At 51.9% G+C, this 115,343-nt stretch carries 105 protein-coding genes, 1 tRNA gene and 1 pseudogene (2 of these 107 running past the window's edge); 60 read left to right on the top strand and 47 right to left on the bottom strand.

From position 1 onward, the window contains the following. From ABFZ83_RS13510 to ABFZ83_RS13520, 3 genes are all read right to left on the bottom strand, one after another. A protein-coding gene (locus ABFZ83_RS13510; RefSeq protein ID WP_411817077.1) for a M16 family metallopeptidase crosses the window boundary here: on the bottom strand, nt 1-115 show its 5' end (the start). The gene continues 2,621 nt to the left of window position 1, outside the view; 115 of the gene's 2,736 nt are visible here — the first part of the coding sequence; its start codon is at nt 113-115; its stop codon lies off the left edge, out of view. Between the two features lie 136 nt (nt 116-251). Next, nucleotides 252-821: an ActR/PrrA/RegA family redox response regulator transcription factor gene (locus ABFZ83_RS13515; protein WP_411817078.1), complete on the bottom strand. Its 570-nt coding sequence runs from the start codon at nt 819-821 to the stop codon at nt 252-254. A gap of 57 nt (nt 822-878) precedes the next feature. Beyond that, complete coding sequence (locus tag ABFZ83_RS13520) at nt 879-2,243, bottom strand: ActS/PrrB/RegB family redox-sensitive histidine kinase (RefSeq protein WP_411817079.1); 1,365 nt, start codon at nt 2,241-2,243, stop codon at nt 879-881. A gap of 80 nt (nt 2,244-2,323) precedes the next feature. Here ABFZ83_RS13520 and ABFZ83_RS13525 point away from each other — a divergent pair, with 80 nt between their 5' ends. After that, nucleotides 2,324-2,917 carry an SCO family protein gene (locus ABFZ83_RS13525; protein ID WP_411817080.1) on the top strand — a complete coding sequence of 198 codons (594 nt, stop codon included), beginning with the start codon at nt 2,324-2,326 and terminating at the stop codon, nt 2,915-2,917. A 193-nt stretch (nt 2,918-3,110) separates the two neighbouring features. Beyond that, complete coding sequence (locus ABFZ83_RS13530) at nt 3,111-4,397, top strand: polyhydroxyalkanoate depolymerase (protein WP_411817081.1); 1,287 nt, start codon at nt 3,111-3,113, stop codon at nt 4,395-4,397. A 3-nt stretch (nt 4,398-4,400) separates the two neighbouring features. Here ABFZ83_RS13530 and ABFZ83_RS13535 read toward each other — a convergent pair whose 3' ends face one another. Next, nucleotides 4,401-4,778 (bottom strand): VOC family protein, encoded by a 378-nt coding sequence (locus ABFZ83_RS13535; RefSeq protein ID WP_411817082.1) that lies wholly within the window; start codon nt 4,776-4,778, stop codon nt 4,401-4,403. Nucleotides 4,779-4,830: 52 nt separating this feature from the next. On the opposite strand from ABFZ83_RS13535, the gene polA reads away from it, so the two are divergent. Next, nucleotides 4,831-7,623, top strand: a complete 2,793-nt coding sequence (gene polA, locus ABFZ83_RS13540) for a DNA polymerase I (RefSeq protein ID WP_411817083.1) — start codon at nt 4,831-4,833, stop codon at nt 7,621-7,623. 12 nt (nt 7,624-7,635) lie between these two features. Here the strand turns inward: polA and ABFZ83_RS13545 are convergent, their stop codons facing one another. Further along, complete coding sequence (locus ABFZ83_RS13545; RefSeq protein ID WP_411817084.1) at nt 7,636-9,657, bottom strand: alpha/beta hydrolase family protein; 2,022 nt, start codon at nt 9,655-9,657, stop codon at nt 7,636-7,638. A 187-nt stretch (nt 9,658-9,844) separates the two neighbouring features. Between ABFZ83_RS13545 and ABFZ83_RS13550 the strand changes: the two genes are divergently transcribed. Next, nucleotides 9,845-11,047 (top strand): glycosyltransferase family 87 protein, encoded by a 1,203-nt coding sequence (locus ABFZ83_RS13550; RefSeq protein ID WP_411817085.1) that lies wholly within the window; start codon nt 9,845-9,847, stop codon nt 11,045-11,047. Here the strand turns inward: ABFZ83_RS13550 and ABFZ83_RS13555 are convergent. After that, nucleotides 11,003-12,919 (bottom strand): ArnT family glycosyltransferase, encoded by a 1,917-nt coding sequence (locus ABFZ83_RS13555; RefSeq protein ID WP_411817086.1) that lies wholly within the window; start codon nt 12,917-12,919, stop codon nt 11,003-11,005. The two genes, ABFZ83_RS13550 and ABFZ83_RS13555, sit on opposite strands and share 45 nt — an antisense overlap. Before the next feature lie 77 nt (nt 12,920-12,996). On the opposite strand from ABFZ83_RS13555, the gene ABFZ83_RS13560 reads away from it, so the two are divergent. Beyond that, nucleotides 12,997-13,860, top strand: coding sequence for a glycosyltransferase family 2 protein (locus ABFZ83_RS13560; RefSeq protein WP_411817087.1), 864 nt, complete (start codon nt 12,997-12,999; stop codon nt 13,858-13,860). 5 nt (nt 13,861-13,865) lie between these two features. Here ABFZ83_RS13560 and ABFZ83_RS13565 read toward each other — a convergent pair whose 3' ends face one another. From ABFZ83_RS13565 to ABFZ83_RS13580, 4 genes are read right to left on the bottom strand one after another with little or no spacing between them, the layout of a single operon-like run. After that, nucleotides 13,866-15,197, bottom strand: a complete 1,332-nt coding sequence (locus ABFZ83_RS13565) for an oligosaccharide flippase family protein (RefSeq protein WP_411817088.1) — start codon at nt 15,195-15,197, stop codon at nt 13,866-13,868. Between the two features lies 1 nt (nt 15,198). After that, nucleotides 15,199-16,287, bottom strand: a complete 1,089-nt coding sequence (locus ABFZ83_RS13570; protein ID WP_411817089.1) for a glycosyltransferase family 2 protein — start codon at nt 16,285-16,287, stop codon at nt 15,199-15,201. Next, nucleotides 16,287-17,339: a glycosyltransferase family 2 protein gene (locus ABFZ83_RS13575; RefSeq protein ID WP_411817090.1), complete on the bottom strand. Its 1,053-nt coding sequence runs from the start codon at nt 17,337-17,339 to the stop codon at nt 16,287-16,289. The genes ABFZ83_RS13570 and ABFZ83_RS13575 overlap by 1 nt, the downstream gene beginning before the upstream one ends. Before the next feature lie 2 nt (nt 17,340-17,341). Continuing rightward, entirely contained in the window at nt 17,342-18,469 is a 1,128-nt protein-coding gene (locus ABFZ83_RS13580; protein WP_411817091.1) for a glycosyltransferase, read from the bottom strand. 104 nt (nt 18,470-18,573) lie between these two features. Here ABFZ83_RS13580 and ABFZ83_RS13585 point away from each other — a divergent pair, with 104 nt between their 5' ends. Continuing rightward, on the top strand, nt 18,574-19,605 hold the full coding sequence (locus ABFZ83_RS13585; RefSeq protein ID WP_411817092.1) for a glycosyltransferase family 2 protein: 1,032 nt from the start codon (nt 18,574-18,576) through the stop codon (nt 19,603-19,605). Here the strand turns inward: ABFZ83_RS13585 and htpX are convergent. Further along, entirely contained in the window at nt 19,602-20,519 is a 918-nt protein-coding gene (htpX, locus tag ABFZ83_RS13590) for a zinc metalloprotease HtpX (RefSeq protein WP_411817093.1), read from the bottom strand. The genes ABFZ83_RS13585 and htpX overlap by 4 nt on opposite strands. A gap of 79 nt (nt 20,520-20,598) precedes the next feature. Between htpX and ABFZ83_RS13595 the strand changes: the two genes are divergently transcribed. The 3 genes from ABFZ83_RS13595 to ABFZ83_RS13605 all read left to right on the top strand — a co-directional run bounded on the left by ABFZ83_RS13595 (nt 20,599) and on the right by ABFZ83_RS13605 (nt 24,128). After that, on the top strand, nt 20,599-20,799 hold the full coding sequence (locus ABFZ83_RS13595) for a DUF1674 domain-containing protein (RefSeq protein WP_411817094.1): 201 nt from the start codon (nt 20,599-20,601) through the stop codon (nt 20,797-20,799). 133 nt (nt 20,800-20,932) lie between these two features. Beyond that, entirely contained in the window at nt 20,933-21,385 is a 453-nt protein-coding gene (locus ABFZ83_RS13600; protein WP_411817095.1) for a thermonuclease family protein, read from the top strand. A gap of 316 nt (nt 21,386-21,701) precedes the next feature. Beyond that, entirely contained in the window at nt 21,702-24,128 is a 2,427-nt protein-coding gene (locus ABFZ83_RS13605; protein ID WP_411817096.1) for a TonB-dependent receptor, read from the top strand. Nucleotides 24,129-24,228: 100 nt separating this feature from the next. Here the strand turns inward: ABFZ83_RS13605 and ABFZ83_RS13610 are convergent, their stop codons facing one another. Beyond that, entirely contained in the window at nt 24,229-25,575 is a 1,347-nt protein-coding gene (locus ABFZ83_RS13610; protein ID WP_411817097.1) for a hypothetical protein, read from the bottom strand. 145 nt (nt 25,576-25,720) lie between these two features. Here ABFZ83_RS13610 and ABFZ83_RS13615 point away from each other — a divergent pair, with 145 nt between their 5' ends. Then, on the top strand, nt 25,721-26,584 hold the full coding sequence (locus ABFZ83_RS13615; protein WP_411817098.1) for a neutral zinc metallopeptidase: 864 nt from the start codon (nt 25,721-25,723) through the stop codon (nt 26,582-26,584). A gap of 14 nt (nt 26,585-26,598) precedes the next feature. Here the strand turns inward: ABFZ83_RS13615 and ABFZ83_RS13620 are convergent, their stop codons facing one another. The 3 genes from ABFZ83_RS13620 to apaG form a co-directional block, all read right to left on the bottom strand. Beyond that, complete coding sequence (locus ABFZ83_RS13620; RefSeq protein WP_411817099.1) at nt 26,599-27,939, bottom strand: reverse transcriptase domain-containing protein; 1,341 nt, start codon at nt 27,937-27,939, stop codon at nt 26,599-26,601. A gap of 618 nt (nt 27,940-28,557) precedes the next feature. Further along, nucleotides 28,558-30,033, bottom strand: a complete 1,476-nt coding sequence (locus ABFZ83_RS13625) for a TrkH family potassium uptake protein (RefSeq protein ID WP_411817100.1) — start codon at nt 30,031-30,033, stop codon at nt 28,558-28,560. A 66-nt stretch (nt 30,034-30,099) separates the two neighbouring features. Further along, nucleotides 30,100-30,633, bottom strand: coding sequence for a Co2+/Mg2+ efflux protein ApaG (gene apaG, locus ABFZ83_RS13630; protein ID WP_411817101.1), 534 nt, complete (start codon nt 30,631-30,633; stop codon nt 30,100-30,102). Between the two features lie 62 nt (nt 30,634-30,695). On the opposite strand from apaG, the gene ABFZ83_RS13635 reads away from it, so the two are divergent. Then, nucleotides 30,696-31,787: a 2'-deoxycytidine 5'-triphosphate deaminase gene (locus ABFZ83_RS13635; RefSeq protein ID WP_411817102.1), complete on the top strand. Its 1,092-nt coding sequence runs from the start codon at nt 30,696-30,698 to the stop codon at nt 31,785-31,787. On the opposite strand, the gene ABFZ83_RS13640 is transcribed toward ABFZ83_RS13635, so the two are convergent. Further along, entirely contained in the window at nt 31,784-32,263 is a 480-nt protein-coding gene (locus ABFZ83_RS13640) for a nuclear transport factor 2 family protein (protein WP_411817103.1), read from the bottom strand. The two genes, ABFZ83_RS13635 and ABFZ83_RS13640, sit on opposite strands and share 4 nt — an antisense overlap. A gap of 35 nt (nt 32,264-32,298) precedes the next feature. After that, nucleotides 32,299-33,558: an MFS transporter gene (locus ABFZ83_RS13645; RefSeq protein WP_411817104.1), complete on the bottom strand. Its 1,260-nt coding sequence runs from the start codon at nt 33,556-33,558 to the stop codon at nt 32,299-32,301. 336 nt (nt 33,559-33,894) lie between these two features. On the opposite strand from ABFZ83_RS13645, the gene sugE reads away from it, so the two are divergent. Beyond that, the gene (sugE, locus tag ABFZ83_RS13650; protein WP_411817105.1) at nt 33,895-34,215 is read left to right on the top strand and encodes a quaternary ammonium compound efflux SMR transporter SugE; all 321 of its coding nucleotides are present in this window, start codon (nt 33,895-33,897) and stop codon (nt 34,213-34,215) included. A gap of 190 nt (nt 34,216-34,405) precedes the next feature. Beyond that, complete coding sequence (locus ABFZ83_RS13655) at nt 34,406-34,678, top strand: hypothetical protein (protein WP_411817106.1); 273 nt, start codon at nt 34,406-34,408, stop codon at nt 34,676-34,678. 175 nt (nt 34,679-34,853) lie between these two features. Here the strand turns inward: ABFZ83_RS13655 and ABFZ83_RS13660 are convergent, their stop codons facing one another. From ABFZ83_RS13660 to ABFZ83_RS13670, 3 genes are all read right to left on the bottom strand, one after another. Continuing rightward, entirely contained in the window at nt 34,854-35,513 is a 660-nt protein-coding gene (locus ABFZ83_RS13660) for a DUF938 domain-containing protein (protein WP_411817107.1), read from the bottom strand. A 30-nt stretch (nt 35,514-35,543) separates the two neighbouring features. Beyond that, the gene (locus ABFZ83_RS13665) at nt 35,544-36,476 is read right to left on the bottom strand and encodes a radical SAM protein (protein ID WP_411817108.1); all 933 of its coding nucleotides are present in this window, start codon (nt 36,474-36,476) and stop codon (nt 35,544-35,546) included. Nucleotides 36,477-36,581: 105 nt separating this feature from the next. Next, the gene (locus tag ABFZ83_RS13670) at nt 36,582-37,421 is read right to left on the bottom strand and encodes a lipid-binding SYLF domain-containing protein (RefSeq protein WP_411817109.1); all 840 of its coding nucleotides are present in this window, start codon (nt 37,419-37,421) and stop codon (nt 36,582-36,584) included. 276 nt (nt 37,422-37,697) lie between these two features. Here ABFZ83_RS13670 and ABFZ83_RS13675 point away from each other — a divergent pair. Beyond that, a tRNA-Gly gene (locus ABFZ83_RS13675) sits at nt 37,698-37,771 on the top strand. A gap of 152 nt (nt 37,772-37,923) precedes the next feature. Here the strand turns inward: ABFZ83_RS13675 and ABFZ83_RS13680 are convergent. Genes ABFZ83_RS13680 through ABFZ83_RS13695 form a run of 4 tightly spaced genes read right to left on the bottom strand, consistent with a single transcriptional unit; the run spans nt 37,924 to nt 41,514 of the window. Then, complete coding sequence (locus tag ABFZ83_RS13680) at nt 37,924-39,444, bottom strand: glucosyltransferase domain-containing protein (protein ID WP_411817110.1); 1,521 nt, start codon at nt 39,442-39,444, stop codon at nt 37,924-37,926. Nucleotide 39,445: 1 nt separating this feature from the next. After that, nucleotides 39,446-40,426, bottom strand: a complete 981-nt coding sequence (locus ABFZ83_RS13685; RefSeq protein WP_411818842.1) for a glycosyltransferase family 2 protein — start codon at nt 40,424-40,426, stop codon at nt 39,446-39,448. Between the two features lie 9 nt (nt 40,427-40,435). Then, on the bottom strand, nt 40,436-40,825 hold the full coding sequence (locus ABFZ83_RS13690) for a GtrA family protein (RefSeq protein ID WP_411817111.1): 390 nt from the start codon (nt 40,823-40,825) through the stop codon (nt 40,436-40,438). Further along, nucleotides 40,822-41,514 carry a class I SAM-dependent methyltransferase gene (locus ABFZ83_RS13695; RefSeq protein WP_411817112.1) on the bottom strand — a complete coding sequence of 231 codons (693 nt, stop codon included), beginning with the start codon at nt 41,512-41,514 and terminating at the stop codon, nt 40,822-40,824. The genes ABFZ83_RS13690 and ABFZ83_RS13695 overlap by 4 nt, the downstream gene beginning before the upstream one ends. 680 nt (nt 41,515-42,194) lie before the next feature. On the opposite strand from ABFZ83_RS13695, the gene ABFZ83_RS13700 reads away from it, so the two are divergent. From ABFZ83_RS13700 to ABFZ83_RS13710, 3 genes and pseudogenes are all read left to right on the top strand, one after another. Then, nucleotides 42,195-42,638, top strand: a complete 444-nt coding sequence (locus ABFZ83_RS13700) for a TadE/TadG family type IV pilus assembly protein (protein ID WP_411817113.1) — start codon at nt 42,195-42,197, stop codon at nt 42,636-42,638. After that, a complete protein-coding gene (locus ABFZ83_RS13705) occupies nt 42,635-44,350 on the top strand; it encodes a TadG family pilus assembly protein (protein ID WP_411817114.1) in 1,716 nt (571 codons plus the stop codon). Before ABFZ83_RS13700 ends, ABFZ83_RS13705 begins: the two co-directional genes overlap by 4 nt. 166 nt (nt 44,351-44,516) lie before the next feature. Next, nucleotides 44,517-44,693 (top strand): annotated as a pseudogene (locus tag ABFZ83_RS13710) (helix-turn-helix domain-containing protein); the annotation flags it as partial. A 414-nt stretch (nt 44,694-45,107) separates the two neighbouring features. Here ABFZ83_RS13710 and ABFZ83_RS13715 read toward each other — a convergent pair. Both ABFZ83_RS13715 and gloB read right to left on the bottom strand, forming a co-directional pair. Beyond that, nucleotides 45,108-45,170, bottom strand: coding sequence for a hypothetical protein (locus tag ABFZ83_RS13715; RefSeq protein WP_411818843.1), 63 nt, complete (start codon nt 45,168-45,170; stop codon nt 45,108-45,110). A gap of 161 nt (nt 45,171-45,331) precedes the next feature. Beyond that, nucleotides 45,332-46,099: a hydroxyacylglutathione hydrolase gene (gloB, locus tag ABFZ83_RS13720; RefSeq protein ID WP_411817115.1), complete on the bottom strand. Its 768-nt coding sequence runs from the start codon at nt 46,097-46,099 to the stop codon at nt 45,332-45,334. 108 nt (nt 46,100-46,207) lie between these two features. Here gloB and ABFZ83_RS13725 point away from each other — a divergent pair, with 108 nt between their 5' ends. The 3 genes from ABFZ83_RS13725 to ABFZ83_RS13735 are packed head-to-tail and all read left to right on the top strand — an operon-like array spanning nt 46,208 to nt 49,065. Next, nucleotides 46,208-46,993: a class I SAM-dependent methyltransferase gene (locus ABFZ83_RS13725; RefSeq protein WP_411817116.1), complete on the top strand. Its 786-nt coding sequence runs from the start codon at nt 46,208-46,210 to the stop codon at nt 46,991-46,993. Nucleotides 46,994-47,024: 31 nt separating this feature from the next. After that, nucleotides 47,025-48,119: a histidinol-phosphate transaminase gene (gene hisC, locus ABFZ83_RS13730; protein WP_411817117.1), complete on the top strand. Its 1,095-nt coding sequence runs from the start codon at nt 47,025-47,027 to the stop codon at nt 48,117-48,119. Beyond that, entirely contained in the window at nt 48,112-49,065 is a 954-nt protein-coding gene (locus ABFZ83_RS13735) for a prephenate/arogenate dehydrogenase family protein (RefSeq protein WP_411817118.1), read from the top strand. Before hisC ends, ABFZ83_RS13735 begins: the two co-directional genes overlap by 8 nt. 21 nt (nt 49,066-49,086) lie before the next feature. Here the strand turns inward: ABFZ83_RS13735 and ABFZ83_RS13740 are convergent, their stop codons facing one another. The 6 genes from ABFZ83_RS13740 to ABFZ83_RS13765 form a co-directional block, all read right to left on the bottom strand. Further along, the gene (locus ABFZ83_RS13740) at nt 49,087-49,863 is read right to left on the bottom strand and encodes a hypothetical protein (protein ID WP_411817119.1); all 777 of its coding nucleotides are present in this window, start codon (nt 49,861-49,863) and stop codon (nt 49,087-49,089) included. A 223-nt stretch (nt 49,864-50,086) separates the two neighbouring features. After that, complete coding sequence (locus ABFZ83_RS13745; protein ID WP_411817120.1) at nt 50,087-51,574, bottom strand: SpoVR family protein; 1,488 nt, start codon at nt 51,572-51,574, stop codon at nt 50,087-50,089. Further along, nucleotides 51,571-52,893, bottom strand: a complete 1,323-nt coding sequence (locus ABFZ83_RS13750) for a YeaH/YhbH family protein (protein WP_411817121.1) — start codon at nt 52,891-52,893, stop codon at nt 51,571-51,573. The genes ABFZ83_RS13745 and ABFZ83_RS13750 overlap by 4 nt, the downstream gene beginning before the upstream one ends. 68 nt (nt 52,894-52,961) lie before the next feature. Next, complete coding sequence (locus ABFZ83_RS13755; protein ID WP_411817122.1) at nt 52,962-54,911, bottom strand: PrkA family serine protein kinase; 1,950 nt, start codon at nt 54,909-54,911, stop codon at nt 52,962-52,964. Nucleotides 54,912-55,545: 634 nt separating this feature from the next. Next, on the bottom strand, nt 55,546-56,892 hold the full coding sequence (locus ABFZ83_RS13760; RefSeq protein ID WP_411817123.1) for a mechanosensitive ion channel domain-containing protein: 1,347 nt from the start codon (nt 56,890-56,892) through the stop codon (nt 55,546-55,548). A 52-nt stretch (nt 56,893-56,944) separates the two neighbouring features. Further along, a complete protein-coding gene (locus tag ABFZ83_RS13765) occupies nt 56,945-58,528 on the bottom strand; it encodes a lysine--tRNA ligase (protein ID WP_411817124.1) in 1,584 nt (527 codons plus the stop codon). 185 nt (nt 58,529-58,713) lie between these two features. Here ABFZ83_RS13765 and ABFZ83_RS13770 point away from each other — a divergent pair, with 185 nt between their 5' ends. Next, the gene (locus ABFZ83_RS13770) at nt 58,714-59,151 is read left to right on the top strand and encodes a tellurite resistance TerB family protein (RefSeq protein WP_411817125.1); all 438 of its coding nucleotides are present in this window, start codon (nt 58,714-58,716) and stop codon (nt 59,149-59,151) included. On the opposite strand, the gene ABFZ83_RS13775 is transcribed toward ABFZ83_RS13770, so the two are convergent. Further along, on the bottom strand, nt 59,148-60,515 hold the full coding sequence (locus ABFZ83_RS13775) for an SLC13 family permease (RefSeq protein ID WP_411817126.1): 1,368 nt from the start codon (nt 60,513-60,515) through the stop codon (nt 59,148-59,150). The two genes, ABFZ83_RS13770 and ABFZ83_RS13775, sit on opposite strands and share 4 nt — an antisense overlap. A 160-nt stretch (nt 60,516-60,675) precedes the next feature. Between ABFZ83_RS13775 and ABFZ83_RS13780 the strand changes: the two genes are divergently transcribed. Both ABFZ83_RS13780 and ABFZ83_RS13785 read left to right on the top strand, forming a co-directional pair. Continuing rightward, a complete protein-coding gene (locus ABFZ83_RS13780; protein ID WP_411817127.1) occupies nt 60,676-61,023 on the top strand; it encodes a DUF952 domain-containing protein in 348 nt (115 codons plus the stop codon). Between the two features lie 8 nt (nt 61,024-61,031). Further along, complete coding sequence (locus tag ABFZ83_RS13785) at nt 61,032-62,078, top strand: quinone-dependent dihydroorotate dehydrogenase (RefSeq protein WP_411817128.1); 1,047 nt, start codon at nt 61,032-61,034, stop codon at nt 62,076-62,078. Here the strand turns inward: ABFZ83_RS13785 and ABFZ83_RS13790 are convergent. Next, nucleotides 62,075-63,430 (bottom strand): MATE family efflux transporter, encoded by a 1,356-nt coding sequence (locus ABFZ83_RS13790; RefSeq protein ID WP_411817129.1) that lies wholly within the window; start codon nt 63,428-63,430, stop codon nt 62,075-62,077. The genes ABFZ83_RS13785 and ABFZ83_RS13790 overlap by 4 nt on opposite strands. An 89-nt stretch (nt 63,431-63,519) precedes the next feature. On the opposite strand from ABFZ83_RS13790, the gene ABFZ83_RS13795 reads away from it, so the two are divergent. Beyond that, on the top strand, nt 63,520-64,227 hold the full coding sequence (locus ABFZ83_RS13795) for a DUF2270 domain-containing protein (protein ID WP_411817130.1): 708 nt from the start codon (nt 63,520-63,522) through the stop codon (nt 64,225-64,227). Here the strand turns inward: ABFZ83_RS13795 and hisI are convergent. Beyond that, nucleotides 64,224-64,634: a phosphoribosyl-AMP cyclohydrolase gene (gene hisI, locus ABFZ83_RS13800; protein ID WP_411818844.1), complete on the bottom strand. Its 411-nt coding sequence runs from the start codon at nt 64,632-64,634 to the stop codon at nt 64,224-64,226. The two genes, ABFZ83_RS13795 and hisI, sit on opposite strands and share 4 nt — an antisense overlap. Before the next feature lie 114 nt (nt 64,635-64,748). On the opposite strand from hisI, the gene cysS reads away from it, so the two are divergent. From cysS to ABFZ83_RS13820, 4 genes are all read left to right on the top strand, one after another. Then, nucleotides 64,749-66,122 (top strand): cysteine--tRNA ligase, encoded by a 1,374-nt coding sequence (cysS, locus tag ABFZ83_RS13805; protein ID WP_411817131.1) that lies wholly within the window; start codon nt 64,749-64,751, stop codon nt 66,120-66,122. Nucleotides 66,123-66,125: 3 nt separating this feature from the next. Next, entirely contained in the window at nt 66,126-67,145 is a 1,020-nt protein-coding gene (locus ABFZ83_RS13810; RefSeq protein ID WP_411817132.1) for a TIGR00341 family protein, read from the top strand. A gap of 136 nt (nt 67,146-67,281) precedes the next feature. Next, nucleotides 67,282-67,980 (top strand): pirin family protein, encoded by a 699-nt coding sequence (locus ABFZ83_RS13815; protein ID WP_411817133.1) that lies wholly within the window; start codon nt 67,282-67,284, stop codon nt 67,978-67,980. 21 nt (nt 67,981-68,001) lie between these two features. Continuing rightward, nucleotides 68,002-68,433 (top strand): iron-sulfur cluster assembly scaffold protein, encoded by a 432-nt coding sequence (locus ABFZ83_RS13820; RefSeq protein WP_411817134.1) that lies wholly within the window; start codon nt 68,002-68,004, stop codon nt 68,431-68,433. Between the two features lie 209 nt (nt 68,434-68,642). Here the strand turns inward: ABFZ83_RS13820 and gcvA are convergent, their stop codons facing one another. After that, nucleotides 68,643-69,578 carry a transcriptional regulator GcvA gene (gene gcvA / locus ABFZ83_RS13825; RefSeq protein ID WP_411817135.1) on the bottom strand — a complete coding sequence of 312 codons (936 nt, stop codon included), beginning with the start codon at nt 69,576-69,578 and terminating at the stop codon, nt 68,643-68,645. A 266-nt stretch (nt 69,579-69,844) separates the two neighbouring features. Here gcvA and cysG point away from each other — a divergent pair, with 266 nt between their 5' ends. From cysG to ABFZ83_RS13850, 5 genes are read left to right on the top strand one after another with little or no spacing between them, the layout of a single operon-like run. Continuing rightward, nucleotides 69,845-71,248 carry a siroheme synthase CysG gene (gene cysG, locus ABFZ83_RS13830; RefSeq protein WP_411817136.1) on the top strand — a complete coding sequence of 468 codons (1,404 nt, stop codon included), beginning with the start codon at nt 69,845-69,847 and terminating at the stop codon, nt 71,246-71,248. Further along, nucleotides 71,245-71,526: a DUF2849 domain-containing protein gene (locus ABFZ83_RS13835; protein ID WP_411817137.1), complete on the top strand. Its 282-nt coding sequence runs from the start codon at nt 71,245-71,247 to the stop codon at nt 71,524-71,526. The genes cysG and ABFZ83_RS13835 overlap by 4 nt, the downstream gene beginning before the upstream one ends. Continuing rightward, on the top strand, nt 71,526-73,181 hold the full coding sequence (locus tag ABFZ83_RS13840) for a nitrite/sulfite reductase (RefSeq protein ID WP_411817138.1): 1,656 nt from the start codon (nt 71,526-71,528) through the stop codon (nt 73,179-73,181). Before ABFZ83_RS13835 ends, ABFZ83_RS13840 begins: the two co-directional genes overlap by 1 nt. Further along, nucleotides 73,168-73,632, top strand: a complete 465-nt coding sequence (locus ABFZ83_RS13845; protein WP_411817139.1) for a DUF934 domain-containing protein — start codon at nt 73,168-73,170, stop codon at nt 73,630-73,632. Before ABFZ83_RS13840 ends, ABFZ83_RS13845 begins: the two co-directional genes overlap by 14 nt. A 9-nt stretch (nt 73,633-73,641) precedes the next feature. Then, nucleotides 73,642-74,388, top strand: a complete 747-nt coding sequence (locus tag ABFZ83_RS13850) for a phosphoadenylyl-sulfate reductase (RefSeq protein WP_411817140.1) — start codon at nt 73,642-73,644, stop codon at nt 74,386-74,388. On the opposite strand, the gene ABFZ83_RS13855 is transcribed toward ABFZ83_RS13850, so the two are convergent. Further along, nucleotides 74,385-75,245 (bottom strand): alpha/beta fold hydrolase, encoded by an 861-nt coding sequence (locus ABFZ83_RS13855; protein WP_411817141.1) that lies wholly within the window; start codon nt 75,243-75,245, stop codon nt 74,385-74,387. The two genes, ABFZ83_RS13850 and ABFZ83_RS13855, sit on opposite strands and share 4 nt — an antisense overlap. A 364-nt stretch (nt 75,246-75,609) precedes the next feature. On the opposite strand from ABFZ83_RS13855, the gene ABFZ83_RS13860 reads away from it, so the two are divergent. Further along, nucleotides 75,610-78,504 carry a TonB-dependent receptor plug domain-containing protein gene (locus ABFZ83_RS13860; protein ID WP_411817142.1) on the top strand — a complete coding sequence of 965 codons (2,895 nt, stop codon included), beginning with the start codon at nt 75,610-75,612 and terminating at the stop codon, nt 78,502-78,504. A 498-nt stretch (nt 78,505-79,002) separates the two neighbouring features. Continuing rightward, nucleotides 79,003-82,002, top strand: a complete 3,000-nt coding sequence (locus ABFZ83_RS13865; RefSeq protein WP_411817143.1) for a TonB-dependent receptor plug domain-containing protein — start codon at nt 79,003-79,005, stop codon at nt 82,000-82,002. Nucleotides 82,003-82,090: 88 nt separating this feature from the next. Here ABFZ83_RS13865 and ABFZ83_RS13870 read toward each other — a convergent pair whose 3' ends face one another. The 3 genes from ABFZ83_RS13870 to ABFZ83_RS13880 all read right to left on the bottom strand — a co-directional run bounded on the left by ABFZ83_RS13870 (nt 82,091) and on the right by ABFZ83_RS13880 (nt 83,870). Beyond that, nucleotides 82,091-82,639 carry a hypothetical protein gene (locus tag ABFZ83_RS13870; protein WP_411817144.1) on the bottom strand — a complete coding sequence of 183 codons (549 nt, stop codon included), beginning with the start codon at nt 82,637-82,639 and terminating at the stop codon, nt 82,091-82,093. Between the two features lie 76 nt (nt 82,640-82,715). Then, nucleotides 82,716-83,246: a carboxymuconolactone decarboxylase family protein gene (locus ABFZ83_RS13875; RefSeq protein WP_411817145.1), complete on the bottom strand. Its 531-nt coding sequence runs from the start codon at nt 83,244-83,246 to the stop codon at nt 82,716-82,718. A 78-nt stretch (nt 83,247-83,324) separates the two neighbouring features. Continuing rightward, nucleotides 83,325-83,870: a peroxiredoxin gene (locus ABFZ83_RS13880; RefSeq protein WP_411817146.1), complete on the bottom strand. Its 546-nt coding sequence runs from the start codon at nt 83,868-83,870 to the stop codon at nt 83,325-83,327. Between the two features lie 98 nt (nt 83,871-83,968). Here ABFZ83_RS13880 and ABFZ83_RS13885 point away from each other — a divergent pair, with 98 nt between their 5' ends. Next, on the top strand, nt 83,969-84,913 hold the full coding sequence (locus ABFZ83_RS13885; protein ID WP_411817147.1) for a hydrogen peroxide-inducible genes activator: 945 nt from the start codon (nt 83,969-83,971) through the stop codon (nt 84,911-84,913). Here ABFZ83_RS13885 and ABFZ83_RS13890 read toward each other — a convergent pair. After that, nucleotides 84,910-86,034, bottom strand: coding sequence for an AI-2E family transporter (locus tag ABFZ83_RS13890; protein ID WP_411817148.1), 1,125 nt, complete (start codon nt 86,032-86,034; stop codon nt 84,910-84,912). The genes ABFZ83_RS13885 and ABFZ83_RS13890 overlap by 4 nt on opposite strands. Nucleotides 86,035-86,127: 93 nt before the next feature. Between ABFZ83_RS13890 and pabB the strand changes: the two genes are divergently transcribed. From pabB to ABFZ83_RS13910, 4 genes are read left to right on the top strand one after another with little or no spacing between them, the layout of a single operon-like run. Next, nucleotides 86,128-87,465, top strand: coding sequence for an aminodeoxychorismate synthase component I (gene pabB / locus ABFZ83_RS13895; RefSeq protein WP_411817149.1), 1,338 nt, complete (start codon nt 86,128-86,130; stop codon nt 87,463-87,465). Then, complete coding sequence (locus ABFZ83_RS13900; RefSeq protein WP_411817150.1) at nt 87,462-88,037, top strand: anthranilate synthase component II; 576 nt, start codon at nt 87,462-87,464, stop codon at nt 88,035-88,037. Before pabB ends, ABFZ83_RS13900 begins: the two co-directional genes overlap by 4 nt. Next, nucleotides 88,037-88,894 (top strand): aminotransferase class IV, encoded by an 858-nt coding sequence (locus tag ABFZ83_RS13905; RefSeq protein WP_411817151.1) that lies wholly within the window; start codon nt 88,037-88,039, stop codon nt 88,892-88,894. Before ABFZ83_RS13900 ends, ABFZ83_RS13905 begins: the two co-directional genes overlap by 1 nt. Then, nucleotides 88,891-90,045, top strand: a complete 1,155-nt coding sequence (locus ABFZ83_RS13910; protein WP_411817152.1) for a hypothetical protein — start codon at nt 88,891-88,893, stop codon at nt 90,043-90,045. The genes ABFZ83_RS13905 and ABFZ83_RS13910 overlap by 4 nt, the downstream gene beginning before the upstream one ends. 39 nt (nt 90,046-90,084) lie before the next feature. On the opposite strand, the gene ABFZ83_RS13915 is transcribed toward ABFZ83_RS13910, so the two are convergent. Continuing rightward, on the bottom strand, nt 90,085-90,540 hold the full coding sequence (locus ABFZ83_RS13915) for a pilus assembly protein N-terminal domain-containing protein (protein ID WP_411817153.1): 456 nt from the start codon (nt 90,538-90,540) through the stop codon (nt 90,085-90,087). 173 nt (nt 90,541-90,713) lie between these two features. Here ABFZ83_RS13915 and ABFZ83_RS13920 point away from each other — a divergent pair, with 173 nt between their 5' ends. The 10 genes from ABFZ83_RS13920 (at nt 90,714) to ABFZ83_RS13965 (ending at nt 100,749) form a co-directional block, all read left to right on the top strand. Then, a complete protein-coding gene (locus tag ABFZ83_RS13920; protein WP_411817154.1) occupies nt 90,714-91,436 on the top strand; it encodes a Crp/Fnr family transcriptional regulator in 723 nt (240 codons plus the stop codon). A gap of 162 nt (nt 91,437-91,598) precedes the next feature. Beyond that, nucleotides 91,599-91,769: a Flp family type IVb pilin gene (locus ABFZ83_RS13925; protein ID WP_369313053.1), complete on the top strand. Its 171-nt coding sequence runs from the start codon at nt 91,599-91,601 to the stop codon at nt 91,767-91,769. Between the two features lie 147 nt (nt 91,770-91,916). Beyond that, nucleotides 91,917-92,423, top strand: a complete 507-nt coding sequence (locus tag ABFZ83_RS13930; protein WP_411817155.1) for a prepilin peptidase — start codon at nt 91,917-91,919, stop codon at nt 92,421-92,423. Nucleotides 92,424-92,514: 91 nt separating this feature from the next. Beyond that, nucleotides 92,515-93,267, top strand: a complete 753-nt coding sequence (cpaB, locus tag ABFZ83_RS13935) for a Flp pilus assembly protein CpaB (protein WP_411817156.1) — start codon at nt 92,515-92,517, stop codon at nt 93,265-93,267. 25 nt (nt 93,268-93,292) lie between these two features. Further along, complete coding sequence (locus tag ABFZ83_RS13940) at nt 93,293-94,780, top strand: type II and III secretion system protein family protein (protein ID WP_411817157.1); 1,488 nt, start codon at nt 93,293-93,295, stop codon at nt 94,778-94,780. Nucleotides 94,781-94,793: 13 nt separating this feature from the next. Beyond that, nucleotides 94,794-95,477: a CpaD family pilus assembly protein gene (locus tag ABFZ83_RS13945; RefSeq protein ID WP_411817158.1), complete on the top strand. Its 684-nt coding sequence runs from the start codon at nt 94,794-94,796 to the stop codon at nt 95,475-95,477. 43 nt (nt 95,478-95,520) lie between these two features. Next, the gene (locus ABFZ83_RS13950) at nt 95,521-97,281 is read left to right on the top strand and encodes a CtpF protein (RefSeq protein WP_411817159.1); all 1,761 of its coding nucleotides are present in this window, start codon (nt 95,521-95,523) and stop codon (nt 97,279-97,281) included. Nucleotides 97,282-97,290: 9 nt separating this feature from the next. Beyond that, nucleotides 97,291-98,769, top strand: coding sequence for a CpaF family protein (locus tag ABFZ83_RS13955; RefSeq protein ID WP_411817160.1), 1,479 nt, complete (start codon nt 97,291-97,293; stop codon nt 98,767-98,769). Between the two features lie 5 nt (nt 98,770-98,774). Beyond that, nucleotides 98,775-99,764 (top strand): type II secretion system F family protein, encoded by a 990-nt coding sequence (locus ABFZ83_RS13960; protein ID WP_411817161.1) that lies wholly within the window; start codon nt 98,775-98,777, stop codon nt 99,762-99,764. A gap of 10 nt (nt 99,765-99,774) precedes the next feature. Beyond that, on the top strand, nt 99,775-100,749 hold the full coding sequence (locus ABFZ83_RS13965; protein WP_411817162.1) for a type II secretion system F family protein: 975 nt from the start codon (nt 99,775-99,777) through the stop codon (nt 100,747-100,749). A gap of 17 nt (nt 100,750-100,766) precedes the next feature. On the opposite strand, the gene ABFZ83_RS13970 is transcribed toward ABFZ83_RS13965, so the two are convergent. The 3 genes from ABFZ83_RS13970 to ABFZ83_RS13980 form a co-directional block, all read right to left on the bottom strand. Then, the gene (locus ABFZ83_RS13970) at nt 100,767-102,530 is read right to left on the bottom strand and encodes a lytic transglycosylase domain-containing protein (protein WP_411817163.1); all 1,764 of its coding nucleotides are present in this window, start codon (nt 102,528-102,530) and stop codon (nt 100,767-100,769) included. A gap of 132 nt (nt 102,531-102,662) precedes the next feature. Continuing rightward, the gene (locus ABFZ83_RS13975) at nt 102,663-103,469 is read right to left on the bottom strand and encodes a uracil-DNA glycosylase (RefSeq protein WP_411817164.1); all 807 of its coding nucleotides are present in this window, start codon (nt 103,467-103,469) and stop codon (nt 102,663-102,665) included. A gap of 29 nt (nt 103,470-103,498) precedes the next feature. Beyond that, nucleotides 103,499-104,152 (bottom strand): lysoplasmalogenase, encoded by a 654-nt coding sequence (locus tag ABFZ83_RS13980; protein ID WP_411817165.1) that lies wholly within the window; start codon nt 104,150-104,152, stop codon nt 103,499-103,501. Nucleotides 104,153-104,292: 140 nt separating this feature from the next. On the opposite strand from ABFZ83_RS13980, the gene ABFZ83_RS13985 reads away from it, so the two are divergent. The 4 genes from ABFZ83_RS13985 to ABFZ83_RS14000 are packed head-to-tail and all read left to right on the top strand — an operon-like array spanning nt 104,293 to nt 109,706. Then, nucleotides 104,293-105,972 carry an electron transfer flavoprotein-ubiquinone oxidoreductase gene (locus tag ABFZ83_RS13985; RefSeq protein WP_411817166.1) on the top strand — a complete coding sequence of 560 codons (1,680 nt, stop codon included), beginning with the start codon at nt 104,293-104,295 and terminating at the stop codon, nt 105,970-105,972. Nucleotides 105,973-105,985: 13 nt separating this feature from the next. Continuing rightward, a complete protein-coding gene (locus ABFZ83_RS13990; RefSeq protein ID WP_411817167.1) occupies nt 105,986-107,707 on the top strand; it encodes a tetratricopeptide repeat protein in 1,722 nt (573 codons plus the stop codon). After that, nucleotides 107,704-108,570, top strand: a complete 867-nt coding sequence (locus ABFZ83_RS13995) for a 4-(cytidine 5'-diphospho)-2-C-methyl-D-erythritol kinase (protein WP_411817168.1) — start codon at nt 107,704-107,706, stop codon at nt 108,568-108,570. The genes ABFZ83_RS13990 and ABFZ83_RS13995 overlap by 4 nt, the downstream gene beginning before the upstream one ends. Nucleotides 108,571-108,611: 41 nt before the next feature. Beyond that, a complete protein-coding gene (locus ABFZ83_RS14000; RefSeq protein WP_411817169.1) occupies nt 108,612-109,706 on the top strand; it encodes an MraY family glycosyltransferase in 1,095 nt (364 codons plus the stop codon). Here ABFZ83_RS14000 and ABFZ83_RS14005 read toward each other — a convergent pair whose 3' ends face one another. Next, complete coding sequence (locus tag ABFZ83_RS14005; RefSeq protein WP_411817170.1) at nt 109,707-110,804, bottom strand: polyprenyl synthetase family protein; 1,098 nt, start codon at nt 110,802-110,804, stop codon at nt 109,707-109,709. Nucleotides 110,805-110,928: 124 nt separating this feature from the next. On the opposite strand from ABFZ83_RS14005, the gene ABFZ83_RS14010 reads away from it, so the two are divergent. Both ABFZ83_RS14010 and ABFZ83_RS14015 read left to right on the top strand, forming a co-directional pair. Then, nucleotides 110,929-111,783 carry a S49 family peptidase gene (locus ABFZ83_RS14010; protein ID WP_411817171.1) on the top strand — a complete coding sequence of 285 codons (855 nt, stop codon included), beginning with the start codon at nt 110,929-110,931 and terminating at the stop codon, nt 111,781-111,783. A 14-nt stretch (nt 111,784-111,797) separates the two neighbouring features. Continuing rightward, complete coding sequence (locus tag ABFZ83_RS14015; RefSeq protein WP_411817172.1) at nt 111,798-112,010, top strand: hypothetical protein; 213 nt, start codon at nt 111,798-111,800, stop codon at nt 112,008-112,010. Here the strand turns inward: ABFZ83_RS14015 and ABFZ83_RS14020 are convergent. Then, nucleotides 112,007-112,417: a secondary thiamine-phosphate synthase enzyme YjbQ gene (locus tag ABFZ83_RS14020; RefSeq protein ID WP_411817173.1), complete on the bottom strand. Its 411-nt coding sequence runs from the start codon at nt 112,415-112,417 to the stop codon at nt 112,007-112,009. The two genes, ABFZ83_RS14015 and ABFZ83_RS14020, sit on opposite strands and share 4 nt — an antisense overlap. A gap of 118 nt (nt 112,418-112,535) precedes the next feature. Between ABFZ83_RS14020 and ABFZ83_RS14025 the strand changes: the two genes are divergently transcribed. The 4 genes from ABFZ83_RS14025 to ABFZ83_RS14040 all read left to right on the top strand — a co-directional run. Further along, complete coding sequence (locus ABFZ83_RS14025) at nt 112,536-113,027, top strand: hypothetical protein (RefSeq protein WP_411817174.1); 492 nt, start codon at nt 112,536-112,538, stop codon at nt 113,025-113,027. 30 nt (nt 113,028-113,057) lie between these two features. Then, on the top strand, nt 113,058-113,924 hold the full coding sequence (locus tag ABFZ83_RS14030; RefSeq protein ID WP_411817175.1) for an alpha/beta fold hydrolase: 867 nt from the start codon (nt 113,058-113,060) through the stop codon (nt 113,922-113,924). Between the two features lie 158 nt (nt 113,925-114,082). Next, a complete protein-coding gene (locus ABFZ83_RS14035; RefSeq protein WP_411817176.1) occupies nt 114,083-114,874 on the top strand; it encodes a SapC family protein in 792 nt (263 codons plus the stop codon). Nucleotides 114,875-115,012: 138 nt separating this feature from the next. Then, on the top strand, nt 115,013-115,343 hold the 5' portion of the coding sequence (locus ABFZ83_RS14040) for a protein-disulfide reductase DsbD family protein (protein WP_411817177.1). The gene runs 1,766 nt beyond the window's last position; the window shows 331 of its 2,097 coding nt (coding positions 1-331); its start codon is at nt 115,013-115,015; its stop codon lies beyond the right edge, outside the window.

A 115,343-nucleotide genomic window follows, 5' to 3' on the forward strand; every position in this document is an offset into this window, starting at 1 on the left:
GAAGCCCGTTATCGAGTGTGAATTGCTCATACGGCAGATCAATGTCTGCGGCGTGGCTTATGGTTGGCGTGACAGCCAGCATCAGTGCGCTGGCAATAAAGATTCGCAATTTCATTGTCCGGTTCCCCTTCAAAGAACAAAAGCATTAGTTGACTAGCATTAACACCAGAGACCATGTGGTAAAGGTCTCTGGCTGTTCTATTTGCCGTTCAGATCAAACGCTTTATCGAAGAAAAGGGGAGTTGCGGGCCCTATCGCGGCGCTCTTTTAGCGAGAATGCGTTGTAGCGTCCGGCGATGCATGCCCAGGCGGCGTGCGGTCTCGGATACATTGTGGTCGCATAGCTCGTAGACGCGCTGAATATGTTCCCAGCGGACGCGGTCAGCCGACATCGGATTTTCAGGGGGCGGCGGGCGTTCGCCGGGGCGCGCCAATAGGGCTTTTTCCACGTCATCAGCGTCCGCAGGCTTGGAGAGGTAATCGATCGCGCCCGCTTTCACGGCTGCGACCGCAGTCGCGATATTGCCGTAGCCCGTTAGCATAACCACCCGGCAATCCTCGCGGGTCTGACGGATTTGCTCAACCACCTGCAAGCCGTCCCCATCTTCGAGGCGGAGATCGACTACAGCAAAGGCAGGCGACATATTTTTGATCATGACCGCCGCGTCATTCACCCCAGCCGCGAGAATTGGCTGGAAGCCGCGTTTTTCGAGGGCTCTGCCGAGGCGCGTGCGGAAGGGCTCGTCATCATCGACGATCAGCAATGTCGCATCCGGCGGCAGCGATTGGTCGTCGGCGCGGGCGTCATCTAGATTGGTCATGCTTTTAAACTTTCGGTCTCAATCGTTTTCTCATAAATGCGCTTTTTGGCGCATTTTTCAAGCAATTAGGCTCGAAGTGCCGCCGGATAAAGCCCAAGATGCTGCGACCCATGCGCCGGTTTTGGACTGATCTGGTTCCGGCCAACGGCGATTTTCAAATTCTACAGTAGCACCGGTCGCTTCCAAAAGGGTTTTGGCAATGAAAAAACCAAGCCCAAGTCCTGTTTTTCCGCCCGCCGATGCCTGACTTCGGTGACCTGCACGACTGCTCACATAGGGTTCGCCGAGGCGCAACAGGATGTCGGGCGAAAATCCGGGGCCGTCATCCTGAACAATCACCGTTAAACGATCCGCATTCCAACTGGCGAGTACCAAAACATCAGACCGCGCGAATCCGGCGGCGTTCTCGATGAAATTTCTCAAGCCAAAAATAATCTCCGGCCGCCGACGTAAAATAGGTATCGGCGTACCATCGAGGCTCTTTTTCTCGATACGGATCGCGGGGCCACTTGGATGATCGAGAAATGGCGCAGCCGCTTCGCGCATTAATGCGTCAACGGATAATTTATCATGAACCGCATCGCCCGCGTCACCATGTTTAGACAACCTGCCTAAGATATCCCGGCACCGCTCTGCTTGACTGACAACCAATGCCGCATCCTCAATTAGGTCGGGCTCATCGTCGAAGGTGCGCTCTATTTCGCGCTGCATTTCCTTGGCTGTGAGCTGAATTGTCGCCAGCGGCGTTCCCAGTTCATGAGCGGCAGCAGCGGCCAAACCGCCAAGCGCGGCCAGCCTTTCTTCTCTCGCAAGAACAAGCTGCGTCGCCGCAAGGGCAGAACGCATTTGCACCGATTCAGCGGCGATGCGGTGGGCATAGGCCGCGAAGAAAATGACCGAAAAGGTAAGCGCTGCCCATACGCCCGCTTTGTAGACGGTTTCAAATTCCAATGTCTCACCGGGATACCAGGGGATCGGCATATGGTTCAGCGAAAGGATACTGACCCCGATCACAGCAAGTGCCGTAATCGCAATCGTATAGCGCAGCGGAAGGACGCTAGCAGCAATAGTCACGGGGGCGATAATCAGTGCAGAGAATGGATTTTGCAGGCCACCGGTAAAGAACAAGAGCGAACATAGCTGGACGATATCAAAGGCAATAAAGGCCGCCGCTTCGCGGTCGCTCAAAAAACGCTGTGGTGAAAATCGCAAAATTGTGAACAGGTTCAGCCACGCACTGGCTGCGATCGCGCCAAGGCATAGCCCCAAGGGCGTCGGAAAGCCCAAGGCGAAGTGAACCACAACAATAGCGGCGGTTTGGCCAACTACAGCCAACCAGCGAAGGGCGGTCAGGGTCCGCAGGCGAACGGGACCGCGAAGCGCGTTCATCGCGCCCTGACTATCTGCGAGTGCATGCGACATTGCGCGGTATTAGCCTGACTGTCATTGCGAAGGGAAGATGTTTAGAACAAAGCAAAGCTTGTTCTTTGATGGAGAAAACGATGCGCGCTTTGGTAATGGCTTCACTTTCATTGGTTTTGGCGGCCTGTGGCGGCGCGGAACCCGACACTGCGGCAGATATACCCACCCAAGGGGTCGCGCGTCTTTCTGACCAATTTACCGGTGATTTTGCGCTGATCGACAAAGACGGCAAGGCCGTTACCGACGAGGATTTCGAAGGCAAAGTCATGCTCGTCTATATCGGCTTTACAAATTGTCCGGATGTCTGCCCCGGCGATGTCGGCGTGATGAGCGCGACGTTAAACGAGCTTGGCGATAAGGCAGATCAGGTTGCGCCGATCTTTATCTCGGCGGACCCAGAACGCGATACGCCGGAAGTCTTGCGTGATTATTTCGGGTTTGATGACCGCATCATTGCCCTGACCGGTTCTTTAGAGGCGACCAGCAAGGCACTGGCGTCTTTTAAGGCCTATGCCCAGAAAGAAGAATTGGCCGATAGCGCCCTTGGTTACACAGTTAATCATACGCGTTTTTACTATCTGACGGACCGCAATGGCCAACCAGAATATGGGATTGTTGGGGGTGTCGGCCCGACTGAGCTGGCGGCACTGGTGCGTCGCAGCATTTCACAATAATACTATCGACGCTTCTTTTTCTAATAAATACAACATATTAGTCGGATTTGACGGTTTTGCGCTTTGTTGCAAAGCCGTCATAAATGATTGATTCTGCCTCCCGATTAGGCTCATAGTTCACGCTCTTAAATGTTTAGCCCTTATTTTGTGCTATGCAGCATATATTACCGGTAGCGTAAGGACGTCATATTTCATGTTGTATTCTGCCTATGAGCTTGCCTACAGCGCGTTCACGCCAGCACGCATTGCCGCTGGCGTTGGTGCCAAATTTTGGCGTTCGCCCCTGAACCCTGCGGCGGATAGTTGGTTTGGCCGGTCTGCGGCGGCGGCGCTCGATGTCTTTGAAAATGCGACGCGACGCTATCCCAAGCCCGAATGGGGGCTGGATTCGACTTTTGTGAATGATGTCGAAATCCCGGTGATGATTGAGCCGGCGATAAAAAAAGATTTCTGTACCCTCCTTCATTTCGAGCGAGATGCGGATGCGCTCAAGAAGGCGAAAAAGTCGAATGATCCGGATCCGACGGTTCTGATTGTCGCGCCGCTTTCCGGGCATTACGCGACCTTGCTGCGCGGAACGGTCGAAGCGATGTTGCCGGATCATGACGTGTACGTCACAGACTGGACGGATGCGCGCCATGTACCGCTGACGGCGGGCCGGTTCGATCTCAATGACTATATCGATTACCTGATTGAATTTATACAGACGATTGGCCCATCGACACACACAATGGCGGTCTGTCAGCCAGGACCAGCTTTGTTATCTGCTGCTGCGATCATGGCCGAGGATGGCGATGTCTGCCGGCCGGCATCAATGACCATCATGGGAAGTCCGATTGATACCCGCCGTTCACCAACTGTGCCGAACAAGCTTTCCGAAGAGCGGCCCTATGAGTGGTTCGAGCAGAATATGATCTATACGGTGCCTGCGCCTTATGCGGGCGTGATGCGCCGTGTTTATCCCGGTTTTGTGCAATTGGCGTCATTTATGTCGATGAATTCCGATCGCCATATGACCGCGCAATATGATTACTTCCAGCACCTTGTGGAAGGTGATGGCGATAGCGCGGAAAAGCACCGTAAATTCTACGACGAGTATCTTTCGGTTCTCGATATGACTGAAGAATTTTACCTTCAGACCATTCACGAAGTCTTTCAGGAACACGCTTTGGCCAAGGGGACGGCTGTCCACCGTGGCCGTTTGATCAATCCGCAGGCTATTACAGACATTCCGCTGATGACGGTTGAAGGCGAAAAAGACGACATTTCCGGCATCGGGCAAACGCAGGCCGCACATGATTTGTGCACGAACCTTCCTGACGCGATGAAGACCGACTATATCCAGCCGAGCGTCGGTCATTATGGTGTCTTTAACGGCTCGCGTTGGCGAAACGAAATTCAGCCGCGCGTCGCAAAATTCATCAGCGATGCTTCGGTAGCGTTCGCAAAACGCCCCAAGTCGAAAGCGGCGGCTGAATAGCCGCTATTTGACCTTGGAGACGAATGCGATCGGGAAGCCGCCAGCGCCCGCGACATAGTAAATCCGCTCGCCATGGGCATCGTCTGGGCCTTTAACGTCCACGCCTTTTGATTTTGCGCGTTCTGCAAATGCATCCGCATCGTCAACGACGATTTGCAGCATGGTCATTTCGGGCATGTTCTGGTCGGTTGGCCAGATCTCAATCCAGCTTCCTTCACCGAGCGGCGCGTCATCGGCCGGGAACACAGCGCCGTTGAAGCGGTCGGTCTGGGGCATATTCGTGGGCTTCAAGCCGAGCCCGTTTTCCCCAAGCAGCGACGCGATTGCTTCGGCGTCTTCGGCTTTGGCCACTTTACAAAATCTAATCCCTAGAACTTTCATGCGTCCTCTCCTATGCATGGGGGCACTCATTTGAATCGGGAAGCTACGACACATGGCCAAAAAAACCAAAACTGCTCGGCGTCTCTATCTCGTTGACGGCTCCGGCTATTTATTTCGCGCCTATTTTGCGATGGCGCGCAGTCGGCAAGGGTTAACCCGCAAATCAGATGGCCTGCCGGTTGGTGCGGTCCTTGGTTTTTCGAATATGCTCAACAAGCTATTGACCGATATGCAAGACGAGCATGACCCGACGCATCTTGCGGTTATTTTTGACCATTCCGGCAAAACCTTCCGAAATGATATTTATACAGAATATAAGGGAAATCGCCCGGATGCGCCGGAAGATTTGATCCCGCAATTTCCGCTCGTGCGCGAGGCAACCCGCGCTTTCAATGTGCCCTGTATTGAAACCGAAGGGTTTGAAGCGGACGATATTATCGCCACTTATGCCCGCAAAGCCGAGGCGGATGGGGATGAGGTTGTTATCATTTCTTCGGATAAGGATTTGATGCAGCTCGTAAGCGATAACATTTCGATGTTTGATCCGATGAAAAACAAACGGATCGGTCGGGAAGAAGTTATTGAGAAATTTGGGTTGCCGCCTGAAAACGTCGTCGATATTCAATCGCTGGCTGGCGATTCTTCGGATAATGTGCCCGGCGTGCCCGGCATCGGCATTAAGACCGCTGCGCAATTGATCGAAGAATATGGTGATCTCGAAACGCTTTTGGAGCGGGCATCAGAGATCAAACAAAATAAGCGCCGGGAGAACCTAATCGAATTTGCGGATCAGGCGCGTATTTCGAAAAAGCTTGTCGAGCTTTGTGCTGACGTGCCGCTTGACGATGGTCTGGATTCGCTTGCGCTGCGGTCGATCGACCTCGATTTGTTGATGCCGTTTCTTGAGAAGATGGAATTCAATCAGCTCATTGAGCGGATCAAGCGGGATTTCGGTGATGACCGAAGCCTCGTGTCCGAAGGTAGCACCATGACCGGTGCCGCTGGAGAGCAGGAATATGAGACCATTTTTGACGAAGCGGCGCTGCAAAAATGGATTGATGCTGCCTATGTGCGCGGCGTTATCGCGGTGGATACGGAAACCAACAGCCTTAATGCAATGCGCGCGTCTTTGGTTGGTATTTCGATGGCGACCCAGCCGGGGCAGGCGTGTTACATCCCGCTTGGTCATGGTGGTGATGGCCTCGCGTTAGATGACGAAGACGCCGCCAAACAAATCCCGTTAGAAAAGGCAATTTCCCTTTTGAAACCGATGCTGGAAGACCCGGCGGTTTTGAAGGTCGGGCAAAATATGAAGTATGACGCGTTGGTATTGTCACGATACGGCGTAAATATTGCGCCATTCGATGATACGATGCTGATTTCCTATGCGCTCGATTGTGGTCGCGGCGGACATGGCATGGATGAACTGGCCAAGCGTCATCTTGATTATGATACGATCAAGTTTTCGGACATTGCGGGGACAGGCAAAAAAGCAAAGACCTTTGATCAAATTCACATCAAAGAAGCGGCGAAATATGCGGCTGAAGATGCTGATATTACGCTGCGGCTTTATCAGGTTCTCAAACCGCGCCTGGCGGCAGAGGGTAAAACGACGGTCTATGAAACGCTCGAACGACCCCTGGCACCGATCATTGTCGGGATGGAGAGGGAAGGCGTTAAGGTCGATCGATCTGTGCTTTCTACGCTGTCATCAGACTTTGCTCAGCGCATGGCTGCATCTGAGGCCGAGGCCTATGAGCTTGCGGGCGAAGAGTTCAAGCTCGGATCGCCAAAACAGATTGCAGAAATCCTGTTCGGAAAACTTGACATGCCGGGCGGACGCAAGACCGCAAAAGGGGCATGGTCGACCAATGCGGAGGTGCTCGAAGAGCTGGCTGCTGCGGGACATGACCTTCCACGGGTGATTTTGGAGTGGCGCAGCCTTTCCAAGCTGAAAAGTACCTATACGGATGCCTTGCCAGAAGATATTCACCCTGAAACAGGCCGCATCCACACGTCATATTCATTAGCGGCGACAACAACCGGGCGACTTTCGTCGAACGACCCGAACCTTCAAAACATTCCGATCCGAACCGAAGATGGCCGGAAAATCCGTACGGCCTTTGTTCATGAAAAAGGAAATGTGCTTGTCGCAGCGGACTATAGCCAGATCGAACTTCGCTTACTGGCGCATATTGCCGATCTGAAATCCATGAAACAGGCTTTCGCCGACGGTATTGATATTCACGCGATGACCGCGTCGGAGATGTTTGGCGTGCCCGTAAAGGATATGGACCCGATGGTCCGTCGCCGCGCCAAAGCCATCAATTTCGGCATCATCTACGGCATTTCCGCCTTTGGTCTTGCTAATCAGCTCGGCATTAGCCGCGGCGAGGCCAAAGATTATATCGATGCCTATTTCAAGAAATTCCCGGGTATTCGCCATTATATGGATGAAACCATCGCCTTTGCGAAATCGCATGGCTATGTGGAGACGATCTTTGGCCGCCGCACCTATGTGGGCGGGATCAAAGAAAAGAATCCTGCGATGCGCGGATATTCAGAGCGTCAGGCGATCAATGCGCCGATTCAGGGTGCGGCAGCAGATGTTATCCGCCGTGCAATGATCCGTATGCCGCAAGCGCTTCAAGACGCGGGGCTTGGCGCGAAGATGCTGTTACAGGTGCATGACGAATTGATTTTCGAATGCGCCAAAGGAGAGGCAAAGAAAGTTTGCGATCTCGTTTCCAAAATTATGATCGGCGCACCACAACCAGCCGTCACCTTAAGTGTTCCGCTGGTTGTCGGTGCGCGTCCCGGCAGTAATTGGGGTGAGGCGCATTAACGCGCTTCGCGCTTATCGGCCGAGATGGGTCTCAAGGAACCGCGAGGTTTCGGTCAGATATTGCGTGCGCGTTGAGGCCGTACTGAGCCAGTGATCTTCACCGTCGAGTTCGACAAAGGTCACGGTTTTACCGCTACGTTTGAGTGCGGTCTCCATGTCGCGGCTTTGTTCGATCGGAACAATGGTGTCGTTCCGGCCATGAATTAGCAAAACCGGCGCAGTGAAATTGTCGGTGAGATTGATCGGTGAACGATCACGCAATTTTGCGCGGTTCGCATGGGGGTTGCCGATTGATAGCCGCCAATATTGCGCAACCTCTGAAATGCGTCCGCCGCGGCCGTCTCTCCATGCAAAAAATTCATTCAGGCCAGAGATGCCGGCGTAGGAAACAACGCATTTATAAAGATCGGGCGTCATCGCGCCGCCCGCGAGCGCCGCATAGCCGCCATAGCTGCCGCCAACAATGCAAATGCGGTCAGGGTCGGCAATGCCATCAGCAATAAGCTTGCGCACGCCCTGGGTGACGTCGTCTTGCATCAGGCCGCCCCATTCTCCGTGTCCGTCATTTTGAAATTTGGCCCCATAACCGTCGGAGCCGCGAAAGTTCGGTTGATAAACAGCATAGCCGAGACTGGCGTAATATTGCGCCTCCCAATCGAAATGCATGTCATCGCGCGTCGCCGGGCCGCCATGTGGGAGCACCACCAACGGCAAATTGCTGGCCTCTTTTCCTCTGGGTTTATGAAGATAACCCGGAATTTTGACACCGTCCGAACTGACATAATCAAACCGCGTCACCGTACCCAATTCAGCCGGTTGAATATGGGGGTAGTCGCTCATGACCTCCGTCAACTGACCGGTTGATTTGTCGAAGTGAAAAACCTTGCTAGGGCTACCGGCAGCAGAAGCGCGCAACAGGATCTTTGAGCGATCCCGTGACGTCGATTCAATCGTGACGGATTGATATGCGCCGAGCGCGCCTTTTAGCGCTTTGTGTAATGCGCCCAGCCCGCTATCAAAGAATGTCTGTTGATACATATCGTCCACATGCTCAACCGCGAGGACGCTATTAGAAAAATCATCAAGCAACGCATAGGAATATTCATAGTCAGGGTTTGACCAAACAATCGGCCCCAAGGTTCCGGTTGTAAAATCATAGCTATGAACTTTCGTCAGATTTTTTTCGCCAACCGCAATCGCATAACCCTCGGCCGCAGTTTCCCCGAAACCGATAATGTTATATTCGCCCATGAACGCATCAATGCTCTCATATGTATCGATCAGTTGGAAATGTGATTCACCCGGAGCGCGGTAATGAACTTCTTCTTTGTCATAGGCGTCTTTATAGTCGATCCGAACCAATGAATTCCCACTTGGCCCTGCGTTCCAATCGGTAGTGTATTTATTCCCTTTCTCAACCGTCCTTACACGTCCGGTTTTGATATTCACCTCGTATAAGTTGAGGTGCCACTCATCGCCGAAGGCGGTGCCTTTGACGTTTGTCCCGATATTCGCCCCGGTCGCATAGGGATCGTATTGCGACATCAGGATATTATCCGGATCATGGGGCAATGGATGAATAAATTGCGGCGCAGATATCACCGCATTGAATTTTTTCTCCTTGCTGAAAAGCCAAACTGGGTCCGTCGCATTCATGTCAATTGACATCACCCGAGAAAACTCAAATTCCTCGCCACTGCGCCCATATTCCGCAGTCGTCGAAATGGTCAAAATCAATCGATCATCGCTGACCCAGCGCAAGTCACGTAATTTTGCGTTGGCCATTGGTGTGCGGCTGAGAAGGCCGCGGGTCATGGAAAAAAACGCGAGATGCCCGCTATCAGGGTCGTCAGGATATTGCACATAGGCGATCACGTCGCCATCAGGCGAAAGCGACACCGGATTGGCAAAGGGTTGGTGTGTGTAATTCGATATCTCAGGTTTTGGCGATTGCGCCCACGCGCCGCCGAGTAACAAAAATCCCAGTGCACAAACGACTGCTGCTACAAACAAACATACTCTGGCCCCGCGCATGAACTGCCCCCCGAATATTGCCCCTGTATTGTGGAAATCATATCGCTCTCAGAAGGGTGTGCAAGTATTAATGGCAATTAATCTGCGGTAGTATTGTATCAATATCGGTATTTATCAGCGCAGTTTTCGGCTCGATGTTTCGCGTCGGTTAAAGCTCGGTTAGCGAGTTTGCGCCTAAACTTGGCGAATGGAACGAGGAATTGAGCCCATAACATTTGGCCGTTTTAAGCGCGACTTTGATGAGATCGAAGGCGGCGTGTTGCGGCGCGGTATGTTTGTTAGCCTCGTGATCGTCGTCTTTTTCATCGTGAATATCGGCACGATTTTCTCCTTCCCGCTAGAGCGTTCCCTTGCGCCGGTACAAGATTACTTCGCGTTCCACGCGGCGGCGGAAAATTCATTCAACGATGTCGCGGGGCTCTACGATCCGGAAATATTCACGGCGCTCTTTGACGAAAAGAACGGCATGTTGTGGCTTTATCCGCCTACGATGTTGTTAGTGCTCTTTCCGTTCGGCTTGTTCCCCTATGGCGTCGCAAAAGTGATTTGGGTGATTGCGAGTTGCGCCGGTCTGGGTGTCGCGGCCTATAAAATTACCAAAGGTAATCTTTTTCTGACCGTGGCGATGGTGCTGTCGCCCGCCGCATTTGCGGTTTTGTTCACCGGTCAGCTCAGTATTTTCTTTGCGTGTCTGGCATTGGTCGGATTCCTCAATGCGAAATCTCGTCCGATCCTGTCTGGTATTTGCTTTGGGTTTTTGACCCTGAAACCACAATTCGGATTGTTGGTACCGGTCTTTTTATTGTGTACTGGATCGTGGCGAGCAATATTCGCGGCTGCTGTGACGACGCTATTTCTTGTGATGGTGTCTATTGCCGCATTCGGGTTAGAGGCTTGGGCCGCATTTTTCTCTTCGCTCTCCCAGACCCATACGGATTATGTTCAATCCGTTGGCCATTCGGGCCGTATCACCCTTGCGGATGCTTTGCGTATTCTGGGTGTGGCCGAGTTATCGACAGCGCTGATCACGCTATTGAGCGTGGGGATTGGCGGTAGCCTGATCGTTCTGGCGCGCCGTCTGGGGGCATCAATTCCCGATTTGACTGTTTTGGCTTTGCTGCTGACGGCGATCACGGCACCCTATTTTTGGGTTTATGATTGGCTGTTTGTCACCTTTGCGGCGCTATTGTTTTTACGCGACCGGCCAACCCAGCCCGTCTGGGTACAGGGCATGATCGTTCTTGTCTGGTTTGCGCCAATCGCACCTTATGTAGGGAGCGGGGCGAATTTGGTGCCGGTCATCTGGCTTGTTCTGCTGGGCGTATTGGTCGCAGTTTCGAGCGTATTACTGGGGCTTACAGGTCGCGGCCTGCGCCGGCAGACCATATAGATCCAGAATATTTCCCTGATGGGTTGGTGCGCCTTTAACCGTCCATGCTTCAAAGCGGGTGTCGCCGACCATGGCGTAGGCAACCGGGGTGTGCAGGTAAACGCAGCGCCCAGCGCGCTCATATTGGTTGATGGCTTCACGAATGTTCGAAAGCTCTTTTTCTTGCGCACGCGCCAGTATCACGCCGTTGAGGCGGGTCTCAACCATATGGTCTTCCGCAACCGTAACAACCAATGATCCGGGCGTTATCGCGCGCTTATAGGCTTGGTCATAGGGTGCCTTTATAAAGCGCAGCCCAAGCTCTCCGGCGGCATCAGCCGCGCTTAAAATGCCAGCATAGCCAAAGGCAAGGCTAGACAGGACTAGCGCTATGGTCGCGTTTTTATGCGCATACAAAACGTAAACCAAGCTGGCGATCAGGGCGGTAGCAATTGCGAGTTGCGGATAAAGCTGGGCCGGTATTGCAAGAGAGGGCGCGATGTCAGGCAGCGCATAGTAAAAGAACATCGCCAACGCCGCGCCGACAATGATTGAGCGCAAGATGAGATCACCGGAATTTGGCTTTTCCGCTAATAGGTGCGCCAGCCCATAGGAAGCAGTGATTGCGATAAAGGGCACGGCGGGCAGGAAATAACGCATGTTAAAGGTCATGCCCCCATGCCACGCATTCATCGCAAAGAAGGCAATCGTGCCCGCTATCATCAAAAACGAAAAACTATGGGCCGATATTTTTTGAGCGCGGCAAAATTCATAGATTGGTATAAGGAGTAATGTTGCGAAGGGCAGGCTTTGCAATAATGCCTTTTTGGGAATGCCCCAGAAAGACCAATAGCCAAATTCGTCTTTTATAATGCCGGGCCGTATTTTAGCGGGATCAAATGCCTGCATATCCACGACCAGATTATAGGTGCCTTGCCCGAGGCCAATCAGGAACGATCCGGCGGCGACCAAACCAATCGCGAGAACGACAAGCGCCGCATAGACCAGGCGGCGGAAATTGATCACCCGCGCAATGGTGGGGTGAGCGACATTGATGGCGAGCGAGAGAATGATGGCAATGCCACCGGCAGCAACGATTGGGATATATCGTGACGCAGTGGCGAGGCCATCGGTTTGTCCATAATGGAAGGGCTGAAAAACGCCGAACTTCAGAAAATTCAGATAGGCGGCGAGCACAAGTCCCGGTGCTAATCCGGTGATTAATGCGATCGCGCTCAAGCGATCATCGGGGCGCGCAAAAAACCGCAACCAGAAAAAAGCGGCAATTGCTGGGATAATTCCGTCAATACGAATATTGACGCTTAGGCCAAAAAGTAGCCCCGCCAATAAAGCGTAAACCAGACGATGATGTGATTGAGGCATCCTAAGCACCAGATATGCGCCGCCAAGCGTAAATGCCAGTGAAGTGATGTGTGGCCAGATCGAGAATACATATCCGCCAAAGAACGTCGCGACGCCGAGGATCAGCGTCGCATTACGCGCAATCATACGGTCATTATAAAGAGTATTTGCAATTAGATAAGTGAGCCACAGACAAAATGCACCCGATATGGCATTCATCAAAATCAAGCCATGAATGCCGAAAACAAGAAAAAACGGCGCAGCCAGAAAAGCATATCCCGCCGGATATTGGGGCACAGCGTTGCCATCTATCCGGTGGATCAGGTCAACCGATTCGAGCAATATAGGCGCTTCAGCAATCGCAAGGGGCGGATTGACATATAGGCTGCCCCGTTCGGCCATCGCTTCGGCCATGGCAATATAAATCGTGTCATCGATTGTGAAGGGGGCAGCGGGCGCAAGAAAGACGACCGCAATAAACAGGACAAACAGCCCTGCAAAGATCGCTTCTCTCGTTTTGGTGATTTTCATGCCGCGCCCCGATTGGTTCAGCAATAGAGATAAATGCCATCCCTGAATGTGTGGTTAACGAGCCGTAAAGAAGTCCCGTGAACAATAGAGAAACCGCAAACAAAAGCTCGAAGATGACCTTTGCCGTTTCGATCACCCTGACCCGTTTTCGCGAGCCCGATTGGCTGGTGATGGAAACGCTTGCAAGCTTGGCAAAGCAAGAGAATGTCGCTGGTGAGGTTATTTTCCTCGATCAAAATTGGCGCGAGGATTTCGCCGCAAAAGTCGAAAAATTGTCGTCGCAAGATATCATGTTCCGCTGCGTTCCTTGTGATGAACGCGGTCTCTCTCATGCACGCAATGACGGCATTCGATTAGGCCAAAACGATTTCATTCTTTTCATCGATAGTGACGCGATCGCAGAGCCGTCATGGGCGCTTGAAATGGCAAGGGGCCTAGGAGAAGGCGCGGCGATCGTGGGCGCACGGATATTGCCGCGCTGGCGTGGAAAAAAGCCGTTGCTCGCAAATTCCCGTGTCGTGACGGATCTCTACTCGTTGCTCGATTGGGGTGATGAAATGATCGATACCCATCGGGTTGTCGGTGCTGGCTTTGGTATCAACAAGTCGCTGTTCCCGGCGGCAATGCAGTTCGACCCCGATTTCGGGCGGCGGGATGGTAAATTGCTGAGCGGCGAAGAGTCAGATCTATGTGCGCGAATTACCGCGCTAGGCGGCCGCATTACTTATTGCGGACAGGCGATCGTCCATCACCAGATTTTGCCGGAGCGCTGTCAATTCGGTTGGATCGCCAAAAGGCTCTATTTCGCGGGTATGGCGCGCGCCCAAGCGGGCGGAACGCCGAGCCCATCGCATAAACCCGGCCTATGGGATTGGGCATTGTTGCCCCTTATTTTACCGCCCTATGCCGCGGGATATGCGCGGAAAAAGTTGGTCAGCTGATCAATTTATTTTGCAGCAAACGACGCCAATAGATCACACCGAATCCCTGTTCGTTGCCAAAGCGTATAGGCAAGCGCCATTGGCGTGGCGGCAATAATCATTGCGGTTGCTATCGCGGCACCGATGGCACCAAATTTCGCGGCCATAACAAAGACGAGCACAAGTCCAATAATCGCAGCAATCGTGCAGATGATTGCAGATACTTTTTCCTGCCCCATGATGGAGAGAACCGCAAATGGGCGACCCGCTGCGGCCTGCATGGTAAAGCCAATCGACAAGATAATCACCACGGGTACTGCATTGATAAATTCTGGCGCGATGATTGGGAATATGAACCGCGCACCGGCACCGATCGCGATACTGATAAGCACTGCCCCCAATACGGATAAACGCGTGGCCAGTAAGACGCGCTCGGATAATGTTTTGTGATCGTTTTTCGCATGTAATGTGGCCACGACCGGATCAAGCCCGCTCGCCAGTGCGAAGCCGGGAAAGGTCGCGAGTTGCGCAAAGCGAAATGCAAATGCAAACAAACCAATTTGAAGAGGGGTCGAAAATTGAGCGAGCGCAATCGTTTCAATGCGCCCGAGCATGATGCCCACAGCACCGCCCGCCAATAACAGTAATGCGCTGCGGGACCAGTCTCCGATATACATTTGCGATAGCGATTTTCTGCCGCTCTCTGGCCAATATTGCCATGTCCAAATCCAGCTCAGTATTGTTGCAACTGACCATGCCGCCGCCAAACTGATCAATGCTGTTTGTGGTGTTAAAGCATCAATGGTAAGCAGAAAAAGAATTGTAATAAGGTGACAGGACTGCACCAACACAAGTTGCGGAAAATAGGCGCGGCCCATTTTCATCAGCCCACGCAAGATAGATGTGGCCACACTATTGAGGCAAATGATCGGGGCGATCGCAAACCCAACAAGCGTGACCTCGAATAAAGCATCATCATGCGAAATGCCGCGATATAGAATTGAGCCGGCTATGAAGAGCGCGCTCAATGCAGCGATCACAAGAACAATAGACAGCGCAAATTTACTGACGCCTTTTAATTCAGACCATTGCGATTGCGCCGCATAACGCGCGACATTCCGGACGAGAAAAATCTCCATCCCCGATTGGACAACCGCAGCGATCAACATCGCAACGCCAAGGCCCAACGAGAAATATCCAAAACCGGCACCGCCCAACTTCGCGCCGAGTATGGCGACGATGACGAACCCCGTCCCCATATTAAATAGCCGATATAGGGTCGTTATCGCGGCGCTGCTTGCGATCGGGCCGCGTAGAATACGGTGAGATTTTTCGATGAATTGAATTGCCGTGGCCATGTTAATTGCCCGCCGCGCGCGTCGTTACACTCTCAGGCAAATGGCGAGAGACACGACCGGCAATTGCGGCGGCTCCGACTTGGGAAAGCGGAATAAAATGTCGACCAATTTTCCGAATGAAAACCATCGCCGTCTGCGGATCGGTAAAGACGCCGCCGCGGAGCGCTTCGGTCAATAATGATCGCGCGATCACTTTTTTTAACTCGTGACGGTGTTGCGTATTCAGTTGCATCTGGTCGGCGAAAACCGCCTCCATCTGTGACAGGCAGTCAAAGGTGTTGGCAATCGTCGTGGGCGTTGGGCGCTCAATGGCTTGGAAAAAACAAAAAGTATCGTTTATTTTATCACCATCTATTGCCGGGAACCGGCGAGAAGCATTTAAGATCGCAGCGCGCTGCCAAACCTCATGCTGTTTGGTGGCAAAACGGGTCGAAACATTACGGTCATGGGTTCTGTATTGAACATATATCCCCGGAATTTCACATCCGCGACCATGCTGCAAAAGCCGATGCCAGAATTCGAAATCCGCAGCGCGATTAAAACCGTGGTCGTAATATAGGTTTTCTTGTTCGATCACGGACCGGCGAAACATCGCTGATGATTGTATAAGCGGCGGCCGAAAAATCGAGATCCAGTCGAATATATGGGTCGATGACCCGTGTGGATGAACGGATTTTACATTGCCCTTAGCATCAATAAATTCATGGCCGGTTCCCACAAGAACGATATCCGGATTTCGCTCTAGGGCGTCTACCTGCCGCGCGAATCGCTCGGGCATTGCAATGTCATCAGCATCCATCCGTGCGATATATTTACCGCGTGCGTTAGACATGCCGATATTAGCGCTTTTCGGAACGGAGAGATTTGGCGCATTCGTTAGAATACGGACCCGCGTGTCCCGATTTGCATAATCGCGAAGGATATCCGGCGTTGCATCAGTAGACCCGTCGTCAATGATAATAAATTCAAAGTCCGATAGGCTTTGTTGTAAAATACTTTCAATCGCGAGGCGAATATATTGAACCTCGTTCATCACGGTCATCACGACACTGATTAAAGGCTGACGCGGATGAGGGTGGTTGCCTTTCATTACGCGGCGCTCCGATTTTTCTGGTGCCCAAGCAAGGAGCTACGCCGAAGGCCATAATTGATGATTTGAGAAATGGTTTCCGCAGGGTAAGACAGCGCCACCTGCAAATAGGGTTTTAGCTCTTTGTCATTGGCGACGGCGCGCAAAAGCCAGCGGCTAGAAAGCGCGCGGATGCGATTTTCTTCGCGTGCGTTGAGGTGATAACGCTGAGCAAATTCGCCTTCAATTTTTCGAAGTGCATCAAGCACAATAACCAAATCATGGGCCTGGCGATCTGGTCCGTTATATAAGCAATTCGCAATAAGTGCGATTTCCGCTTCGGATAGGGTGAAGTCCTGATTGATAAGCGCTCTCGCGCACAAATTTCGCGCGATGTCCCGTTGGCGCGATGCTTGTGTTGTTGAAACGCTTTGCTCGTGCATCCTGTATTGAAAACAAATGTCGTCAATCGCCTTGCCTTTGCCTTGTGCCAGGAGCCGTTGCACAAGGTCATAATCTTCTGCGCCGTCATATTGGCTTTGGTAGGGCTTTTGAATGTCCGCTAATGTTGAGCGCCGGATCATCATAGAAGGGTGGATAATCGGCATGCGAAATAACGACATCCATTCGCATTCCCAACTCTCAGTTGCTTCAACGTCCGCCCGCGTGACGCGTCCCTTCGCGTCTATGATTTGATAGCCCGTGCCAACAAATACAAAGTCAGGGTTTTCGTCCAGAAATGCGACTTGCTTTGAAAAGCGCTGCGGCAGCGAGATATCGTCTGCATCCATGCGAGCGATATATTGGCCGCGGGCGGTTGTAATGCCAAAATTTAGTGATGCCGCTACACCAATATTTTTCGGGTTGCGATAGATTTTTATTCTATCGTCCGTCTCCGCCAATTCGCGCAAGATTGTTTCTGTCTGATCCGTTGAATGATCATCAATGATGATGAATTCAAAGTCAGTGAATTCCTGATTGAGAATACTCGCTGCCGCAGAATAGAAATATTGCTCTGCGTTAAAGGCGGGCATCACAACACTGACAGTCGGGTTCTGGAGACTTGATGCCATGGTCACCCCGCCTGTAGGGCCAAAGAGTTATAGTTTACGTTATGCGATGGGGCGACACCGACAACGCTCTTCGCAAAGGCTGGCCAGGATAAGGAACGGCACATGTCGGCGATCCCGGCGCGCAAGTCGTTTGCGTCATTCTGTTCGGCGCGGGCCTTTATGGCACTTGCTAATGCATCCGGGTCACCGGGCGCGACGCGCCAACCAGTGACATTTTCCTGAACAAGATCATGAAAGCCTTCGAGGTCAGACGTAATGACTGGCTTTCCATAGTGGAAAGCCACCGGCACAACACCGGACCCGGTGACTTCAGTATAGGGAAGAACAACAACATCGGCACGGTGGAAAAACTCCGCAGCGTCTTGATCGGCGACATAGCGCGGTATGATTTCGATGCGGTCGTCAAGATGATGGGATTTTATAAGCGCCCGTAATTCCTGTTCGCCGGACCAAAATTCACCCACGATGGAAAGGTGAATGTCGTGTTGTTTACACCGGGCTAAAGCGTCCACAAGAATGTCTGCGCCCTTATAGGGGCGCATGAGGCCGAACATCAAAAGCTCAAGCTTCGATCGGCGGGGGAGCGAACCCGTTGCCGCCGGGTAGTCAAAAAGCGGATGCGGCGAGACAGAAATATTTGCGTTTTTGTTGATGCGTTCGCAGGCCTTAGCCAGCGCCGTCGTATGGGTGACAATCCCGTCAGCCGCTTTGATCTGTTTTTTGAGTAGCCAGTTCTTCCACGCCGAGGCTTCATGATCGTCGGCGTTATGAACAATCGAAACAACATTGGCGCCGCGATTGCGCAGGCCGCCTGCGATATAGCGCAGGCACGGAGCCACAAAAAATGTCCATGCGGGAATCACAACCATGTCCGGCTGATCCGCAATGATCTTTTTTATCGCGCCATGCCAGGTGAGCGGATTGATCGTATCGATACAGAAATCGGCATCGACTATCCGCGCAGAAGCGTCTTTGTCGTTCTCGCCGGGGAAGAGGAAACGCGGATATTGCCGCGCAAATGAATAGACATTGACCTCGCCATAGGCGCGCAAGGCATCGGTCAGCGCCGCCGTGTGTCTGGCGATGCCGCTGCGGAAGGGTGGAACTGGGCCAATCACCGCAATTTTCATGGGCTCTATTTGCTATGGGCATGGTTTATGCGCCGTTAAGAATTTCGGCGATTTCTGCTGGGGACGGCGTAAATCCTTAAGAATTTTGCGCCATGGTCGCGGCCATGACACGTTTGATTATTCAAATCCCTTGCCTGAACGAGGCGGAAACGATTGCGCAAACAATCGACGAGCTTCCGCGCGCCATAGACGGTATCGACCAGATCGAGATTCTTATTATCGATGATGGCTCGACCGATGAAACGGTTTCGGTCGCAAAAGCGGCGGGTGCGCATCATATTGTCTCGAATGGGGTCAATCGCGGTCTCGCGCAGAGTTTCACGCGCGGGATTGATGCGGCGCTTCGACTGGGGGCCGATATCATCGTCAACACCGATGGTGATAATCAGTATAAGGGTGAAGACGTTGCCGCGCTGGTGCGTCCTATATTGGATAATAGGGCGGACATCGTTGTTGGCGATCGCCAAACCGCAACGATTGATCATTTCTCGCCAACAAAAAAAGCGCTGCAAAAGTTAGGCAGCCAGTTTGTCAGCAATCTCGCAAACGCCGAAGTGGCCGATGCGGTGAGTGGGTTTCGGGCTTTCTCGCGCGATGCGGCCTTGGGGCTGACAGTACGGTCGAGTTTTTCTTATACGACGGAAACGATCATTCAGGCGGGGCGCCGACGGTTGCGCATTTCGTCCGTGCCGATACGCACGAATAAGGTCGATCGGCCCTCGCGCCTGTTCCGTTCAATTCCGCATTTTTTGGTGCGGACCGGACGAACCATGCTGCGGGCCTATGCGATGTTTGAACCGCTTCGGATCTTTGCGGGGCTTGGCATTTTGCTGATGCTTGCCGGTTCTGTTCCGGTAGTGCGGTTCTTGATCCATTTCTTTGCTGGCGACGGATCAGGGATGATCCAATCACTGATTATTGGCGGCGTTCTGATGTTGATGGGGGCGATCTCTGCGATGTTTGCGCTCATCGCAGATCTCGTTGCCTATAACCGGCAGCTTCTTGAATTGACGCTCGAACGCGTGCGCAAGATCGAATATGCGATGGAAGCCGACAAAACAGCTGCTAGAAAGCGTTTTCCGGCGCAGAAAATCCGCGACGAACTTAGCGCGCTAAAATCGCGTGTCGGCGGTTAACCCCACGGGCCTTTCCGTGCGGCCTCAACTGGTGAGGGCCCATCCGGGTTGAGCCTTACGCCTGTCGGCCGATCGGTCATCGCCATCAACGCATCGATTCTGTTTTGCGTATCCGGATGGGTCGAGAAAAGGTTGTCGCGTCCCTGACCTGAGAGCGGATTGATGATCATGAGCTGGCCGGTTTCAGGATGGCGCTCTGCCACATCATTCGGAATTTGCGCCGCGCCATTTGATATTTTTGCAAGCGCAGAGGCGAGCCATTCCGGATGGCCGCATATTTCTGCACCAATACGGTCCGCTTCATATTCCCGGCCGCGGCTGATTGCCATTTGAACGAGCGCAGCCGCCATTGGCGCAAAGATCATTATGGCGATTGATCCGATTAACCCGCCGGCATTGTTACGATTTCCGCCAAAGAAAAGCGCAAAATTCGCGAGCATGGTGATGGCACCAGCGATGGTTGCGGTAACGGTCATGGTCAGCGTGTCACGATTTCTGACATGGGCAAGCTCATGCGCCATCACGCCCGCAAGCTCTCTTTCGTCGAGAATGCGCAAAAGCCCGGTTGTGGCCGCGACCGCTGCGTTTTGCGGATTTCGCCCGGTAGCAAAGGCATTCGGCTGCGGGTTTTCGATAATGTAAACTTTTGGTTGCGGCATATCCGCGTTCATGGCGAGTTGACGAACCATGGATGCATAGCGGCGGATCGCGCCCGAGCTATGGGTTTCGTCAACCTCTTCGGCGCGATACATCCGAAGGACCATTTTGTCGGAATTCCAATAAGCATAGAGATTAGTGGCCGCCGCGACCAAAAAGGCGATGACGATCCCAAACCCGCCACCCAGCAAATAACCAATGCCCATAAAAAGCGCGGTCAGGGCCGCGAGCAACATGCCGGTCCGAAGGGTGTTCATCTAATCATGATCCTTTTCTGGGTTACTGGAAAATCGCGAATGCGCGTCATATATGTGTTTGGAAAACATGGCATTCAATATGAACGATGACACTTCGAACAAACCGACCTCTTCGCGACAGGACCTGCCGCCAGCGGCGCAACGTGCGCTTGCTGAGGCTGAAGAACGCCGCAAGGCGGCGAAAGCAAAGGCGCTCCCTAAGGAGATTAATGGCCCGAAAGGGGAAGAGCCGACCCGTTTCGGCGATTGGGAGAAGGGCGGACGCGCGATCGATTTCTGATCGCCGCGGATAACGCTCAAAGGTCAGTTTTCCCTCATCTGTATTCGTGGTCCCGCCGCTCTTTAGCGGCGCTGGGGCCATTGATGTTTGCTTTTCTTTTCAAGGGTGGCGTAAATTTCTGCTTGAGAACAAAATGGCAACATTCTATATTTGGTGTATGAGAGGGACCGCACAACCATTGGTGGTAATTGTATTGCTGCTGTTTTCAGTCACCGCGTCAGCGGCGGAATTTGCCGGCACGGCAAGCGGCGTCGTGGAGCGCGTAGTCGATGGCGATACCGTGAAGATGCGCGTGGGCATTTGGCTCGATCAGGAGGTTCTGATTTCGGTCCGTGTCGCCGGTATTGATGCGCCGGAATTATTCCGGCCGAAATGCGCCGCCGAACGTCAGTTGGCTGGCCGTGCAAAAGCGTTTGCTGAAGAATTTCTATCCGGGGGTATTGCGGATCTAATGGATATTCAGCGCGGGAAATATGCGGGCCGTGTTGTTGCGCGCATAGAAGTTGATGGCAACAATCTTGGTGACGCTTTGGTTGCGGCAGGACTTGCCTATCGCGGTAAGCGCGGTAATTGGTGCACGCAATAAGACGAGCTTGTCGCTATAATATCGGAACAATTTTGAACATCTGTTCCAATTAGTCTTTGAACAAACATTCTAAATTATTTGTTGCGCTGCGAAAGAGATAAGCGTTGCGAAAATGATCCAGTCACGGATCAATATTTACACTGACCCGTGTTTTGGCCCGTAAATCCGAAATTACCCGGTGCGACCGCATGTTAATTGGGTTAGGGTGGGCCGCATTAACGGGCGCAATAAAAGCGTTCGAATATGGACGGCGACCACCGGCGTGACGCTAAAGACGAATGTCGTGCTGTGCCGGTTGCCTAATGGGAGGGTTACTATGGCGAAAACCACTTTCGCAAAGCGGTTACTTGTTTCATCATCACTGATCGGTGGCGCGATTACAGCGCAAGCAATAACGCCAGCAATGGCACAGCTTGATCAGATCGTTGTTACCGCGCAGTCGCGCGCAAAAGGATTGCAAGATACACCGATCTCGCTTTCTGCGCTGCCGGCAGAAAAGATTACGGAGACAGGAATTCAAAAGTCTGAAGACCTTCAGTTCCTCGTCCCGAACTTCACGATGACGGAAACAGGTATCGCCACGAACCTTTTCATTCGCGGTATTGGTTCAGGCATCAACCAGGCGTTTGAACAATCTGTCGCTACTTATATTGATGGTGTTCACTATCCGCGCGCGCAACAAACGCGTTCGCCATTTCTAGACCTAGAGCGGGTTGAGGTTTTGCGTGGACCACAGGCAATTTTGTTCGGCAAGAACGCTGTTGCTGGTGCGTTGAATATCACCACGGCAAAACCAACAGAAGAATTTGAAGGGTATTTCCTTGGTTCATATGAATTTATGGACGAGGAATATATTCTTGAGGGAGCCGTATCTGGTCCGATTACGGATCGTATTCGCATGCGCCTTTCTGGTCGCTATCGCGACGCAAACGGATATGTCGAAAACCTGACCCTCGACCGGATGGAACCGCAACGCGAAGACTGGCTCATTCGTGGTCAGGTCGAAATTGATCTGGCGGATAATTTCCAGGCTTTGTTCAAGGCGGAAATTGGCGAATTTGACGTAATGGGGCGTCATATCGAAGTGATCGGCGAGCAGCCATCGATTGCGCCGGGACCGTTCAATGGTTTGACCTTCTCGCAAATTCTGGCCGGTGGATTTGGGGCATCGCCGACGGTTCTAAACACCACCTTTGATGGTAAGCGCAGCTCGAACGGTGATTTCAGCTATAATGACACCACCACTTATAGTGCAGCCCTGACATGGGATGCCGGTGATTTCGAAATTCGGTCAACAACTGCCTATCAGAATTTCGATTATAACGAGCTGTGTGATTGTGACTTTACTGGTGCCGTTGTTTTCGACGCGCTCCTACAAGAAGAATATACGCAGTGGAGTTCAGAGCTGCGGGTCACGTCGCCTGTTTATGATCACTATGATTTCGTTGCCGGGCTTTATTGGCAAACGAGTGATCACGACTATTTCGACCAAATCGCAGTGCCGGCAAATTCAATTCTTGTTCCGGCCATTAATGCGGTGTCGCCGGGTGCCGGTAATCTCGTCCCGGATACACAGGCGTCTCGTCAAGCTACGACCGATGGCGATATTTACTCTGCCTTTGCGCAGGTCAATCTACGGCCAATGGACCGAATTGAACTGCAACTTGGCGGCCGTCTGAGTCATGAGAAAAAAGACGGTACACGGACGCTTTCTATCGTCGATCTTGACTTCCAGCCGCTATCGATGGCGCAGTTCGGTGCACCATTGGTCTATGCAAATCTGTTCGGGATTACGTCGACGAACCTGGCCAATCTTGGCCCAACAGGTGCGTTTTTCATCTCGACGCTTGGCGAGCTTCCGGTTGCCGGTTCGTTAAAAGAAACGCGCTTCTCGCCGGACATTAAACTGGTGTTCGATGCGACCGACGACTTGCTGTTATACGCAAGCTGGGCACGCGGTTATAAGAGTGGCGGGTTTGATTTCCGCGCTAACAATAAGCTCGTGTCGCCAACATTGGCAGATGCCTTCCAATTCGGCGATGAGCAGGCGACCAATTATGAAGTGGGCGGCAAGCTAAGCATCGGCAACACAGCCGAGATTAACTTCGCGGCATTCTATACCAAGTTCGAAGACCTGCAGATCTCGATCTTTGACGGGGTTCTCGGCTTTAATGTCGGTAATGCCGCCGCCGCAGAAATCATGGGTGTTGAAGTTGATGGTCGCTGGGCGGTCACGGACTTCTTTACCCTATCCGGTAGTGCGGCGTATACGGACTTTGAATTCACGGACTTCAGAAATGGCCAGTGCTATTTTGGTCGGACGCCGGATGTTGATCTGACCGGTGATAATATTCCGGAATTGTGTGACTATACCGGTAATTCAAATCAGCTTGTTTCAGAGTTCCAAGGTGTTCTCACCGCAGACCTGCACTATCCGGTCTTTAACGGATATGAGCTGTCTTATGTGACGGACCTTTTCTATACGAGCGAGTATGACGCTTCATCGACCTATGACCCCGCATTGGTGCAGGACGCCTATGCGACTTTGAATATGCGGTTGGGCATTGGGCCGGAGAATGGCGGTTGGGACCTAGCCCTGCTGGCGAAGAACCTTACCGACAAACAGGTCCTGCAATATGGCGGTGACTTGCCGCTGGCGGGATCGACCTTCGGCGCGAAGGGGAATTACTCGTTCTTCAGCCAAGGCCGGACGCTTTGGGTACAGGCACAGGTTAGGTTCTAAGGGGAAACGCTCAACGCAAAAAACCGCGCCCAAAGAGGCGCAATAAAAACTTAACCTGTCTGGGCGGTACATGAAAATGTGCCGCCCTTTGATTTTAGGCTTATCGGTAAAAAACAGTCTCGTTGCCGGTAAAGGACCAAGGTTCTTCGAGATCGATGCAGGATGTTACGTCACCGCGCGCTTCGATCTTTAAAAGCTCCTGACCGTTTTTGCTTTCCTGCCGCTGCAACAGGATAACGCCATTCATCAGTGGGCCGATAAAGTTCGATCGAAGGCGCTGATAGCAATAAGGCGAATGATCGTTGATCTCCGCAAATGGCACATTGATCCGGCCATCACCCTTGGTGAATGACAAAAAGTCGGTTGGGATTTCACTATTGGTTTCCGCGCCCATTGTCTTGACGGGATAAAGAAGGGATGCGGTCAGCGAGGTTAGCTTGCCATGAAGGGCAAAGATCAACCGGTCCGGATCAATCGCATCGGGCGAAAGCGCAATCGCACTCACCTTTGTTGTGGCTGCATTATGCGCCGCGTCAGTGAACCACGCCCCTTGCGCGGTGCCGGGCGTATCAACCAAAGCGGCGCGGCAGGCATTTTCGCCCTTGGCGCGGCGGATGCCCCAGCTATCGCCAAGTTTATTCGCCCAATTGTCTTTTAAACCGCGCGGCAGGTAATCAATCGCGCAGCGCGCGCGGGCCGTATCTAGGTTGATGGTCGCCAAAAGATCCGGCGCGACATCAAAAACCTCAGCGCGCGCAAATGAATCTGTCCGGTAGCGTTCGGGGCGCGCCATTGGCGCTGGTGTAGCGTTAAGATCGTGCAGCCCGACATCGAAACCGTCGCTCGACCCGATGACATCACCGGTATTGACCCGAAGGGTGCTCTTGATCGCCAGGTGATCGGGCGACCCCACTTCGGTGAAGGCGCGCAAGCCGCCGACCCGCGCCAGCAGGTCAGGGTCGATCTGATCGAGCCGGTCGTAATAAAACGAAATCTTCTCACACGACCGGAAATGAACCGTCCATGACGGGCCCAATGCGCGGCCATAGGGATCGCGCAAGATGCGGCGTTCAATGGCGACAATATCGGCCTTGGCCGGGGCGAGGGCATTGGTCATGCGGCGCTCAAACGCCTTATCGCCCGACCTCGTATTGATGCGGATATAGGGCGCGGGCAAAATTTCGCCGGGTGCGGTCACGCCGCCAAGGGGCGAAACGCTAAGAACGTCGTCAATATTCGCAAAGGGGCCAGAAAAAGCGGGCTCGCCAATCGCGCATAGCCGTTCGGCCATGGGTGCGCCTTCTGCGCGCGAGAGAGTATCGGCAGCCAGTTCCCCGGCGCGTTCAACGACGCGCGTTCCGGCATTTGGCCAAGCGATGGCGGCACCAAATAGAGCTGCGGTCAATAATCCAGCCGCTAGCCGTGTGGCGTCCCCAGAACCAAACATGTGTGATCCCCCGATCATGTACCCTACGGGCCTGAAACTCCTATGCCTAATGGGCAGAGTCAAGTAGTGCGAATGCCGTGCCGGGAACCCTCGACATTGTTGGGGTTTTCCGGCTTATTCATGGTTAATTCAGGGAGACCCCAGCATGGTAAAATGGCAAGGACGGCGGGAAAGCGCCAATGTAGATGATCGGCGCGGCGCGGCCGCCGCGGGCGGGGCCGGCATTATTTTCATGGTGTTGCGCTTTGTGGTCGGGCGATTTGGTATTCGCGGGGTCATGTTGCTCGCGGTGGTGGGCCTTGGGCTTTATATGGTCGGGGTGAACCCGGTTTCCCTGCTGGGTGGGCAGCCCGTATCAACCCAGCGCGCAGCCCCCGCCGATGATGATACCTCGCGTTTCGTGCGGGTCATTCTGGCGGAAACCGAAGATGTGTGGTCACAGCTTTTCGGTCGAAATGACTACCCAGAGCCGACATTGGTTCTGTTTTCCGGCAGCGTAACGTCGGCCTGCGGTTATGCCTCTGCGGCATCGGGGCCGTTTTATTGCCCCGGCGACAAGCAGGTTTATCTTGATACGTCGTTTTTCAACGAGCTGGCCCAGCGCTTTGGCGCACCCGGTGATTTTGCGGCGGCCTATGTGATCGCGCACGAGGTCGGCCACCATGTTCAAACCGTAACCGGTATCTCAAATCAGGTCCGCAGCGCCCAACAGCGCGCCCGCAGCGAGGCCGAAGCCAATGCGCTTCAGGTAAAAATGGAACTTCAAGCCGATTGTTACGCCGGGGTCTGGGCCCATTATGCGGACCGCACCAGTAATATCCTTGAAGAAGGCGATATCGAAGAGGGCCTGCGCGCCGCAGAGGCCATTGGCGATGATACGCTACAGCGCAATGCGGGCCGCCGCGTCACGCCCGAAAGCTTTACGCATGGTACGTCACAACAGCGCCAGGAATGGTTCACCACCGGCTATCGCTATGGCGATGTAAGTCGGTGTGACACGTTTGGGTAAGGGGAGTGTTGTAATCACTTAGATTGATTTAAAAAGAGGTGTTCTGTACTTGGTATTCCCAAAATACTCATCTGTGCTTCTTTAGATTGGTTTTTCAATTTTCTGCGTACCCAATGATCATATTCGGTAATGTGTTTTTGAATTTTTCGATCCACTGTTTTGAAGGATTGTGGATCAGTGCAGAAGCCAAATGATTTCTGCCAACCATATAGCTTCTTTCCAATTTTGTCGATCGTGGCTCCGTGTGCTTTGCCTTTGTCAATAGAATAAGGTCTAAGAGAGGAGGATTTTACAAATGTCGAAATCGCGCTTTTAGATTCTTTTAGTATTGAGTTTATTTCCTTTGTTAAATCCGTAATATTTTTGTCCGTGGGGACGCATTTTCCCGGTTCAATTCGACACCCTAAGAAATTTAATCCGTTTTCGCATTTTCCTTTTGACGCCTTATTCGGATCTTTGTCGGGAGAATATAAAGAAAACCCAAATGCTTTCAGACCTTCTTCGGCTACTTTTATCGCCTGTTTCAGTGAGGTAGCGGATTTCGAAATGATTAGCAGATCGTCGATATACCTAATGGCGGTTACATCAAGGTTGTTAATTTGGTGATCAAGGTCGAAAAGTAGTACATTGCCAGCGAAGGCCGAGAGAGATGAGCCTTGCGCAACGCCTACCCCGTTTGACGGGAAAAGTGCGGCATCTGCTCCTAGTTCGCCAGCATTACTGAGGCTAATATTTAGGGCGTCGCTAATCAGTTTAAGAAGTTTTTCGTCTTTGGTTTCTTGTTTAATTATCGAAAGTACGGGTTCGACCGGAATGTCGGTAAAAAATGAGGCGATATCTGATTGGTAATAATCAGTTGCTCCACCCCCCATTGCCTTCATCGCAAGTTTTATCGCTGGTTGAACACCGCCATACGGTGCCATAAGTCCGCCAACACCAAAACGAGATCTGCTAACATCATTTAGATTGCCAAGCCTCGGATCATGCTTGATTTCAGATTTTGAGTATGGGTCTCGTGGGTTCGTGACTTTTCGGGGCTGTAAGATTTGTAAAATTGCTCTTTCAACAACGCGATTTCTGATTGTTCCGATTGAGATTGGACGAGGCTTTTTTCCCTGCCGTTCTCTCTTCTTCTTGTCTTTGAGAACGCCGATATTTTTGTCAAATACAAAACATTCTGTACGAAGCTCAATTATTATTTTTCTCAGGTATTTTTGGTGCTGGTGTTCGAATTCTGCCGCCGCACTTTTTATTTTGACGTCTTTAGACGATAACGCACTCCGTTTTACGTGCCGCCATGCAGAGAATATGTTTTGCTCAGCCCGGACCTCTTGGTAGAGAGTTTTATGTGTCATTTCTTGGTGCGGGTTCCCTTCGCTAATACATCACCCGACCGAACCGTGTAACCTATCCTCTGTGCACATAATCGTTGTGTCCACAGACGCCTCAGATGCTACTGCAACTGCTGCGTGACCAATCCGAAAGTCGAGGCGCGTAGCTATATCGAGCTCCACTGTCGGCTTCGAACCGATCAAAGATACTGCGGCGAAGATAAGACAAACAACGCCGGGAATCCGGAAAATCGCTTCCGGTTTTTATGTTCAGGTCTGCACATTTCTTCACCGTCCATGATATCTGGTTTTTGGCAATGTCAAGTGCTAAACCGTCGCGACCGCCCCGCCGATTTGAAAGCTTACTTGCTGCCGAAGGGTGACAGGTAGTCATTGTATTCACAGCATCATAAACTTCGGTCGAGTGTCGGCCATCCTCTGTGCACATAATCGTTGTGTCCACAGACGCCTCAGATGCTACTGCAACTGCTGCGTGACCAATCCGAAAGTCGAGGCGCGTAGCTATATCGAGCTCCACTGTCGGCTTCGAACCGATCAAAGACGGCTGTTAGGTAAGGTGTGGGTAGAGTATTACAAGAGTATACATGGATTTTTTTCAGTAATTATAGGTTGTATTCGCCCCTAACCCCGCCAGAAGCTGGGTGCGATCAAGACAAGAACCGTAAAGAACTCTAGCCGCCCAAGGAGCATGCCAACCGACATGGCGAGCTTTGCGGCGTCGGGCAGGGTGGCGAAATTGCCGGAGGGGCCAACGATCTCGCCAAGGCCGGGGCCGACATTCGCGACCGAGGTTCCAGCCGAAGAAATCGCCGTCAGCGTATCAAGCCCCAATCCCGCGAGGATCAGAGCCAGTGTTGCGAAGGTCGCAAAATAAACAAAAAAGAAGCTAAGGACCGAAACGAAAACATCATCCGTCAACGGACGTTGATTATAGCGTGCAACGAATACCCCGCTGGGATGGGCCAGGCGTTTAGCGTACACAACCAATGCGGCAAAGGCGACTTGCAGGCGGAACACTTTCATCCCGCAGGAGGTTGATCCCGCGCAGCCGCCGATAAACATGATGCAGAAAAAGAAGGCGATGGAGAACGGCCCCCATACGCCGTAATCGGTCGTGGCGTAGCCGGTTCCGGTCACGATTGAGGTGACGTTAAAAACCGACAGGCGGAACGCCGTAAACAGGTCCATATCCTCAAAAGCGTTCATCACCACCAGCATGGCGGTCATGGTCAGGATCGCGACCATGACGATAAAGAATTGAATCTGGCTATCCGTGAAAAGGCGTTTCCACGCGCCGCGCAAAAGCGCCGCCAGAAAAATCCCGAAGGGGAGTGACCCGATCAGCATAAACACAGTGACCACCAGGTCCAGCGGTGCGCGCCCTTGGGTCAGGAAAGCCCCAAGCGAAGAATCGCGCGTTGAAAACCCGCCGGTCGAGATCGTGGTCAGGGCGTGGTTGATCGCGTCAAACGGGCTCATGCCAAAAGCCCAGAACATCAAGAAACAGAGCGCCGTGAAAAAAATGTAGATCATGCTGAGCGAGATCGAATAATTCGTCGCATTGGCGATGAATTTCTCAGACGTATCCCACGCTTCGGTTTTGAAAAGCTGCATCCCGCCGATCTTGAGCGCTGGCGTTACGGCAAAAGCCATAATGATGATCCCGACGCCGCCAAGCCATTGCAGCATGGACCGCCACAACAATGCGCCGGGCGGGGCATCATCAAGACCGTTTACAACCGTTGCGCCGGTGGTGGTCAGGCCGGACATGGCTTCGAAAAACGCATCCACATAGCCAAGCTCTAGACCGCCGAGCGCAAACGGAACGGCGGAAAACGCCACGAGCGCAACCCATGTTGCGGTGGTGAGCAAAAAGCCTTCGCGCAGGCCAATCGTATCGATATTGCCCCAGCTCGCTGCGGCTGCGCCGCCGCCAATCATGATAGAAACAACAGCGCCAATCGCGAAAGCCGACCAGTCAGCGCGGTGCACCGGGTCTGGCGACAGCAAATCCGCGGTCATGGGGATCAACATGAATAACCCGAGTGCCGCGATCAGCACGCCCATAACCAGAAAGATGGGACGAAAATTTAGCATGTATTGCGCTCGTCACATGTATCAGGCGCGGGGGTCATTATGGTGCGCCGTTATAGTGACCACCCGTTAATGGATTTGGCGCATTTCATGCGGACTGTCGAGTGAGAAGGCCGGGATATCCACGTCAAAGACCTCGCCATCCGTGGTTTCCATGCCATAGGTGCCGACCATCACGCCGGACGGCGTCGAAAGCGGCGCGCCAGAGGTATATTCGAATCCTTCGCCCGGGCGAATCACCGGCTGTTCACCGACGACACCGTCACCGGCGACGATATCGGTCACGCCGCGCGAATCGGTAATCCGCCAATAGCGCGTGCGAAGCTGTACGACCCGTTCTGATTCGTTGTTGATGCGCACGGTGTAGGCCCAGACATAGCGCGGTTCATCCGGATCTGATTGATCATCCAGATAATGCGGGCTGACGCTCACGCGTATGCCCCGCGTTACGCGCTCATAATCCTGGTCGCTGCGATCTCCCCTCGCCATTGCGCCACCTTGCAATTCCATCTTTTTGTCCTCTTTTTTGAGCAATCTAAGCTGCATCGCAACGAAGCGCCAGTGACCCGATGCATATTCAACGAGGCGGGGAAAACCGGTCATTTGCTACACGTTCTGGGCCAAGCTCTCTTGCCAAGGCGCAGATGTGCGGGCAAACGGAAGGAATGGTGAACCAATTGACTCTCGGTAATGGGGTATTGCCCGCGGAATCGATTGCCCAGCTCATGGAAGCGGGCGTGATTACTGGCGGTGATCGCGCAAGGCTACAACCTGCCAGTCTCGATCTGACATTGGGTGCGCGCGCATGGCGTGTCCGCGCGTCATTTCTTCCCTCGCGGGCGCGCACGGTTAAGGCGAGGATTGATGACGGCCTCGCTATGCAGGCGATTGATCTTTCTGATGGCGCTGTCTTTGAGCGCGGCTGTGTTTATCTCGTTGAGTTGAACGAACGTCTCGCCTTGCCGCCTACGGTTGAAGGGGCCGCAAATCCAAAAAGCTCAACCGGGCGGATTGATGTATTTGTCCGCCTCGTGACTGATTATGGCGCTGCGTTTGATGAAATCCCTGCGGGCTATAATGGGCCGCTTTATGCGGAAATCAGCCCACGGACATTTTCCATTCTGGCGCGTCAGGGCTCTAGCCTTAATCAATTGCGTTTGAAGGTCGGTGATTGCCTGCTGGATGACCGGGCGCTCGCGGCCCTTCATAAGGAAACGCCTTTGGTCGATGGCGCAGCAGACATTATGGATGGTCTCGGTCTGTCCGTTGCCTTGACCGCTGAGGACGGCATGATCGGTTGGCGCGCGCGCAGACATTCCGCGCTGATTGATATCGATAAGGTCGGCGCGCTTGATCCGAATGACTTTTTCGAGCCGATTACCCAACCATCATCCGGGTTTATCATTCTTGATCCCGATGAGTTTTATATCCTTGCGTCCAAAGAGGCCCTTGCGATCCCGCCCGATTACGCGGCGGAGATGACGCCCATTAGCCCCGGTCTGGGCGAATTTCGGGTTCATTATGCGGGCTTTTTCGATCCCGGCTTTGGATGGTCCGCGGACGGCACCAATGGCTCGCGCGGGGTCTTGGAAGTCCGCAGCCATGACGCGCCCTTCGTTTTGGAGGACGGGCAATTGGTGGCCAGACTTGTTTATGAGCGCATGGCCGAGCGACCGCAAAACCTCTATGGCGCGGCGGTGAAGTCGAATTATCAGGGGCAGGGCCTGAAACTATCGAAACATTTTCGGTCGGCTTAATCCGCGCTCATGACCGCGACATGTTCAGCAGTATCCGTGTATTGTTGATAGCTGACGATTTTTCCGTCCTTGACCGTCCACGCATGGGCAAAGGGTGCGTCCAGTGCTTCGCCGGTGCCGAGATAGGTACCCGTATAGCGCCCAAACACGACGACACGATCGCCATCGACTACAAATTCTGACGGCACCGCGGCAAAGCTATCCCATTCGCCGCCAAGCCGCGCAAACAATCCGGTGATAATAGCATCGGTGCCGACATATGGGTTATTATCCGCATAGGGATTACCTTCGGCTTCGCGCCATTCAACATCTTCGGCCATGGTGCTGATCGCCATTGGTATGTCGCCAGTGGCAAAGCCATTATAAACCGTTTCAACGGCTTCTTTGGCGTTGTTATTATCAGTCGTTTCTGTTGTTTCATTCGCGCATGCGGCAAGGCCAAACACTGCGCATGTTGCGATAATGGATTTTTTCATTCTATCCCCCGTTATGAAATTACGAAAAGACTACACTAGGAGTGGGTGGCAGGGGAAGGTGTTTCTTCTTCGTCTTCCCCGCGCGGATCAATTTCAAACACCATTGGCGAGGTGCGCGGTACAGCCACAAAGTCCTCGCGCTGTTTTCGAGAGGGGCGGTCGCTTACCAGTAGGCGGAACAAACCAAACAGCGCAAGCGCAACATAAATTGCAGAGGTATGGCCGAACAAAGTCTGCGCCCCGAACTGGCTCATGGCTAATGTTGCGAGCATTGGTCCCGCGACGGCACCAACGCCATAAAGCAAAAGCAAGCCAGCCGCGAGCGTGACATATTCGTGGGGTTCGGCGCGGTCATTTGCATGCGCAACGGACAGGCCAAAAATCGGCATGCCGCTAAAGCCGAAACAAATTGCACCAATCAACAGCGCCTGCAGGGAATTTCCGCCGGTCATCGCCAGCAAAATCCCGCTCGCGGCGCAAGCCATTGAAACCACAATTATCACAAGCCGTCGGTCGATCTGGTCAGACAAAAGGCCAATAGGCCATTGCGAGATTGCGCCCGCCACAACGACGGTCGACATGAAAATTGCGACCGTATCAATACTGTACCCGATATGCGTCACATAAACGGCACCGACTGCCCAGAAGGCACCATTGGCTGCGCCTGCGGACAGGCACCCTGACGCTGCAAGCGGTGATATGCGAAACAGCTTTGAAAGATTGAGTTCCGTGTTGGCAATGGGTTTGGGCTGGCTCGTGGTCGTCATGGCGACCGGAACTAGCGCGAGCGAGATCAAAATCGACACAAAGGCAAACAGGGTGAATGCCGCCGGATCGGCCGCGGCCAATAGCGCCTGGCCGATTGTCAGTGCACCCAAATCGACGATGCGATAAACCGCCAAAATGCGACCGCGATTGTCATTGGTCGCTGTTTCGTTGATCCAGCTTTCGATGATCATATAAAGGCCCGCCAGCGCAAAGCCCGTTACAATCCGAAGGCCGATCCAGAAGACCGGTTCCGCCGCGAGTGCATAGGCGATCGCGGCTGCCGAGGCGATCGAGGCAAGCGCCGTAAAGGTTCGGATATGACCGGCGCGCTTGACCATTCGCGGCGCATACTGGCAGCCCGCAATGAAGCCCACATAATAAGCGGACATCAACATACCGATGAGGAGTAGCGAAAATTCCTCAAGATCACCGCGCACAGAGAGAAGCGTGCCTTGTAGGCCGTTTCCGCTGATCAAAAAGAATGATGCGATCAAAAGCGCGGAAAGAATGCGGATCATTTTGGCCATTTGGCTCTCTCAGCTGTGTCGTTGCGCGTTACGTCAAGTCGCGGGTGTGGCCATAGGCAGTGCATATAATCCACATGGTTTCAACCACTTGTCGAATTTATCGCAATGTAAAGAAGGTGCCGCGCGCGAACTTATCCACGCATTGTCGTTTGGGCATATGCTTCAAAACCACGTTCATTGAAAGAGTTCGTTTTATGATTTTTGGTAATGCATTGCGGCGGCTGGCTGACTTGAAAATTGATAATGAAAGCGCCAGATCTCCGGTGCCCGGGACGACCCGGTGTTTATCCAAAAAATTGATGGGGACGACCCTATCGCTAACGCAGGAGATAGGGCGTGGCTTGGTTGATTCTTGTTTTGGCTGGGTTGTTCGAAGTCGGTTGGGCGGTGGGCCTGAAGTATACCGAAGGATTTACGCGGCTCTGGCCCACATTGGGAACAGTCGCCGCGATGGTCATCAGTATGGCGTTGCTCGGGCTGGCCTTGCGCAGCTTACCGCTCGGGACGGCCTATGCGGTGTGGACGGGGATCGGCACCATAGGCACGGTGATATTCGGAATAATCTTTTTCGCCGAGCAGGCCGACATCGCGCGCCTATTCTGTGTGGCGCTGATCGTTACGGGCATCGTTGGGTTAAAGCTTTTCACCGCGAGCTGAGGTTTTGGGTTCAGGTTAAAACGAAAAAGGGCGACGCTTTCGCGACGCCCTTTCTTTCCGCTTTCGCGAAAAAATCTGAAGCACACCCCAATCCAGTGAGAACTCGAATGCTCTTCAGTGTGGTTGTTAAACGAAACCGTTTCCACTTTCGCTTTCATCCACTAGATCCTGCGGGCGTAATTTCCGGGTCGTGGTTGCCGACATTCGTGTTTCACCACGTCCGTATAATTTCGTCCTTCAGACCGGCGTCACTTCTTTCCTGTTATGGCTTGCGCCATCGCAAGACGTTGGTGTCGCCCATCGATCCGCAGCTTGCGCCGCTGCGCACGATGATGTCAGCTCCCTGTTTGCGGTGGGGCTTTCGACCCTCCGTACGGGGACGGACTGCTCAGGTCCGGCAGATCGCACAAAGCTCACCTTTGCTTTGCTTACCGGTATGAAGCTGAGCGCAGCACCCGGTTAGCGTATCATTTCATTTTGCCCGTCCAACCCGCTTCTAGGTAAGTAAAACGAATTGTCGATAGAGCCGTGAAACATGATCAGGATACAAATTTATCGGGGGTCGTCGAATCTTTATTTTCCACAATATCCGCACAGGGAAGGGCGGGGAAATACAGATCAGCAATTTCAATCGCTTGTCAGGATTTCCTAAAGATAAGGGAAAGATTATTTGCCGGCATTTCCACAGCCTCTTGCAGAATAAGCCCGTTTTTCTTGGCCAAAGGCAATAAATCCGCATCGATATCTCGGACGCCCCAGCGCGGATCGCGCGATTTCAGGCTCTGGTCGAATGCTTCATTAGAGGGCGATATATGAATACCGCCTTTAGAAAAAGGCCCATACAGAAAAAACTTTCCCGCAGGTGCGAGAATTCTCTGTGCACCCGCGAACAAACCTTCTGCGGCGGTGAAGGGCGCAATGTGAATCATGTTGATTGAAACAAGGCCATCAAAGGGCGCTTCCGTTTCGATGCCCCAATCCTCGGCGCGCACATCGATCGAGTGCGGACCTTTAACGTTGGAGAGACCCGCATCCTTGATCCAGGCCGCAATTGAAGCGCGCGATGTCTCGTCGGGATCGCCCGTGTGCCACACAACATTCGGCAATTTGCTCGCAATATGGATGGCGTGTTCACCGGTACCGCCACCAATCTCTAATATTTTTCCCTCAAGCGGCATGAACTTTAAAAACACATCGCGGATAGGGTCGCGGTTTCGCGCGGTTGACGGAGAATACAGTTTGTTTCCGTCTTCCGCTCGGTTCTCAAGGGCAATTTTATTTTTCTGGTTGTCCGTCATAAAGAAAATCCTTGTTCGGCGTATACGGTCCTATCCGGAGCAACTGGCCCCGCCCAGAACACAGAACTGGGCGCAGAAAGGGTGGTTGAGTTTCACAGGGCCGCTAGCGGCGTTCAGCGTTTCGCCCATCTCAAATTGTTCGTCATAGGGGAGTAATGTGCAAGAAAGTACAATCGGCGTTTGCGCGTCTTTACGCTTTACCAACATGCGCGATGACGAACACATAATCGAAGCCGGTGATTTGTTCAGTATGCCCCAGCATTCGGTGGTGATTTCCGGAACTGCCTCTTCGTCGTCCATTTCCGGAAACAGGATGAGTGCCGCAGGGTCGTCTGCATCAAGCGACAAGTCCTGTTTTCGAAATAGGTCCGCAAAGCCCGCGCGTAATTGGCTTTCCGTTTCGCCAGTAAGCCCGCGGCCGGCGACCGATACGGCAAACCCGTTTTCAAAAAGCCATTTGATGCCGGTGAGTGTGGCGTCGAATGCGCCGGTGCCGCGTTCCTGATCATGGCCGGTGCGTGTGTAATGATCGATGCTGATACGAAGCGAGAGGGCATTGCCATAGGATTCCTTCAACGCCAGCAATTGGCTTTTTACTCTGGGCCGCATCATCGGGCGCATCGCATTGGTAAGGACCAAAACCTGAAACCCATGATCGAGAGAAAGCTGCAACATGGTGCCCATTTCCGGGTTCATGAAGGGCTCGCCGCCGGTAAAGCCGATCTCTTTCGCGTTCATCTTTTTCGCCTCCATAAGGAAAGGCGCTATTTCATCGGCGCGGATATAAGAAAGCCGGTCATTGTTCGGGGACGATTCAATATAGCAATGTTCGCATTCAACATTGCAAAGCGTACCGGTATTGATCCACAGGGTTTCAAGCCCGGTAAAGGTGATCTCGGCGCGTTGTTTGCCATCCGCAGTTTTGTCAGGATGCTGAAATTGCTGGCCAATGTCGTCAGCCATTATGGTCCTCGATACTTAATTGCTAACAGAATGCGCGAAAACGCCCGCCAGTATCAACTGACGGGCGCATCTTTTTGGATCAATTTAGTGTTAAAGACCGCTTGTTTAGTTGTCTTCAATCGGGGCGAGCGGCGCGCCATAAATCGCGTCGTCCTCATAAACCGGATCCTCAGGCAATGGCTCGCCCGTTACCGGATCTACGCGGGCCGGCTGCACCGGGGCCATCATGGTCGGTTCGGCACCGGGCTGGTCGCGATGGGCAAGCGCCCAAACCGCTTTCTGAAGCACCTGCGACCGCGGCTGCGATACTTTTTCGCGATAGATAATATCGGCTGGCGTCACATTGGCTTGGTAATAATCGCGGTTCCAGCTGCCGCGCGATTTCAAAACCGCGCCTTCAAGGCTGATGCCGCCATAAAGACCGCGAGAGCGCGAAAAGGCCAATACGTCTACGGTTTGCGCTTTTGCGCCTGCGCCGATCGTGCCGGCCGCAACGGAAAGGTCTGCGCCAAGTTTCACAGTGGTCGAGAGCAAGTGCTCCATGCCCCGTTGGGTCATCACAAGAAGGATCGTTTCAGAACCTTCGATACCAGCTTGAAAACCAAAGGAGAGCGATCCGACCGTAAAGAATGTTGGTTCAGACCAACTGCCATCCGGGTTCCGCGCCACCATCACGGCATTGCCGCCCGATGCGCCAACAATAAAGCCGCCGCGCAATGAGCGCGGAATAATCACCATCGCCTTGGCGTCATCCGCCGCAGACCAGAGCGGCTCGTAGGCGCTGTCATTGGAGAAATACGTGACCGTATCCGCAGCCTTTACAACCAATTCCGCCGCTTTTTCCGCTTTAGGTTTCGCAGTGGCCGGCACAGCCGCCATCATCACGGTCGCCAGAACCGCGCTAAAAATCGTAAAAATCCGAGTCCTCATAAGCCATGCAATCATTTCTGGCCTCCTTTCCTAAGCCGACCGGCGCAATGCGCGCATCTGATCGGAAACCGCTCTCGCGGCGCATACATAATAGTGTTCGCGCTGGCCGAAAGATGGCAATGACGCGTTCTCAACATGAATTCTTGGTGAGATTTGCTCGCTACGTCGAGACCCTTTCGGCTCCGTATCGGCTTAAATTGCCCATCTTGACCTTTTTATCGCCCCGCGCATCATATTCAAAGGTCAAGATTGCCTCATCTCGGCAAATGCAAAGATGCAGGCGATGCCTATGCGGGTGTAGCTCAATGGTAGAGCAGAAGCTTCCCAAGCTTACGACGAGGGTTCGATTCCCTTCACCCGCTCCAGTTCCATCGAGGCGGACAAGAGATGATTTTCCGGCGCATTGGCGCGGCGATCTACGAGGCTGCGAACCCATTGGGCGGTATGCCGCCGCGCATCAGGCAAAGTGCGTATACGGAGTTATTGCGCCATTAGGAGTCGGTGTCTTACCTCACGATCATTGCATGTAAACAATGATGCGATCGTTATGGATAAACACAGAGCTTTCATGTGGCCATGGTTTTCGTTCGTTTAGAATGCCGCTCTCACGAACTTCTTTTATCTTTTTAGAGAATTGTGGATCGGTTGTTTTGTGCTTGAATTTAATTCGTGCCCCAAGAAGACGGAATACGTCTTCATCGATCCAGCGGTCGGTGATCTCGCCATAATCCATATGTCCATCGCCGCCGCGATCAATTTTCCGGCCTTCCTTACGGAACAAATTGGCGCGGAATCGGGAATAGTGGCCTACGCGGATGAGGTCATAGGTTTTGGTTGCATCAAATTCGTCGAGGGTTTCTATGCGCATCAATACGCGGTTTGCGATCGCCAAATCATGGGTTTGACCGCGTTGAAGAACATGTTGCCGAACAAGGTCAGCTTGCATCATCGTCGTGAGGAAAACGCCGAATACTACATAGGCCGTCATTTTGCCCAATCCCGGACGGAACAACGATTTCAATATAATACATGCACTGAACGCATGAAGAAAGCCGAGGCCGGGGTTGTACCGATACTCATATAAATTACCCGCAGGGTCCGCTACGAAAAACACGGCTTTCGTTGCCAGAATTACGAATGGCCACAACAGCAAAATGATTAGTGCTCTTACGGGCGTTTTTCTTGCGCGCCAGACCGAAAGCAAGATCGCTGCGATCAAAAGGCCAAGCAATGCGTATTTCAGTGGCCGCAGAATATCCGGTTGGGTGATCCATAAATGCCGGAAAGCCTCAACGGATATAGTTTTTACGTGATCGATAAACGCTTGTAGGGAGCTGAATTCGAGGCTTTGTGATGTTGGCGCGCCGGTAATATCCAGCGATATTATATAGGCGATCCCGCCCAAGATAACCGCGATCCCTTGGGCAGCAATTATCTGCGCTTCTTTTTTGAAGAGCGCCGACGATTGATCTGTTGGTGTTTCCATGAGTGTGATGATCAATCGGGTAAGTATCAGCACGCCTAAAACGCTGAGCGCAGATTGATAGCTCGCCATCATGAGCAGAACGCAAACGGCTCCAACGACAATTCGCCAGATGCTAAAGCGGTCAACAATCAATACTGCGAGCGCCGCAAAAACCCACGGTATAAAGAAGATCGGCGTCATGAAGGTGTAGTAAAAAAGCGCCAAATTTGTTGGGAAAAGCATCACGAAGGAGAACACGATAACGTTGACGCTTATCGAGTTCTGGGTGCGCCATAATCGGCTCGCCAGCCAAACGGCAGCAATACCAATAATGATACTGATAAGCGGCATAAACACCGGAACATCCGCGTCGTAATGCAGGTGGCCAATAATCGGCCCGAGCCAGCGCCCGTTTCCGATCTGCTCTCTTGGATGCAGCCACGGCATTCGTAATGCGTGATTTCCAATCAGGTGCTGCGCGATGAAAATGAAATATGCGAGGAAGGAGAGGCCGAATGTCCAAGCGGCTGCAATCTGCCGCACGGGATCATTGAAAAAGCGATTGTTCAGCATATTAATCATCTAATGTTTGGGACTCGTCGCCTACGATCTTGTCTACGAAATAGCGCGGTCTTGCTTTAACTTCGTTGTAAATTTTGCCCAGATATTCGCCGATTAACCCGATCGCCAATAGCTGGATCCCGCCTAAAATTGCGACGGCCACGACGAGGGAGGCCCAGCCTTCGACTGTCCCGCCGGTGAGGCTCGCCCAAATTGCAGCAAGGGCACCGAGGAAGGCGAGCATGGAAATTACAATCCCCGCGATCGAAATTATGCGGAGGGGTTTTGCAGAAAAAGACGTAACCCCTTCCCACGCGAGTGAAAGCATCTTCCGAAGTGGATATTTTGACTCGCCGGCGAAACGCTCTGATCTGTCATACTCAATCGTCGCTGTCTTAAAGCCGATAAGCGGCACCAATCCACGAAGAAACAAGTGGACTTCCCGGTACTCGCCTAACGCCGAAATGGCGCGTTGGCTCATCAGCCTGTAATCCGCATGATTGAAAACAATTTCGACACCCAAAGCGCTAAGTAATCGATAGTATCCTTCTGCGGTGAATCGTTTGAAGGCGGTGTCTGAGGATCTGCCGGCGCGGACGCCGTAAACCACATCTGTCCCGTCTTCGATATGACTGTTGACCATTTGCCGAATGGCTGTGATATCGTCTTGAAGGTCTGCATCAATCGAAATGAAAATATCGCCCTGTCCTTCAAGGAGACCAGCGAGAACCGCTGTTTGATGACCGCGATTTCGTGACAGCTTTAAGCCCCGGACTTGAGGCTCGGTCCGGCTCGCATTTTCGATCAGCGACCAAGTTTGATCTTTTGAGCCATCATCCACAAAAAGGATATGGCTCGCATTGCTGACCAGCCCATCCGCAACAAGTGCGGATAATTCAATCAACAAGCGGCTTTGCGCTTCTGGCAGCACTTCTTCCTCGTTATAGCAAGGAACGACAATGCAAAGTTCGGGTGGTCCTGATCTTTTATCGATGCCCACAGGTCATCTTCCTCGTTTTACGAACACCAAATATTTCATGCCTAAAAAGCTGACAACCGAATAGGACACGACTCCAAATAGCTGTGCTAAATAAGCCGATGCGCCCAAGCCCTCGACGGCTAATGCGACAACTGACAAATTTATTGCATAAGCCACGGCTGCAAGGATCAGGAAATGAAAAGCTTCGATTCCAATTTTTCCGTTGATACCAAATGTCCAGCTCCGGTTGAGAAAGAAGCTAATCGATAAGCCGATTGCGTAGCCAATGGCATTTGAAATCGCATAATGAACACCAACGGCCATTAGCGCGTATATCGCAATCAGCCCGACAATCGTATTTGCTGCGCCGGTCGCAAAAAACCGCGCTATCTGGTGTCCTAGATGGTTGGTCATGCTTTTGCGGCCAAGCTATACTGGCCGCCGAGTGGTAACCAGCCCAGCGATGGCTCAATAGGTCGAAGTGCCTTCAGCGCCGCAGGGAAAAATACATGATATTGTAATTTTATGTGATCAAAGCCCGCTTGCGATAGCCTGCGTCGCATATCCAATGCATTTATCAATTTTGCATTCTCGTCGAATGGGCACGTATTCACTGCACTGACGGTCAATGGATTCCAAGGATTGTGTTCGAACAGGGTAAATATACCACCCGGTCGGACCACGCGGCGCAATTCGGAAAGCCAATGGATGTGATCAGCGTGATCAATGTGATGAAATACGCAGGCAGTGAACGCAAGGTCTACACTATCGTCGTCTAGAGGAAGGGTTGTGTCGGAAATCAGACGGTTTTCGCTGGCATTCGGAAAACGATTTGACAATATCTCGAGACTTTTAATCGATACATCGGCCGATATCTGATCGGCGTCAGGAAAGTAATGTTTTATATGTGGCGTCGAGTTACCAATTCCGGCACCGAAGTCGAGCACATTCGTAGGCTTTAGACCAAATGAATCGCAGATTTTCTTGGTCTCGCGAATTTTATATTCAGCGAAATATTCGGGTGACTCACCGCTTACTGCAATATTCTCTGCATGTTGCGCTTCGTACTCTTCCGCAAACTTGTCGAATTCCGACGCGTCCATATCATTAAACCTTCGATAAGCCCCGCTTAGCCTATTGGATTAACCGCAAAAACGGGCTGTTGAGTGCGTCAGAATCCACTTGATATTGGACCAGAAAATCAAGCTTCAATTACTCCGCCAGCGGTCTTTAAAGTTGAATGATAAATGGTTCAAGAGGGCCTGATTTGAGTTGCTGGCAATGAATGCATGAAAGCGCTTTTTGTGTCAATTCAGCACCGTGAGATCATCGCTAATCAGCAAATTTCCTCGCTCCCAACGTTCGCGTGGACGAGGGGTTTGTCCGAGTTCCGCTGGCGCGGTGCGGGGTGGTTCGGGGCGGTAAATTAATGTGAAAAATATATGTCGTCCCATGTCTCGTATCACGGCGAGCCGCAACTGCGATTAATCGACCGCCGAGATCTGTTGACGCTAGGTGATTTTCGAAACGCGCCGACGTTTTCACATTTCGATATGCGTTCCTCTATTCAGAATAAAGGTGCGGGTTTTGATCTCCTTTCTGAATTCATAAATTAGTTTTGAGGATTCTCGATAGATAATTTTTCTAATTGAAATTGGTTTCTTATTGCGTGATATCAATTGAAAACTTTCTGCAAAAGTTATTAATCCGCTTACCTACAATATAAATAAAATCTTCAATATCGTGCGTGCATCCTGCGGCTGTAGCAGCGGGGAGAACGCGCATGAATATCATTAGAAGCCTCAATCGGCGAATGATGAAATCACGGTCCGGGTCGGCAGCAGTTGAATTTGCAATCGTGGCACCGGTGTTTTTAATGATGATTCTGGGAATGTTGGGCGGGGGTATCTATCTTGGTGCTGTGCATTCCGTACGGCAGCTAACTTCTGATGTCGCACGCGCTACGATCGCCGGGGCGGACGAGGGTGAACGTATTTTTATTGCTAAACATTATGTCAAAACCAATGCTCATAGCTATGCGTTTCTTCGGCAGGACAAGCTTTACATAAGCGTTGAAGACAGCGACATCGTTGCAAACCAATTTGATGTGGAAATCATATTTTACGCTGACGAATTGCCGATATGGAATATCGCTGGATTTTTTCCGTTTCCTAACCGCGAAATTAAAGGCCGCACCTCTATTCGCAATGGAGGGTTTAGCGCATGAAGATTTCAGGCAAAACACTTCGCGCTTTTTATCGCGCTAAAAATGGATCAGTGTATTTTATCTTTGCGGCGGTGTTGCCCCTTTGCTTTTTCTGTTTGGGCTTTGGCGTCGATTTGATGATGTTGTTCACAGAGAAACGACGTGCGCAAGGTGTTGTCGATATCGCGGCGATTATTGCTGCACAAGATCCGTCGAACCCGGAACGCGCAGCCCGTGAGATACTGAGTATAAACGGGTATGACACAGTTAGTGACGTCGAGCTGGGCCAAATGGAAGAGGAAGAGCGTGAAGAAGCGGTCGCGACAAAATCGAGAGTACAGGTCGAGCCAGGCCGATATGTTCCGGATCCTGAGAAAAGCTATAAAGCCCGGTTTGTCGCTGGTCAGACGCCGTACAATGCAGCGCGCGTAACCGTTCGCAAAAATGGAAAATATTTTTTCGTGAATCGATTTGATGCAACGCCGGAAATTGCTGTGCGGGCGACGGCGAGCCGACGAGCGTTAGCCGCATTTTCTGTGGGTTCGCGACTTGCGTCGATCAATGAGGGAATGCTCAATCAGTTATTGGGGGAAATGATTGGGGTGAATTTTTCACTGACGGCCCTCGATTATAAAAACATGCAGGTCGCGGATGTTGAGGTTTTCAGCTTTATCAATGCGCTCGCGATACAGCTTGATGTTGTTTCCGGCACTTATGGTGACGTTCTTGGAAAGAACCCGACATTAGGAGACATAATTGAGGCGATGATTGCCGTGAATGGTGACGGCGAAGCGGCGATGGCGTTGCGAAAAATACAGTCGATTGTCAGTAGAAGCACAAAGAGCATTGATCTGCGCGCTGTGATTGATCTTGGTGATGCCGGTGAGATCTCGCTGGGAGAGCCGGTCGGCGCGGGCTTTCCGGCCCATGTTTCGCTGTTTGATTTTGTGATGGCAAATGCAATTGCGGCGAAGGGTGACGGAATTTTGGAGTTGGATCTTTCCAGTTCTGTTGCCGGACTTGCATCATTAGATGCCATTCTTGACCTGGGCGAGCCAATGCAGAGCTCGCCATGGCTGTCGGTCGGACAAGGCGGGCAGGTGGTCTCAAATGTCCAAGCGCGTTTATTCATAGAGGCAACGATCGGCGGTAAAGGATTGCTTTCTTCGGCTACGATTCGGTTTCCGCTTTATCTAGAGGCGGCCCGCGCCAGTGGCGAGTTGGTCGGTGTCGATTGCCCTGGGGGACGCATTGAGAATGTCACTGTTCGTTTGCAGGGGGCATCGTCAGTCGTTGATGCGTGGATTGGTGAAGCTACTATTGCCAATAGCGCAATGCGTCGTAATCCAAGTGCGGCAATAATCGTAAAAGCACCGGCGTTAAAGGTTTACGGGAAATCTCACGCAGGCACCGAGGCCGGACATGCATCCTATATCGATTTTGATTGGTATGATATTGTTGATGGACGGATAAAAACAACCAGCACGAATAATATACCCGGGCGTCTGTTGGCAAATCTGGTTGATGATATTGAGTTGGAAGTGAACGCGCTCGGATTGGGTCTTAATACCCGTGCTCTGACACGTACCGCAATTCCGAATTCGTTAGAGGAGATTGCAACTCCGCTTGGTACCGTGGTTGATCAAATGCTAGCTGCGTTAGGTATTGGATTAGGGGAGGGCGATTTCCGCGTGAATGGGGCAAAATGCGACTACGCTGTTTTAGTCGAGTAGGCATTCGCGATTAAGAAATTATTCACGAGGCTCTGCTGTAATTTCGCCAATCCCACTCAGAAGGCTGGGCCCCATTCAGAAATTATGGGCAGGACGTGTCGAAGACTGAAAATAATTCGGTTGGCTGGCATTTACTGCGCGTACTGAGCGCAAGATGGGGAGTGAGATGACTGATGAAGACGGGGCAACAAGCGCCAGTGTAAAATCAATAGACAATGCATTCGAAATATTGAATGCCGTTGCTCAACATGATGGACCGATTTCATTAAAAGAGATTGCACTGAGGGCTGGTGTATCGCCTAGCAAGGCCCACCGCTATTTACAAAGTTTGTGTCGTTGCGGATTGATAAACCAAACGCGAAAATCGGGTGCTTATGATCTGGGCGTCGAAACAATGCGCCTTGGCTTGGCCGCCGTCAATCGGGTGGATCTGATAAACAGGGCTGCAGACGGGCTGTCGGAGTTAGTCGAAGCCATTGGGGTTAATGCCTATATCTCGGTCTGGAGTGATCTCGGGCCAACGGTAATACGAACCGAACGGCTAGCATCAGCGTCAAATGCCTTTTTGGGGCCGGGCGTTTCGTTGCCTATGTTTACCTCGTCGACTGGTCTCATTTTTGCCGCGTTCGCATGTAAACCGGTTCTGCGCGAGGCATTATCTAGGGAGGCGGAAAGCAGAGGCGAGCCATTTAACAGGCTGTCGGAGCATTGGATGCCGCTGCTTAAAGAAATTCGCGAAGTGCGATATGCGCGCTACTCAAGCGATCTTATACCTGGGCAGCATTACATTTCTTCGCCGATTTTGTCGCTTGATGATCAGATCCTCGCCTGCGTGACTTTAGTCGCGAAGGACAGCCGATTGGCCGCGAAAGATAGTCGAGCGATCAATACGTTGCTCAAATTCTGTAAAAAATATTCGCTGCCCAAGCGCGGATATTTTTATCCCAACCAAATCGAAGAAAAAATCGCGGTGTAGGCTGATTAAAACGAATCTTTCAATGCGCGGGTTTTCGCAAATACATCAACAGCTGATGCGCCGTCCATGTTGATATTTGTCTGCAGTGATTTGTCTTCTGCGCGCAAAAAAGGATTGGTCGCCAATTCTTTTTCAACGGTTGTTGGTACCGTCGGCAGGTTCTGCGCGCGCATCGAATCAACCTCTTTTGCGCGCGCTTGTAGTGCCGCGTTCGACGGATCTACGCTTAGGGCAAAGGCGGCATTTGCTTTTGTGTATTCATGTGCGCAGTAGAGCTTAGTCTCGTGCGGCATCGATGAAATTTTCTGAAGCGAAGACCACATTTGATCAGGCGTGCCCTCAAATAGCCGTCCGCAGCCCATCGCAAAAATTGTATCACCAACAAATGCGGCGGCATCATCTTCGAAGTGATAAATAATATGACCCAAAGTGTGGCCGGGCGTATCAAATACCTTGGCTATTGATTGCCCAAGTTCGACGACGTCGCCGTCGCCAACGACGCGATCAATGCCGGGGATTTTTTCTTGCTCATTTTTCGGACCGATGATCTGACATCCCCATTTTTCCTTCAATGCCAGATTGCCGCCCGCGTGGTCGAAATGGTGATGGGTGTTTAGAATATGCGTTAGTTTCCACCCGGCGCTTTCAAGCTCATTGTTGATGGCACCCGGGTCCGGCGTATCAATGGTCGCGACCAATCCGCTTTCATGATCTCGAATAAGATAGCCGTAATTGTCGGAAAGGCAGGGAAATTGGCGTATCTCTATCGGCATCGGTAATATCCTGTTAACTGAGTTCGCACTCATAATCGGCTAATACTCAACATAATCATCGCGGACTGGTGTTGCAAAGCAACCCTCGCGGCAGGCGGCGGAAATAGAATGCGAACCGACATTCTGGATATTCACGATTTTTATCGCTCGCCCTTGGGCGGGGTTGCGCGCGATTTTATTGCCAGCCGCGTGAGTGCGGCGTGGGGCAAAGGGGCTGGGCTCAAAATTGCCGGGTTTGGCTATGCGAATCCCTATCTTGAGGTTCTGGAGCAGGCAACAGCGCGATTTGCGCTCGCGCCAGGCGGTCAGGGCGTCATTCGCTGGTCACCGGGGGCCGCCAATGCGGCGAGCCTTGTGAGGGAATCGGATTGGCCGGTCCCTGATGCAAGTCTTGATCGGGTTATAATCGTTCATGGATTGGAGGAGGCCCCCGCGCCACAACGCCTGATGCGCGAAGTCTGGCGCGTTCTGAAAGATGATGGCCGGGTGATTATTATCGCGTCCCATCGCCGCGGCCTATGGTCGGTCATCGATACGACGCCGTTCGCGGCCGGACGGCCCTATTTGCGGCGCCGATTGGAAGGATTGCTGCGGGATGCCCTGTTTCGGCCGACCGCATGGGATAGTGCGCTGTTTTTCCCGCCGGTTAAGAATAGGCTGATCGTCCGGGTTGCGCGGACATGGGAGCGTGCTGGCGCTATGCTCTGGCCCGGCCTTGGTGGGGTTATCATGGTGGAAGCCGAAAAGGATATGCTCTCGCCAATCGGGTTGGTACGACAGGCGGGGGTGCGGGCGGTCCGCCCCGCAATCGCTGCGCCCCAACCCCTGCGCCACCAATCAAGGCATGATGTTGCCGATCCTTCGCTTGCATCGCGGGGACAGAGGTCGCTATAGACCCGCTAGGTGACTTTTAAGGACAATTTCGATGGCTCTCCCCACGCCCCGCGCTGGTATTCTCGATATCGAAGCCTATGTGCCCGGTGCGTCTGCGGCACCAGGTTCTGAGGAAGTATTCAAGCTATCCTCAAATGAATCCGCATTGGGAGCGAGCGAAAAGGCAATCGAAGCCTATAAGAAAGCCGGAGAGGCGCTCTATCTCTATCCTGATGGGGGTGCCAATGCGCTACGTGAGAAAATTGGCGAGATTCACGGAATTGACCCCGCGCAAATTGTCTGCGGTGCTGGTTCGGATGAGATATTGCAACTCCTGACAAATGCATATGTCGGCGAGGGTGACAATATCGTCCAAAGCAAGCACGGCTTTTTGGTCTATGCAATTGCCGCACAAAGCTGCGGCGCGACCGCGCGTTTTGCGCCGGAGAGTGATCTGACAACGGATGTTGATGCGCTCTTGAACGAAGTCGATGATCGTACACGGATTGTGTTCGTAGCTAATCCAAATAACCCTACCGGTACATATATCCCCGAAAGTGAATTGCGGCGCTTACGGGAGGGGTTGCGCGAAGACATCTTGCTCGTCATCGATTCTGCTTACGCAGAATTTGTCGATGAAGCTGATTACAGCGCCGGTGAGGGTCTTGTCAGCGAGTTTGAGAATGTTGTGATGACGCGTACATTCTCTAAGATTTACGGCTTGGCTGCGTTGCGGCTTGGCTGGGGGTATTGCCCTGTACATATCGCAGATGTTCTGAACCGAATTAGAGGCCCGTTCAATGTTTCTTCGGCCGCGCAGGCCGCAGGTGTTGCCGCGCTTTCAGACCAGAATTTCGTCAGACAAAATCGCGAACATAACTATGAAGAACGTAAATTTCTGGAACAGCAAATAGGTGGTATGGGGCTCACTTTCGTACCAAGCTATGGCAATTTTATTCTCGTAAAATTTCCTGATGAAGAAGGGTATCGCGCGTCTGATATCCATGCCTATCTAAAACGCAATGGTGTAATTGTGCGTGAAATGGGCGGTTATCAATTGCCTGAATATCTTCGCATTAGTATCGGCCCCAGAGCCGGAAACAGAAAACTAGTTGATTTGCTTACTGAGAAATTTAACCGTGAATAAAAAACCATCCATAAAATTTAAGCGAGCGGCGGTCGTCGGTGTCGGTTTGATTGGTTCATCGCTCGCGCGCGCGCTGCGTGAACGTGATGTCGCTGAGACTGTTATTGGCGTTGATCAGGACGAAGATATTCTTGCCCGCGCAAAGAAAATTGGTGTCATTGATCACGGGTTCTCTAGTCTTGATGAGGGGGTAAAGGGTGCGGACCTTATTATCCTATCAACGCCGGTCGGTGCATTGACAGAAATTTGCCGGAAGGTCTCTGACTGCGCAGAAGACGGTGCTTTAATAATCGATGTCGGCTCCGTTAAGGGGGTCGTTTTAGATGCGGCTAAAGCCCTGCCGGATCGCATTTTCTTTGTTCCCTGCCATCCGGTCGCCGGTACAGAGCAATCCGGGCCGGAAGCGGGTTTCGCGAGCCTGTTTGAAAAGCGATGGTGTATCATTACGCCGTTAGAGCGCAATGATGCGCCTTATCTCGAAGCGGTGAAGCAGGCGACGGGCTTATGGACCGCGATTGGTGCCGAGGTCGAGGTTATGGATGCTGCGCATCATGACCTTGCTCTGGCGGTGACGAGCCATATTCCGCACTTAATAGCGTTTACGATGATAGGCGCGGCAGATGATATCGAATCTGTTGCGCAGGGCGAAGTGGTTAAATATTCGGCAGGTGGTTTTCGCGACTTTACGCGAATAGCGGCGTCGGATCCGGTAATGTGGCGGGATGTTTTTCTTAACAACCGAGAGGCCGTTCTAGAGGTTTTGGGCCGCTTTTCCGAAGAACTTGCGGTCATGCAACGCGCAATCCGCTGGGGCGATGCGGATGCGCTTTATAATGCCTTTTCGCGTGGTCGGAGTTTGCGTCGCGCTATTGTCGATGCGGGACAAGAAACAGCGGCACCAAACTTTGGGCGCGATGAGCCTCATGTTTCTGGAGAGGAAAGTTAATTCCTCTCCGGATCAATTGGATCACATCTCTTCGTCCATTTCGGGTACATTTATCGAAATATCAGCGTGATATTTACCGCGCATGGTTTTCGATCTTGTCGCAATGCTCAGGTAACGCTCGAAAATTGATTCCGCCATCTCGTCGCCTTCCATCGCTTCGGCGATTGCGGCATCAGATTGCGCCAATGCGACGGCATCTTCTGCATAGGAGATGATGGTGACGGAATTCCCTTCCGTGCCGAGACTATCCCAGCTGACCTGATATGGATAAGGCAGATCCTTCTCTGCCATAAGCGCTTTGTAATCAGCGAGAAGTTCGCGCATCTCATCCTTTTTGCCGTAATCATAATAGAACGTGTCAATTTCCATATATGATCCGGCCTCAGCACCTTCTGGCCAATAAGAGAGGTCTGCGTCATCGATCGTGAAAAAGGTGTGAGAATTCGTCATAGCACCTAAAAAGTCATCCATGGCCCTTTCAAACTTTCGACCGCCTTTTTCTTCGACCGCATTGCGGGCAGCCCATAATGCGTCGACATCAGCAAAGTTTTTTAAGGGTGTGACCATCCAATGCATATTGCGCCAAGACCCGACATAGTCGGTATAGGCGTAGTCATTTGCAATGGCGGTGTCTCGGATCACTTTCCAGGCCTCTTTGAATTGCTCCTCTTTTGACGGGTCAATCTCGAATAACGAGACCATATTCATCTTCCGTTCTTCCATATCTTGGCCGAGTGAAATGGAAGAAAAGATCAGTGTAGATAGAAAGGTAAAAAGGAAAACACGTAATTTACCCATGGCGTAGCACTCCTTATGTTGATCGGCATGAATGGAGATACGCAACTGATTGGCCGCTTGACCAATGGGGCACAGCACATTCGATCGCTTAGCAGCGATTTATCGCTTCAAAATTTGGATGGTTTAATTCCCACCTCGCCCCAATTACGGGTAGATTTTCACACCGGCGCAATATTGTAAATATTGCGCCGCAATAGAACCAGTAATTATACGGATTATCCGTCTAGGCAGGACGTTCGTCTATTATCACATCATAGCCCCAAAGGGTCTCTATATGCGTGAGAACGGCTTCGCTCGTCTCTTCTTTAAGTAGGCGATCATTGTGAACCATATGCTGTAAACGGAGGGTTCTATCTCCCTCCAAATCCGCCCCCACCACTTGGATGTTGGGTTCGTGCATACCTAGATCATACATTGCCGAGAGTGTTTGGCGTACACGGCGGAAGCCATGTTCGTTGTGAATTGCCGAGATCTCTACATGGGATTCTTGAGAATCATCGCCAATGGCGAACATACGCATATCCCGCATGACGGTTGGTGACAGGTACTGCAAAATAAAACTTTCATCACGGTAATTCGCCCAAGCGTCTTTCAGGACGGACCGCCAGTCACCGCATCCGGCAATATCCGGAAACCAATCCCGGTCTTCTGGTTTGGGGTCGGTACAAATGCGTTTGATGTCTTCCATCATAGCAAAGCCCAACGCATAAGGATTAATACCGGAATAGCGTTGATCGTCGAAATCGGGTTGGAACACGACCGATGAATGCGAGTGCAAGAACTCCATTATCGACCCTTCGCTTATCTGGCCGCGATTATAGAGTTCATTCATGATGTAGTGATGGACAAAGGTTGCACAGCCTTCATTCATCACCTTCGTTTGCTTCTGCGGATAAAAATATTGGGCGATGTTTCGAACGATACGAACCAGCTCTCGTTGCCAAGGGCGAAGAACCGGGCTGGCTTTTTCAATGAAGTATAAGAGGTTTTCTTCGGGCATTTTTATATCCCGGACTTCGGCCTGGCGTTCTTCCTTCTCGCTTTCATTTTCTTCTGTATTCGGAAGGGTGCGCCAAATATCGTTAAAGCTCGTTTCTTCATGTTTTATGCGCGCCGCAATTTTTTCAATCCGATCGGCTTCGGAAAGCCGGGGCGGGCGGTTATAGCGAAAAACGCTTTGGTCCATCAGCGCATGCGCGGCGTCAAGAACCGCTTCAACTTCTTCAAGACCATATTCGTCTTCGCATTTCGCGATGTATTTTTTCGAGAAATCCAAATAGGGAAGAATTGCTTCGGCGTCCGTCCATTGACGAAACAGATAATTGTTTTTGAAAAAGTGGTTATGTCCGAAGGATGCATGCGCCATGACGAGCGCTTGCATGGTCATTGTGTTTTCTTCCATCAAATAGGCGATGCAAGGGTCGGAATTGATCACAATTTCATAGGCAAGGCCGGACCAGCCCTTTTGATAACTCATCTGGTCGCGGGCAAAATGTTTTCCGAATGACCAATGCTTATACATCAGCGGCATGCCATGGGATGAATAGGCATCCAGCATCTGTTCCGACGAGATAATTTCGATCTGATTTGTATAAACGTTCAGACCAAGATCGTTTAACGCGATGTCTTCGATCGCATCGTAAGCGGTTTTCAGCCGGTCAAAGGTCCACTCTGAATCCGGATAGAGCAGCGAAGTCGATGAATTGCTCACGCCGCCTCCTTGTTATTTCTGGCAAAAAGCTCCCGGAAGACGGGGAATATATCTTGCGGGCGGGCAATGCGGGTCTGCGCAAAATTGGGCCAAGCCGGCGCGAATGTCCTGTAGGCGCGCCATAATTCTGCGCCGGAGCTAGCGTCTGAAAAAACCTCAAGCTCTCGTTCGTCGAGAATCTCGATATAGGCATAGTACTGCGAAATCGGCATCACCGAGTCGTTCAGCATCTCGACGCACCGTTGCGCGTCGCCGCTTTGGGTAAAGCCATCAGATGCCTGCGCTACATAGATATTCCATTCGTGCGCAGGAAACCGGTCTTTCTGAACTTCCAGCATTTTCTCAAGCGCGGTTGAAACAACCGTGCCGCCCGATTGCCGCGAATAGAAAAATGTCTCTTCGTCAACTTCTTCGGCGTGGTGGGTATGGCGAATGAAGACAACTTCCACCCGTTCATAGCGCCGTTTCAGGAAGAGATAGAGCAGCATATAAAAACGCTTCGCCAGATCTTTCTCTCGCTCGCCCATCGATCCCGATACATCCATCAAACAGAACATCACGGCGGCTGTGGTTTCAACCGGCGTCGGTTCATATGCGTTAAACCGGAGATCGAGCGGGTCGATGAAGGGCGTAAAGCGTCTGCGCCGCTCCATCTCTTCGAGCTTCGCGAGAATATCTTTTTTTTCGGCGATCTCTTCGTCACTTGGCTGCGCAATACGTTCCAGTTCAAAAAGGCGTTCTTTCAACTCATTGATGGCTTTCGTTGAAGGACGCTTTAAAGCCAACCGCCTTCCATGTGCGTTCCGCATTGTACGCACAAGGTTCATATTTGTCGGCGCACCAGAAACCGTTATGCCCGCGCGTTTAAAGGCGTAGGATTTTATTTCTTTGAGTGACCGCTTCACCAAATTGGGGAGTTCGAGATCTTCGAAGAAAATATCGAGAAATTCTTCCTGACTAAGCGTGAATTGAAATTCATCCTCACCCATGCCGGAATCGCTAGCGTCTTTTCCGCGTCCGCGGCCGCCGCCTTTCGGAGGTTTTTTCAGCCGGTCACCGGCGTCAAATTCTTTATTGCCTGGATGAACCGCCTCACGCGCGCCTTTTTCGCGATCATGTGTAAAGCGCGGTTCGGCAGTCGATTTCGATGGTATCGAAATTTTTTCGCCCCGGTCGAGTTCTTTAACCGATCTGTCACGGAGCGATTTGTTGACAGCCTCTTTGATTTGCGAACGTGCGCGTTTCAAAAACCGCTGACGGTTGCCAAGCGACTTGCCCTTTGGGTTTTTTCGCCGGTCGATAAAGTGGAATGAATTCACCGCATTTTCGCGGCGGGCCGCAGAGGGGCGGGGTTACCGCAATTGCTATGCCCGCTCGCGCCTTTCACTTAACCCGCTTTGTTTACGCGCATGTACCATTCGACCAGACGACGGACCTGGCGCGGCGTATATCCACGCTCGGTCATGCGGCTGACGAAGTTTTCGTGCTTTTGCTCCGTGTCGCTGTCCTTTTTCGAGTCGAAAGAAATAACTGGTAGCAAATCTTCCACCTGCGAGAACATTCGTTTCTCGATGACATTTCGGAGTTTTTCGTAAGACGTCCATTTCGGATTCATGCCGTCATTGTTCGCACGGGCGCGCAGCGCGAATTTAACGACCTCATTTCGGAAGTCTTTCGGATTGGCAATGCCGGCCGGTTTCTCAATTTTCGAGAGTTCCTGATCGAGCGTTGCACGATCAAGCAATTGGCCAGTGTCTGGGTCTTTGTAATCTTGATCTTCGATCCATGCATCAGCAAAGGCGATGTAACGATCAAAGAGGTTTTGACCATATTCGGCATAGCTTTCGAGATAGGCTTTTTGAATTTCCTTCCCGATGAAATCCGCATAGCGTGCCGAGAGTTCGGATTTGATAAAATCGAGATATTCTTTCTCTGTCTCATCCGGATACTGTTCGCGTTTGATGGCATTTTCGAGAACATACATCAGGTGGACAGGGTCCGCTGCGACCTCATCCGTATCGAAATTAAATGTTTCGGACAGAACCTTATAGGCGAACCGCGTTGATATACCGTCCATGCCTTCGTCGATGCCGGCAGCATCGCGATATTCCTGAAGGGTTTTGGCTTTCGGGTCTGTATCCTTGAGTTTCTCGCCGTCATAAACGCGAAGTTTTGAATAGAGATTTGAGTTCTCGTGCTCTTTCAATCTCGTCAGAACTGAGAAGCGTGCCAAAAGGTCGAGTGTTTCTGGTGCGCATGGTGCCTGTGACAATTCAGAATGCGCGAGAAGTTTCTCATATATCTTCTGCTCTTCGGTCACGCGCAGGCAGTATGGCACCTTGATCACATTGATACGATCAAGAAACGCCTCGTTATTCTTATTGGCGCGGAATTGCTGCCACTCGCTCTCATTGGAGTGCGCAAGAATAATCCCTTGGAAAGGAATTGGGCCTAGGGCCTCCGTGCCGATATAGTTGGATTCCTGCGTCGCCGTCAGTAGGGGGTGAAGTACCTTGATCGGTGCTTTGAACATCTCGACAAATTCGAGGAGTCCCTGATTAGCCCGGCATAGGCCACCCGAATAGGAGTAGGCGTCAGTATCGTCCTGACTGAAATGTTCCAGTTTGCGAATATCGACCTTGCCGACCAGAGTGGAAATATCCTGATTGTTTTCGTCGCCAGGCTCTGTCTTCGCAATTGCTGTTTGACGAAGTTTTGACGGAAACAGCCTGACCACTTCGAATTTCGAGATATCGCCGCCAAATTCATCGAGGCGCTTGACCGCCCATGGGCTCATTAAGCCATTGAGGCGGCGTTTTTCGATGCCGTATTTGTCTTCAAGGAGGCTTTGGAGTTCTTCGCTTTGGAATAGGCCTAGCGGGCTCTCGAACACAGGTGAAATTTCGTTACCGGCCTTTAGGACGTATATCGGATGAATTTCCATCATGTCTTTCAGGCGCTCAGCCAGCGATGATTTACCGCCGCCGACCGGACCAAGAAGGTAAATGACCTGACGCTTTTCTTCGAGTCCTTGCGCGGCGTAACGGAAGAACGACACGATGCGTTCAATGGTGTCCTCCATCCCGTAGAAACCGTCGAAGGCTTTATAGTGTCTAATCGTCCGATTAGAGAATATTCGCGCAAGGCGCGGATCTTTCGAGGTGTCGATGAGTTCCGGCTCGCCGATTGCCTTGACCATTCTCTCCGCAGGCGAAGCATAAAGCATTTCGTCGTCGCGAGCGGCGAGTAGGTAATCTCTGAGGCTGATCGCCTCCTGTTTCATCTTTGTGTAGCTTTCAGAAAACTTGTCAAAGACATCAAGAGATTCGTCGGTCATAATCACACGCTCACTTTTCACTCGTTCGATTGCGGGGTCCGCCGCTGTTGGAAACAAAAAAGGCGCTGGTTAAACCAGCGCCCCCACTCACTCTATAAAACCATCCTGCACGTCATTAGGAAAAACCGTTTCTACGATTACGTTCTCAAACTTTACCCTATGAATCATATGGCGCTTGTTTGTCGTGAAGCAAGGCTGATCGGAGATCAATAAATTCCCTTCTTCGTGAACGGTACACATAGCCGGTTTGCCTTTGTTACTACTTTTCGCTTCTTCCCTTGCCGAATTCGATAATATCCCACCCTGTATGCGACACGGTTTTGTGCGCAATTCTAGGTTAACCCGAAGGCTCCTAATATTTGGTTTCGCATTGATGACTCGTTCTTAAACAATATAACACTATTTTATTCAAAGAGCGATAGATTAATTGTTCCGAACCCGGCCCAATTTCTGCCCTATTTTAAAATTGCGAAGTTGTTCTCTTTTTTTGATTGGAAGGTTCTGCCAATTTCTTGCAATGACCATCGCGCGGCATAGTTGGCATTAGCGCTTTCATGCGGCGGCTGCCAAGAAATTAACCAATTCACAATCTACCTTTACGACTCACAAAATTGCGAATGTCGGGCCTTCAAATTTATTCGACCGGCGCGCTATTCGAAAGCAAATCGTCGTCAATATTTTCCCGGCGTTCGTCTTCAATGATTTCCTCCAAATGCTTATCTGGCGCGACATCCAGCGATTCCTTCCGGCGCTGTTTGGGTTGCGATTTTTCGGTTTGTGCTTGCGGCGGGCGTTCTTTAATACTTGCTAGATCCGCCAAAGCAGGGGCATTATTGTCGTCAAATCGCAAACGATAAATTGGTTCCGGCAGGGCAAAGCCAGCCGATTCCAGCGCATCTTTTGCTGCCGCTAATGCGATTGAACGCGACTTTTGAAAATTCGTAGTCTGTTGATCGATCCAAGCAGCAAAATAAATGACGATATTTGAATCGCCCACATGCTTGATAAAAGCGATCGGCTGTGGCGCTTTCGACACAAATTTTAAGTCAGAAATTGCCGAAATTCCCGTCTCGATGGCCGCAAGGGGGTCGTCATTCGCGTCGACACCGAGTTCAAATTCGAATCGCCGCTCCGGGTTTCTGGTGTAATTCAGGATTACGGCTTTAAATACGACTGCGTTCGGAATGCGCAGATGGTTGCCATCAATGGTCATAAGTATGGTCGCCCGGGATGTGAGGCGGATAACGTGACCTTCATTCCCATCAATGACGACGTGCTCATTTGGCCTAAAGGGCTGACGCAATGAAAGCATGATTGATGCGATATAGTTTTCAATTGTGTCGCGCACGGCAAAGCCGATTGCCAAACCAAGCACACCGGCGGCACCCAGAAAGGCCCCTAGTAACGCCGTTGCATCAAGAATGCTGAGCGTAATAACAAGCGCAAACAAAATGAAGACAGAACGTGTTGTTGTAGAAACCAGTTCAGCAATAAAACTATTCGGCGTTACGCGGCTCCACAACCAGTTCCACTCACTGACCAGCCAGCCCAAAAAACTTATGATAACAAAGATGGTTGCGGCTAGACCTATTAACGGTGCGGTTCTTATTGTGTCATTGACGAATGTTTCCAGCTGGCCGACTGTTGGGGTGATCCGCGTAGAGAGTGATACATCCCGTTCGATTTTATTCTCGATGGTCACAACGCCATCGATCCGCGAAACGATCGATTCTGCGCGTTCGGCTGCGTCGCTGCTTGCCGTCGTGCCCGTCAGGGTTACAACCCCGGCATTCACGGTTGCGTCCACGCGCTCCAAGGCCTCAATTTGTGCAAAGATGTCGTCAATGCGCGCCGCGATCTCGGCGTCACTAGCATCCGGCGGCGCGGCATTAATGACCGGGTCTGGGTCGCTGGTCCCGGTCTGCGCCAGCGCAGTGCCTAGCCCAATGGCGAAGGCCAAAATAAAAATGAGTGTCCGCATTCACTGCAAACACTCATTCGTCGTTTTGGTTCAATTATCGAAGATGTGCTTCTTATCGCGCCAGCGCTTCGTCGATTAATTGCGCAGTTGCACGCGCGCCGTAGATTTTCGCAAATGGTCCCATGCGGGGGCCTTGCTCCTGTCCGAAGACGACTTCGTAGAGGCCTTTGAACCAGTCTCGGATATTCTCAAAGCCATTGGCCTTGCCGGCGTCAAAAACGGCAGTTTGAAAATCCCCTTCTGCGCCATCATCGCCAATCTCTTTCAGGCGAGCAGAAAGCATTTCCAAGGCCGCGCGTTCATTTTCCGTTGGGGTACGGTATTTTTTATTCGGCTTGATGAATTGCTCATAATATCGGCCAGCAAAAGTGATCATCGCATTGGCCGCGGCCAATTCTTCATCAGTCGCGTCGGGGCGATATTTCTTGATGAAACCGCGCAGCACTTCTTCGTCGCCAGCACCAGCAGCATTAACGAGATTGAGCAGCATGGCGAAGTTCACCGGTGGCATTAGGGAAGGCGGATTTCCTTCGTGAATATGCCAAACCGGATTGTCGAGGGCTTTTGCGCCTTCTTGTTGTGCAAATTTCTCAAGATGCGACCAATATTCGTCGGCAACTTTGGGAATGACATCAAAATACAGTTTCTTGGCCGATTTCGGGCTTTGGAACATGTATAGCGACAGGCTTTCTGGCGACGCGTAAGTCAGCCATTCCTCGATAGAAATGCCATTGCCTTTTGTTTTTGAGATTTTTTTGCCTTCCTCGTCGAGGAACAGTTGGTAATTGAAACCCGCAGGCGGTTCGCCGCCCAGCGCTTTTACGATCCGATTGGAAAGGCGAACAGATTCAGTCAGGTCTTCGCCAGACATTTCGTAATCAACACCAAACGCAAACCAACGTCCGGCCCAATCGACTTTCCACTGAAGTTTGGTGTTGCCGCCGCAAACGCTCGTGCGGACTTTGGTACCGTCTTCGTCTTCGAACACGACCTCGCCTTTTGCTGCGTCAATTTCCAACATAGGTACGTAAAGCACCCGGCCTGTTGTGGGCGAAATCGGCAGGATCGGCGAATAGCTCGCGCGGCGTTCTTCACCCAATGTCGGGAGAATAATATTCATCACCGCGTCATAACATTCGAGCACACGGATCAATGTCGAATCGAACTCGCCCGACCGATAGCAATCTGTCGACGATTTGAATTCATAATCGAATCCAAACTGATCGAGAAAGTCACGGAACTTCGCATTATTATGATGCGCAAAGCTTTGATGCGTACCCCATGGGTCAGGAACTTCGGTCAGCGGCTTTTGTAGGGAAGCTGCCAATAATTCCTGGTTCGGTAATTGCGGTGGGACTTTGCGCATACCGTCCATATCATCGGAGATCGAAATCAGCCGCGTTTCTCGTCCGGTCAAAAGCTCGAATGCACGGCGGACCATCGTGGTACGGGCCACTTCGCCGAATGTGCCAATATGCGGTGGTCCGGAAGGGCCATAGCCGGTTTCAAATACGACCGGACCATCCTTCTTGATCTTATCAAGACGCTTGATGAGGTTTTTCGCTTCTTGAAACGGCCAAGATTTGGCGTTCAGAGCCTCTTCGGCGGTGAATGTCTTGATATGCGGGGCGGTCATGTTTTTGCCTTCCAGATGTTTAAAGGCGGAGGTTTAACGCCCGCTGGCGCGGCGTCAATTCCCCTATAGATAAAGCCCTCCGGCGTGATCTTGTCTGAGTGGTTGCCGTTTGACCTATCCGCGGCTAGCTTCCGGCTTATTGGCTCTCATGCGGTGAGGGCTGTCCGAAATTCAGGAGCTTATTCATGGCAACAGGGCCAGCCGCCTTAACCCCGCAAGAAGCCGTCATTTATCTGATGGTTATGGCTTCTGCGTCTGATGGTGTGATCAAGGACGAGGAATTACGCACGATTGGCCGCGTCGTTCGGTCATTTCCGCTATTTTCCGACGCGGATGAGAGTGGGCTGGTGAAAACGGCCGAAGCCTGTGGTGGACTGATGTCGTCTGAGGGCGGCCTTCATAAAGTGCTTGAGGCTGCCGCAGCGGCGCTGCCAGAACATTTGGCCGAAACTGCCTATGCTGCGGTGGTCGAGGTCATAACCGCAGATGAAAATCTCGATATGACCGAGATCCGCGTGCTTGAACTCATCCGGAATGCGCTCAAGGTTTCTGATGAAGGCGCGCAAGCGATTGATCATGCCGCGCGGGCGCGGCATATGACGGCCACTGATGCAGGCGCTTAGGCCGCCATTGCAAGCCAGCACACGCCAGCGACGATGAAGGCGACAATCACGTTCAAGATTGCGCCTTCGCGCGCCATACTGGCGATTGAGACTTTCCCCGTACCATAAATGATCGCATTCGGTGCCGTCGCAACCGGCAGCATAAATGCGCATGAGCAAGAAATTGCGGCTGGGATCATTAGTAATTCTGGTTTGATGCCTGCGCCCATAGCGACGGCGGCCAATAGCGGCATGAGTAGATTTGCCGTTGCTGTATTGGAGGTGATTTCCGTAAGGAACGTCACCGACAGACATAGCCCGATCATCATCAAGAACACCGGCGCGCTGGTCAGGCCGGTTAGCTGCTCCCCAAGAAGAATATCGAGACCGCTCGCACGAAATCCAGCGGCGATACAAATACCGCCTGCAAACAATAGAAGCATACCCCAAGGAATATCGACCGCATGTTTCCAATCGAGAATGGCACCGCCTTTGCCGTTGGGGACCAAGAACATAAGAATCACCGCGAAAATCGCGACGGTCGAATCCCCCGCGCCTTCCATTCCGAGCAGCCCGGCCCAGCCCCCAAAGGGCTCAATGCGGGTGATCCATAAGGTGATGGCAATCGCGAATATGATAAGCGTTCGTTTCTCTTCGATGCGCCACGGCCCGAGTTCTTGGAATTCTGGTGTTTTGATACCGCCCATCGACCGGGTGAGCCAAAGGCCCATGATTGGAATTCCAATGACGACGATGGGCACGCCGATTTTCATCCAGCTTAAAAATGACAATTCAGACCCGGTTGCTTTGAAATAGGCGTCCGCAAAGATCAAATTTGGCGGGGTGCCAATAAGCGTGGCGGTTCCGCCAAAAGATGCGGCATAGGCGATTCCCAACAATAATGGTGTCGCCAATTTCTTGTTTTCGGCCTGGGTAAGAATGGCAAGTGCCATTGTGCTGAGCATCAATGTCGTGGCTGTATTTGAAATCCACATCGAAAGGATACCAGCGGCGATCATAAAGCCGAGGACCAGTCGCCGTCCGGAGGTGCCGACGATCCGGATCATATAAAGTGCCAAACGCTCATGGACGCCGGACTTTTCCAGCGCTTTTGACAGCATGAATGACGCCATCAAGAGGACGATGACATAACTGCCCAAGGCCGATGCGGTTTCCCGTTGATCCATCACTCCCGCGAGTGGAAACAGCGCAAAAGGCACTAGCGAGGTTGCGGGAATGGGCAGGGCTTCTGTCACCCACCAGACTGCGGTAAGTGCGGTAATGGTTATCGTCGCTACGATTTCTCGCGGTAATCCGACACTATATGATGTAAGCCCCGCCGCGCAGGCGATGATGACGCCCAGCAAAATTCGAAATGTCCTCATAGTAGAACATCTGCCGGAATCGCTAAACGCTGTCTAGATTGAAGAAGCGCTTAGATTCAATTTGTTGTGGCTAGTAAGAGCGCAAAAAAATCACCAATCGCGACAATCCTCTGGACCGGCAAGGCGCTGCGCGCTAGGCCGTTGGTCCATGGACAATGATATGACAACCTCGGTGGTTTACCGAATTGCGACTGAGGCGGAATGGCGTTCCGCTCAAGAAACCGGTTCAGTGCCGCAACGCGATATTGATGTGAAAGATGGCTATATGCATCTTTCCACAAAATCGCAGGCTTTAGAGACCGCTAATATTCATTTCGCAGGACACGATGACTTGCTGCTTTTGGAGATACCAATCGCGCCCATCGCTGAATTTGTGAAGTTCGAATTGGCCCCCAAACGCGGCGAAAAATTTCCGCATTTATATGCCCCCTTGAAAGCTGCTGATATTGCGCGCGTCGTCCGCCTAATAGATACGCCGGACGGATTTAAGTTTGGAGAATGTTTGTGAGAGCGCCAATGATGATTGCCGATCTCGGCGCGCGGGCGATGGGGTTATTGGACCCTGAAACGGCGCATCGCATGACTGTTATGGCGCTCAAGACAGGATTGGGGCCGCGCGCCTCAAAGGAAACGCCACGGCTTGAAATCAATGTGGCGGGATTGTCATTCCCCAACCCTCTAGGATTGGCCGCGGGCTTTGATAAAAACGCGGAAGTACCGAATGCCATGCTCAATATGGGATTTGGTTTTGTCGAGGTGGGTGCAGTAACGCCGCGCCCGCAAGCTGGGAATTCTAAGCCCCGCGTTTTTCGGTTGCGCGACGACGCTGCGGTGATCAATCGTTATGGTTTCAATAATGATGGCCTGGAGGTTATAGCAGGGCGTTTGCGGTCTCGCGAACGCCGCGGCATAATCGGTATTAATCTTGGTGCCAACAAAGATAGTGAAGACCGCACCGAAGATTATGTGACAGGTGTAAAGGGGCTGGCTGGCCTTGTTGACTTTTACACCGTCAATATTTCCTCTCCGAACACGCCGGGACTAAGAACCCTTCAAGATAAATCTGCACTTAGCGATCTATTGACGCGCGTTCAGAATGCGCGAAACGAAGCTTCGCCCGATACGCCGGTTTTCCTTAAAATCGCACCAGACCTCGCTGATGAGGATAAAGCGGATATCGCCGAGATCGCGCAGAAACTGGCGCTTGATGCGCTGATTGTTTCCAATACAACGATCGCGCGTCCTGAATCCTTGCGCAGTCATTCCGCGCCCGAAGCTGGCGGGCTTTCGGGTCGGCCTCTTTTTGCGCCATCGACAGCGTTATTGCGCGAATTCTATCAGGAAGTTGGCGGTGTCATTCCGCTGATAGGCGTTGGCGGAATATCATCCGCACGCGACGCATACGAAAAAATTCTTGGTGGTGCCAGCCTTGTTCAGCTTTACACCGCATTGATCTACGAAGGGCCGGCGTTGGTTCCACAGATCATTGACGATCTGATTGGATATCTCGACAAAGATGGTTTCCGCACGATCAACGAAGCCATCGGCGCGGGTCATTCTTAGGTCGCGAAAGAACGACCAATACGCGGCAACCAAACTGCAAGGGTAGCGGCGCGTAAAAGAAAATACAAAGAAAACGCAGCCCACAGGCCGTGATTGTCAAAACGCCCGGCGAGCCAGAGCGACGCCGGGATGAAAATCATCGTCGATATAATCATCGAATCCCGCATTTCTTTTGATCGGGTCGCGCCAATGAAGATGCCGTCGAGTTGGAAACCGATGACGACAATAAGCGGGCTTATAACCACCCATGGCATGAACGCTTTCGTTGTCGCGCGGATCGAACCTTCCGGCGTCAAAAGGGCAATGATCGCATCTCCGGCGAGTGCGTAAAACACCACAAAACCAACCGCAGCAATTCCAGCCAGAATGAAAGTTTTTCGAACGGCAATATGATATCGCTCTTGCGCCAGTGATCGGTTGCGTGCGCCAGCCGCCTGTCCCACCAAGGTTTCTGCGGCGATGGCAGTTCCGTCCAAGGCGAGGCCAGTAAACAGGAATAGCTGTAGCAAAACTTGATTTGCCGCCAGCGTCACATCACCAAAAGCGCCACCGCGCTGGACAAACCACGCAAATGAAAATGCGAGCAACAGTGTACGGACAAAAATATCGAAATTGATAGCAACAGTTCGCTTGATGCGGAGCGGGTCGCGAATGTCCTTGAGGTTCCAGTGGCATTTAATTCCGCCATGATCATTTAAAACGATCACGACTAAGCTGGCCGCAACAAAGAAACCGGCGATTTCCGCGATTAAGGTTCCAGAGGCAACGCCAGCTGCGCCCCAATCAAGCCCAACCACGAACCAGTAATCGAGAATGATATTGAGCACCGTCATGAACACACTGGCGATCATGAGGAAATCCGTGCGCCCACGTGCAGTGAGCCAACCAAAAGCGGCGTAGGAAGCTAGCGCGAAAGGTGCCCCCCAGATTCTGATTTCGAAATATTCCCGTCCAGCGTTCAGCGTCGCAGCGCTTGCCTCTGACCCTGTGCCTAATAGCAAGAATGCGAAATCACCGATCGGCAGTTGGAGCGCGGTTAAAAACAACCCGATGACGCCGCCGATCAACCCGCCTCGAATTAGGACTGCGCGCGTTTCGCTCTCGTCCTCGGCACCGGCTGCTTGCGCGGTCAGGCCAGCGACGCTCATCCGGATGAAGCCAAATGTCCAATAGGCGAGCGAGAATATTACGGACCCCAAGCCAACCGCCGCAATATCGAGTGGCCGCGAAGATTGGGCCAATGCCCACACATCAACCGCGCCCAATAATGGTGTAACCGAAGCGGCCACAGAGGCGGGCCAGGCCAAACGCAGGATTTTTCTGTAGGTGATATCGGTGGCGATTTGATTCATCAGGTCTGTCTATATTGCCAATCGAGCCATGACCATAACCGCCGGACAAACAATCAATGCTCTTGCTGGCGATGGGGAAACCGTGAAGAATGGTCAATGTGAGAGAAGATTGGGAACATTGGCAATCGCCGCCCGGCGGGACCGGGAACGAATTCGACAGCGCGGAAATTGGTGCGCTTGCGCATCTCTATCGCGGTGAAGTCTACCGTTCCACAATTTGGCGGACACGTCTGGACAATACGACAAATTGGTCGGTCGTCACTTTGGGGATTGCGCTGTCGGTGACCTATGCATCGCCCAATGCTTCGCCATTGCCGCTTTTACTGGTCGGTATTTTGATCTGTATGTTCCTGATATTGGAATCGCGGCGCTATCGCTTTTTCAATGTGTGGCGGGCCCGCTGTCGGTGGATTGAGACAAACTTCTACGCGCCGATGCTCTTTCGCTCAACGCGGCCAGAGCCGGGCGAGTGGCAGGACGTATTAGCGAGCGATTACCTGACGCCGGAATATCATATCGGATTTTGGCGCGCGATGGGGCGGCGCTTACGGCGAAATTATATGTGGATATTCAGTTTTCAGGCAGTTTCCTATTGCGGGAAAATTATCATCCACCCGACGCCATTAAATACATTTGGTGAATTTGTGGATCGGATGGCCGTTGGTCCATTTAACGGCACGCTCATATTTCTTTTTGGCGTGGTTTTTCATGGTTCCTGGGTCACCTTGGCGTTATGGACCCACATTCTAGACACCCGTAAACATAAAACCCGCGATGGTGTCGGCGGGATGGGTTAGTCGCCGGCGAATTCTAACCTGAACCCGTCACCCTTTTTCACGATCCGGTAAAAGCATGAGCGCCGATTTGTGTGGCAGGCAGCGCCCGTCTGTTCGACAATCAGTTGAATGACATCCTGATCGCAGTCGGTCCGGATCTCGACGACTTTCTGGGTGTGGCCAGAAGTTGCCCCTTTTCGCCAGAATTCTTGGCGCGACCGCGACCAATACCACCCCTCACCAGTGTCTATGGTTTTTTTGAGGGCTTCGCGGTTCATATAAGCGACCATCAAAAGCTGGCCATTGTCAGCATCGGACACGACCACAGGGATCAGCCCCGTATCGTCAAATTTCGGTGCAAAAACGCGCGATTCGTCGATTTTCTCGTCCAGCGCGTCGCGGTCGGCAAAGTGGCTTTCATCGGTCATTCGCGCAACATAACGATAATGAGGTTTGTGGAAAGTCATTTTCCTCGCCCGGATAGAATGTTGCGTCCCTGCGCCGGTCCGGCTAGCAAACCATAAAAGCGAAAGAGCAGGCCAATGGCGTTAAGAATTTACGATAGCATGACCAGAGAAAAGCGGGTGTTCGAGCCTGCGGACCCAAATCGGGTTACGCTCTATGTCTGCGGTCCGACGGTTTATAGTTACGCACATATTGGCAATGCGCGATCCGCCGTCGCTTTTGATTTGCTGTTTCGGGTATTGCGGAATCGCTATGGGGCCGATCACGTGGTCTATGCCCGCAATATCACCGATATTGATGACAAGATTATCAAAGCATCAAAGGAAACCGGCGAACCGATCAACGAGATTACCGAAAAATTTGCTCGAATCTATCGCGATGATATGGGCGCGCTTGGCGTTATCCTGCCGAATAAAGAACCGACTGCGACCGCAAACATTGATGGTATGATCGCAATGCTCGAAAAGCTGGTCGAGGCCGATGCCGCCTATGCCGCGAATGGTCATGTCTTGTTTTCCATCGATAGCTATGACGCGTACGGAGAGCTTTCCGGTGTCGATCGCGAGGAAATGTTAGCGGGTGCCCGCGTGGAAGTGGCACCCTATAAAAAAAATCCGGCTGATTTTGTGTTGTGGAAACCGTCTGCCGATGACGAGCCGGGCTGGGATTCGCCTTGGGGGCGCGGCAGACCCGGATGGCATTTGGAATGCTCTGTTATGATCCGTCAGGAATTGGCGGAAACGATCGACATTCATGGCGGTGGTCAGGACCTCCGCTTCCCGCATCATGAGAACGAGATTGCCCAATCTGCCTGCGCGCATCACGGTGCGCCACTGGCGCGCTATTGGATGCATAATGGTTTCCTCCGTATGGGAAGCGATAAAATGTCAAAATCGCTTGGCAATGTCGTCTTGGCGCATGATCTATTGGAACAATGGCCGGGGGAGGTGGTACGCTGGGCGCTTCTTTCAGCGCATTACCGGCAACCGCTTGAGTGGACCGAGGAGTTGTTGCGTCAATCCAAAAAGCAGCTCGATCGCTTTTACCGACTGCTCGAAGATATAGAGTTCGATGACACACATGAGAACGCACCGGACGCAGTGATTTTCGCGCTCGAAGATGATTTGAATACGCCAGAGGCAATCGCCGCGCTTCATGAGTTGCGTGACAAGGCAAGCCAGTTGGACGGTGACGCCCGCAAAGAGGCTCTTCGCGATCTTCGCAATGCCGGTCGATTGATGGGCTTTTTAAACGAAGAGCCGCGGCGATGGTTTAAAGGCATATCGGCAGATGGGCCAAGCGCCGAAGAAATTGATGCGCTGCTTTTGGAACGTGCTGAGGCACGAAAAGCAAAGAATTTTGCGCGTGCTGATGAAATTCGTGATATGCTCGCCGAGAAGGGAATCGTCATCGAAGATGGCCCACAAGGAGCCACTTGGCGAAAAGAATAATCTATGCGCCTTATAGAAGCGATTTTTCCGGCGGATCACTTGGACAAAGTAAAATCCGTCGTTGAAGAATGCGAACCGGCGCATTGGAGATTTTCGGAAAAAGAAGAAAAAGACAGAATTGTGTTGCGCGCGTTCTTCGCGGTCAGCGGTGCGCAATCACTCGTCGATGAGCTTCAGGAGATATGCAGCGATAGCGATGATTGGCGGATTCTGGTCTTGCCGGTCGAGGCGACCGCACCGCAAATTGAAGAGGATGACGAGCTAAAAGAAGAAAAGCGGAAAAAAGAAAAACGCGCATTGCGCGAAGAAATCTACGAAGACGTGGCATCAGGTGCCGCGCTTAGTTCTGACTTTTTTGTTCTGACCTTCGTATCGACCATTGTGGCGGCGCTCGGTCTTCATGCGGATAATGTAGCCGCAGTTATCGGCGCAATGGTGATCGCGCCGCTGCTTGGTCCGATTTTGGCGGTTACGTTGGCGATCGCATTAGGTGATTTCAAATTGTTATCGCGCGCCGGGCGGAATGCGGTTGCGGGCCTGAGTTTAGGTTTGCTGACCTCTGTTTTGATGGGCTTATGGCTAGGCGTGAATTACGAAAGCCAAGAGCTTATGAGCCGAACGGTTGCGGGGCTCGATTCGCTGGTTTTGGCGTTGGCTGCCGGTGTGGCGGCGGCGCTCTCGATCGTCACAGGGATTTCTGCGGCGCTTGTCGGGGTTATGGTTGCGGTGGCGCTATTGCCGCCAGCGGCAGCGGCTGGGATTTTTCTGGGGGCCGGTGAGTTCGAATATTTTGGGCGGTCGGTCCTATTATTGTCGGTCAATGTGGTCTGCATCATGATCGCCGCGCAGATCGTATATTTCTACAAAGGTATTCGGCCCAGAACGTGGCTGGAGAAAAAGCAAGCCGGCAAAGCTGCGCGCCTTAATATGTTGATATTGGGGATCATGCTTGTGGCGTTAATTGCAATTATTGTTTTTGCGCCAACTGGATCAATGCCTGATGTTCCCGGCGTTGGCGGCTAGAATCAATTCGCAAATTCGTGAACGGGCATCCCGTTGATGTGCGTTTAAAAAGCGTTTTTGGTACATATATCTCCCGCATCCACCGACATTTTGTTGTAGTTTGCTGCGACCCAAGGGTGCGCGGCGAGGAGGTTTTATGATTTTAATTCGTAAAAACGCTGACCGCGGCCATGCCAATCATGGGTGGCTCGACGCAAGGCACACATTTTCTTTTGCGAATTACTACCACCCTGAGCATATGGGTTTCCGGTCATTGCGCGTCATGAACGAAGACCGAATTAATCCGGGTGCGGGTTTTCCGCCCCATCCCCATCAGAATATGGAAATTATCACCTATGTTCTCGAAGGGCAGTTAGCGCATAAGGATTCGACTGGTGGTGGCGGTGTCATTACGCCGGGTATGGTCCAATACATGTCCGCTGGACGCGGAGTGACTCACAGCGAGTTTAATGCGTCACAATCAGCGCCATTGTACCTTTATCAAATTTGGATTGAGCCAAATCAGACAGGCACTGAACCGCGCTATGAGGAACGGGTTCTGGGCGAGGCTAAAAATGGTGAATTGAAGTTGATTGCATCTCCTGACGGGCGTGATGGTTCGTTCAAGATACTGCAAGACGCTGAGCTGTATGCGTCCAATGTAAAGGAGGGCACTTCGCTCAAGTATCAATTCGCAAAGGGTCGCTTTGGTTGGTTGCAAGTCGCAAAAGGCGGCATTGAACTGCGCGAGGGAACGGTAATGCATCCGGGCGATGGCGCGAAAATATCCGATGAAGAAAGCGTCGAATTTACGGCAATGGCAGACAGTAAAATTCTTCTGTTTGATTTGCCGTAAAAAGGCGCCACATATACGGCCATGATAAGCGATCTTTATAGTGGCGGTATTCTTGACGCTGCGGCCGATATTCCTGCGGCCCAGCGTCTCCCTGCGCCGCAAGCAACAGCCACAAAAGTCAGTCGAATTTGCGGGTCTGAGGTGACGGTTGACCTTAGCGTGAAAGATGGCCGCGTTTCCGAATTCGGAATGGAAGCGAAGGCTTGCGCCTTAGGCCAGGCGGCAGCGTCAATTGTGGCGAGAAATATTATCGGTGCGCAGACCGCAGAACTATATGAAATCCGCGACCAAATGCGCGCGATGTTGAAAGAAGGGGGTTCGCCACCTAAATCAGAGCGGTGGACGGACCTCGCGATGCTCGAGCCGATCCGGGACTATCCGCAAAGACATGCCTCTACAATGCTTGTCTTTGAAGCCGTTTGTGACTGCCTTGATCAATTGTCGGAAATATAGTTCCGGACATTGAAAGTCGTGGACGGATTTATTCTTCAAGCGCGCTCTCAGGACACTAACGGCTTTGTCATCTAAGCGTCCCTTGATTATCGCGCCGTGAAGGTCATTTTCACCATGTATTAGGGCGGCCCCACTTTCTCTCCCCCAACCTGGGGTCGCTTGAACGGCGCCTGTGTTGTCCCCCCCCACGATGCAGGCGCCAAATTTTTCTAAGCTGCTGCTTCTTGTGTGTCGCTCGCTTCGACGCTTTCAGCAGCTTCTTTCAATACCCACGCTTTGAATGCTTTAACTGCTGGCGAAGATGATTTCGATGGTGGGTGTACGACGTAATATGAGAATTCAGATGGTGTCGTTAGGTCAAATGGAATGACCAGTCGTGCGGCTTCAAGGTCAGCCAGTGCCAGCGCTGCTTTTGCGAGCGCAACACCCTTGCCCGCAACAGCAGCTTCGATAACGAGACTGGATTGATTGAATTTAAGACCGCGCTCCCCTTCTTTGTGAGAAACCCCTGCCGCTTTCAGCCACATAGGCCAAGTCGGGCAGCCCGGGTCTTTCTCGGTGCTCGAGTCGTGAAGGAGGGTGTGATTGATTAAATCGCTCGGCTTTTTCAGTGGATTGTCTCCGGTCAATAATTGTGGGCTGGCGACCGGTACGATTTTCTCTGCCATCAAATGTTCAGTCACCAGGCCATCATAACTGCCCGGCCCATAGCGAATAGCGACGTCCACATCGTCAACGGCGAAGTCGACGACATTCATGTCAGCGGAAACCCAGACGTCGATGTCGGGATGTTCTTCTTGAAAGCGGTCAAGGCGCGGAACGAGCCATTTCGAAGCAAAAGAAGGCGCGACCGAAACAGTAAGGCGACCCGCATCTGCTTTCTTCGCAAGGATGTCGCCCGCTTCGACCAGCTTATCAAAACCTTCGCGCAGGATCGGCAAACTCGCCTGTGCTTCGTCCGTCAGCAACAACGCTCTTTTATGGCGACGAAAGACCGGGGTTTGTAGAAAGTCTTCTAAAGCCTTGATTTGCTGACTAACCGCGCCTGGTGTGACGTGTAGTTCCTCAGCTGCTTTAGTGAAACTTAAGTGCCGAGCTGCCGCTTCAAACACTCTAAGCGCATTCAATGGCGGTAATTGCTTCATTATACCCGCTCTCCATCCGATTTCGCGCCGGATAATTCAATAGAAAAGCTAATATTTCAAGTTCTATTTTCGCGATCACCGAGACGTGACGTGATTGATAGAGCATCTAATAGGTTAGGGTTTCTGCGGCTTTTACGGACTCCACGCAGAAATCCTAATGTTTAAGCCAGAATAATTCGATTGAGCTCAATCAGCTTGGTGAATAGCTTGCCGTCATCGCGCAGAGCTTATCACGCACAATGATGTCATTGGATTAGAAAAACTAAATGAATAGATTCCCTGCCTATATCTCCTTGGACGACCGGCCGGTGCTGATTATTGGCGGCGGCGCTAGCGCGTTGGCCAAAGCACGGCTGATGGTGACGGCTGGTGCGACACTGACGGTCATCGGAGAAAAACTAAGCCGTGAGACGAAATCGGCATTGAAAGGTAAGGCTCGGCTTATCGAACGGGCACCGGTCGTGGCCGACATTGAAGCATCAGTTTTGGTCTTTATCGCCGAGGGCGCGAATGATCAGGTCGAACGCTGGGTGGAGGCTGCGCGCATTGCGGGGGTTCTCGTCAATGTGGTTGACCGGCCGGAATATTGCGACTTTACCACCCCATCGATTATCGACCGCGGCCGCGTGACCATTTCAATCTCCACTGACGGTGCAGCGCCAGTATTGGGTCGCAAGCTACGCGCCGACATAGAGGCGTTACTGCCATCTAAAGTTGGATCACTCGCCGATTTTGCAGATCAATATCGCGACGCAGTGAAGTCGAAAATAAATGAAAGCGAGCGCCGACAGTTCTGGGAGCGGTTTTTCGAAGGTCCGATTGCGGCGCAGGTTTTGACTGGGGATGAGGCCGGTGCCCATGAAGCAATGTTGGCGCTTATCAACCGTCCGGCGAGTGAGGCTCGCGAAGGCGTTGTTCATATCGTTGGCGCTGGACCAGGTGATCCGGATTTATTGACGATCAAAGCTTTGCGCCTTTTGCAGCGGGCAGACGTGATTCTGTACGACCGATTGGTCAGCGACGACATTCTTGCGCTGGCCAGACGTGATGCAGAACGCTTTTACGTCGGTAAGGCAAAAGCAAATCATGCCGTTCCCCAAGATGAAATCGAAGCGAGACTCGTTGCGTTCGCGCGAGAAGGAAAAATGGTCGTCCGCTTGAAGGGCGGTGATCCATTCATTTTCGGTCGTGGCGGTGAGGAATTAGAAACGGTACGTGCGGCAGGTATTCCCGTTTTCACAACGCCGGGCATTACTGCGGCCGCTGGCTGTGCGGCGGCGGCGAATATGGCCCTGACGCATCGTGACCATTCCCAAGCGGTGACATTTGTTACCGGGCACGCCAAAGGCGAGGGAGAACCTGATCTTGATTGGTCTGCGCTTGCAGCTCTCAAAAATACGCTCGTTGTTTATATGGGTGTGTCCAAAGCCGATTCTATCGGCGCGAAATTGATCGCGCATGGGCGCGAGGCTTCAACGCCCGTCGCCGTGATCGAAAAAGGGACGCGTGCGGATCAAAAAATCATTAAAGGAACGCTCGGTCAGCTTGGTCAATTGATTGACGCGGGCTCAGTTATCGGGCCGGCGCTTTTGGTGATCGGAGAAGTGGCCGCGCTTGCCGATGGCGAAACACTTTTAGCGATCGCACAGAAAGAAAGGCTTGTGGCGTGAAGGTCATAACAGGAAATCGTTTATCTGATGGTGCGGTTGTTTTCTTTAATAGCGCCGGGCAGTGGGTGCCGGCGTTGGAAGATGCCGTGCGATATGCGGATGCTGAAGCCGGTAGCGCGCTCGAGCGTGCGCAGGCGCAGGTCCATGAAATTGCGGATGTTTATCTAATTGATGTCGATGATGAGGGCCAATTGGTTGGCCGTGAAACATTGCGGGAATCGATCCGCCGGGCGGGTCCGACTGTCCGTCGCGACCTCGGTTATCAGGCAGGTGTCTAATGTATCGTTATGATGAATTTGATGCGACTCTCGTCGCTGAGCGCGTTTCGCAGTTTCGGGGTCAGGTCAATCGCCGATTATCCGGTGAGCTGACCGAGGAGCAATTTAAGCCATTGCGGCTCATGAACGGCGTTTATCTGCAGTTACACGCTTACATGCTGCGCGTGGCGATCCCTTATGGAACGCTAAACGGAAAGCAACTACGTAAACTCGCACATATCGCCCGCACCTATGATAAAGGGTACGGTCACCTGACGACGCGCCAGAATATACAGTTTAACTGGCCCGCGCTCGTTGATGTGCCTGACATTCTTGATGAGCTTGCCGAAGTTGAAATGCACGCAATTCAAACGTCAGGGAATTGCATTCGTAATACGACGTCGGATCAATATGCTGGCGCATCGGCAGAAGAGGTCGAGGACCCGCGCCCTTATGCGGAAATGATTCGTCAGTGGTCGACCTTTCATCCTGAATTTTCGTATTTGCCACGTAAGTTCAAGATTGCAGTGACTGCTGCTGATCGCGACCGTGCAGCCGTCAAATTCCACGATATTGGGCTTCGTCTATATAAAAACGACGCCGGCGAAACGGGTTTCGAAGTATTTGTTGGCGGTGGTCTTGGGCGCACCCCTTATGTGGGGCAAACGGTAAGAGCGTTTTTGCCGAAGAGGCATCTGCTATCCTACCTCGAGGCAATCTTGCGCGTTTATAATCAGCAAGGCCGACGCGACAATAAATATAAGGCGCGTATCAAGATCCTTGTGAACGCAGAAGGCATTAACGACTTTACCAACGCTGTCGAGGCGGAATGGAACGCGATCAAAGATTCAGGCATTGACCTGCCGCGCGAGGAAGTTGAGCGGATTCACGCTTACTTTGCAGCGCCGGATTTCGAACCGCTCCCAGCGACAAGCACAGCCTTTGAGACTCGCGCATCTGAAGAGCCAGAATTTGCGCGTTGGGCCAAAACAAATCTCGCGGCACACAAGGCATCCGGATATTCAATCGTCAATATTTCGGTCAAGCCAATCGGCGGCATACCGGGAGACATTACCGATTCGCAAATGGAAGCGGTTGCAGAAATCGCTGAGCAATACTCGCTTGACGAAGTTTGCGTTACGCATGAACAAAATCTCGTTCTGCCACATGTCAAAAAAGATGACCTCTATGCGGTCTGGCGTGCCCTCAAGGCGGCGGATCTTGCGACGGCGAATATTGGTCTTGTCAGCGATATTATTGCTTGCCCTGGCCTTGATTATTGTTCGCTAGCCAATACGCGGTCTATTCCGGTCGCGCAGCGAATTTCCGAGCGCTTTGCCGATCTTGAGCAGCAAGAAGAGTTGGGTGAGCTGAAGATCAAGATTTCGGGCTGTATTAATGCCTGTGGTCATCACCATGCAGGCCATATCGGTATTCTCGGCGTCGATAAAAAAGGCGAAGAGTTTTATCAGGTCACGCTTGGCGGCTCCGGTGCGGAAGACGCATCAATTGGCGAGATTGCCGGACGTGGATTGTCATCCGAACAAGTTGTCGATGCGGTAGAAAATCTTGTGAATTTTTATCGCAAGAACCGTCAGGACAATGAACGATTTTTAGACACATATCGGCGCCTTGGTGCCGATCCCTTCAAGGAGGCGCTTTATGACGCTGCTTAAATTTTCAAAAGACCGTCTCTTGCCGACATTGGCGGAACCGCTTGAAGAAGTGACTTTGGCGGAGTGGCGGGAAAATCCGACCGGATTTACCGGGGCGACGGCATTAGTATTGGATAATGACGTGGCGCTTTCTGATGTTGCGCAAGACCTCAGTGGTTTTAGCGTGATTATTCTGTCATTTCCTTCATTCGCCGATGGCCGCGCATTTTCGCAGGCGCGCGTCCTGCGTGAGCGTTATGGCTATACTGGCGAAATCCGCGCGCGTGGTGACGTACAGCGTGATCAGATTGCGTTCATGGTTCGGTGCGGTTTCGACGCTTTCGAATTTGCCGGCGAGGATGTTGCCGGTGCAAATGATGCGTTGTCCGAATTCTCTTTAGCCTATCAAGGTGCAGCCGATGATACTGCGCCAGTTTGGCGTCGTCGGTTGTCTCGCGCCGCTGCAGCATAGGAATTTATCATGAGCGCATCTGCTACGAATGCCCGGCTTACGGCCGTCGCTGATATTGCAAACGATACGGCGCTAACCGTGCGTGCGCGCCGGTTGGCGATGCAATATTCAAGTGCGGAGGCGCTCGAAATTCTGCGTGTTGCGATCACCGATGAGTTCAAGGGGCGTATCGCGCTTGTATCGTCTTTTGGAGCCGAATCGGCAGTGCTTTTGTACCTCGCGGCCCAGATCGACAAGGATCTTCCCGTTGTCTTTCTCGATACTGAAAAGCATTTTGCGCAGACGTTAAGCTATCGCAAAAAGCTGGCGGCGCAGCTTGGGCTGACAAACGTGATTGATATTCATCCGGGTAAGGAAGAAGTCGCTGCGCGTGATCCAAAGGGCGATCTCTGGAAGCGTGACGCAGATGCATGCTGCACATTGCGCAAGGTTGAGCCGCTTGGCGACGCTTTGAATGAATATGATGCCTGGATTACCGGGCGCAAACAGTTTCATGGCGGCGGCAGGATTAATCTTCCGGCGTTTGAGGCGACCGCAACCCATATCAAGGTCAATCCGCTTATCCGGTGGGATAAGGAGGCAATAGACGGCTATTTCGCTGCGAACGAATTGCCTGCGCACCCGTTAACCGCTCAGGGCTACCCGTCTATTGGATGCTGGCCGTGCACACATCCAGCAGGTGCGGATGACGATATTCGTGCGGGACGCTGGCGCGGTGCCGCAAAAACTGAATGCGGCATCCACGGCTTGCGTTAGTCGATCGCATCTAGAAAAGCGCTAATAGCTTCGCGCGCTTCTGGCTCGGAGAGTAGGGGCGCGTGGCCGACGCGTGGAACCTCGACATATTCAAATGCCGGATGGACTTTTCGCATTTTCTCGATGATCTCCATTGAGAGTAGGTCGCTTATGCCGCCGCGAATAATGAGCGTTGGGGTGTTGCGCAGGCTTTCAAATGGCCCCCAGAGATCAGGTGCGGGACCGCTTTCTGCAAGCGCTTTCGCTATATTCGGGTCATAATCGAGAATCCATTCCCCATTATCCAGTTGACGAAATGTGCGGCGTGCAAACGCGCGCCATTCTTCGTCGCTTGCGTCAGGGAAAGCCACCTCATTAATTGCTTTTATCCGCGCTGCAGCCTCATCAAGGTCTTTTGCGGGTTCGGCGGTTCCGCCCACGTAACCTTCAATTCGTTTAATACCTTCTTGCGCTAGTTCTGGGCCGACATCATTGATGATTGCTGCGCGAACGCGGTCAGGGGCGTTGTCATTCACCAGCATGGTGGTGATCCCGCCAAGCGAGGTCCCTATAAAAATTGCCTGCGCAAGGTTTAATTGCTCCATCGCAGTCAAAACATCGTCGCGATAAGTCGTGGGAAAGTAATTGTGGTAATTCGGATCATAGTCCGAAGCTGCGCGGCCGCGTAGGGAGAACACATATACATCCCGGCCGGCATTCGCGATCTTCGGCGCAATTTCTTCAAAATCGCGCGCGTTCCGCGTTAGGCCTGGAATGCAAATAACAGGGGTTTTTGAACCGCCACTATACTTATGCACCTTCAGTGAAATGTTCGGCGTTACTTTTACCGATATGATATTGTTAGCGTTTTCTTCCATTTGCTTCATCGAAATAAGCCTTTTCGTGTGCGGGCGCATCGTTGAAAATTTTATAGGCGAACGGCGCAGCAACGTGAAGCTGTTTATGCGTTTGAATTACATATGAAAAATCGAAATCAATATTTCTGTGCGGCGCGAAATTCGGCGCATTCATCATTTGTGGCAAACTTGCCACAAAATCTTTATTTGCAGACATCAAGTAAAGAAAAAGCATTGATTAAATAAACAATAAAGAAATAGCTTGCACTTAATGTCCTGGCAAATGGACATGGGATGCGACCGCTTATGGCGGGACGCAACTCTTAGCTGTGCTGCCAGTGGTTCTCTGCTGGTCAACAACCTGAACGTTGGAGGGATAAGTAAAATGGTAAGTAAAAACCGCGCAGGGCGTTTGCTCTGCACAACTATTCTTGCGAGTACATTATTCGCAACGACCGCGCCAGTTATGGCGCAAAGCGATGAGGCGTCAGACGACACAATCATCGTAACGGGTTCACGTATTGCTCGCTCCGACCTAGAAGCGCCAACGGCAACGACGATCGTTGATGCAGCGCTTATTGATTTGTCGGGTGCGGTGAATACCGCTGACCTGCTTCGCTCTTTGCCGGTCTTCGGTATTTCTGGTTTGTCATCGACAAACTCGAACTTCCTCGTGGCAAATGGTGGTATCAACACGCTTGAGCTTCGTAACCTCGGTGAAGACCGTACACTGGTTCTGGTCAACGGTCGCCGTGTCGTCGGTGGCGTGCCTGGTTCGGCGAATGTCGACTTCAACCAGATTCCAACCGAGATGATTGAGCGTATCGACGTTGTGACCGGTGGTGCATCGGCGATTTACGGTTCTGATGCGCTCGCGGGTGTCGTCAACGTTATTCTTAAAGATGACTTTGAAGGCGTTTCCGCGAGCTTCCAAGGAGGCACGACTTGGCTTGGCGGCGGTGAAAACTACCGCGCGAACCTGCTCGTTGGTGGTAACTTTGCTGACGGTCGCGGTAACGCGACGATCAACTTTACCTATAGTGACAACAAAGGCCTAAGAGCTAATCAGCGTGACAACCTTTTGCTTGACGATCTAGCGCTCTGCTATTTCGAAGGCGGATTGGATGAGTGTGCGGAAGTACAAGAGCCTGTTTTCTCATCATTCAGTGAGCAGGGTCGTTTCAACCTCTCAGATGGTAGTATTACTGTTCGTCCGGACGGATCGGTTGTTGATTTCGATGGCGTGATTGATGGTTTCAACCGTCAGGCATTCCGTCGCGTATCGGTTCCGGTCGAGCGTTTCCTTTTGAGCACGAATACGCATTATGAGATCACTGATAATGTTCGGGTGTTCTTTGAGGGAACTTATGCTAATTCTCGGACGGCAACGGCGATTGAGCCATTCCCGTTTGATGTAGCGGACGCATTCGGTGGCGATCCAAATCGCGGTATTCCATTCTCGAACCCATTTGTTCAGAACACACCTGGCTTTGCTGCCGCAGTGATTGCCGCAAATGGCGGCGTTGCTCCTGCGGAAATCCCATTCGTTCGTCGTCTGACTGAGATCGACGCGCGTGGTGCTTCTGCGGACCGTGACACTCTGCGCTTTGTCGTTGGTTTGGACGGAACAATCTTCGACGATTATAGCTGGGAAGTAAGCTATAACCGCGGTGTATCAACATCGACGCAGATCTCTACTGGTCAAATCAATGTTGCAAACTTGCGCGAAGCGCTAAACGCAACTGAAGTCGGTGGGGAAATTGTCTGTGCAAATCCAATAGCTGTTGCTGAAGGATGTGTGCCGTTTAACCCAATCGGTGCAGGTTCGATCTCACCTGAAGCCGCGGCTTATGTCCGGGCAGATGGTGTGCGTGTTGCAGAAAACCTTCAGCAGGTTATCTCTGGTTCAATCACCGGGCCTTTGTTTGAGTTGCCTGCAGGTAGCGCGAACTTCGCTCTTGGTGGTGAATATCGTGAAGAGTCCAGCTTTGATGTTCCTGATGCGCTTTCGCAATCAGGTCAAAATGGCGGTAACGTTTCTCCAATCACCGAAGGTGAATTCAACGTTTATGAATTCTTCGGCGAATTGAACATTCCGCTCATCAAAGATGCAGCCTTTGCTAAAGACGTATCAATTGGCGGTGCGTACCGCTTCTCTGATTATAGTCTTTCCGGAATCACTCATGCCTATTCCGCAGACGCGCGTTGGGCTGTGAATGATCTGGTCGCTCTTCGCTTCCAGTATGCGAAAGCGGTTCGTGCACCAAATATCGGTGAGCTGTTCCAGCCAAACAGTGAAACCTTTGCAACGGTTACGGACGTTTGTAACGGTGTAACGGCAACCACGCCTGGTATTGTCGCTGAAAACTGCCGTCTGGAGCCAACAGTTGCTGCTCGTATTGCTGCGACCGGTTCCTTTACCCTGACCCAGCCTGAAATTCAGGGTACGGGTGGCTTCATTGGTGGTAATCCAAACCTCGCGCCAGAAACGGCGAAAACATACCAAGCCGGTATGATTTTCACGCCTGACTTTGGCGAGTGGGGTAATCTGGTTCTGACTGCGGACTACTTCAACATCTCTATCGATGGTGTTGTTGCTGCGCCGGGACGTCAGTTCACGATTGACCAGTGCTACAATAGTGTGAACCTAAGTAGCCCGTTCTGTGATAGCCTGGTTCGTCAGGATCAGGGCACTGCTGCACAGAATGGTGCTTTGCTAGAGGTTAACACGCTGTTGGCGAATGCGGGTACGCGGAAGACTTCAGGTCTTGATTTCTTCGTGACCTATAATCTTGACCTCGCCGACCATATCAGCGCGCCAGATGTCTGGTTTGGTGGCGATGCTGGTTCACTTGCTTTGCGTGCGAACTACACACGTTTGTTCAAGTATGAATCAGTGATCCTCGAAGCATTCACTGACGGCAAAGGTACATTGGGCATCCCGGTCAACGAAGCGCAAGCGTCCTTGCTTTATAGCGTTGGACCAATGAGCTTCATGTGGGAATCAACAATGTTCTCAAGCACAGTGAACGATAATGACGAAGGATCTTTCTTCTTCGGTTTCCCACATGACGGTGCGGTCTATCACGACCTTCAGCTCCGTTATGAAATCGTCGCGGAAACATTGGAGATGACCTTCGGTATCGACAATGTGTTCGGCAAAGAACCAGCCAATGTGTTTACGGGTGTCCCTGGAAACACAACAGGCACAGATACTGCAGCAGATGTTTATGATCCATTCGGTCGCCGCGTGTATGCGGGTGTCCGTCTAACATTCTAATGCAGAAAGCGATTGGCTTAACGTCGATCTGAGAGTCTCCACCTCAGGTTAAGCCGATCACCTCCTCTTGGTGTCACAGCTAAGGGAACGGCCGCCACCCTCTCGGGTGGCGGCTTTTTTGTGCGTGTGCGAAGGGTTTTATTGGTATTTTTTCGACGTCAAAAGAAGTTTTGCGCAATATATGGCTAAAAACTGTCCTCCCATTCGTTTAATTTGACGATCAAAAACCAAACGGAGTGAACATTTTAGCACGATATAGTGCTGTTAAGTAATGGTTAACTCCTGATGTGACGATTTTATCACGCCTCTCTCAATACGGTTTAGCGCGGAGTGTTTGTCGGTTGACCAAAACATTGGCGCGGACTTAGCTTGCAGCCAATGTCCAGAATCTGGACATGACGCGCGTGCGGAGTGGAGACCAACCGCGTGTCTTCTTTAGCTGTGACGCCCATGCGCCCAAAAAAATGGGCGCATGTTGAAAGTTGGAGGGATACCATAATGCTAAACAGACGTTTGGCAGAGCGTTTGCTCTGTACAACCGTGCTTGCTGGGGCCTTTGCGGCAACGGCAACCGGTGCATTCGCACAGGACGCTGACGGCGATGATGTCGTTATCGTTACTGGTACGCGAATTCAGGACCCGAATGTCGTGGCTGCAAGCCCGGTCAATTCAGTTGGCCAGGAAGAGCTTTCACGTAAATTCGAGCCAAATATCGAACGCGTTTTCCGCGATCTTCCTGTCACTATTCCAGGTGACGGTCAGAACGTGAATAACGGTACGGGCGGTGCTGCGACTATCGACCTTCGCGGCCTTGGCCCAGAGCGTTCACTTGTAATGATCGACGGCAAGCGCCTCGTTCCATACAACCAGAACGGTATCGTTGACGTAAATACCATTCCGCTTAACCTGATCGAGCGCGTTGACATCATCACTGGTGGTGCTTCTGCGGTTTACGGTTCTGACGCTATGTCAGGTGCGATTAACTTCGTAACCCGTAAAAACTTCGAAGGTGTTGAGCTTGGTGCAAACTACACACTTTCAGAAGAAGGTGACGGCGATACATACGACATCAGCGCACTTCTCGGTGCGAACTTTGCTGATGGCCGTGGTAACGTAACCATGAGCCTTAACTACACCGACCGTTCAGGCGTACTCCTCGGTGCACGTCCTTACGGCCTAGTTGGTGTAGACTCTGCTTCTGGTGCTGGTGCTGACGGTAACGTTGTTCCTGCTCCTGCTGAGTGTGATTCTCCTGGTTCAGTTGCTGTTGGTGGTTCAACGACTGCAATGCCGGGTGCTCTCGACCTTCCAGGTGGAACGCTTCAGTTCCGTGCGGACGGTACTTTGGGCCCACGTTGTTCGGTCTTTAACTTCAACCCGTTCAACTATTACCAGACACCTCAAGAGCGCTTTGGTATTACTGCAATCGGTAACTACCAGATCAACGATTCAGTTGAGTTCTATGCTCGTGGTACTTTTGCCGGCGTCAATGTTCGCCAGCAGGTTGCGCCATCAGGTGTGTTTGGGAACGAGTTTGAAATCCCGCTCATGAACCCATTCCTTTCTGCTCAGGCTCAGCAAGCGATCCTGGACAATGTGAATGGCAAGCTTGATCCAGGCATCGCAGGAAGTACCTGTGTTGTGACTGCGACGGAGCCATGTACCGGTACGTTCACCACGACTGGTGTTCAAGACCTGAACATGAACAGCATGTTTGATCTTGGCGACTCGATCATCGTTCCTGTTCGTCGTCGTACGCTTGAGCTTGGTACGCGGTCGGAAGATTTCAACAACAATCTCTTCCAGATCGTTACTGGTTTCCGCGGTACGTTGGATTGGGTTTCACCTGACTGGAACTACGACCTGTCATTCCAGTATGCTGAAACAGACCGTACGACTGTTCGCGGCGGTTACACCAACGTCGCCAATATCGCTCTTGCGCTGAACACTGTAAGCGAAACACAGTGCGAAACGCCTGACGGTACGGTTACTGCTGGTTGTGTGCCGATCAACCTGTTTGGTCCATTCGGCTCAATCTCCGATGCAGCTGCTCAGTACAACCAAGCGATTGCGTTCCAGACACAGTCAGCGACGCAAATGGTTGTTCACGGTTCGATTTCTGGTCCAGTTCAGGGCTTCAAATCACCATGGGCAGAAAACCCACTTAACCTCGCTCTTGGTTTTGAGCACCGTGAAGAAACTGGTTCGCTCGAGCCTGATGAGTGCTTGAAGTTGCCACCAGTTAGCTGTCAGGGTGGTGCAGGTGGTAACCTCCTGCCGATCTCAGCAAGCTACGGCACTTGGGAAGGCTTCGTTGAAGGCATTATCCCAGTTGTTGAAGGTCAGCCATACTTCGAAAACCTCAGCATTGAAGCTGGTTATCGTTACTCAGACTTCTCTCCAACCGAAGACACAAGCGCATGGAAAGCCGGTATCAGCTGGCAGGTCACTCCTTCGCTCCGTCTTCGTTATATGGAGCAGAAAGCTGTTCGTGCGCCAAACATTGCTGAGATTGGCTCGCCAATCACAACTGGCCTCGACAACGCTGACTTCGACCCTTGCTCAAGCGGTAACCCAAATCCAATTACACCGGATCTGGTTGCGCTTTGCGAATCAACTGGGGTTCCAGTCGGTCAAACTGGTTTGATCAATGATATCGTTTCTGGTCAGGTTAACGTCTTCACGGGTACAAACCCTGATGCGCTGCCTGGTGCTGAAACCGCCCGTACACGGACGGCTGGTATCGTTCTTACGCCAGACATGAGCAGCGTTGGCTCAGCATTCGGTGCAACAACGTTCTCTGTTGACTACTACAACATCAACATCACAGATTACATCGACACACTCGCTGGCGATGAAATTTTTGATCTCTGCTACACGCTAGGTGATGCAGCAACTTGTGCGGGCATTGTCCGCTCTGCAAGTGGTCTAATCACTACAGCTGGTACAGGTCTTCCGGCCTTCATCCAGAACCTTGAATACTTCAAAGCTTCTGGTTTGGAATTCGGCCTGAACACTGGATATGACATTGGCGACATGGGTTACCTGTCATTCTCGTTCAACGGTAACTACTACCTGAAGAACGAATTCCAGTCAGCGCCGACTTCACCGGTTGTTGATTGTAACGGTGGTTACTCGAACGTTTGTGACCCAGTTCCAACATGGCGTTCAGTAGCACGCGGTACATGGGAAAATGGTCCGTTTGAGGCTTCAATCCTATGGCGTCGTATTGGTGCTATGGACTTTGTTGGTGACCCTGCTGACTTGTTCGATGATTTTGAGCGCATCTCTGCTCATAATTACTTCGACCTTTCAGTCGGCTATCAGGTTACTGAGAGCGTCCGTATCGGTGGTCTTGTGAAAAACCTCGCAGACAAAAACCCACCAATCATCGGTAACGACACCGGTACAACAAGCTTTAACTCAGGTAACACATTCCCAAGCCTCTATGACGTGCTTGGCCGTGTTTACTCTGTAAGCATCAAGGCAACATTCTAATTTTCAAATTAGATAGTTAGAGAAACGGCGGCCCTAGGGCCGCCGTTTTTTTGTCTCGTTTTCGTTTTTCTGTTTGGGTGCAAATGAATTATTTAATTCGTTCGACCAAAAGCGAGCGGCGTAAGGCTTCGATTTCTAGCCGATAGCCGCTAAGCGTTCCCTTTGATACTTTCACTGTGTAATCACGCTTTTTCGATAATCGAATGCGGTTTGAATCCGCCGGTTTCTGTCTCCAGATTTGCCCGTTATCCAAGAAGAATACATAGGTGCCGGACCGCGTGATTGCGAAATCGGAAAGTGTTGCCACAACATCGCTTTCGCGGTGTTTCTCTTCAACTTCGGCGATGGTCTTGTTTCTTGCAATAACTTGCTCCGCACCAAGACCGGTCGGTTCATCGGGCGCTTCGGCCAATTGTTCGGCTGGTTGTTCTGATGGTTCTTGGGTCGGTGTCGCCGCAACGCTCTCGGTTTCGCCTAAAAAACCGCGAAGAGCATCTTCCAGGCAGGCAATGCGTTCTTTTTTACCGTCCGAATTCTCGCGGCAGTAATCGATCGGATTCATGTCTTGCGCAAAGGCAATTTCAGGTAGTGACAGCGAGATTAGCGCCGCGCTTGCGCAAAGAAGACGGTGTTTCATGAAAAGCCTCCAGCCCATATGAACAGTTCAATGGACAGCTTAACGCTGCCCATTGAATGGCGCTAGGGGGAGGGCGTTATGCCAGCGCTTCTTCGCCAGTGAGGACTGCAGCCGCCGCATGAACTGTCGATGCGATTCTCAGCGCAGTCTGAACTTGTTCTGTAGATAGGCCGCCGTCACGAACGACTTTTTCGTGAGAGTCGAGGCACATGCCGCAACCATTGACCGCAGACACTGCAAGCGACCAAAGTTCGAAGTCTACTTTTTCGACCCCGGGCTTGCCGATAATATTCATGCGTAGTTTAGCAGGCAACGTGCCATAATCTTTTGCGGACATGAGGTGAATCGAACGGTAATAGACATTGTTCATGCCCATGATCGCAGCCGCCGCTTTTGCCGCGTTCAGTGCTTCTGGGGATAGCTTGTCTGCGACTTCGGCGTTGACTGCTTTGATTACCGTCGCATTGCCGGACGCGAGCGCAGCCGCAAGAAATGAACCCCATTTTTGTTGATCCGTTAACGTCGTTTCCGACGAAAGCGTGCCAAGATTCAAACGGATATCTTTTGCGTAATCCGGGATCTGGTCCCGTAAGGTGTCGATGCTCATGATATATTTCCTCGAATGTTGATACAAAAAGGGCGCGGCGGCGCTTTTATTGACCGCGCGCGCCCAAATTTTACGTCACTAAAGTGTGTCGCCACCGATCGGACGGTTGCATGGGCAAAGTTCGTCCGTTTGCAACGCGTCAAGAACGCGGAGCGTGTCTTGTGGGTTACGGCCAACGTTCAGACCGTTCACATAGACGTGCTGGATGACATTGTGTGGATCGACCACGAATGTCGCACGGAGCGCAACACCTTCAGGTGCACGGATGCCAAGACCATCGATCAATGAACCCGTTGTATCAGCGAACTGATATGCCGGGTGCTTGTCTAGATCCGGGTGATCGCGGCGCCATGCAAGTTTACAGAACTCGTTGTCAGAGCTGCCGCCCATGACGACCGCATCGCGATCTTCGAATTCTTTTGCGAGACGACCGAACTCTGCGATCTCTGTTGGGCATACGAAGGTGAAGTCTTTCGGGTAGAAGTAGATGACTTTCCACTTCCCTGAAAAGCTGTCCTGCGTGATGTCTTCAAACGCAGACTCACCGTTTTCTTCGTGTGCATTGAAGCCTGGTTTTACGCCTACAACTTTAAAGTCTGGAAGTTTATCGCCGACGCCTAACATGCATGTCTCCTTTTAATCTCATTTAAGTGAACTCTCTCGCCCCAAAGGAACGATGAGACACACATAGGCCCATTGGATAATTAATCAAATAGATTATATTGCTCTATATAATCGAATTTACCGATAATGAGCGAGAGCCAGCGATGACGCCACTTCCGACCCTTAGACAGCTTCAATTTTTCATGGCGCTTGTTCGTCGCGCTTCGTTTTCGAAAGCCGCAGAAGACTGTTTGGTTTCACAATCGACTTTGTCTTCCGCGATTAAAGAGATGGAAGCGTTGATGGATCAGCAGCTCGTTGACCGCTCGACCCGGGCTTTCGCTTTGACTCCTGCGGGCGAGGAGGTCGCATCGCGCGCGCCGGCGCTGCTGGCAGGTGCCGAGGACCTTGTTCGGGCAGCAAGTGGGCGCAGGCCATTGGAGGGACCATTCACTTTGGGGGTCATTCCGACCATAGCGCCATTCATTTTACCCAGAGCGGCCAAGCTTTTAAAAAAGGCCTATCCCGAACTCGATCTCTATCTACGTGAAGATCTGACGGCGACCTTAGCCGAGCGCCTCTCGGCAGGTTTGATTGATGCTGCCGTTTTGGCATTTCCCTATGAAATTCATGGTGTCGATATCATTGAAATTGGCGATGATCCATTCTGGTTTGCTTGTGCGGAAAATCATCCGTTTGCGAACAAGAAATCTGTTTCGCGAACAGATGTGAACGGGTGCGAATTACTGCTTCTCGAAGATGGCCATTGTTTGCGCGATCATGCGATAGACGCGTGCGAGTTACGGGACCGCGACGCCGCCGCTGCGTTTGGCGGGACGAGCTTATTTACGCTTGCTCAAATGGCGCGGTCAGGATTGGGCGCAACGTTATTGCCGGAAATGGCGGTGCGCGAAGGATTGGCAAAAGGTGCAGATCTCGTCACGATTCCATTTTCAGACCCAGCGCCAGCGCGGCGTATCGGCGTAGCGTGGCGTCATGGTTCCGGCCGGAAGGAAGAAGCGATGGCGTTGGCAGCAACCTTGAAAGAGGCCCTCGCCAATTAAGCTGTTTTCGGTTCAAGTTCGCCATGTTTTATATCCGCGATCTTCCCATTGTCAGACATCATGATCGCGATACCGCGTGTGGAATGGAACTGGGAAAGAACAATCATCACGGTTACCGTTATCGGTACGCTCAACAGTAATCCGGCGAACCCCCAAAGCGAACCCCACACGCCTAATGAAAAAAGAATAACGAGAGGGCTGAGGTTGAGTGATCGGCCGACAAGGCGTGGCTCTATCCCGTTACTCATGATTTGCTCCGCCCCAATCAGGCTTATAGCGGCAATTGTTGCCATGCGAATCCCGCCGCCATCAGGCTGAACAAGCGAGAGAAGGACTGGCAATGTAATCGCTGATGCAGCTCCGAAAATTGGAATATAATTCAGCACAAAAATCAATAATGCCCAGAACCCAGCAAATTGGACACCAATAATCAACATTATGACATAGCTGATAGACGCGGTGATCAGGTTCGACATCGTTTTTACGGTTATGTATTGGCGTACCATAATGCCAATGTCAGAAATGGTTTCATTGATGACGCGCCGTTGCCGATCATCTGCGCCCAAAAGGCCGATCTTTTTAAGAAGACGGCCCCGTTCAATTAGCATGAAAACCAAATACAAAAATACCGTGATAAATGTGAGGAAGTTAGAACTTAACGAGCGCAAACTCCCCGCAGCTTGCGAGAGAACGGGTTTGATCAGGTCGAGAGCGGACTGCTGAATTTGCTCAACACCGCCTAGTAAATCCTGAGGCAGGAAGTCAATTCCGCGGAAATAATCGATTGCGTTGCTCGCCAATCCCCGCAAGCGTTGTTCATAGCTTGGCCAAGTTTCCAGCAAGGTTTCGACATTTGATCTTATGATCTCCACAAACAGAACCATTCCGCCCCCGATAAGCAAGAACGCGATCATGTAGCCAACCCAATCGGGCATGAAGCGGCCAATAACCGGCGCGCGGCGAATGTTCTCTTTGAGGGTAAAAATCAGAAAACAAAGGAATCCCGCAACGACCAAAGGAATGATTACGCCGCGTCCGACATAGGCGATAAAACCGATAAGAACCCCGATCGCTAGCCCGTAAAATGTCTTGGCCACGCTTTGTCCATCGGAATGAGGCATCAAAGATCTCCTGTTTTCTTGATGAGTAGGGTAATTTACGTGGTGTCCCAAGTCATCAAAGAACTGCTTTCGCTCAGGGAGCGTTTTGGCTAGATGTCATACATGATCTCGATCGAAATAGACTGGCAAAACCCAGAGGAGGCCTTCGCTCCTTTTGTTGGCAAACCGCATGCGCATTTGCTCCATTCCGGGCAGTCGGCGGGAGATGATGGCTGGTCGGTGATTGTGGCAAATCCGGTTGAGATCATTGATACCGCCTCCTCAGAATCCTTTGATCGGCTAGACAATATTATTCGCCAGCGGCGGATCGATAGAGATTTTGGCTCAAACAATTTCCCGTTCTGCGGCGGCGTTCTAGGGTATATAGGCTATGAAACTGCGGGTTATTTCGAGCCAAGTTTGAAACTGCCATCGCATGGTTATCCGTTCCCGGATATCAGTTTGGGCGTCTATGATGCCGCACTCGCGTTTTCGCAACGGCTCGGCAAAGGGTTTGTCATTGGGCGCACACGGTCAGCATGTGAACAATTGCATGACCTGCTGCAGCGCCAAACAATCTCATCGACAGAATCCCAGGCATCGTTTGCGCTTGAATCGAATTTCTCAGAAGACGAATATCTGCAAGCGGTCGAAGCAGTGCGCGAAAACATTCTAGATGGCGACTATTACCAAATGAATTTATCGCAGCGCATTGTTGGGCAATCGCAAATGGTGGTTGATGCGTATTCAATCGCAAAAACCGCATTAAACACCGCAAATGCGCGATTTGGTGCGTTCATGCAGTTCAACGATGCGGCAATAGTTTCGACATCGCCGGAACGGTTTTTTAAAATCGATCCGCAGAGCAACAGAATTACCTGCGAGCCCATAAAAGGCACCCGTCCTCGTGGTGAAACGCATGAGGAAGATCGGGGGCTCGCTTCATCGCTCCAGAGCGACCCGAAAGATCGTGCTGAAAATATTATGATCGCGGATCTTATGCGTAATGATCTATCGCGCATATGCGATGATTATTCGATCAACGAGGATAAGATTTGCGAGCTGATGACGCTGCCCAACGTGTTTCATCTTGTTTCGAAAATTAGCGGGAAATTGCGTACAGAAATCAATTTTTCAGATATTCTCAGAGCGTTATTCCCGTGTGGCTCCATTACGGGTGCGCCAAAAGTAGAGGCCATGGCCGCGATAGCGAGAATGGAGAAAGTTGGACGGGGTCCGTATTGCGGGGCAATCGGATATTATTCCGATTGCGGGAAAGCAGACTTCTCCGTGGCGATACGTACCATGATGATATACGGCGAATCTGTATCAATTCCTGTGGGTGGCGGGGTTACGTTGCGATCCGAACCGCGGTCTGAGTATCAAGAAACACTTGATAAAGCGCGCAATATGTTAGCCAGTTTGGGGCAGACGGCGAAAGGCTTGAGATGATACTCGTCGTCGATAATTATGATTCATTCGTTCATAATCTTGCGCGGTACATCCGCGAGACTGGGCAAGAAACAATTACTGTGCGAAATGATTCGGTAAACGTCGCTGAATGTATTGCCATGGCCCCGACCGGTATTGTTCTATCCCCTGGGCCAAAGCGTCCATCGGACGCAAAATTATGTCTGGCTTTGCTCAGCGCGATTGCCCCGACCACGCCTTTGCTGGGGGTTTGTTTAGGTCAACAATGTTTAGTCGAGTATTTTGGCGGTAGAACCGAGCGGGCGCTTCGACCGCTGCATGGTGAGGCCAGTGAAATTCATCATAACGGAACGGGGTTATTTAACGAAATCCCTTCTCCGATGATGGCGGGCCGCTACCATTCACTGGTGTCGGTCCTGCCTGCACAAGAAATCGGACTGGAAGTGACCGCCAAGAGTAGCGAAGGGGAAATCATGGCGGTAGAGCATAAAGAGCGGCCTTGGGTTGGGGTGCAGTTTCACCCCGAGTCATTGCTCAGCCCGCATGGGCGAAAAATAATAGAGAACTTTGTTCATGGATATGTGGGGAAATAATGACAATTTATTTTAACGGTCAATATCTTGATGATCCGACATCGATCAATGTCGCAGATCGTGGGTTTTTATTGGGCGACGGAATTTTTGAAACGATTCTGTTGCGTGATGGTCAGCCTGCATTTTTTAGTGCGCATATTGCGCGGCTAACCGCTGGGGCTGCGGCGCTTGGAATTGACGTCAAGTTCACCGAGACGGAGATCGCAAAAGCGATCACCGATCTCGCTGAACGCAACGGGGCAAAAAAGGGAGCGGCCTCGTGCAGAATTACGCTAACGCGTGGTGTGGGTGCGCGGGGGCTCTCCGCAGAAGACGCGAATGAGCCGACGTTGTTGGTGACGGTAAGCCCCTATAAAGGGGCAGGAGGCGAGATTCAAAGGCTGATGGTCGCTCGTGCAAGCCGCGCAGAGCGCAGCATCTCCGCGCGTTACAAGACGTTAAATTACCTTGATAATGTTTTGGCCCGAGAAGAGGCGCGCGCCGCAAAAATGGATGATGCGATCATGCTCAATCATGCAGGGCGCGTGGCCTGTGCATCTGCGGCAAATGTTTTCGTCATTCGCGAAGACGGAGAGGTGGTTACGCCGCCGGTGCGCGAGGGCGCGCTTTCCGGCATCGTACGGAATGTCTTGTTGCAGACAGCCAATAATGCGGGATTGGCCGTCGTCGAGGCAGAAATAGACAGACACGAACTGAAAAAATCAGTCATCATTTTGACCAATAGCCTGATCGGCCTTCAGCTAGCGACAATAAAATCTGGCGAAGTGACGGCGTCAGCGCAAAAAATATTCGATAAGCTCAAATCATGCTACGAAAACGCATTACGTGACGATTTAAAGATGCGAGCGGGCCATTGAAGTCATTTGTATTACAGGAAGATCAAATTTCACGTGTCATCGGTGCAGCAGCAGCAGATGAGCTCGCGCGCCGATTTAATCGACATATTGATTTTTTGACGATTGCGTCCTGGACCCAAGACACCAAGCTTGAGAATGGCGGCATGGCATTAACGGCTGCCGAAAAAACCGCATGCGCAGAACGCGCATCAACCTTGTTTGGGTTTGCGCCGGATTTTTTAACCAGCCAATCGGCTGAGCGAATTTCTGACTGGGCACGGATGCTGTCAGATGCGCTGAGAATGAAATTAAATACATTCTCGTTTAAGCCGGCGGCTCGTGGTAATCAGGATACGGCATATCAACACCGCGCAGATGCGATATTTCAAGAGGCGGCTGCTGCGGCGAATATCCTTTATGGTCGTCGGCGCTTGTTGTCTTTTGTTGCCCCGCACAGTTTGATAGGAATTGAATTGTCGATATTGACGCCAAACCTTTTGGGCGTTGAAACCGTCGACGCGCGCGGCATGACACCGGATGCATTGTCGAAGAGCCTATTGTTTGGGGACGTCCTTGTGGCGACACCCACATTGTGGCGCTACATGATGCAAGAAAAGTTGAAAGCGCCGGACAACACGATGGCCGTCAGTTTTGGCGAACCGATGACGCCCGAACTCGCTGCTGAAATGCGGAAAAGTGGCTTTGGTGTTTTGCGCGAACTTTATGGTTCAACCGAAACAGGATTGATTGGGTGGCGCGATACGCCCGGCGAGCCATTTATCCTGTTCGATCATTGGCGTCGATGTGATGACGACCTGTTGCGGATAATGCCCGATTCCTCGGAGGAGCGGGTTGAGCCAATGGATATGCTGGAATGGGATGGTGAGCGTAGCTTTTCGCTTTCCGGTCGCCGTGACGGTGCCGTTCAGATCGGTGCGGTCAATGTTTTTCCGGATGTCGTTTCTAGCACTATGTGTGCCCACCCGCATATCAAATCATGCGAAATCGTTGTGGGAAGGCGGAGTGATGGCGCAAGTCGATTGGTCGCGCATATTGTCTTGGCAGATAAAGTTCAACCCAATGAGAAAACAGCGCGTGAAATTGATGCATGGTGCAGGGCGAACTTACGTCAGCAAGAACGCCCGCAGATTTATAATTTTGAAGCCCCGTGAGTGCCGACTGAGAAATTCATCGGCACTTTTTGCGCGGGATTAGTTTTCTTCACCGCCCTTGGAAAGGCTAGTGGCTTGTCCAAACTTGCTTTGGACCTGTGCGGCGACATTATTGAAGACCGCATCTGAATCGCCAACGGTAACCGTCGCTTCGCAATTCGTCGTACAATTATAAGTCGTGCGCGCGACGCCGCGGTGTACTGTCATCATATCCGCACTTGGGGTGCGTACACGAATGATCAGATTTTTCGCGGCCTCACCATTTTCATCAAAGATGTAAATGTTTGTGAGCCCCGGCGCTTTACCGAATAGAAGTACGTTTGAGTTGTCCTGAACGGTGACGTCCGCAATCGCTGGATTGCCGACAACAATACTTTGAGCGGGATTTTCAAGCTTGTATGGGCGAACCTGATCCATGGTCAGCCATAATTGCTCGGCTGCAGCGACCTGTGTCGATGCTGTAAGTAGAACAAGTGCGGTGACAAAAGTGCGCATTTGATAATCCTCTATAAACCTGAACTGACATTAGGCCATATGAGTCAAAGAATGCTTAAAGGCCTGGAGAGGATTCGTTTCAATAATCACATTGCCTGCAATGATTTCGTAAGACAAATTTTACTCGAGCTTAAATTTCCGTTGATACGGAAGAGCGTCCGGTGGAGAGAATTATGAGCGCGATTTTGGCTGAACCCGTTGCCGCGGAATTTGACGTTGTCGAGAAACTATCTCGAATTCCTCCTTTCCATGACCTTCCTACAGCCGTTTTGGAATTGCTCCGTGATCAAAGTGAGCGTCGCCATTACGATGCGGGGCAAACGGTTTTTTCTTTGGGGCAGTATGATGGCGGCGAATTCGTCGTCGTCTTGAATGGTGGCTTACGTGTCTCTGTTGCGGACCCAATTGGCGGCGGCATGATGATTGAAGACGTGTTACCACAAGGGGTTTTTGGTCTAGAAATCGCCATCGCAGAGCCGGATCAGGCATTATTCCAAACAATCTCGGTGACGGCTGAGGAGCAAACCGATCTTATTGTAATCGATGCGGCCGAATTTTCGTCACTTGCTGCGGGACGTCCGTCTCTGATGCGGAATATCGCTTCCTATCTAGCAGAGAACCTTGTGGCGAAGCGGTTTGGTGCCATGGCTACACAAATCGCAGATGAGCAACGCATTTATGCGACCTTATTAGAATGCGTCGAGCGAGATGTTCTGACCGGTATCTGGCGGATCGAAAAAATGCCAAAACACCGGGAAATTGCCGATATAGCGAAGGTCGATGAAACTGTTGCGGCGGGCGCGGTAGCATCATTGATACAAGATGGCGTAGCGGAACGGGATTATCCAGGGCTAATAATTAAGGATATTTCTCGGCTAAATACACTCGCGCGCTAGGAAAAACGCCGTTTTTGAAACGGTAAATAATTATTAACTATAATTAGTACACAGATAAAAAATTCTGTTCATGAATTTTTTACCGATGCCGATCAATATGGCGATGTCTGAAGGGGAGACCTTCTTCAGCGGTGCAAGTAAAGAGTAAGCAGGAGTCGACAAATGAAAACTCTTATTAATCGTTTTAAGAATGACGAATCTGGTGCAACGGCTATCGAGTATGGCCTGATTGCTGCCCTTATCGCTGTTGCTATCATCGGCGCAGTGAAAGCTGTTGGTACTTCACTTAGCGGTACATTCGGCGACGTTCAAACTGAACTGGACGCTTCTTAAGAATACGCGCTACTCGGCGTAATCTTGCCGCTGAAGCGTTATGAGATGAAAAAGGAGATCCGATGGATCTCCTTTTTTCTTTATGTCTAACGGAACATTAAGATCGCGGGCCCTATAGATAATGTTTGATTTATCTGGAGACGGACAGTGGTCGCCTATCTACTTCTATCAGTATTCCCCGCGGCTTTATTAATTGCCGCCGCGAATGATATTTATGAATTCAAAATTCCAAATTGGATATCGATCATTCTGATCTGTACCTATCCCGCAGCTGGTCTCGCTGTTGGTGCTCACCCGCAAATTATTCTTGAAGGCCTGTTGATCGGAGCGGGTTCATTGGTGGTGAGTTTTGGCCTTTTTGCTTTCAAAATTGTCGGCGGTGGTGATGCGAAGCTCTTTGCCGCAACGGCTCCCTGGGTTGGGTTGAGCGGATTTGGCATGTTTTTATTCTATACAGGGCTTTCTGGGCTCGCTCTGGCAATCGCAATGGTCATGTTTCGGAAATTGCCGATTTTGCCCGTTTATGCCCATGCGCCTTGGTTAATACGCCTCCACGAACGCAAGAAAGATTTGCCCTATGCGGTCGCGATTGGCGGCGGTGCACTTCTTAGTTTTTCACAAACACCATACTTCCAATTGGTCATTGGCGGTTAACAAGGTCAGTTAACAGAGTTTTGAGGAGTTTGTCGCAACATACATAAACGGCGATCTGTATGGAAAGCGCAAAAGGTCAGGCAGGGTCGAAATGAACGTAAGTCGAATAGCTATTTTAGGGGTCGCTCTCGTTGCGGGGGCAGGGGCATTTGTCCTGATGTTGGGTCAGAACAAAACCGTGGCACCGATACAAATTGTTGAGCCTGTCAAAGAAGAAACTGTTCGCGTTCTCGTGGCCAACAAAAACATTCAGCGTGGAGAACGGCTGTTGCTTGATAGTACGTCATGGGTTTCATGGCCGAAAAAAGCGGTGCGCCCGACATTTATCACTGATGAAAACCCAGAGGCACGCGATGACTTAGCCAACGCGGTTGCCCGTTCGATAATTGTCGATGGCGAACCGATCGTGAATCAAAAACTTGCGCGCGCAGAATCGTCTGGATTGATGGCGGCGATTATTTCACCGGGAATGCGCGCAGTCACTTTGCGTGTTTCACCAGAAACCGCATCCGGAGGCTTTATCCTGCCAGGTGACCGGGTCGATATTCTTTTTACCGGTGGCGGTCGCGATAGCCGTGATGGCGGGCTGGCACGCACCATGTTTGAGGACGTCCGCGTTCTCGCGGTAAATACGATTTACGCTGAGAATACAGAAACAGCGCATATCGATAGCGTGAACGTCACGCTTGAGCTCGCGCCGCTCGACGCTGAAACATTCGTTTCCGCGCGTTCGTCAGGTTCGTTAAGCCTGGTTCTGCGCAGTATTTTTAAACCTGAAGGTGATCTCGTCGCAAGTGAACGCCGGTCATCCAATGTGAGTGTGATTCGTTATGGGCGCTCTTAAGAATAAAAAATCCCAGGGGGTTGATATGACTGTCCTTATGGATCCGTTCAAAGCAATGGAGAAAGTTGTGGCCAAGTCAGTTATGGGTGCGGCACTTGCGCTTTTTGCAGGTGTTGCCACGCTTTCACCAACAGAGAGTGCGCTCGCCCAGCGCGGCGCATATCCTGTCAGTATTGATATGGGCGGCGAAAGCGCTGTTTCGAAAAGTATCATTCTGCCACTGAATAAAGCGGCCATCGTTGAGCTACCGCATGCGGCGGCCGATGTTTTGGTCTCTCAGCCCGGTGTCGTTGAGGCGGTCGTGCGCTCGCCGCGTCGAGTGTACCTCTTAGGCCTTTCAACCGGTCAGACGAATGCATTTTTCTTTGACTCTCGCGGTCGCCAGATTCTCAATCTTGAAATTCAGGTTGAGCGTGACATGGATGCGTTGAGTGAATTGATTGGCCGCGTTCTACCAGACGCGCGTATCGAAATTGAATCAGTCAATGACAATGTGATTCTTCGCGGTGTCGTTCAATCTGCTGCGGAAGCTGCAAATGCTTCAGAACTGGCAGGACGCTTCGTCGGCAATGAAAACAATGTCGTGAATATGATCCGTGTGCGTGATCCAGAGCAGGTGATGCTCAAGGTCCGCATCGTAGAAATGCAGCGTCAGTTGCTCAAACAACTTGGTGTGTCAATTAATGGCTCGGTATCGGTATCCAATTCGAACTTCACCTTTGCGGCAGCGAATGCGATTGCCACTAATGGCGGTTTAGGACTGGCAGGTAACCGAACTAATCCTACGGGTACGCTGCGCGACCTAGACGCATCATTTCAAGCCTTTGAATCGAACGGTCTTGTGCGGATTTTGGCCGAACCGAATCTAACTGCGGTCTCCGGCGAGTCGGCGCGGTTCCTTGCTGGTGGTGAGTTCCCGGTCCCGGTTGGTCAGGATGATGGCGTTATCTCGATCGAATTTAAGGAGTTTGGTGTCGGTCTTGGCTTTTCGCCGCTGGTGCTGAGCAAAGGGCGGATCAACCTGAAAATTTCTACTGAGGTCAGTGAGATCACCACAGAAAATGCTTTCTTTGTGCCTGGTGCCACGACCGTCGATGATGATGGTAACTTGACCACCACAGCCGGTCTTTCAATTCCGGGTCTTTCTGTTCGTCGCGCAAATACGGTCGTTGAAATGCCATCTGGTGGAAGCCTTGTGATGGCGGGCCTTCTTCAAGAAGACATGCGTTCAACGATTGAAGGTGTACCGGGTGTTAAGGACGTGCCCGTTCTGGGTCAACTGTTCCGTAGCCGGAATTATACCAACAACGAGACGGAGCTTGTAATCATTGTGACGCCGTATCTTGTGAACTCAACGCATGAGTCGGAGTTACTCGACCCTGCAGAAGGGTTCGTCCCGGCCAGCGATGCACAGACTATTTTGCTCGGTAAGATTGTTTCGACCTATGGTCTCGCAGGGTCTGGCGTAAACGAAGCGTCACTGCAAGGACCAATGGGTTTCATCCTGGATTAAGAGGAACGTAGTCATGAATGCTAAAACAATGAAATATGCTTTTCTTTCTGCGGCCTCTCTATTGGTTGTTGGTTGCGCAGGCGGCCCGTTTAATGGACCGCAACACAGCATGACGATTGCTGAGAGCCATCCGATTTCGGTCGATAGTCAGGTTGTTACGCTTACTATCAATGTTGATTCAACAACATCAGAGCTGTCAAATGTAGATAAGGCGCGGCTTAAAGCATTCGCAGATTCCTATCTCACAAATGGGCATGGCGTTGTCACGGTGACGGCACCGTCCGGTGCGGGCAACGACAATGACGGACATGAAACCGCCGCCGATATTCGTAAAGTTTTGAACGATTCAGGTGTTTCTTGGTCGGCAATGCATGGCGCAACCTATCGTGCTGGTTCCGGTGATGGTGAGGAGATCGTTTTATCCTTCACACGTTATGTGGCCTCAGCTAGCCCATGTGGTATTTGGAAAGGCATGAAAGAGCGCGAATATCGGAACCTACGTACACCGAATATGGGTTGCGCGACGATGAATAATTATGCGGCCATGATCGCTGATCCGCACGATCTCATTGCGCCAGCAGATAAAGACCCACGTGATGGGGAATCGGTGGTTCGTGCGATTAAGCTTTATCGCGAAGGTCAAGTTACGGCGTCAGCAGTCGATGCAAATATCGATGCTGAAACGTCCGGAAATTAAGGTTTGAGCCCGCTCTAGGTAGAGATGCTCGAGGGAGATGAGAATGAAAAACGCTGCTGAAACATCATACCAGCCGACAGAAGATGAGGAAGGCGTCGCTGATAGCGCTGCCAGCCTTGGTGCGGACGGTGGTCCAGTTGCGACTGTTCCCGCAGAGGATAGTGACCAGAGCTTTGAGGAAGACCTTGACGCTTTTGGTGACGACGATGCCTGGTTGAGTGAAGAACTCTCAGATGAAGAACTCGCGGCGCTCGGAGAAGAAGACTTCGGCGACGACATTTTCTCTGACGAAGAGTTATTCGCTGAAGGTGACGTTGCACCCGTGGCCGAGGAACCTGTTGAACAGGTCGACGAAGAAGCGGTTGAGGGGACAGCAGAAGAAAGCTTTGATTTCGATGATGTCTTCGGTGAAGCCCAAGAAGAAATCAACGTCGCTGAAGAAAGCGACAACGTCAGCGAGGCTGCGGAAGCTGTCAGCGAAGACCTAGCAGAAGAACAGACTGAAGGTGCACTCGTCGCGGCGACGACTGCAGGCGCTGCTAGCGCCAACTTCGACGAGCCTGTTTCTGAACTCGATGTTGCAGAATTTGGCGAAGAAGAGATTGATCATCGCCCGGTGCCGCGCATTTCTATACATGCGTTCTGTGAAGCACCAGAGACGACGACTCTTTTGGAAAAAGCGTCAGTAGACCGTCGATTGTCCAAGGCGCATCTCACCATTCACATGGGTGGGATCAATAAGGCGATCGACCATTTCCAATCCGCTTCGACGCCGAACCTGATCATCCTTGAAACGATGGTCGGCGGCGCAGAAATTTTCGCTAAGCTGGGTGAACTGGCCGAAGTATGTGATCCATCGACAAAGGTGATCATTATTGGCCGGGTAAACGATATTATTCTTTATCGCGAGCTTATTCGCCAAGGCGTCAGCGAGTATATCGTGCGTCCACGGTCGCCGCTTCAGATTATCAAGACGATTGCCGATCTATATGTCGATCCGTCAGCACCACCTATCGGTAAGACGATGGCATTTGTTGGCGCGCGCGGCGGCGTGGGATCGTCGACCCTCGCTCACAATGTTGGCTGGTGTTCCGCTGAGGAATTCCACAGCGATACGGTGATTCTGGATCTTGATTTGCCATTCGGAACCGTAAGCCTTGATTTTGACGAAGAGGCATCCGCAGGTCTGGTTGAGGCGCTTGGTTCGCCAGAACGTCTCGATGATGTTCTACTTGATCGTCTGTTACAGAAACATACGGATCGATTGAGCCTGTTTACGGCACCTAGTATGCTCGATCGTGATTTTGATCTCGACGATCAAGCCTTTGAAACGGTCCTTGATGTGGTTCGCGGCACGGCCCCGACGATTGTTGTTGACGTTCCGCATATTTGGACATCATGGGCGAAGCGTATCCTGATGACGGCCGATGAGATTGTCATCACCGCGACACCAGATTTGGCGTCGTTCCGGAACACCAAAAATTTGATTGATATCCTCGGTGCTGCGCGTCCGAACGACTCGTCGCCCACGCTTATCATCAATCAATTTGACCCGAAAACTTCGGCGGTACAGGCAGCGCAATTTGCAGAGCATGTCGGTATTAAGCCAGCACAAGTTATAAATTGGGATCCGCAGCTCTTTGGCGCGGCGGCGACCAATGCTTCGCCTATCACTGAGGTGAACGGAAAGTCTAAAACCGCTCAGTCAATTCGCGATCTATCAGCTCAGCTTTTGGGCCGCAATGAAGCGAATATCGCAAAGCCGAAATTCAGCTTGGCTGGGATGTTTAAAAAGAAACGGTAGGGTGTATCCATGTTCGGACGGAGAACGGCTCCTGTAGATACGGTCGCGGCAAACAAGCCTGCGCCGGCCGAGAAAAAAGCGACTGCAGCTCCGGCGAAAGTAGCATCTAAGCCGGCAAAATCAGAAAAGCCTGCGGCGAAGCCAGCTGCTTCGGCCCCGCCGCGTGTCTCGCCACCTAAAAATGGCCCGGAGCCGATTGAAATTGGCAACCGGTCGGACGAATATTTCCGCACAAAGACGACAATCTTTAATGCGTTGATCGATACGATTGACTTGTCGCAACTTGCGCAGCTGGACACAGAAGCCGCTGCCGAAGAAATTCGCGACATTGTCAACGAAATTATTTCGATCAAAAATGTTCAAATGTCCATTTCGGAGCAGGAAGCGCTCCTTCAGGATATTTGTAACGACGTTCTCGGATACGGCCCGCTTGAGCCATTGCTAGCCCGCGATGATATTGCGGATATCATGGTCAATGGCGCAAGCCGCGTATTCATCGAGGTCGGCGGTAAAATTCAGCTCACGAATGTTCGCTTCCGCGATAATGCGCAGCTAATGAATATTTGTCAGCGTATCGTGAGCCAGGTTGGTCGTCGCGTTGATGAAGCAAGCCCGATTTGTGACGCGCGTTTGCCAGACGGCTCTCGTGTGAACGTTATCGCACCGCCATTATCGATTGACGGGGCTGCGTTGACCATCCGGAAATTTAAGAAAGACAAGCTGCGTATTCAGGATCTTGTCAATTTCGGATCGATCTCACCAGAGGGCGCGAAAGTGCTCGAGATCATCGGTCATTGCCGGATTAATACGCTTATCTCTGGTGGTACGGGTTCAGGTAAAACGACATTGCTCAATTGTTTGACGAGTTTCATCGAGCATGATGAGCGCGTGATTACCGCAGAGGATGCGGCGGAGCTTCAACTCCAGCAGCCGCATACAGTTCGTCTTGAAACACGCCCGCCAAATCTTGAAGGTCAGGGCGAGGTAACCATGCGCGACCTCGTAAAGAACTGCCTTCGGATGCGTCCAGAACGAATTATCGTTGGTGAGGTTCGTGGCCCAGAGGCATTTGACTTGCTACAGGCGATGAACACCGGTCACGATGGTTCGATGGGTACGCTCCACGCCAACAGCCCGCGCGAAGCGATCCAGCGTATCGAATCAATGATTACCATGGGCGGATATAATCTGCCGTCTAAAACGATCAAGGAAATGATTGTTGGCTCTATAGACGTGATTATTCAGGCGGCGCGCCTTCGAGATGGTTCTCGCCGGATCACGCACATTACAGAAGTTCTTGGTACTGAGGGTGATACGATTATTACCCAAGACCTTTTCATCTACGATATGGAAGGCGAAGACGCGGACGGAAATATTGTGGGTCGCCATAAATCGACCGGCATTGCACGTCCCGCATTTTGGGATCGGGCCCGGTACTACGGAAAAGAAGCAGAGCTAGCTGCCGCTCTCGACGCAGCTGCGGAGTAGAAACTATGGATCAGCAGATCCTTATCGTTGGCGTTTTAGGCGTTGTGTGTTTCATAGCGCTCGCTTTTGTGTTGCTGGCACCTAGCCAGAAAGACAAAGCCAATCAGCGCGTATCTGCGTTGAATGCCGCAAAGACCATAAAGCGCGGCGGCGGTGCCAATTCGGAAGCGCAGAATAAAGAACGGCGTAAAAAGCTGTCTGAATCGCTTGCGGCGTTAGAGAATAAGACCAAAGACCTCAAAAAGAAGAAGCGTCTGACGATGGACCAGATGCTTGAGCAGGCAGGTTTGACCGTCAAACGCCAGCACTTCTACATCGCGTCTGTTGTATCAGCGCTGTTTTTTGGACTGATCGGCGTCATTTCCGGGCAACAGCCCTGGATCAATGCGCTATTGTTGGTTGTTGGGGGAATTGGTTTCCCCCGTTGGTCATTGAACTTTTTGCGTAGTCGCCGCCAGAAGAAATTCGTCGCAGAGTTTTCTAATGCGATTGACGTCATCGTGCGCGGTGTTAAGTCCGGCCTACCGGTAAATGAATGTCTCAAGATTATTGCGCGCGAAGCCCCGCGCCCTGTTAGCGATGAATTTCATATGCTCACGGAAGGCATTCGCGTTGGCCTTTCATTGGAGCAAGCGCTAGAGCGCATGAGTGAGCGGATGCCGCTGCAGGAAGTGAATTTCTTCGGCATTGTTTTGCTCATCCAACAAAAAACAGGTGGTAACCTTGCAGAAGCGCTTGGCAATCTTGCCAATGTGTTGCGTTCGAGAAAGCTGATGGAAGGTAAGATTAAGGCGCTTTCATCAGAAGCGAAGGCGTCTGCCTATATCATTGGTTCACTGCCGTTTCTCGTTATGGGCGCTGTTCAATTATCGTCGCCAGAATATCTGGTGCCGCTCTTCTCTACCAAAGTGGGTAACTTCATTCTGATCGGTGCTGGTGTTTGGATGATGACCGGCATCATCGTGATGAAGAAAATGACACAGATCAAAGTTTAGGACGCGCCCAATGGAAGCGATGATCAATACAGTTACGGATCCGTCTCTACAGATAGCAGCGCTTGTTTCGCTTGCGGCTGTTGCGGCTGTATTTACGATCCTTGAGCCGCTTCTTGTGAAAGATAAGCTCGAAGAACGCATGAAATCCGTTGGGAGCTATCGCGAAAATCTGCGTAAGCAGCAACGCGAAATGCTTACAAAGAAACCTAATGCAAGCCTGCGAAACCGTTCGCCACAAGGCATGGTCAAAGAACTCGTCGAGAGCCTGAAGCTGCTTGAAATTTTTGACGAAGAGGCCGCGCGCAAAAAATTGATGATGGCCGGCTATCGTGGCCAAGGGCCCGTTTTTACCTTCATGACGGCACGCTTGGGTCTTCCCTTCGTGGTCGCATTTATGGTGGGCATCTATGTTTATTTGCTGGGCGGATTTGATCTCGACCCCTTCGGTAGGCTGCTTGCGACCATCGGTGGCTTTTTAAGCGGGTTCTATCTTCCGAATATCTACATCACAAATATGGTGACCAAGCGTCAGCAAAAAGTTCGCGAAGCATGGCCAGATTCGTTGGACCTCCTGTTGATATGCGTGGAATCCGGTATGTCGATTGAAGCGGCGTTTCAAAAAGTCGGTGAGGAAGTTGGCCCAAACTGCCCAGAACTTGCTGAAGAATTGGGCCTTACGACAGCTGAACTTTCCTATCTTCAGGAACGGAAACAGGCTTATGCAAATCTTGCTGAGCGGACCGGTCTTGATGCAGTTCGCGGGGTTGTGACGGCGCTGATCCAGTCTGAAAAATACGGTACGCCGCTTGGTCAATCCTTGCGGGTTATGGCGAAAGAAAGCCGGGATTTGCGGATGCAGGAAGCCGAGAAAAAAGCTGCGGCGCTACCGCCAAAGCTTACGGTTCCGATGATTGGCTTCTTCTTGCCGGTTCTTTTTGCCGTTATCCTCGGCCCTGCGATCATGCAGGTCATGAATCTCGACTAAATATTCGGGTTAGCGCTTTATTGCGAAGCAATCTGGTCGATTGCTTCGTATAAGGGCAATTCCCCTGCGGCGACTTTCTCGCGTGATGGGGCCGGTTGCCCAAGGCGCGCACGATAAATCCAGAAATTTGTAAGCACCTTTTCCACGAAGTCGCGACTCTCGCGATTGGGAATGCTCTCTATGAAGAGGAGCGGATCTTCGATTTCTACGTCGCGCTTCCAACGCCGCAAATTGCCAGGCCCGCCATTATAGGCCGCTGCAAGATGGAATAGGTCGCCGTCCACTGCCTTTGTCATGAGGTGATCGACGTAATTTTGACCAAGTTCCATATTGTATGATGGATCGTAGAGACGTTCGCGTCCGCTTTTGTAAATTAGGCTACGATCCCCGGCGATAAAACTTGCGGTTCTCGGCATCAGTTGCATCAGGCCGCGTGCGCCGACTCGGCTGGTCGCGTCGGTTTTGAACTTGGATTCCTGCCGCATAAGCGCATAAAGCAGTGCACGGTCGATCTTAAATCCACTTTGCGGCGTAAAGTCCGGCACCGGAAACAACCCCGCCTGTAGCGCAGGGTTATCGTCCGATAGCGCGATATCGATCTGTGAGGCAGGTAAATCGAGTGCAATCGCAATGGCTAACAATGTCGGCGCGTCTTCCGCCTCGATTGCGCCATTGGCCCAACGAAGCTCAATGTCGGCGTCTGTTTCGCGCCCTGCCTGCGCGAGCGCAATTGCCCGTTTAATACGCGGCTCTTTCTCCATCAGCGCAGAAATTTCTTCTGTCGTGGCCTTTGGGGGCGTCCAATTATACGCGTAGTCGCGACCAAGCTGCGCAAGCGATAATTGCCCGTAGAAAGTGAAAGGAAATGCAGCGCCAATTTCTAGGTTCGGGGTGACATCTTCGGGGCTGCCACCAGCCAGCGCTGTTCGCGCGGCCCAAAATGCGGCCGCTGATCGCAAGCTATCTTCTTGATAGGGCACGGCGGCCATTTTTTTGAAATGATCGTGCGCGCGCGCAATATTCCCCTCACGGAATGAAATAAGACCCGCAATCCAATGTGCCAGTACCCCCGATTCGCCATTGCGCGCTGCTGCTTCTTCGGAAATTTTCTGCGCAGTGTCCACATAGCCTTGATAATAGAGGCTGGCTGCAATCCATGACCGCATGCGGTCAAATTGCCGTGTCGTGATCGTTTTTCTGCGGTGATGGTTTTCGATTTCCTTTAGTGCATCGAGCGCACGTTCTTTGTTGGATAGGTACCGAACCCGGCCTTCGATCTGGCGAAGGCGTGATGCGCTCATATTTTCTGCATCAGCAACCAAGTCAGGGTGAAGCTGTTTTTCTGGTGGCTGCCGCCATTTGCGCGTGATCGGACGGAGTGGCGAAGACTGTCCGCGCGGTTGGCGTTTGCGGGCTAGTGAATAGATTTTATCCGCCTCGGGATGATCCGCATAATAGGCGAGCCAGCGTTTTAGTTCGCTAAATGAAGACCGATAGGCGGTTGGGTGCATATATCGCTGGAATTCGACATACCCCATAAGGGTTTTGTCTTCGATTTTTGCAATAAGCTGATCCGCTTCACGCCATTTACCATCTTCTTGGACAGCGAAAATCTGTTGATAAAGCGCTGCATCGCTCTCGCTGAGCACGGATAGAGAGAGCACCTCGGACGCGATGATATCATCAATTGTTTCTGCTTTTGGGTTTATTGCCATTCCCGGAGTGGCAATAGACATCACCGAAATTGAAGCAGTAGCGACCAATAGTAGGCGTAGCGGCATAATTGTGTCCCTGTTCGCACTTGCGCGACATTTATCTGGATCGATTGGAAAAAGACGTCCCCATGAACCCGCGATCAGCACCCGACTATTACACGACCTGTGCTCGTCACGCTAAGGATATCGTAACGTCAGTTAACGCTCCTTTAACTTCTCGGCGAGGGATTGAAGGTCCGCCCATGCCAGCCGTTTGCCGGTCGGTTGGCGCAACAGAAATGCGGGATGATAAGTCGGTATAGCAGGAATTGCGGTCCCGTTGGCGGTTTCTACCTCGCGCCAGATACCGCGGGCGCGCATGATGCCGGTAACACCCAATAGGGCCTGTAACGGTGCGCCGCCAGCAATCAAGATTGCCTTGGGAGCCGAAATCTCAATTAACCGATCGACAAATGGGCGGCAGACTGCGGTTTCCAGTGGTGTGGGCGCGCGATTTGCCGGTGGCCGCCAAAAAATAACATTGGAAATCAAGGCATTTTCTGTGCGCGATCGGCCTATGCTTGCGAGCATGCGATCAAGCAACTGACCCGCACGACCGACGAACGGTTTCCCTGTCTGATCTTCTTCGCGCCCCGGGGCTTCGCCAATCACCAGCAATTCGGCACCAACGACGCCATCGGTAAAGACGGTATTTTTCGCTCCGGTTTTTAATGGACATCCGTCAAACGACCGAACAGCAGCGTCCAGCGCTTCGAAATCACCGCAGGCAGCCGCAATTTTCTCGGCAGTTTTGATCGCTTCATCGACCGTAGGTTCAGGCGCAACGGGTTGCGGTTGCGGCGCAGGAGCACGGTCCGCGCTCTGCCGCGTGGGGCGGGCAAACGTCTGTTCCTGGGCGGTCCAGCTATAGAGATCTGCAGGTTGAGGGGCGACCGCTTCGTCGACGCCCATTTCCGCATACCAGCGGAGGAGGGCTCTGGCCGCCTGTTCGTCTGTGTGTTCCATTACCATTAGCTTCTAGCAGCACTGAGCCCCTAAACAGAAGACGCTAATAGCAATTGCGCCCCATAATAGAGCGGCAACCCCCATAGCTTGTTGAAAAATTTTTGCGTGACAAACTTCTCTCTCGCGACCGCTAGATCAGAAACCGCAAATCCGATGGCTCCAGCGATCACTGTCAAATTGGGTGCGGATGAGTTCCCCGGCGATGCCATAAAGCTAGTGGCGACCATGATCGCAATAATTGCGGAATAAGCGGCAACCGGTGCGCGGAAGGCCGCGAGCGTTGGCCAAAGCCACCGCAGGGCAAGGATGGCCATAGCGGTCATGCCGGCGCTTCCAATTAGGAATAAACCTGAAATTTCCGGCCCGGTGCCCAAAAAGGCACCAATATAGGCCAAGTGTCCTAATGCGAAGGCTGCCATTCCTGCGAGAAATGCTTTCTCGGCATTCGGGATCAGGAAAATATCCCCGGCCATACAAAGCACCAAACCGGCCAATATCCAGATGCCGTAACTTGTCTCCAGCGCGCCGCCCGCGAGGGCTAGAAGTACGAAAACCAGCGAGGCCGCCGGCTTAGACAGCCATTTTAAATATCCCGAGACAAGCCCCACAGAGGCTCGATATTCGGCGACCAGCAATAATGAGACGAATATGACACAGGATATAATGAGCAGGTTTTGAACCATGGGTGTTTCACTCCTAATTCGAGACTCTGGCGGTCTCTTCCGAAATGCGTGTTATGCAACATGGCTTTTCTTGATGATTTTTGCCAGAAACACAGATCAAAGCTAAAGACACCTCGGGAAGACGCAGAAAGAGACAAGCGATGAGTGAAACAGCCCCTGAACGGGAATCGATGGAATTTGACGTTGTGATTGTGGGCGCGGGGCCAGCAGGACTTTCCGCAGCGATTCGGTTGAAGCAACGTGCTGAAGAAGCCGGTAGTGACATCAATGTCGTCGTGGTCGAAAAAGGATCGGAAGTCGGCGCGCATATCCTTTCTGGGGCAGTTTTAGACCCGAGCGGTCTCGATGAATTGCTTCCTGATTGGCGCAATATGGGGTCTCCAATCGATACGCCGGTAGAATCCGAAAGCTTTAAAATTCTCGGAGCGGCCGGTTCAATGTCGTTACCTGTTTGGGGCATGCCGGATATGGTGAAAAACCACGGCTGCTACATCGTATCAATGGGCAATGTTTGCCGTTGGCTTGCTGAACAGGCAGAAGCAATGGGCGTCGAGGTTTATCCCGGCATGGCGGCATCGCAGGTTCTTTATCGCGAAGACGGATCGGTCCGCGGGGTTGTCGTGGGCGAGATGGGGATCGGCAAGGACGGTGAGAAGCGCGACAGCTATGAGCCGGGAATGGAACTTGTCGGTAAATATGTCTTAATCGGCGAGGGAGTTCGCGGATCATTGGCAAAACAACTCATTGAGCGATTTGACCTCGATGAGAATAGCGATCCCCAGAAGTATGGGATCGGCCTAAAGGAGTTATGGGAAATCTCGCCGGAGAAAAGCCGTCCCGGTCATGTGCAGCATACTTTTGGCTGGCCATTAAATGATGATACGGGCGGTGGGTCTTTCTTGTATCACTATAATGACAATACGATTGCGCTCGGTTTTGTTGTTCACCTGAATTACAAAAATCCTTACCTTTATCCGTATGGGGAGTTTCAGAAGTTCAAGACCCATCCGGAAATTGCTGAATTGCTAGAAGGCGGTAAGCGGATCGCGTATGGATCGCGTGCGATTACCGAAGGTGGGTTCCAGTCCGTGCCTAAATTGACCTTCAAAGGCGGTGCGCTTATCGGCTGTTCAGCGGGCTTTGTGAATGTGCCGCGTATCAAGGGCAATCATAATGCCATGTTGACCGGTATTATGGCGGCGAATGCGGCATTTGAAGCGGTTATGGCCGGGCGCGAGGGGGATGAACTCGTTGCCTATCAAGAGGCTTATGATGACTCTCCGGTTAAGGCAGAGCTTTTCAAGGCGCGCAATGTGAAGCCGCTTTGGTCAAAGTTCGGTACGCGTTTGGGGGCAATCGGACTTGCGGGTCTCGATCTATGGACCAACACGGCGCTTTCTGGATTTTCGTTTTTTGGAACACTCCACCACGGAAAAACCGACGCGGCTTCAACGGAGCCTGCCTCAAAGCACAAGCCTATCGATTATCCGCGTCCTGATGGCAAGCTGACTTATGATCGGCTGACAAATGTGGCTTTTTCTGCGACAAATCACGAAGAAGATCAGCCTGCCCACCTAAAGCTTAAGGATCCATCAATCCCAATCGACGTTAATCTCCCGCAATATGCGGAGCCGGCGCAGCGTTATTGTCCTGCGGGCGTTTATGAAGTTGTGACAGCAGAAGGTGGCGGGGATCCGCAGTTCCAAATAAACGCACAAAACTGCGTGCATTGTAAAACTTGTGACATCAAAGATCCGTCACAAAATATTGTCTGGACAACACCAGAAGGTGGTGGTGGACCAAACTATCCTAATATGTAAGGAGCGCCCTGCGTTGCGTTTGAAAAATATTCTCTTCGGTACAATCGCTTTTGGGCTCCTCGCTGCTTGCGCAAGTGAGCCGAAAAGCGAATCTCTTGTCGGCGACTATCTTTCCGGACGCCTTGCGGCGCGTAGCAACGCAATCGACGCGGCGGCTACTGCGTTTGAAGGCGCGCGAACCGAGACGGGCATGTCGGAAGAGGTCGTGCGCAGCGCATTTTTCTATCAAATTGCTGCGGGCAATATTGATAACGCGGCAGAGCTGGCCAGAAAAATTCTCGAAAACGAAGATCCGGAAGATGATGATCTCGCGGAATTGGTAATCGCCGCGCGTGCGTTAAAAGCGGAAGATTATGCGGCGGCGCGCGAGGCGCTCAGAACCGGTGCGGAGATCGATTATTTTCGTCCGGTTATGACGATCATTGATGCGTGGGCCATTGCGGGCGCGGAAGGTAATGAAAATGCCTTGCGCGCATTAGCGCAACAAGACGGCGATACCTTTCGTGGTTTCCACCCGCTGCATCAGGCGTTCTTATTCGAACGCGCTGGACTTACTGACGAAGCGCGTACCGCCTATCAACTGGCACTAATGACCTATGGCGGCGCGGTGGGAAGAGCGGCCTACGGATCGTTTCTTGAGCGTTCAGGGGATTTAGAGGCGGCGCGCGAGCATTATGAGCTTTTGGCGCAATATCGTGGGCCGGACCGGCAAATTGCGATGCACGGCCTAGACCGCTTGGACGCAAATAAAACGGATCGCGTTTGGGCCACGGTTACACCGGCCAAAGGCGCTGCCGTTGCGCTCTATTCTTTTGGTGCAACCATATTGCAGCAATCCTTTGATCAGCGCACAGCGGCGCAAAAAGCCGGGTTTCGCGTCGGTGATGCAAATTACGATATGCCGCTGGCATTTGTTCAGATAGCGCTCTATCTCGCGCCTGAATTTGACCACGCGCAGCGTTTGGCGGGGTCAATTTTAAATTCATATGGCGACAACCAAAGCGCAATTGCCATGTTGCGTAAAATACCAGCGGGCTCAGCATTTTATGAGCAAGCACAAATTGAAATTGCTGGCGGATTGATCGGACAAGGAAAGCGTGACGAAGCGCTTTCCGTTTTACGAAAAGCTGCGCGCTCAGAAGGCTCGTTCGAAGCGCAGTTTTCCTATGCCAATTTGTTGGCGGGCGAGGATCGCAACCGCGACGCAATCACGGCCTATTCGAATTTGATCGCTTCGCTTCCTGATCAGCCTGCGGAGGATGCATGGCGGTTTTTCGTTGCGCGCGCAGCGTCATATCTGGCCCTGGAAGATTGGCCGTCGGCGGAGGCAGACCTGAAACGCGCGGTTGAAATCGCCCCGAACGAGGCGACGGCGCTGAACTATCTCGGGTATTCATGGGCCGAGCGCGGTGAGAATTTGGAAGAAGCGTTTTCATTGATCGAAAAGGCTGTTTCGCTTGAGCCGAACTCTGGCGCATTTATCGATAGCCTCGGCTGGGCCCATTACCAGCAAGGTGATTACGAAGCAGCCGTCGGACATCTTGAACATGCGGCCTCATTAGAGCCAAGCGACCCGACCGTTACGGATCATCTTGGGGACGTGTATTGGCGGTTGGGGCGCAAAATTGAGGCGCGTTACCAATGGCAGCATGTTCTGGAGTTGGAGCCGGATGATAAGCTTCGGGCTTCGGTAGAACGCAAGCTGGAAGTTGGCCTTCCGGAAGTTTCTGAATGATTGTTGAAACTGCGCCAGCAAAGATAAACCTATATCTCCATGTGGGCGGCGTTCGGCCCGATGGGTTGCACGATCTCGCAAGCCTCTTCGTCTTTACCGAAGGCGGCGATGTTATCCGGGTCACGAATGATAGCGTTCTGTCCCTGGAGGTGACTGGGCCATTTGCAGAACCGCTTAAAACGACCTCAATTGAAGACAATCTCGTTTACCGGGCCGCACGCCGGTTAGCCGAATATTCAGGCACGGAACTGGGCGCAAAAATCACGCTGGAGAAAAACTTGCCGATTGCTGCGGGCATTGGCGGTGGTTCTGCGGATGCGGCGGCGATCTTGCGTGCCCTCGTAAAACTTTGGCGGATTGATATTAGTGATACATCGCTTGCCCAATTGGCGTTTTCTCTCGGCGCTGATATCCCGGCGTGTCTTTTCAAAGCACCGGTCAATGTAACCGGTGCCGGTGAAATCCTTGAAAAAGGGCCAGTCCTGCCGCCGCTCTGGGCTTGTCTTGTGAATCCGCGGGTTCAAATGCCAACCGGGCCCATTTTCCGTGCTTTTGATCGCAAATATCCGTCGCCGCCCAATGCCGAGCTTATTCATATTGCGGGGACGAATTATACGGATCTTACAGAACAGCTGGCCAAAACCCGGAATGATCTGGAGCCATTTGCTCGCCATCATGCGCCGGTCGTCGGTGAGGTGATCGAGATGCTTGACGCCACACCGGGCAGCATGGCCGCGCGCATGTCAGGAAGCGGCGCAACCTGTTTCGCGCTGTTCAATTCGCGAGAAAGTGCGGAACGTGCGGCAAACCGGGCGAAATCCTTTGGTTCGTGGGCCTTGGCGAGCCGACTCCATGTGCGGTAGGTTCAATCTGAGTTGAGCGCGTCCTTTTATTTCGGGAATCCATGTTGATCGAACCATTCATTCTTGCCGTCGCTGCGGCGTTAGTGGTTTGCGTTTCTTATTGCGCCAGCCTTTTTGCTGCGCGGTCGGGCGGCGTGCTTGACCATCCGAATGATCGATCAAGTCACTCAGTGGCAACACCACGGTCTGGCGGGCTCGCGATTATCGGCGCATGGGTTGCGGGTATTTTTGTGGTGGGCGTCTTTTCGGAGAGTGCGGTCATTGCAAAGGATCTCTCGAAACTCGGCATCATTGCCATGGTCGCGCTTGGCATCGGTTATGCTGACGACCGCATAGAGTTAGTACCGGTTTGGAAATTTGTAGGCCAAATTGCTGTAGCGACGCTTTTCGTAATCTTCTTTGGGCCTCTGCAAACTTTACCCATCCCTTATATCGGCGTGATGGAGCTTACGCCGCTATTGGGCGTCGCGCTTTCGATCTTTTGGATCGTGGCCTTTATGAATATCTACAATTTCATGGATGGCGCGAATGGCCTTGCTGGCGGAACTGCAACAATCGGCCTTGCCTGGATCAGTGTGATAACAAGCTTTGCCGGCTCACCATTGCTTGGCGCGGCAGCCTTGCTTCTCGCGCTCGGAACAGCAGGGTTTTTACCGGAAAATTTGCGCCGTGGCCGATTGTTTATGGGCGATAATGGTAGTCAGGCCGTGGGGTTTCTTATCGCGGCCTTCGCTATATTGGGCGCAAATTGGACGGGCAGTCGGTTGAGCATGCTGTTCGTGCCAGTAATATTTTCGCCGCTGATCTTCGATGTCGCTTGGACTTTGGTTTCTCGGTCCATCCGTAAACAGAACATCCTAAAAGCTCATCGCGAACACCTGTATCAATTGCTGTTACGGAGCGGTGTATCCCACGGTAATGTTGCGGTGCTGTATATGAGCATGGTCAGCTTGGCCTCTGCGTCGGCAATCTTAATGCTGGCGTTGCCAATATCACTTCATTGGCTGGTGCCAGCATCCATCGCGATTTGCTTCTCGATCGCTGCGACGCTCATCTATAAGCGTGCCTATGCAACAGGGCTGCTGGTCGGGGCAGATGCGGTATCCGCTAAGCAAAACGCTCAGCCCGCTGAATGATTAAGCGCCACGTGCGGTTGAGGTAACCACAAGCTCTTGGAGGGCGTCCGAGAACTCGTTTTTCGGTGCTTCATCAAGCGCATCAACGGCTTTTTGCGCATATTCCTGAGCGCATTCGAGTGTCTTTGTAATCGCGCCGTCGCGGACCATAAGCTCGCATGCTTGCTCGAAGTCGCCATCTTTCTGTTGGCCTTCGCCAATGACCCGATTCCAAAATGGTTTTTCTTCGTCACGGGCTGCAGCAATTGCAAAGACGACCGGTGCCGTCATTTTCCCTTCGCGGAAATCATCGCCGACAGTCTTACCCAAGGCGTTTTCAAAACCAGCATAGTCCAGCGCGTCGTCAATAAGTTGATAGGCGACGCCAAAATTATCGCCAAACCGGTGCATCGCCGCTTCTTCTTTTTCAGTGCGGCCAGCGATTAAAACGCCAACTTCCGAAGCAGCGGCGAACAATGCAGCCGTTTTTGCGTGAACCACATTGAGGTATGTTTCAAAGGTCGCTGCGACATTCTTCTGTGTTGTAAGCTGGAGAACTTCGCCCTCGGCGATCACGCTGGAGGCGTGGGACAATACCTTCAGGACGCGCAAATCTTTTGCTTCGACCATGAGTTCAAACGCCCGCGAAAAGATAAAATCGCCGACTAGGACGCTCTCCTTGTTGCCCCAAATGATATTGGCTGTGCTCGCCCCGCGTCGCAGCGCCGAATCGTCAACCACGTCATCATGCAACAAGGTCGCCCCGTGAATAAGCTCAACTGCGGCCGCGAGCTTGATGTGATCGCTTGCCGAATAACCGAACAAACGCGCGGACGCTAAGGTCAGCATCGGGCGCAGTCGTTTGCCGCCAGCTTTGATCAGGTGGCCAGCCAATTCAGGAATCATGGATACGGGTGATTGCATCCGACCGAGAATTTCGGAATTTACCGCCTCTAGGTCATCATTGGTAAGATCTCGCAAGCGATTCACTGCGGAAATAAAATCCGGTTCTCGCTTGGTGGCGATCATCTCGCTTGCTGTTGCGGCCAATCCCACGATGACGCCTTCCTGACTCCTTGCATTCGCCTGCAATTTGGTCGTTGCCAGCGGCGGGGTCAAGCGCACCCGTCTCGGCCGATCAGCGGCGAATCAGCGCTCTTATAGGCATATGTTCACGCTGCGTCTCATTGAATTTGGCGAGGATCCAGCTTAATTCCGCTTGATGGGAAATTTATCTGAGAAATTGAGCAATATTTGGCGCGCTTTGCCGTTTGTGGGAGAGGCAAAGCCTCTCGTAAGTGTGATTGAGCTAAACGGCGTAATCGGCGAGGCCGGCGCGGGCCGCAAAGGAATGACGCTTAAAAAGCTCGAAAAATCGCTCGAAACGGCGTTCAAGCCAAATAATCTCAAAGCGGTGGCTCTGGCGATTAATTCGCCGGGTGGCTCGCCGGTCCAATCGCGTTTGATTTTACGTGCCATCCGTCGACTGGCCAAAGAAAACGAAGTCCCTGTCCTGGCATTTATCGAAGATGTCGGGGCTTCGGGTGGTTATATTCTGGCGCTCGCCGGGGACGAGATCTTCGCCGATGACAGCTCAATTGTCGGATCTATCGGTGTAATCTCGGGTGGTTTTGGGTTTCATGATGCCATTTCCCGCATCGGCGTTGAGCGCCGGGTTTACACGGCCGGCGAAAACAAATCGATGCTTGATCCATTCAAACCGGAGGATCCGGAGGATATTGACCGCCTCGAGAGGATTTTATCGGAACTCCATGACCAGTTCATTGGTTTGGTGAAAGAGCGCCGCGGCGACAAGCTAAAGGAAGATAAAGATCTTTTCTCCGGGGCGATCTGGACCGGGCCGCAAGCCGTAGAAAATGGACTTATCGATGATACCGCACAGCTTGGCGAATATCTGCGGACACGGTTTGGAAAAGATGTTAAGGTCAAACGCATCTCGCCAGATAGTGGATCACTGCTGAAACGGTTATTATCGGGTGGAGATGCGAATGTGTCCGGTCTTTCGTCATTGATCGACGCCGAAGAATTAATCGCGGCGGGAGAGCGACGCGCACTATGGGCGCGGTACGGACTATAGTCTGAGGAATCGATATGAGCGCAGTAGGAACATTGGCCGTCACGATTGCAGCAGCCGTAGGAACGGTGGCGCTCTATCGCTATGTTGATCGTCGCACAAAACCGCTGCGCGATGCGTTCTCGGAAATTAAAAACGCTGCGAAAGGCAATGCACAAGGGACTGTCCTCGACTACGAACAGGACCCTGAGAGCGGCGTCTTTAAGCCCAAGACGTCGCGCAGGAATTAAGCTTCATCCAAAAGCGTTACGACGATCTGCCGTGTATGGCTCGCATTGCGGTGTTCCAAAACAAAGATTCCCTGCCAGGTACCAATCAATAACCGTCCGTTTGCGAACGGTACCGTCAAGGACGTGCTTGTTATCATGGATTTGATATGCGCGGGCATATCGTCTGGCCCTTCTGCCGTGTGGCGGTAAGGACCATTTTCCGGTGCGGCCCGATCAAGCCAACTTATCAGGTCGCTGACAACGTCCGGGTCGGCATTTTCCTGAATGGTCAATGACGCGGAAGTGTGTTGAATAAAAATATGCGCAACACCAGACGAATTCCCGCAACGCGCGACTTCTTTTTGTATCTGCGCGGTGATTTCGGTCGCTGACTTTGCGTGCGTGGTCACTGAAAAGATAGAGGGCATATTACAAGCCTTTGATTTTTATTTGGTATTTAGAACAACAATTATTTTGCAGCTAGGGGTGGAACAAGCCATACTCTAATGAAAGTATTACGGTTCATTGAGATAAAGTGCGTTGGTTTTGGAAGATATTGCATTCATCGACCTTGAGGCTTCTGGGCTTTCCGCAAGGTCATGGCCCATCGAAGTTGGATGGTGTTTTCAGAAAGGTAAGCCCAGCGCAAAGCTGATCCGGCCGGCGAATGAATGGTCTCTCGACGATTGGGATGTCGGCGCAGAGGCGTTACACGGTGTTGCCTATGAAAATTTGCTCTCAAAGGGCGAAGCGTTGGAAGCGGTTTGCGAGAGCTTGAATACGGCACTTGCTGGCAAGGCGGTTTATTCTGATGCGCCGGATTGGGACGGGTTTTGGCTTTATCGGCTTTTTCAGGCCGCGCGCATCAGGCAACAATTCATCCTGAGAGATCTTTACTCATTATTCCAATCGATCCCGGATGACAAAATGCGCGAATATATTGATCGCGTCGATAAAGAAGCGCCGCGGCAGCACCGGGCGATCCCGGATGTTTTGCATATGCGTGCACTTTATTCACTCGCTGCATCTCAAGATTGATTCTGCAGGCGATTTGGTCACATTCATCCAATGACATCGACATTAATCTCTCCGGTCCGCTTTAATATTGCATTGGAAGACGGGTCCTTGGCGGGGCTGCATTGGCCAAATCCCGATATGCCGCCCCTGTTGTTTTGTCATGCGACGGGGTTTTGCGCATCGACCTATAAACACATGTTGGCGCAATTGGCGGATCAATTCGATGTCTATGCGATTGATATGCGAGGGCATGGCAAAACCAATCTTCCGATTAATCCGAGCCAATTAAAATCGTGGCATATCTATGCGAGCGATATCCAAAAGTTTTTGGATATCGAAAACCGCAACGATTGGACCATTGCCGGCCACTCTATGGGCGGGGTAACTGCGGTCATGGCCGCAGATGGACGGGACGATATAAACGCCGTTCGTCTGGTTGAACCTGTGGCGGTTTCATCAGCACTGAATTTACTGGCTCGGACACCGCTTTGGGAGTGGTACAAGGCCAAAATGCCATTGGTAAAACAAGCTGCTGGACGCCGAGCCACATGGGCAGACCGTGATGAAGTCATCAAAACCTATTCCCGCAAACGATTATTCAGCAGCTGGGCTCCCGGCGCGCTTGAAAATTATCTTGAGGATGGCCTGAAAGCGGGAGGCGACGGTGTTCGTTTATCCTGCCATCCCGAATGGGAGGCAGCGACTTTTGGTGCCTTGGCAAATCGTTTTTGGCCCGTTTTGAGAGCGATTGGCAGCAAAACCAAGCTATTAGCGGTCCGCCATCCGACGTCCACCGTTCCCGCATTCGCCCATAAACGCCTTGCCGCGCTCGTTGATACGTTTGAGGTGATGGACGGGGCGAGCCACCTAGCCCCGATGGAAAGCCCGAAGGAAATCGCTCAATTTATGAGTGCATAAAGGCAATTTCTGCGAAAAATAATGCCCCTCAGGCCAATTGCATGGGCCCTAGGGTTGGAGCCGCGCCGGCTTTTTGCTAAGCGTGCGCCCTAAGTTCTCCGAGAGGGATCGCCAGAGCGCGGGTGCATCTGGTGAAGGATTGAGAAGAAAGGGATACAATGAGCGAGGCGCAAGCAGCTCCCCAAGTGACCGGACAGATGTTCTTGTATGAACGCCCGGAGCTTTTGACGAAAGAAGAGCATGGCAACCTTGGCCTAAAGCCTGTTGACCGGCCATTTGATTTTGCCGCGAAAGCGCGCGCTGTTCCAGTGACGATGAGCGAAGTGCCATCGGCGATGAAAGATTACCCGTTAATCTTCATGACCAAGGAGCAACCACAATTATTGGCGGTCACCGGTCTTTATGACGATGTGAACCTGTTTGTTGACGAGAATGGTCACTGGGAAGAGTTCCGTTATATTCCCGGTTATCTTCGCCGTTATCCTTTCGGCCTTGCGTCTGAGACCGGCTCTGATCGCATGGCGATTGTCGTTGATCGTGCCTATGGTGGCCTTGGTACCGATGCAGAAGTTCCGTTGTTCAATAATGGTGAACTTGCTGAACAGACGCAGGCTGCGGTTGATTTTTGTAAGAACTATGAACGCGACCGTCATATGACAGAGCAGTTCGCGAAGGTTCTGAGTGATCTTGAGCTAATCCAGCCACAAACCGGTCAGTACACACCGCAAGGTGCGACTGAGCAGGTTTCGTTCGCGCAGTATTTCGGGATTGATGAAACTCGTCTCAACGAATTGTCAGACGAAAAGGCGACCGAACTTCGCCGCAATGGAACGCTTCCATTGGCCTATGCGATCCTCATGTCCATGGGGAATTGGCGCACGCTTCTTCAGCGCCGGGCAAAGCGTTTCAATCTTTCTGAAGCTGATATCTTCAAACCTGCCGTAAACTAGGCGGAAATACGAAGCGGAAATTTTAAAGCCGGGCCGGTAATTATCGGCTCGGCTTTTTTTCTTCACATTATCACGAGAAGCGAGCAGCGGAGTGGGAATTTGATTGGCAGTATCAATCGGTTTCGCTACCTAGGAGAGATGATGAAGCCTCTCCATTTTCGACTGATCACGGTATTTTTTTTGTGCCTATGGGCCTTTGGCAACGCCAATGCCCAGACGGCGATCGAAAACGAATATACGAAATCCGAAATTCTTCCTGAGAAAGAGGCGCTCGTGCCGGGCGAAACGACTTGGTTCGCCCTACGCCAGGAACTGCGCGATGGCTGGCACGTATTCTGGATAAATCCAGGCGACGCCGGGCTTCCGCTAAATTTGCGCTGGACCCTGCCGAAAGGGTTTTCCGCTGGGGCCGTACAGCATCCGGTGCCGGAATATATCCCGGTGGGGCCACTCGCCAGTTATGCGCATG

It is taken from the genome of Hyphococcus formosus (assembly GCF_046736345.1).
Lineage (GTDB): Bacteria > Pseudomonadota > Alphaproteobacteria > Caulobacterales > Parvularculaceae > Hyphococcus > Hyphococcus formosus.

Bases quoted from the DNA above. Each gene is read 5' to 3' on its own strand.
- ABFZ83_RS13515 (WP_411817078.1), bottom strand. From the start codon at position 821: ATGACCAATCTAGATGACGCCCGCGCCGACGACCAATCGCTGCCGCCG.
- ABFZ83_RS13520 (WP_411817079.1), bottom strand. From the start codon at position 2,243: ATGTCGCATGCACTCGCAGATAGTCAGGGCGCGATGAACGCGCTTCGC.
- ABFZ83_RS13525 (WP_411817080.1), top strand. From the start codon at position 2,324: ATGCGCGCTTTGGTAATGGCTTCACTTTCATTGGTTTTGGCGGCCTGT.
- ABFZ83_RS13530 (WP_411817081.1), top strand. From the start codon at position 3,111: ATGTTGTATTCTGCCTATGAGCTTGCCTACAGCGCGTTCACGCCAGCA.
- ABFZ83_RS13535 (WP_411817082.1), bottom strand. From the start codon at position 4,778: ATGAAAGTTCTAGGGATTAGATTTTGTAAAGTGGCCAAAGCCGAAGAC.
- polA (WP_411817083.1), top strand. From the start codon at position 4,831: ATGGCCAAAAAAACCAAAACTGCTCGGCGTCTCTATCTCGTTGACGGC.
- ABFZ83_RS13545 (WP_411817084.1), bottom strand. From the start codon at position 9,657: ATGCGCGGGGCCAGAGTATGTTTGTTTGTAGCAGCAGTCGTTTGTGCA.
- ABFZ83_RS13550 (WP_411817085.1), top strand. From the start codon at position 9,845: ATGGAACGAGGAATTGAGCCCATAACATTTGGCCGTTTTAAGCGCGAC.
- ABFZ83_RS13555 (WP_411817086.1), bottom strand. From the start codon at position 12,919: ATGAAAATCACCAAAACGAGAGAAGCGATCTTTGCAGGGCTGTTTGTC.
- ABFZ83_RS13565 (WP_411817088.1), bottom strand. From the start codon at position 15,197: ATGGCCACGGCAATTCAATTCATCGAAAAATCTCACCGTATTCTACGC.
- ABFZ83_RS13570 (WP_411817089.1), bottom strand. From the start codon at position 16,287: ATGAAAGGCAACCACCCTCATCCGCGTCAGCCTTTAATCAGTGTCGTG.
- ABFZ83_RS13575 (WP_411817090.1), bottom strand. From the start codon at position 17,339: ATGGCATCAAGTCTCCAGAACCCGACTGTCAGTGTTGTGATGCCCGCC.
- ABFZ83_RS13580 (WP_411817091.1), bottom strand. From the start codon at position 18,469: ATGAAAATTGCGGTGATTGGCCCAGTTCCACCCTTCCGCAGCGGCATC.
- ABFZ83_RS13585 (WP_411817092.1), top strand. From the start codon at position 18,574: ATGACACGTTTGATTATTCAAATCCCTTGCCTGAACGAGGCGGAAACG.
- htpX (WP_411817093.1), bottom strand. From the start codon at position 20,519: ATGAACACCCTTCGGACCGGCATGTTGCTCGCGGCCCTGACCGCGCTT.
- ABFZ83_RS13595 (WP_411817094.1), top strand. From the start codon at position 20,599: ATGAACGATGACACTTCGAACAAACCGACCTCTTCGCGACAGGACCTG.
- ABFZ83_RS13600 (WP_411817095.1), top strand. From the start codon at position 20,933: ATGGCAACATTCTATATTTGGTGTATGAGAGGGACCGCACAACCATTG.
- ABFZ83_RS13605 (WP_411817096.1), top strand. From the start codon at position 21,702: ATGGCGAAAACCACTTTCGCAAAGCGGTTACTTGTTTCATCATCACTG.
- ABFZ83_RS13610 (WP_411817097.1), bottom strand. From the start codon at position 25,575: ATGTTTGGTTCTGGGGACGCCACACGGCTAGCGGCTGGATTATTGACC.
- ABFZ83_RS13615 (WP_411817098.1), top strand. From the start codon at position 25,721: ATGGTAAAATGGCAAGGACGGCGGGAAAGCGCCAATGTAGATGATCGG.
- ABFZ83_RS13620 (WP_411817099.1), bottom strand. From the start codon at position 27,939: ATGACACATAAAACTCTCTACCAAGAGGTCCGGGCTGAGCAAAACATA.
- ABFZ83_RS13625 (WP_411817100.1), bottom strand. From the start codon at position 30,033: ATGCTAAATTTTCGTCCCATCTTTCTGGTTATGGGCGTGCTGATCGCG.
- apaG (WP_411817101.1), bottom strand. From the start codon at position 30,633: ATGACCGGTTTTCCCCGCCTCGTTGAATATGCATCGGGTCACTGGCGC.
- ABFZ83_RS13635 (WP_411817102.1), top strand. From the start codon at position 30,696: ATGGTGAACCAATTGACTCTCGGTAATGGGGTATTGCCCGCGGAATCG.
- ABFZ83_RS13640 (WP_411817103.1), bottom strand. From the start codon at position 32,263: ATGAAAAAATCCATTATCGCAACATGCGCAGTGTTTGGCCTTGCCGCA.
- ABFZ83_RS13645 (WP_411817104.1), bottom strand. From the start codon at position 33,558: ATGGCCAAAATGATCCGCATTCTTTCCGCGCTTTTGATCGCATCATTC.
- ABFZ83_RS13660 (WP_411817107.1), bottom strand. From the start codon at position 35,513: ATGACGGACAACCAGAAAAATAAAATTGCCCTTGAGAACCGAGCGGAA.
- ABFZ83_RS13665 (WP_411817108.1), bottom strand. From the start codon at position 36,476: ATGGCTGACGACATTGGCCAGCAATTTCAGCATCCTGACAAAACTGCG.
- ABFZ83_RS13670 (WP_411817109.1), bottom strand. From the start codon at position 37,421: ATGATTGCATGGCTTATGAGGACTCGGATTTTTACGATTTTTAGCGCG.
- ABFZ83_RS13680 (WP_411817110.1), bottom strand. From the start codon at position 39,444: ATGCTGAACAATCGCTTTTTCAATGATCCCGTGCGGCAGATTGCAGCC.
- ABFZ83_RS13690 (WP_411817111.1), bottom strand. From the start codon at position 40,825: ATGACCAACCATCTAGGACACCAGATAGCGCGGTTTTTTGCGACCGGC.
- ABFZ83_RS13695 (WP_411817112.1), bottom strand. From the start codon at position 41,514: ATGGACGCGTCGGAATTCGACAAGTTTGCGGAAGAGTACGAAGCGCAA.
- ABFZ83_RS13700 (WP_411817113.1), top strand. From the start codon at position 42,195: ATGAATATCATTAGAAGCCTCAATCGGCGAATGATGAAATCACGGTCC.
- ABFZ83_RS13705 (WP_411817114.1), top strand. From the start codon at position 42,635: ATGAAGATTTCAGGCAAAACACTTCGCGCTTTTTATCGCGCTAAAAAT.
- gloB (WP_411817115.1), bottom strand. From the start codon at position 46,099: ATGCCGATAGAGATACGCCAATTTCCCTGCCTTTCCGACAATTACGGC.
- ABFZ83_RS13725 (WP_411817116.1), top strand. From the start codon at position 46,208: ATGCGAACCGACATTCTGGATATTCACGATTTTTATCGCTCGCCCTTG.
- hisC (WP_411817117.1), top strand. From the start codon at position 47,025: ATGGCTCTCCCCACGCCCCGCGCTGGTATTCTCGATATCGAAGCCTAT.
- ABFZ83_RS13740 (WP_411817119.1), bottom strand. From the start codon at position 49,863: ATGGGTAAATTACGTGTTTTCCTTTTTACCTTTCTATCTACACTGATC.
- ABFZ83_RS13755 (WP_411817122.1), bottom strand. From the start codon at position 54,911: ATGACCGACGAATCTCTTGATGTCTTTGACAAGTTTTCTGAAAGCTAC.
- ABFZ83_RS13760 (WP_411817123.1), bottom strand. From the start codon at position 56,892: ATGCGGACACTCATTTTTATTTTGGCCTTCGCCATTGGGCTAGGCACT.
- ABFZ83_RS13765 (WP_411817124.1), bottom strand. From the start codon at position 58,528: ATGACCGCCCCGCATATCAAGACATTCACCGCCGAAGAGGCTCTGAAC.
- ABFZ83_RS13770 (WP_411817125.1), top strand. From the start codon at position 58,714: ATGGCAACAGGGCCAGCCGCCTTAACCCCGCAAGAAGCCGTCATTTAT.
- ABFZ83_RS13775 (WP_411817126.1), bottom strand. From the start codon at position 60,515: ATGAGGACATTTCGAATTTTGCTGGGCGTCATCATCGCCTGCGCGGCG.
- ABFZ83_RS13780 (WP_411817127.1), top strand. From the start codon at position 60,676: ATGACAACCTCGGTGGTTTACCGAATTGCGACTGAGGCGGAATGGCGT.
- ABFZ83_RS13785 (WP_411817128.1), top strand. From the start codon at position 61,032: ATGATGATTGCCGATCTCGGCGCGCGGGCGATGGGGTTATTGGACCCT.
- ABFZ83_RS13790 (WP_411817129.1), bottom strand. From the start codon at position 63,430: ATGAATCAAATCGCCACCGATATCACCTACAGAAAAATCCTGCGTTTG.
- ABFZ83_RS13795 (WP_411817130.1), top strand. From the start codon at position 63,520: ATGGTCAATGTGAGAGAAGATTGGGAACATTGGCAATCGCCGCCCGGC.
- hisI (WP_411818844.1), bottom strand. From the start codon at position 64,634: ATGACCGATGAAAGCCACTTTGCCGACCGCGACGCGCTGGACGAGAAA.
- cysS (WP_411817131.1), top strand. From the start codon at position 64,749: ATGGCGTTAAGAATTTACGATAGCATGACCAGAGAAAAGCGGGTGTTC.
- ABFZ83_RS13810 (WP_411817132.1), top strand. From the start codon at position 66,126: ATGCGCCTTATAGAAGCGATTTTTCCGGCGGATCACTTGGACAAAGTA.
- ABFZ83_RS13815 (WP_411817133.1), top strand. From the start codon at position 67,282: ATGATTTTAATTCGTAAAAACGCTGACCGCGGCCATGCCAATCATGGG.
- ABFZ83_RS13820 (WP_411817134.1), top strand. From the start codon at position 68,002: ATGATAAGCGATCTTTATAGTGGCGGTATTCTTGACGCTGCGGCCGAT.
- gcvA (WP_411817135.1), bottom strand. From the start codon at position 69,578: ATGAAGCAATTACCGCCATTGAATGCGCTTAGAGTGTTTGAAGCGGCA.
- cysG (WP_411817136.1), top strand. From the start codon at position 69,845: ATGAATAGATTCCCTGCCTATATCTCCTTGGACGACCGGCCGGTGCTG.
- ABFZ83_RS13840 (WP_411817138.1), top strand. From the start codon at position 71,526: ATGTATCGTTATGATGAATTTGATGCGACTCTCGTCGCTGAGCGCGTT.
- ABFZ83_RS13845 (WP_411817139.1), top strand. From the start codon at position 73,168: ATGACGCTGCTTAAATTTTCAAAAGACCGTCTCTTGCCGACATTGGCG.
- ABFZ83_RS13850 (WP_411817140.1), top strand. From the start codon at position 73,642: ATGAGCGCATCTGCTACGAATGCCCGGCTTACGGCCGTCGCTGATATT.
- ABFZ83_RS13855 (WP_411817141.1), bottom strand. From the start codon at position 75,245: ATGGAAGAAAACGCTAACAATATCATATCGGTAAAAGTAACGCCGAAC.
- ABFZ83_RS13860 (WP_411817142.1), top strand. From the start codon at position 75,610: ATGGTAAGTAAAAACCGCGCAGGGCGTTTGCTCTGCACAACTATTCTT.
- ABFZ83_RS13865 (WP_411817143.1), top strand. From the start codon at position 79,003: ATGCTAAACAGACGTTTGGCAGAGCGTTTGCTCTGTACAACCGTGCTT.
- ABFZ83_RS13870 (WP_411817144.1), bottom strand. From the start codon at position 82,639: ATGAAACACCGTCTTCTTTGCGCAAGCGCGGCGCTAATCTCGCTGTCA.
- ABFZ83_RS13875 (WP_411817145.1), bottom strand. From the start codon at position 83,246: ATGAGCATCGACACCTTACGGGACCAGATCCCGGATTACGCAAAAGAT.
- ABFZ83_RS13880 (WP_411817146.1), bottom strand. From the start codon at position 83,870: ATGTTAGGCGTCGGCGATAAACTTCCAGACTTTAAAGTTGTAGGCGTA.
- ABFZ83_RS13890 (WP_411817148.1), bottom strand. From the start codon at position 86,034: ATGCCTCATTCCGATGGACAAAGCGTGGCCAAGACATTTTACGGGCTA.
- pabB (WP_411817149.1), top strand. From the start codon at position 86,128: ATGTCATACATGATCTCGATCGAAATAGACTGGCAAAACCCAGAGGAG.
- ABFZ83_RS13900 (WP_411817150.1), top strand. From the start codon at position 87,462: ATGATACTCGTCGTCGATAATTATGATTCATTCGTTCATAATCTTGCG.
- ABFZ83_RS13905 (WP_411817151.1), top strand. From the start codon at position 88,037: ATGACAATTTATTTTAACGGTCAATATCTTGATGATCCGACATCGATC.
- ABFZ83_RS13915 (WP_411817153.1), bottom strand. From the start codon at position 90,540: ATGCGCACTTTTGTCACCGCACTTGTTCTACTTACAGCATCGACACAG.
- ABFZ83_RS13920 (WP_411817154.1), top strand. From the start codon at position 90,714: ATGAGCGCGATTTTGGCTGAACCCGTTGCCGCGGAATTTGACGTTGTC.
- ABFZ83_RS13925 (WP_369313053.1), top strand. From the start codon at position 91,599: ATGAAAACTCTTATTAATCGTTTTAAGAATGACGAATCTGGTGCAACG.
- cpaB (WP_411817156.1), top strand. From the start codon at position 92,515: ATGAACGTAAGTCGAATAGCTATTTTAGGGGTCGCTCTCGTTGCGGGG.
- ABFZ83_RS13940 (WP_411817157.1), top strand. From the start codon at position 93,293: ATGACTGTCCTTATGGATCCGTTCAAAGCAATGGAGAAAGTTGTGGCC.
- ABFZ83_RS13945 (WP_411817158.1), top strand. From the start codon at position 94,794: ATGAATGCTAAAACAATGAAATATGCTTTTCTTTCTGCGGCCTCTCTA.
- ABFZ83_RS13950 (WP_411817159.1), top strand. From the start codon at position 95,521: ATGAAAAACGCTGCTGAAACATCATACCAGCCGACAGAAGATGAGGAA.
- ABFZ83_RS13955 (WP_411817160.1), top strand. From the start codon at position 97,291: ATGTTCGGACGGAGAACGGCTCCTGTAGATACGGTCGCGGCAAACAAG.
- ABFZ83_RS13960 (WP_411817161.1), top strand. From the start codon at position 98,775: ATGGATCAGCAGATCCTTATCGTTGGCGTTTTAGGCGTTGTGTGTTTC.
- ABFZ83_RS13965 (WP_411817162.1), top strand. From the start codon at position 99,775: ATGGAAGCGATGATCAATACAGTTACGGATCCGTCTCTACAGATAGCA.
- ABFZ83_RS13970 (WP_411817163.1), bottom strand. From the start codon at position 102,530: ATGCCGCTACGCCTACTATTGGTCGCTACTGCTTCAATTTCGGTGATG.
- ABFZ83_RS13975 (WP_411817164.1), bottom strand. From the start codon at position 103,469: ATGGAACACACAGACGAACAGGCGGCCAGAGCCCTCCTCCGCTGGTAT.
- ABFZ83_RS13980 (WP_411817165.1), bottom strand. From the start codon at position 104,152: ATGGTTCAAAACCTGCTCATTATATCCTGTGTCATATTCGTCTCATTA.
- ABFZ83_RS13985 (WP_411817166.1), top strand. From the start codon at position 104,293: ATGAGTGAAACAGCCCCTGAACGGGAATCGATGGAATTTGACGTTGTG.
- ABFZ83_RS13995 (WP_411817168.1), top strand. From the start codon at position 107,704: ATGATTGTTGAAACTGCGCCAGCAAAGATAAACCTATATCTCCATGTG.
- ABFZ83_RS14000 (WP_411817169.1), top strand. From the start codon at position 108,612: ATGTTGATCGAACCATTCATTCTTGCCGTCGCTGCGGCGTTAGTGGTT.
- ABFZ83_RS14015 (WP_411817172.1), top strand. From the start codon at position 111,798: ATGAGCGCAGTAGGAACATTGGCCGTCACGATTGCAGCAGCCGTAGGA.
- ABFZ83_RS14020 (WP_411817173.1), bottom strand. From the start codon at position 112,417: ATGCCCTCTATCTTTTCAGTGACCACGCACGCAAAGTCAGCGACCGAA.
- ABFZ83_RS14030 (WP_411817175.1), top strand. From the start codon at position 113,058: ATGACATCGACATTAATCTCTCCGGTCCGCTTTAATATTGCATTGGAA.
- ABFZ83_RS14035 (WP_411817176.1), top strand. From the start codon at position 114,083: ATGAGCGAGGCGCAAGCAGCTCCCCAAGTGACCGGACAGATGTTCTTG.